This is a genomic window from Intrasporangium mesophilum (assembly GCF_054783095.1).
On sequence record NZ_BAAGRF010000004.1, the window covers coordinates 226914 to 340937 of the forward strand.

A 114024-nucleotide genomic window follows, 5' to 3' on the forward strand; every position below is an offset into this window, starting at 1 on the left:
TGGGACAGCTCGAGGACCCGGCTCGCCTCAAAGGCGGCCTGCACCTCGGGGTCGGCCCGGTAGGCGGCGGCGCGCTCCTTGAGGACGATGTACGTGCTCATGTTCGCGGCGGCCGAGGCCCACACCCCGTCCATGTCCTCGGTGCGCGACGGCTTGTAGTCGAAGTGGCGCGGGCCCTCGTAGCGGGGGCCGCCGCCGACGAAGCCGTTCTCGACCAGGTCGACGGTGAAGAACGCGGACAGCAGGTCGCCGTGGCCGAAGACGAGGTCCTGGTCGTACTTGATCGAGCGCTGGCCGTTGAGGTCGATGTGGAAGAGCTTGCCCGACCACAGCGCCTGGGCGATGCCCGAGGTGTAGTTGAGCCCGGCCATCTGCTCGTGACCGACCTCCGGGTTCAGGCCGACGATGTCGCCGTGCTCGAGCTGCGCGATGAAGCCGAGAGCGTGGCCGACGGTCGGCAGGAGGATGTCGCCGCGGGGCTCGTTCGGCTTGGGCTCCAGGGCGATTCGCAGGTCGTAGCCCTGCTCCTTGATGTAGCCGGCGACCGTGTCGATGCCCTCGCGGTAGCGGTCGAGCGCGGCGTTCTGGTCCTTCGCACCGTCATACTCGGCGCCCTCGCGGCCGCCCCACATGACGAAGGTCTGCGCGCCGAGCTCGGCGGCGAGGTCGACGTTGCGGACGACCTTGCGCAGGCCGTAGCGGCGCACCTCACGGTTGTTCGAGGTGAACGCGCCGTCCTTGAAGATCGGGTGGCTGAACGTGTTGGTCGTGACCATCTCGCAGACGAGGCCGGTCTCGTCGAGCACTTTGCGGAAGTCGGCGATGATGCGGTCGCGCTCGGCGCTCGAGCTGCCGAAGGGGACGAGGTCGTCGTCGTGGAAGGTCACGCCCCAGGCGCCGAGGTCGGCGAGGCGGCGGCAGGACTCCAGCGGGTCCAGGTGCGGCCGCGAGGCGTCGCCGAACTGGTCGCGAGCCTCCCAGCCGACGGTCCAGAGACCGAACGAGAACCGGTCATCAGCGGTGGGGGTGCGAACCATGTGGCTCCTCCTCGAGCAAGTCCTATTTGTTTACCCGTACAACTTATTCCAGCCAACCTCAGGGGTCAAGTGACAGGCAGGGCGAAAACGGCGCACGCACGGGACCGGCCGAGCCCAGGCCAGCGTCCTGCCAGCCGACCCGGGAGGCACGGTTCAGGCGAAGAGGGCTTGGCCCCAGAACTCGCCCGACTTCAGGCCGGGCGGGCAGGCGAAGACCGCCGAGCCCGTGTGCTCGATGTACTCGTTCAGCACGTCCTTGCTGGCCAAGGCCTTCTGCATCGGGACGAACTGACGCTCGGGGTTGCGCATGTAGGCCAGGAAGAACAGCCCGGCGTCGAGATGCCCGACACCGTCGGACCCGTCGATGAAGTTGTAGCCGCGTCGCAGGATGCGTATGCCGCCGAGGTGGCTCGCGTGGGCGAGCCGCATGTGAGCGGCCACCGGGATGGCCGGCTCGCCGCCCGGGCCCTTCCGGGCGAAGTCAGGGGCGTCGAACTCCTTGGCCTGGCCGAGCGGGGCGCCCTCCTTCTTGTCCCGGCCGATGATGTCCTCCTGCTCCTGCAGGGTGGTCCGGTCCCACACCTCGATGTGCATCCGGATCCGGCGCGCGACGAGATACGACCCCCCGGCCATCCAGGCCCCGCCGCCGGTCTCGTCGCTGTCGGCCACCCAGACGTGCTCGGCCAGCCCGTCGGGGTCCTCGGCCTTGAGGTTGTTGGTGCCGTCCTTGAACCCGAACAGGTTTCGGGCCGTCGCCTGCGAGGTAGAGGTCGACGAGGTGCGGCCGAACCCGAGCTGGGACCACCGGACCGCGACGACGCCGGAGCCGAGGCGGATGAGGTTGCGGACGGCGTGCACCGCGACCTGGGGGTCGTTGGCGCACGCCTGGATGCAGAGGTCACCGCCGGACCGGCTGGGGTCGAGCTGGTCTCCACGGAAGGCCGGGAGCTCCGCGAGCGCCGCCGGCTTCTTCGCCGCCAGGCCGAACCGGCGGTCGAAGAGCGATGGCCCGAACCCGACCGTGATGGTCAGCCCGGAGGCCGGCAGACCATACGCCTCCCCGGTGTCCTCCGGCGCGCGGTTCGGGCCACCGCCGACGAGCCCGCCCGGGGCGGCCTCCGCACCAGCGGTCATCCTCTCGGCCGCCCGCGCCCAGGTCTGGAGCATCTCGACGAGCTGGGCCCGATCCTTGGTGACGACGTCGAGCGCAACGAAGTGCAGGCGGTCCTGCGCGGGCGTGATGATGCCGGCCTGGTGCTCGCCATGGAATTCGATGGGCGCGTCGAGGCCGTTCGCGGCAGTCGCCGCGGGCGCCGCCGCGGCGGCGGACTGGACCTCGGAAGCCCGCCCCACGGCATACGCGGCGACGCCTGCGGCAGCGACGGCCCCGGTCGCGCCGAGGACCTGACGGCGGTTGACCGCGCTCACTTGGCCTCCACGACCCCGGGCACCTTGGCCACCTGCTCCGACAGGGCGTCGAGCGACACCGTGAGTGCCTTGATGTCGGCGTCGGTCAGGTTGGTGTAGGTCTTGAAGCGGCCGTCGACCCGATGCGTGGCGAGCAGCGTGTTCAGCTCGCCGAAGCGGGCGTCGAGGCTCTTCTGCAGCGCGGGGTCACGCTCGGTGACGACCGGGCGGAGCGTGTCGAGCGCCGACTGCGAGCCCTGGAGGTTGCCGAAGAAGTCCCAGAGGTCGGTGTGGGAGTACCGCTCCTCCTCGCCCGTGATCTTGCCCGTCGCGACCTCGTCGAGCAGCGCCTTGGCGCCATTGGCGATGGTCAGCGCGGTCGGCTCGACGGTCGTGCTCTTGGCGACGATCTCGTTGACGTCGGCGAGCAGCTGGTCGGCGATGGCGCCCGAGTCCTTCTGCAGGCCAGTGGTCCACAAGTCCTTCTCGAGCCGGTGGTAGCCGGTGAACTTCATGCCCTCGTCGACGACGTCCTCGCGGCCGTCGATCCGCGGGTCGAGGTCACCGAAGCTCTCGGCGACCGGCTCGATCGTCTCCCACGGCAGGCGGGCGGTCGGGTAGAGCTGCTTGGCCTTGGCGATGTCGCCGGCCTTGACCGCCGCGACGAACGCCTCCGTGCCCTCCTTGAGCTCCTTGCCCTCCGCCGCGACGAACGTCTTGTAGTCGGCGATGGCCTTCGCGACCTTCTGGTCGGCGCTGCCGGCGACCGCCGTGCCGGTGACCGTGAAGGCGCCGCGGATGCCGTCGCCGACCATCCCCGGCTTGCACGCGGTCGTGAACATGCCCGGCTCGGTGACCTCGACCTTGAGCTCACGGCTCAGGCCCGGCGTGATGTTCTCCACCTCGCCGACGATGCGGTCGCCCGCGGCATACACGTAGAACTCGTTGACCTTGGACCCGGTGTTCTGGATCTGGAAGGTGACCGTCCCGGCCGTGGCCGAGGTCGCCGAGAGCTGGCAGGCGGTGTCGGTCGCGGTGACCACGATCGGGCCACCGGCCGTGCCGGTCGAGCCGGCGCTCGGGTCGGCCTTGTCGGTGCAGGCGGCCAGGCCCAGGCCGGCCAGCACGGTGAGCGCGAGCGGCGCGGCTGCGCGCAGGGCGGGGCGGGACATGGTGCTCCTACGGAGGTGTTCGGCGATGGGGTCAGGGGTGTTCAAGGGTTTCGGGCGCCCGGGCGTATGCCGGCTGGCGCCGTAACGCGGCTCGCGCGGCTCGCGCGGCCCGTGCCTCAGGCGGCCACCCGGTGCTGCCCGCCCTCGGCGGGCGCGACCGACCGGGGTTTCGGCGGCGTCTTGACGGGCCGCAGGAACAGGGTCAGCACGACGGCGACGTACAGCACCCAGGCGATCGCCTGCAGGAGGGTCGTCGCGGGCGTGAAGTTGAAGATGCCCTTGAGGAGGGTGGCGTACCAGCTGCCCGGGTCGACGGCGCTGCTCACGTCGAACGCGAGGGTGTTGAGGCCGGGGAGGAACTGGGCCTCCTGCAGGTCGTGCAGGCCGTACGCGAGGATGCCCGCCGCGACGAGGACGAGCAGGATGCCGGTGTAGCGGAAGAACCTGCCGAGGTTGATCTGCACGGCGCCGCGGTAGATGAGCCAGCCGAGCAGCACCGCCCCGCCGAGGCCGATGACCCAGCCGACGAGGGGCTGGTTGTTGCCCTGGCCGGCCGCCTCGGTGGTGGCGTAGAAGAAGATCGCCGTCTCGAGGCCTTCGCGTCCCACGCCGAGGAACGCGACGATCGCCACCGCCAGCGGGCCGAGGTCGAGCGCCTTGTCGAGCCGGCCCTTGAGCTCGCCCGAGATGGTGCGTGAGGCCGTGCGCATCCAGAAGACCATGAAGGTGACGAAGACGACGGCCACGATCGAGGCGAGACCACCGATGAGCTCCTGAGCCTCGAACGTCAGCTGCTTCGTGCCGTAGGTGAGCATCGCGCCGATCGCGACGGACAGCGCCACGGCGACTCCGACGCCGGTCCACACCCAGCGCAGCGCCCAGCGGCGGTCCGTCTTGACCAGGAATGCGACGAGGATGACCACGACGAGCGCGGCCTCGAGCCCTTCTCGCAGTCCGATGAGCGCGTTGCTCGCGATCACAGGGGCCTTCTTTCAGGATGTCCACAGGAATTACGCCACGCTGGCGTGACGGAATTCAGGAAAGCACAGGTAAGCCTTGCCTAACAAGCCGGGTCCAGTGCGAGAGTCCCCACATGAGCACACCCCCCGGCTTCTCCGGCTTCCCACCTGCCGCACTCACGTTCTACTCGGGCCTCGAGGCGGACAACTCCAAGGACTACTGGACCGCGCACAAGGCCGACTACGAGCGCGACGTCCGCGAGCCGATGCTCGCGCTGCTCGACGCCCTCGAGGACGAGTTCGGCGAGGCCAAGATGTTCCGGCCCAACCGGGACATCCGGTTCAGCGCCGACAAGTCGCCCTACAAGACCCACCTCGGCGCGTTCGCTGCGGCCAGCCCTGGCACGGGCTACTACGTCGAGATCAGCGCGGCCGGCCTCAAGGCCGGTGGCGGCTTCCACGCCCACACACCCGCGCAGACGACACGGCTGCGGCAGGCCGTCGACGCCGAGTCCACCGGCGCGGAGGTGGAGCGACTGCTGGATGACTTGCGCCGCAAGCATTTCGACGTCCACGGGGAGAAGGTCAAGACCGCGCCGAAGGGGTATGCCGCCGACCACCCGCGCATCGAGACGCTGCGCTACAAGGAGCTGATGATCATCCGCGACTTCGGTGACCCGAAGTGGGTCGGCACCAAGCGCGCTCTGACCGAGGTCCGCGACGCCTGGCGCGCGATCAGGCCCCTCACCGAATGGGTCACCGAGCACGTCGGACCGGCCGAGCCCGGCGAGTCCCGGGCGCGGGGCCGCTGAGAGGCGCCATGGTTGTGGAGGGTTGTCGCCGCCCCAGCGACTTCAGGCCTCCACATTTCAGACAGGAGGTGCCATGCACGTGATCCGTGCGGCGCAGGTGTTCGACGGGGAGCGTTTCATCGGAGCGGCCGACGTCGTGCTCGGGGACGGGGTGGTCGTCGACGTCGTGCCACCAAGAGAGCATGCGTCCGACGTGGCCGTCGAGGACCTCGGTGAGGTGACGGTCCTGCCCGGGCTCGTCGACGCCCACCAGCACCTCAGCTGGGACTGCTCACCCGACCCGGCCGGGTGGCACCGCGACAACGACGACGACGCCCTGCTCGACCGGGCCCGCGCGAACGCGCGACGGGCACTCGCAGCGGGAGTCACGACCGTTCGCGACCTCGGGGGTCGCGGCGCGGTCACGCTCGCTCTCCGTGACGAGCTCGCGCGCCAGGTGTCTGCGGGTCCGGCCCTGCTTGCGGCCGGTCCGGCGCTGACGACCCCCGGCGGTCACTGCTGGTTCCTCGGCGGCGAGTGCGCGGATGCCGACGCCTTGAGCCTCAAGGTGGCCGAGCTCGCCGGCTCCGGGGTCGACGTCGTCAAGGTCATGGCGACGGGAGGCAACGTCACCGCCGGCTCCATGCCGCACGAGTCGCAGTTCGGGCTCGCCGAGCTGCGAGTCGTCGTCGCCGCGGCCCACGACGCAGGCGTGCCCGTCGCCGCGCACGCGCACGGCACCAGCGGTGTGGCGGACGCGGTGGGGGCAGGCGTCGACACCATCGAGCACTGCAGCTTCATGACCGCAGAGGGCATCGGCCAGGACCCGGCGCTCGTCGACCGCCTCGCGAGCTCGGGCATCCCGGTGTCGCTCACGGGCGGCAGCACCCCGGGCGGCATCCTGCCGCCGGCCATCGCGGTGCGGATGCCGGCCCTGATGGAGCACATCAGGAGGCTGCTCGACGCGGGCGTCACCGGCATCCTGTCGACCGACGCCGGGATCGGCCCGGCCAAGCCCCACGACATCCTCGTCCACGCGATCATCCAGTCCGGACAGCTCATCGGCATCCCGATCGAGCAGGCCCTCGTCATGACGACGTCACGCGCGGCGGACACGCTCGGCCTCGGCGACCGGGCCGGCCGGCTCCGGGGCGGACAGCCGGCCGACGTGCTCGTCGTCGCGGGGCGGCTCGACCAGGACCCGGAGGCGCTCCTGCGGCCGGTGCGCGTGCTTCGGGGAGGCGTCGTCGCCGGGTCTGGGTGAACCTGCCGTGGGTCCGGCACTAGATTCCGTCGTGTGACCAGCCCCAACGCACCTGTCGACGCCTATCTCATCGGCGGCGGCCCCGCCGGCCTCGCCACCGCAGCAGCGATGAAGCGCCGCGGCCTCCGCGGTGTAGTGCTCGACAAGGGCACCACGATCGGTAGCTCGTGGACCGGCCACTACGACCGCCTGCACCTGCACACGCCCCGCGAGCTCTCCGGGCTGCCGGGCCTGCCCATCCCGAAGGAGATGGGCCGCTGGGTCGCCCGCGACGACGTCGTCCGCTACCTCGAGCTGTATGCCGCCCACCACGACCTCGACGTCCGGCTCGGGTCCGAGGTGCGCCGGGTCGACTCCGGCCCGGGCGGCCGAGGATGGACCCTCACGCTCGCCGACGGCAGCACGGTGGAGGCGCCGTACACCGTCGTCGCCACCGGGTTCAACCATACTCCGCGCGAGCCGGAAGTGCCTGGCCTGCAAAGCTATTCAGGCGACGTGGTCCTTGCGCGGCACTACCGCAACGGATCGTCGCTCGCGGGCAAGGACGTCCTCGTCGTCGGCACCGGCAACACCGGCACCGAGCTGGCCGTCGACCTCGTCGAGCACGGTGCGTCGCGGGTCCGCCTCGCCGTCCGGACGGTGCCGCACATCCTGCGTCGCTCAGCCGGGCCGTATGCCGCCCAGTACACCGGGATCGCGGTCCGCCGCCTGCCGGTGCCGCTCGTCGACCGCGCCGCAGCGCTCATGGAGCGGGCCACGATGCCCGACCTGACGGCATACGGGATGCCCCGCCCGGACACCGGGCTGCTCTCGCGTGTCGTCAACGACAACGCCATCCCGGTGCAGGACGTCGGGATCGTCGAGGCGATCCGGTCCGGCACGGTCGAGCCGGTGGCGGCCCTCGAGGCGTTCGACGGCGACGAGGTGCTCCTGGCGGACGGCACCCGGATCTCGCCCGACGCCGTGGTCCTGGCGACGGGCTACAGCCAGGGTCTCGAGCCGCTCGTCGGGCACCTGGGGGTCCTCGACCCGTTGGGGCGGCCCGTCGTCACCGGTGGCCGGACAGCGCGAGGGGCGGAGGGTCTCTGGTACACCGGCTTCACCAACCCCATCTCCGGCATGCTTCGCGAGATCGCCATCGACGCGAAGAAGATCGCCCTGTCCATGGCATTGGCCAAGCGCGCCGCCCGCCGGTAGCCCGCACGGTCCGCTTTCAGGGCGCCACCACGCGGCCGCCGAGGTTGAGGAAGGCGGACGCGACCGGGTCGGTGTCGGAGATCGCCGTCGCGAGCGCCTCGTCACTGGCCCGGCCCGACGCGAGCAGCGCGTGGTGCCGCGTCATCGCGGCCGCAGCGACGTCGTCGGGCACCGGAGCGACAGCCGCGACCGTCGACCGCGCACCGAGCGAGAGCAGCGACAGGGCGAGGCCGAGCGACTCGTGTCCGGGACGCGACGTGGCGAGTCCGACGTCACACGCGGACAGCACCACGTGGTCGGCCCGGACGCCGGGACGCTGGAGCTCGTGCGCGAACACGGGACCGTCGTGCAGCGCGAGCGACGAGAAGAGCGGGGACTCGGTCTCGTGATGGCCGTGGGCCGCGACGTGAACCACTCCCGGCCGGCCGAGCGCCGCCAGCAGGGCATCTCGTCGCGACGGCCGGAGGACCTCGGAGCGGTCGCCCCACGTCGTCGCGATCTCGGACGCCTCGCTGCCTGCCCGAGGGACCGCCGGACCCACCGTGATGTGCACCTGCGGCGACTGCGCGCCGTTGCCAGGAACACCTGCGGTGCGGTCGCGGGGCGCTGTCCGCCGCGCGAACGAGGTCAGCGACAGGGCCACCGTGAAGGGCCGGCCGGCCATCGAGGGCAGCAGTGCCCACGGCAGACCGGAGACCTCCGGGCACGTGACCAGGACGAGCCCGCGCGAGGAGCGCCAGCCGCGCAGGATGGCGTCGTCGAGCTCGGCAGCGCTGGCTCTCAAGGAGCCCCACACCATCGAGCTCAGCGGTCCGAGATGTCGGGTCGAGGCGGCGCGAAGGTCGATGCGGATGCGCTGCGCGAGCTCGCTGGCCCGCTGGATCGGCATCAGGTCGCGCAGCGACGCGCGCCCGCCGATGACGGCCACGGCGCAGAGACGACCCTCGTAGCGGAAGAACCACACGAGGTCGCGATCCGCCGCGACGAGCTGCTCCTTCGCCTCCCGCACCCGGATCGGAATGGCACCAGCCGCGGGACCGCTGCGCGTGAGTGCCCAGTCGCGGTCCCGGATGTCGCGCTCGAGGCGGGATGCCTCCGCCTGGAGCGCGGCGAGACGCTCGAGGTCGGTAGCGCTCCTCAGCCGCGCCTGCACCGAGCGAAGGCGTTCGGTGAGCACCGCGAGCTGCTCGTCCTCCGGTCGTCCGAGCGACGGCAGCCGGTCGGTCGCGCTTCGCCAGCGCTCCAGAGCCTCGAGGACCGCGCCGCTCCCGCGAGGGAACGCCAGCGACAGGTCGAGGTCCGCGAGGCGGGAGCCGTGGACCGCGCGGGCCGTCCGCAGGTCGAGGCTCGCACTCGACTGCTGCCCCGCGGCAAGCCGCCGAGCAGCCTGGACGACCACCTGCTTGGCCCTCGTCCCGTTGCCCTGCGCCACGAGTACGGCAGCCAGGATCGCGTCTGAGTCGAGCTCGTCCGAGAGGGTGCCCACGAGCGTGCGGTCGAGCATCCGTCGATGGGCCAGCTCGACGTCGCCCCGAAGGAGCAGACCCTGCGCCGCCACGAGACGCGCGTTGTCGGCGAGCTCGGCGTCCCCGAGGTCCGATGCGGTTCGGGTCAGCCCGTCTGCGGTCCTGACCGCCCGGTCCGGCACGTCGTCGGGGACGTTGCGCTGGTCGAGCGCTGCGCGCAGCCCGGCCAGGGTCGCGCGCCCGGCCCATGCTGCCGCGCCGAGCCGCTCGAAGGCGGCGCTGGCCTCGTTGGCGGCCGCGAGCGCCTGGTCGACACGCCCGGACAGCCGGTAGGCGCGGGCCAGCTCGAGCTCGTGCTGGGCGAACCGTTCCAGGTGCTGCTCCGGGTCGAGCTCGGCGCAGCTGCGCTCGAGCTGGTCGATGGCCTCCGCGACGAGGCCGGCCTCGAGGAGTGCGCGGCCCTTGTCGAGCCGGAAGGTCGGTTCCAGCCCCTGAGCCGACAGGTCGGCGGACAGCCGCTCGGCGGCCCGCATGAGCGTCAGCGCCTGAGGCAGGTCGCCCCGCAGGTATGCCGCATACCCCTCGTTGTGCCGCGCCATGACCTCCTGCTGGGGGTAGCCGTGCTCATGGGCGACCTCGGCGGCCTGCGCGAAGGCCTCTTCCGCGTCCCTCGTCTCACCGAGCGACAGGGCGAGCATGCCGCGGCTGATGTGCACCGAGCACTGCTCTCGTGCCGTGAACGCCTCGGGCCGCGACACGGCTTGGCGCATGTGCTGCCACGCCACTGCCAGCTCTCCGGCGCGACCGTGGATCTGGGCGCGCTGGAAGGCGATCCGAGCTTTCAGCTCGTCCCGGCCGAGGCGTTCGGCCAGCAAGGACGCGTGGTCGAGCCGGGCTCGTGCGGCGTCTAGCCCGGAGAGCAGGAAGTCGGACAGCGCCAGGGTGATCAGGGTGTTGACCCGCAGCGTGCCGACCTCGACGGCAGTCGCACGGGCGGCACCGGGACCGCCGGGCTGAGTGCCGGAGCCAGGCGCGCTCTGGCGGCCGCCACGGCTGCCGAGCATCTCGACGGTGTCGGGCACCTCGATGCTGTCAAGCAGGTCGAGGGCCGCCTGAAGCGACCGCGCGGCCTCCGCAGGCCGGCCCGCGCTGTTGTGGACGACCCCGTGCTCCCGAAGGGCGCGGGCTTGTTCAAACGGGTCTATGGCTCGGCTCCGACGTCTCGTCGCCGGCCGACCCCTCAGATCTGGATCGTGGGGGTGATGACCGGTCGAATCTCCTTGTTGCCCGGGTCGGTGAAGATCACGAAGTGCACCGGCCCATGAAGTAGATCATCCAGAACAAACCGGCCATTCGCATCCGAAATCGCGGATGTGGTCGCTTCAGCCGTGACCGCATCGACCGTCGCACCGGGCACGGTGACCCAGCCGTCGACGCGGGCACGCTCAGGGTTCTCCGCGGCACCGACACTCACCATGAGGCTGACGTTCGCGGCCGTGAACGTGACGGACTCCACGGGTGTGGGCTCGGCCTGCAGGTCCGACCCGCGGGTCGTCAGCAGCGCGGAGTCCATCAGCTCGGCGACCTCGGCGTGCAGCGCCTGCACGGTCAGGGCGAACTTCATCCGCTCTCCGAGGTCCGCCGGCACCGGGTCCGCGTGGTCGAACAGGTCCCGGATCGCGCGGAGGTTGGCGACGTCGCGCTCGTCGATGGCATCGGTGTGCGAGGTCATGTCAGGCCGCCCATCCCGGGTCCGAGCCGAGGGCGACCCTCAGCTTCTGGAGGCAGCGGCCACGGGTCGGGCCGATGCTGCCCACCGGCATACCCAGCGCCGTGGCAATGGCGGAGTAGTCGGGCCGGTCGGCGAAAGCGATCACACGGAGCAGTTCCTGGCAACGCGGGGACAGTGAGGAGATGTGGCTCCAGAGGGCTCGCTGGCGCTCGCTGAGGATCGACTCCGCCTCGGGGTCCAGGCTCTGTGCGGGCGCCTCGGGCACCTCCTCGACCCCGATCTCGCGGCGCGACCCACGCGAGAGCCGCCAGACTTCGCGCTTGACGACCACGACCAGCCACCCGAGCACGGCCGCCGGCTCGTGGATCGTCTCTGCGCGGTCCACCAGCTGCAGGAACGCGGTCTGCACGGCGTCCTCGCAGCTCGACGGCGTGGCCCCCTGGGCGCGCGCGGCGTTCCACAGCACCGGCGAGACGATGTCGACGAGCTCGGAGAGTCGCTCGCGCTCCCCGGCGAGGTATGCCGTGAACGCCTTCCCAGCGAGCGTGCCGAGTCCGTCTGACGCGGTCGGTGTCGGACTCATCGCGTCTCCTTGAGGGTGCTGCGAAGGGCGTTCACGGCACGGCCGGTCATCGCCTCGTCCCCGATGTCGGCCAGGCCGCCCTCGGCGATGAGTGCGGATGCGAGCTCGGCTGCCAGGACCGGCGTGGCAAAGCTCGTGCCGCTCCAGACCGCGAAGCCGCTGCGGTAGTCGTCGGGGTCCATCGTGGCACGCACCTGTCCGGCGCGGCGGGGCAGCGCGACCGAGGCGCTGCCGGCACCGTCGATGGGTGGGAAGGTGCTGACCAGCGCGACACCGGGCCGGGACGCGCTGACGACCCGCAGGTCGTTGGAGAAGAGGGCCACGGTGTGGCGGCCGGGATTGTCGGCCCCGACGCTGGACAGCGGGGGCGCCGCGCCGGGTCGAGCCGTCCTGCTCAGCCTGGCCGCCAGCGCAGCGGGAACGAAGGGGTTCGTCGTCGCGTCGTTGCCGACGCCGGCGACCACGAGCACGCCGCGCTCGGCGAAGCGCGACAGGACCGCAGCAACCGGGCCGGTCGTGTAGGAGTCGTCCTCGGCGTAGTAGCCCAGTGACAGGGACAGGACGTCGACGACGTCCTCGGGGATGTCGTTGTCCTGCGCGTGGGCGTGACGCCTGAACAGCGCCAGCAGCGCGTTGAGGACGTCGCCCTCTTCGGCGAGGCCGTCGTTGTCCATCACCGGGATCGACAGGATGTCGGCCTCCGGGCAGCCCTGGCGGACGAGCCCGGCGATGAAGGTGCCGTGGCCCTCGAGCTTGGCGCGGGATCCCGTCTGGGCGCTGGGCGCGGTGACGGCCGTCGGGCGGCCGGTCTCGTCCTCGACGAGGTCGGTGCCCTCGACACGGTATCGCCGCAGCCGCGGGGCGGCCGGCGCGGTCCCGGTCGCGCTGGGGCCGGCGTAGGGGAACCACGGGTGGGCCGCCACGGGAGTGTCGAGGATCGCCACCACGGGGCGCCGGTCAAGGGACCGGGCGCGCAGCGCCGGGTCCTCGATGACGACGCTGACCGGCATACGGCCGCCGCGTCCGGGGCGGGCGTACTCACCCGGCCCTCCCGAGCCGATGCCGTCCCAGAACCCGATGCCGTCCCAGAACCCGATGCCGTCCCAGAACCCGATGCCGTCCCAGAACCCGATCCCGTCCCAGAACGGACAGGGCCGCAGCACGTGCTCGAGGCTGACGTCGGCGGCGATGCTCTCCCCGCCCGAGCGCAGCTGCTGGAGCACGGTCCACGCGTCCACGGGCGAGGGCGCGACCTGCGCCGAGCGCACCTCGATGCTGCTGACCCAGAGGTCCTCGCGGATGTCCGGGGTGTCGGGGCCATCGGCGCTGCGGGGCCGGCTCTGCAGGACCGACCGCGCGCGGGCCTCGCTGGACTCCGTCATGGCCGACGTGTAGCCGATCCGCTTCAGAGCGGCCTCGAGGTCGCTGAGCCGAGTGGACCGGACACCGAGCGGGAAGCCCTTGAGCAGCAGCCGGTCGGCGACGTACAGGGTGGGCCGTGGTGTCGGCGACCCGGTCGGACGCCAGGCCGTGGTGGGGTTCAGGGCACGCACGGGCCGAGGTCCTGCCAGCTGCGACACCGGGTTCTTCTTCTTCTGACGTCCCCCGTTGCGACTGGTGCCCTGCGACGGCATGACCGACCTCCTCGAAGCAGCAGAGACCCTGCTGGACGACGCTGTTGAACTGGACCACTAACCCTTACATCGCCTCAGTACGCCGGGGGCGCTTTTTGATACATCGGGCATTCGAAACTTTTCCGCCCGGGATGTATCAGGCGTGACGATCCCGTCTCTGTCCGGGCAGGGGGAACGTGGTCACCGGGCCGACAGGGGCGCTGCGGAGGGGCAGCAGGCCCGGTGACCTGGCGGGGGCCAGGGCGGTCAAGGGGTCCGCCCACGGCCCGCAGGGGCGTCGGCAGGCAGCAGCCGACGCCCCTTCCGCACGCCCGCGCCATGCCCATGACCAGGGGAGCGGTCAGGCCCTGAGGGAGTCGAGCCAGTCCTTCGCCGAGTCGAAGTCGCGGTCGGAGGTGCCCGGCCGCGGGTCCGGACGGCCGCCGTCGGCGCGCGGGTAGGACCCGAGGAAGCGCACCTGCGCACACACCCGGCGCAGCCCCATCAGCGTCTCGCCGACCCGGGCGTCCTGCACATGGCCCTCGAAGTCGATCGAGAAGCAGTACGACCCCATCGCCGCGCCCGTGGGGCGCGACTCGAGTCGCGTCATGTTGACCCCGCGGACCGCGAACTGCTCGAGCAGCTCGAGCAGGCCGCCCGCGTGGTCCTCCTTCTGGAACAGCACGACCGTGGTCTTGTCGGCGCCGGTCGGCTCGGGCAGGGTGCCCGGGCGCGACACGAGCACGAAGCGCGTGACCGCAGACCGGTTGTCGCCGATGTCGTCGGCCAGGATCGCCAGGCCCTCGCTCGATGCCGCGACCGGCGCGCACACGCCGGCGTCGAACATCACGTCGCCGGGGGCGCCGAGCGCCGCCGCGCTCGCCGCGGTCGAGAGCGTGGGGACGTAGACCGCGTCAGGGAGGTTCTTGCCCATCCAGCTGCGGACCTGGGCCCACGCGTGCGAGTGGGTGCCGACGGTACGGACCTGCGCCAGCTCGGTGCCGGGCCGCGCGCACAGCACGAACGTGATCGGCACGAGGACCTCGCCGATGACCACGAGAGGGTCGCCGGTGGCGAGCGAGTCGAGCGTGGCGGAGACGCCGCCCTCGACGGAGTTCTCGATCGGCACCATGGCGGCGTCGATCTCGCCGAGGCGCAGCGCGGCCAGCGCAGCGTCCACGGAGCCGAACGGGATGTGCTCCCGGCCCTCGGCCGCGTCCCAGGCGTCGAGCGCCATCTGGGTGAAGGTGCCTCGTGGTCCGAGGTAGCCGAAGCGATGGAGCTCGTCTGGGGTGCGGGGCGGCGGTGTCACGACGCGTCCTTCGAACGGTGCTGGTTGCCTGGGTGGCCTGACTGGTCCCTTGCCGCTGACGTGAGCGCCTGTTGCGCCTCGGTGGTCAGGCGGTCGATCCGGTGGTTCTGGGTGGCCGCCACCCGGGCGATGTCGGTCGTGCCGTCACCGGAGAAGGCGGCGAAGTCGCGGCGCACCCTGGCGAGGCGGATCTGCGCCCCGACGGCCAGGAGCAGGGCGAGCAGCGCGACGGCCGCGGCCGAGATGGCCACGATCCTGCGCGTCGTGTCGTCCACGATCGGCAAGGGTAGCCTCGGGGGGAGCCGAAGGGTTCCTGGATTCCAGCCTGTGACCTCGGCCGATGCAGACAGTTCTAATGCGTACTCTGTCCCCCGTGATTCGCCGCCACCCCGTCAAGACGCTCGTCGTCCTCCTCGTGATATTGGTGGCCGCACTGTCCCTCGCCTACGTCAAGCGAACCGAGGTTCCGGTGCCGCCGACGACTGAGCCCAAGCCGGGTGACTCGCTCGTGGTCATCGGCCTGGGGGGACTCTCGTGGGACGACGTGTCGAGCAAGGACACCCCGGTCCTCTGGGGCCTGCTGCGGGACGGGTCGGCCGCGTCGGTGTCGGTCAAGAGCCTGCACCTGACGACGTGCCCGACCGACGGATGGTCGACGGTGTCGGCCGGCGAGGCGGCCGGACCGGAGTCGGCCTCCGCGCGCCCCGCCTGCACCCCGTTGCCCGCGGTGACCGGTGACGCGAAGTCCGGCTGGCAGGTGACCGGCTACGGCGACATCCTGCGCGCCTCCCGCGACGCCGAGTACCGCGCGCGCCTCGGCAACCTCGGCGACAGCTTCGCCGCCGACAAGACGTGCATCCAGGCGATCGGGCCCGGCGCCGGGCTGGCCGCGGCCACCTCCGACGGCAAGGTGGCCAAGTACGCGCCATTCCAGGCGACCACGCTCGTCGACGACCTGGCTCAGTGCCCGGTGACAATCGTCGACGTCGGTGGGATCGACCAGACCGACCCCAACCCGACCCGGCAGCTGGAGAAGATCAACGGCATCGAGCGCCGCATCCAGCTCGTCATGGATGCGATGCCCAACGGCGCCGACCTCATCGTCACGGGCCTGGCCGACCGGGACCAGCAGGAGCGGCTGCGCCTGCTCACCGCGAGCGGCCCCCACTACGGCCCCGGCCTGCTGGCCTCGGCCTCCACCCGCACCACCGGTGTCGCGCAGCTGTCCGACATCACCGCCACGACCCTGCAACGCGGCGGGGTCACGCCGGTCACGGCCATCGGTGGCCGCGCCCTTTCCGTCGTGCCGTCGCCGAACAACAGCGAGGCGACCGCCGCGAGCAAGCTGACCGTGCTCACGGACATCGACAACAAGGCCGACGCGATGCATCGCGTCGTCGCGCCGTTCCTCATCATCTGGCTCTCCGGCACGGCACTCGCGTTCTTCGTGCTGTGGATCGTCCTGCGCCGCTCGCGACCCTGGAACGCCCGGCTCACGCGGCAACGCGTGCTCCGGATGGTGCGCCTCGTGGGTCTGGTGGCCGCCGGTATGCCGGCCGCGACGTTCCTGGCCAACCTCGTGCCGTGGTGGCGGTGGTCGACCATGACGAGCGTCAACGTGGCGATGTTGCTGGCGCTCGTCTTCGCCATCAGCTGCCTGCTCGCCGCCGTGTGCCTGCACGGGCCGTGGAGCTCGTCCGCTCTGGGGCCGCTCGCGACGATGTCGGCGATCACGGCGAGCGTCATCGGTATCGACCTGCTCACGGGCTCACACCTGCAGATCTCCTCGATCTTCGGCCTGCAGCCGCTCGTCGGCGGGCGCTTCTACGGCATGGGCAACGTCGCCTTCGCCCTGTATGCCGCCGCCGTCCTGCTGCTGTGCGCCTCCCTCGCGCACGCCCTCGTCCGCCGGGACGCCCCGCGCCTGGCCGTCGTCGCGGTCATCGTGGTCGGGGGTGTCGCCCTGGCGGTCGACGTGCTGCCGGCCTGGGGCGCCGACTTCGGCGGCCCCATCGCTCTGGTGCCCGCGCTCGGCTTCCTGCTGCTCGGCGTCCTGGGCTGGCGGACGACGCTGCGCAGCGTGGTCCTCGTGCTCCTCGCGGCCGGGCTCGTCGTCGGGCTGGTGTCCTACCTCGACTGGCGCCGCCCGGAGGCGGAGCGGTCGCACCCGGGCCGGTTCCTGCAGACGGTCATCGACGGCGGTGCGTGGGACGTCATGTCACGCAAGCTCCTCGCGAACGTCGACCTCGCCATGCATCTGCCGGTGCTTCTCGCGGTGGTCTCGGTGCTGACGGTCATCGCCGTGATCATCGTGGTGCGTCCGGGCGTCATGCACACCGACGCGCTGAAGCGCCTGCTCGAGGAGGCCCCGCTGCTGCACCGCGGCCTCTACTCGGTCATCATCATGGCGGTCATCGGGTTCCTCACCAACGACTCGGGAGCCGCGATCCCGCCGGTGGCGGCGCTGTTCACGGTGCCGCTCGTCGTGTCCGCGGTGATGCACTTCCTGTCGATCGAGGCCCGAAGAGCACCGGTCCGCCGCCGCCGCGACCGCCACCACCTGTGACATCTGGGCTCGCTCCGCTCGCCCGTGTTCGGCGCGCCCAGACGTCGCGCCTTCCCTCCTCGGCTCGCTCGCTGGCGCTCGCATCGCTCGTCAGTCCACGCGCGACGCGCGCCGAACGTGACACCTGGGCTCGCTCAGCCGGGGCCGAGGCGGCGGCGCAGCTTGCGCACGCCGATCGCGAGGGCGACATCGCGGTACTGCCCGGCGCGATGCACCTGCGCGCGCCAGTCGGTGCCGGTGACCCGGTGGTGCAGGTCGCACGGCACCTCGATGATGGTGAGGCCGGCGTCGAGGACGTCGATCGTCATGCCGACCTCGACTCCCCAGCCTCGCGCGAAGGGTGTGGCCGCGGCGATCGCGGCCGGCGACAGGCACCGCATGCCGGACAACGGCTGTGCCGGGCTCCAGCCGGTGAGCTCCTCGATGCCCCGGCGCGCGAGGCCGACGACGAGACCATGACCGCCGCCGGACTCGGCCTGCACGGGCAGCGTGGCCACCGCGAGGTCGGCCTCGCCGCGCGCCACGGGCGCCACGAGCGCGCCGACGGCCTGCGCGGAGGCCTCGAGGTCGGCGTCGACGAACAGGACCGACGTGCTGCCGTCGAGCCGGCCGACTCGGCGCAGACCGTTGACCCGGCCGAGGCCGCTCATCATGGCGTCGGCCTTGCCGTGGTTGCGCGGGTGACGCACGACTTCTGCGCCTTCGCGAGCCGCGATGTTGCCCGTGCCGTCCGTCGAGCCGTCGTCGACGACCACGACCGTCACGACGCCCGGGATCGTCCGGACGCCGCGGATCGTCTCGGCGATGCGCGCCGACTCGTCCTTCGCCGGGATGATGACGGCGACTGGCAGCGCGGAGGTCGTCGTCATCGAGGGGCCGGCCGTCAGCGCAGGGTGACCTGGCGGTTGGTGAGCCCGGCCCGGGCGCCGCGCTCGGCGGCGTTGAGGGGCTCGGTGGAGGCTGCCGCGTCGTCGATGCGCTGCTTCATCTGGGTGAGAGCGTCCTCGAAGTCCGCTGCGTCCGCGTCGGGGCTGACCTCCCACACGGGGATGAGCAGGCCGCTGGACCGGAAGCAGCCGAGGAGGCGGCCGTCCTCGCCGAGGTGGCTTTCGCCGGCCGCGTGCAGCCGTGCGAGCGCGTTGGTCGCGATGTCCTCGTCGAAGGGCAGCACCCAGCGGACGTAGGTGCGGTCACCGATGCGGCACCAGAAGGCAGACGGTGCTGAGTCGAGCTTGACGGTCGGGATGGCGGACTCGTTGGCGCGTCGCAGGGACTCCTCGCCGTCGGCGTCGAGCTCGGCCTCAGCGACCCAGAAGTCGAAGCCGTCGTGGACCTGCATGTCCAGCGGGGTGTCGGTGTCGAGCAGGTCCTGCAGGCGCGGGGTGTCCTCGGTGGACACCGGGAGCGTCGCAACGGGCGAGCCGGGCTCGGCGGCGACCGCGAGGCCGATCGCCTGCGCGATGTCCCTGCTGGTGTCGCCGCTGGCGTTGCCGGACTGGATGCCGACGAGCACCTCGCCGCTGTCGCGGTGCAGCCCCGGCCACGCGAGCGGCAGCACCGTGGCGATCGTCACCTCTTCGGGCCCGCCGTCCGGTGCCTTGCCGGACGCGAACCGGACGGTGGCCGTCGCGGCCGGGACGATCTCACGCATCGCGACCCAGTCGGTCTCGTTGGGCAGCCCTTCGAAGGGGCGCGCCACGAACGGAGCCGGGACGGGACGTGTGGTGCGGTCTGCGCGCTGGCCGCGCGGTCGACGTGAAGCCTTACCCATGCGCGCAACCTTAGACGCCCGGGAGACACTCAGGGACCACGTATGCCGCGGGGCGAGCTGCGGGCCTGCCGTGACCCCGCTCAGCCAGTCGCAACAGCGGCGGCGAGGGGCGCCAGGGCGTGGACGTCGGCGGGTCCGGCGAGGTCGACAGGCGAGACGAACACCGTCGTGATGCCGAGCCCGGCCAGGCCACGCAGCCTCGCGGCGTGCTCGGACGCGGTGCCGGCGTGGTGCCGCTGCGCGAACGTGGCCGCGGACACCCGTCCCCGATGCCTCTCGACCCGCGCCCAGACGTCGTCGCGGTCGTGCCCCACGAGCGGCAGGTCGAGGACCGTGACGTGCAGGTCGCCGACTTCGCGTCCGGCCTCGTGGGCCAGGGCGAGGTAGCGCTCGACCTTCGCCAGGCCCGCCTCGTCCGACGGGAGGTTGCAGCCGTCGGCGAGGCGGGCCGCGATCCGGAGCGTCCGCTCGCCTCCGCCGCCCACGATGACCGGGATGTCGCCCACCGGCCGCGGGTAGAGGGTCGTCTCGGGCAGCGAGACGCGCCGTCCGGCATACGGCTTGGTGCCCGGCGCCCACAGCGCCTTCACGGTCTCGATCCCGCGCTCGAGCGCGTCGAGGCGCAGCGCGGGGGTGGGGAACTCCATCCCGTATGCCGCGTGCTCACGCTCCCACCATCCGGCCCCCAGCCCGACGAAGACCCGTCCGCCGGAGAGCGCCGACAGGGTCGCGGCCGCCTTGGCCGTGATCCCCGGGGCGCGGAAGGTCACGGGCGAGACGAGGGTCCCGAGCTGGAGACGGCTGGTCACGGCGGCCAGCGCACCGAGGGTGACCCAGGGCTCCGGAATCGGGTCCCAGGCCCGGCCGACCTGGGGGATCTGGATCAGGTGGTCCATCAGGGCGAGGCCTGCGAACCCGGCCTCCTCTGCTGCGACGGCGACGGAGCGCAGCCAGGCCATGAGGTCGCCCTCGACCGGGAACCGTGACACCTGGAGCACCACGCCCCCGCGCAGCCCCCCACCCCCACCCCCAGGCAGCCGACCCGGCAACACACCCGCAAACCGCGAACCACCCGCAGTTGCAACCGTCGAGGGTTCGCTGTTTCCGGGTGTGTTGGGGTCGGGGGCGCTGGGCTCGGGGGCGCCGGGCTCGGGGGCTGCGGGGCGGACCGTGTGGACCAGGTCCCAGCCTTCGGAGTCGAGCTGGGCGCGGGTCGCAGCCACCGAGGCGAGCTGCGCCGTCAGCACCCGCGCTGGGACCGGGCGGTCGCGGGCGGCGTTGCGAGAGCGGCATACGGCGGCAGGGGTGTCGAGCACGACGACGACCGCGGGCAGGCCCGCGGAACGAGCGGCGGCCAGCCATCCGGCACGGCGGCCCGCGTCGGTCCCGAGCGTGTCGACGACCGTGGTCAGCCCACGACCCAGGCGGGCAGCGACGACCTGCTCGAGCAGCGAGAACGCGTCGACGGACGCGTCGAGGTCGTTCTCGCCGCTGCCCACCACGCTGCGCAGCGCGTCGGACGAGACGATCTCCGTGGCGCGGTACCGCTCGGCTGCCCAGGTCGACTTGCCGGAGCCGGCCGCTCCGACAAGCACGACGAGCGCGGGGTCGGGCACTGGCTCGGGCAGTGGCTCGGGCAGTGGCTCGGGCAGTGGCTCAGGCAGTGGCTCGGACACTGGCTCGGGCGGTGGGCCGGGCGGTGGCTCGCCGGGCATCGGGTCCTGCGCCGGCCGGTCAGTGCGACCGGCGGCGCGACGGGCCGCCCAGGGAGGCCCAGACGGTGCGGCCGTTCGGGTCCTCGATGACGCCCCACTCGTGGGCCAGCGAGCGCACGATCCGCAGGCCGCGTCCCCCGGGGCCCCACGTGGTCGGCGGCGACGGGCGCGGAACGGTCGACCCGCCGCCGTCGGAGACCTCGACCTCGACGACGTTGTTCTTGACCTTCCAGTGCACCCGGATGGCGCCGTCGGTCAGCGGCTTGGCATGGCGGATGGCGTTGGCGACGAGCTCGCTCACGACGATCTCGGCCTCATCGATGACCTGAGCGGGCACCTGGCGCGCGAGCAGGTCCTCGACGAGCTCGCGACGGATCCGCGGCGCCGCGGACGGCGCCCACTGGATGCGCACCGTCCGCTTCTCGCTCATCGGTGCCGCCGGCATGCTGCTCATCGAGGGTCTCCTGCCGATCGCTGCCGCGGCCCGTCCGGCATCGGTGCCCGTCGTGGGCACTAAGCCTCTCCCCTGGTTGGTCGCCACGCGTACAGCCTCCTTCGGGCGAAATGCCACGCCCCCGCGAGCACGGTAGCCAAACCTGGGGCATAGCTCAATGAACGATGTGATAAATCCTCGCGGCCCTGACCTGCACATTCATGAATCTGCTGCCATCTAGAGATTTCACAAGATTTTCCGATAGCGCCAGATAGGCGGCCGGGACACGCGCGGTCAGGGACGTACCCAGATCCTCCCAGGTTCTTGCAAGCCGAACACTCACGATATATCGTGACTGTATCGCGACTGTTCGTGAGTCGCGCGAAGAAGGAGGAGAACCCTCATGTACGGACACAGACACACCAGACACGAGTCGGGCTGGGACCCCAAGTGGGGCGGAGGCGGCTGGGGCGGAGGCGGCTGGGACCCCAAGTGGGGTGGCGGCTGGGGCGGAGGCTGGCAGGGCGGCGGCCGCGGCCGGCCCGGTCCCCCGCCGTGGGTGCAGGACATCGTGCGCCACTTCGGCGGCCCGGCCTTCGGGCCCGAGTTCAACCGCCGCGGGCCCCGCGCCCGGCGCGGTGACGTCCGCGCCGCCATCCTCGACGTCCTCGCGGGCGACGAGATGAACGGCTACCAGCTGATCCAGCAGATCTCCGAGCGCACCAAGGGCGCGTGGAAGCCGAGCCCCGGCTCGGTCTACCCGACCGTCCAGCAGCTCGAGGACGAAGGCCTCGTCGAGGGCCGCGACGTCGAGGGCCGGCGCATGCTGCGCCTCACCGATGCCGGGCGCCGCTACGTCGAGGAGAACGCCGAGGAGATGGCTGCCACGTGGCGGGCCTTCGACGAGGCAGACGAGGGAGGCGACGGCCCGTGGGCCAACGCGACCCGCCCGGACGACAGCTCCGAGTCCAACCCGATGCCGATCGTCGGCCAGGTGATGAGCGCCATGTGGCAGATCGTCACGACGGGCACGTCGCAGCAGCGGGCCGAGGCCACGGAGATCCTCACCGAGACCCGGCGCAAGCTCTACCGGCTGCTCGCCGAGGGCGACCCGGAGTGAGCCGAACCTGCGGGGCCCGGGGGTGATCACCCCCGGGCCCGGCAGCTCCTACCGCATCTCCATGGCCGTGGGCGGTGGGTCCCGTCGGCGAGCGATCCGGCAGGATGGCCCGGTGTCCACGACCGCACCCTCCGGCCTGCTCGTGGCGGGGACGTCGTCCGACGCCGGCAAGTCGGTCGTCGTCGCCGGCCTCTGCCGGGCACTCGTGCGCCGCGGGCTGAAGGTCGCGCCGTTCAAGGCGCAGAACATGTCGAACAACTCGATGGTCTGCGCCGACGGCGGCGAGATCGGCCGGGCGCAGTACCTCCAGGCCCAGGCCGCCCGCGTCGTGCCGACGACGGCGATGAACCCCGTCCTGCTCAAGCCGGGCACCGACCGGCGCGCCTTCGTCGTCGTCCGCGGGCACCCCGCGGGCACCCTCGAGGCCGGAGAGTATGCCGTCGGGCGGGCTCATCTGGCCGAGGCCGCCTTCGAGGCCTACCGCGAGCTCGAGGCCTGCTATGACCTCGTGGTGTGCGAGGGCGCCGGGTCTCCGGCCGAGATCAACCTGCGGGCCGGGGACTACGTCAACCTCGGCCTGGCCCGTGCGTTCGGGCTGCCGGTCGTCGTCATCGGCGACATCGACCGAGGCGGCATCCTCGCCTCCCTCTACGGCACCTGGGCGCTGCTCGACGAGGCCGACCGGTCGCTGCTCAAGGCCTTCGTGATCAACAAGTTCCGAGGCGACGTCAGCGTGCTGGAGCCGGGGCTCGACGAGATCACCCGGCGGACGGGCGTGCCCTTCCTCGGAGTGGTCCCGTGGCTGCTCGACGTCTGGCTCGACAGCGAGGACACCCTCGAGGTCGGGCACTGGCGGGCCTCTACTGCGCTGTCCGCGACCGCCCGCGACCGGCTCAAGGTGGCCGTCGTGCGGCTGCCCCGGATCTCCAACGCCACCGACGTCGACGCTCTGGCGGTCGAGCCGGGCGTCGACCTGCTCGTGACCGTCGACCCAGCCGTGGTCGAGGCCGCCGACGTGGTCGTGCTGCCCGGATCCCGTTCCACCGCAAGCGACCTCGAATGGCTGCGCGAGCGCGGCCTGGCCGCGGTCATCAGCCGGCGCGCTGAGGCGGGCCGTCCGGTGCTCGGCATCTGCGGCGGCTACCAGATGCTCGCCCACCGGATCGCGGACGACATCGAGGGGCGCGTCGGCGAGGTGCCGGGTCTCGGGCTGCTGCCGACGACCGTCGAGTTCGGCGAGTCCAAGGTCCTGGCCCGGCCGAGCGGGGCGTGGCGCGGCGAGCAGGTCGACGGTGCCTACGAGATCCACCACGGCATCGCCCGGCGTGTGGACGGCCACCACACCGAGCCCTTCCTCGATGGCTGGCGGTGCGGTCAGGTGTGGGGCACGATGTGGCACGGCGCCTTCGAGAGCGACGGGTTCCGCCGCGCCTGGCTGGCTGAGGTGGCGGCCGCCGCCGGTTCGCAGTGGCGGGCCGACCCCACCGCGCAGGGCTTCGCGGCCCGACGCGAGCACATGCTCGACACCCTGGCGGACGCCCTCGAGGAGCACGTCGACATCGACGCCCTGGTGTCCCTGACCCGTGCCGGGCGCGCTTCGTGATCAAGCGAGTTCGCGTGATCGGGATCGGGATGGGCGACCCCGAGCACCTCACCGGCGAGGCCATCCGGGCGCTGCGCACCGTGGACGTCTTCCTCGTCGCCGACAAGGGCGGCCGGGCGTCCGACCTCGTCGCCGCACGGCAGGCCATCTGCGACGCCTTCATCCCGCCCGACCGCCCCTACCGCGTCGTCGAGGTGCCCGACCCGCGGAGGGGGCCGGACGCGGAGCGTGACGTGACGGCATACGGGCATGGAGTGCGCGACTGGCACTCAGCGCGCGTCACGGCATACGCGGAGGTCATCGACGGGCTGGCCGACGGTGAGGAGACCGTGGGCTTCCTCGTCTGGGGTGACCCGGCCTTCTACGACTCGACGATCCGCGTCGTCGACGCGCTGCGCGAGCGGTATGCCGTCGAGCACGACGTCATCGCCGGCGTCAGCGCCCCCCAGCTGCTCGCGGCGCGCCACCGGATCCCGCTCAACCGGATCGGCGCCTCGATCCACATCACGACGGGCCGGCGCCTGGTGGAGGAGTACGACCCGGCGCTCGGCGACGTCGTCGTCATGCTCGACGGGGGGCTCGCGTGCGCCGGGCTGGTGGACACGCACCCGGACCTCGAGCTCTTCTGGGGCGCCTACCTCGGGTCGGCCGACGAGGTGCTCGTCTCAGGCCGGCTCGCCGACGTCATCGACGAGGTCCGGCGGGTGCGCCGTGAGTCGCGTGAGCGCCACGGCTGGGTCATGGACACCTACCTGCTCCGGCGCCCTGACCGGACTCGCTGAGCGACTGCGCCCAGCCCGCCTCCCCGGGCACCCCAGGATGCCCTAGCATCGCGGCGTGCAGGGAGCGCCGTCGCCGACCGAGCCGAACGCCGCCACCGGCCGGCTCGTCGACCGCCCGGTGCCCGACCCACGCGGCCCGGCACGCTGGGCGTTGTTCTTCGGTGGCCTGTCACTCGTCCCGATGGGGGTGCGCGCCGGCAACGCCGCGGCCCTCGACGCCGAGCGGGCAGCTGCGGCTGACAGCGGGTCCGTCCTCGCCTTGCCCGCCAACGACATCGAGCAGTGGTGGGCGAACGCGTGCGTGGCGACCTTCGTGGTCGCGGGCGTGTTCGCCTGCATCTGGCTCGTGCGGCTGCAGTACGCGCTCGTGCGACGCGGCGCTCTGACTCGCGTCGTCCCCGACCTGGGCTTCTGGGTCATGTGGGTCCTGCCGATCGTCACCTGGATCCTGCCCGTCGTGCGCATCAACCGGCTCGACCGCGCTCTGAGGCCCCGGACATCCTGGCGGGACCAGCCGTTCGCCCTGTGGGCCTGGGCGGCAGTCTGGGTGCTGATGGCCGACACGCGGCTGTGGAGCCCGCGGGGGCTGGGCGAGATGGGGGCGCCCCTCCTTCGAGCCGTCCTCGATGTCGATGTGGCCTGGTGGCGCCTCGGGGTCGCGGTTGCGGCCTACGTCCTTTGGTATGCCGTGGTCGTGCGGATCACCGACGCGGCCGACCGCGCCCAGCTCGCCTCGCCGGGCCGTGTGCAGGTCTCGGGGTCCTGACCCCGAGACCTGCACACGGCCCTCCGCTTGGCCTGGCTGGTGTCACGGCCTGGATAGAAGGACGCGGACATCGGCTCCGTGGCCGGCGCGTGCGAGCTTGGCATCACACGTATAGAGCGGCACAGCCAGCGCTTCGGACAACGCCAGGTAGCAGGCGTCATAGCTCGTGAACTGGTGACGCAGTGTCCAGATCCGGTCAGCCAACGGCTGGGTGGCGTATCGGGTGATAGTGAAGGCAAAGAGGTCCTGGCGTGCCACCTCAGCGGAGGCCGGCGCAAGCTTTCCACCGAGCCGGAGCCCGCGGAGGACCGAGATCACCTCGACATCGAGCAGGTGGGGCGCGTGGACATCGCCTTGGAGGGCGTCGAGCAGGTCGTCGTCGGCCTCGTGCCCGATCAGCGCCTCGACCATGGCGGAGGCATCGATCACGATCACCGGCGACCGGCCTGCACGGCCTCGACGATCTGCTCAGAGGTCGGGCCGGCCGACCGGTCGCGGGCCCTGAGCCGGGCGACGATCTCAGCGTTCGTCGGCCGTGCCGCGATCTTGGCCAACTCAGCCCCGACGTAGGCCGACAGCGACATCCCGTCCGCGGCCGCACGCTCCTTGAGCGTCTCGGCGACCTCGTCGGAGACGTCCCGGATGTAGAGGGTCTTCATGCCTCATGCTAGCACTCTGCTAGCAATCCGCCCGTGTCTTCGAGGGGGCGTGTGCAGGTATCGGGGTCCTGACCCCGATACCTGCACACAGCACTCCTCCCGCTGGCCTGGCTCCCGCCGGCAGGGGTCAGAGGCTGCGGTAGAAGTCGATGACGTCGCCGACCAGGACCTTGGTGTCGTCGTGGGCTGCGTAGTGGCCGCCGCCCTCCCGGACGTTCCACATGCGGATGTCGGCGTGGTCCCGCTCGGCGAACCGTCGGATCGACTGGAAGTCGTTGGTGTAGGACGAGAGCCCGACCGGCAGCGTCGTGGGGCCCTCGGGCCGGTGCTGCGCCAGCTGGTTCTCCCGGTAGAGCCTGATCGCCGACCCAGCGGTGCCCGTGAGCCAGTACGTCGCGACGTTCGCCACGACGAAGTCGTCGTCCTGGTCGAGCATCAGCTGGCTGTTCCAGGCGAGCAGTGCGACCGGCGAGTCGGCCAGGGCGTGCGCGATCGTCTGCGGAGACTGGCTGTGGAGCAGGTTGAAGGCGCCCATGTTCTCCCAGAACCACTGGAGCTTGGCCATGGCGGCCTGCTCGTCCGGCGTGAGGTCGACCAGCTCGGCGGGGTCGCCGGTCGGGAACGAGAAGAGCTGGGTCACGTGGACGCCGATGCAGTGCTCCGGGTCCAGCCGACCGACCTCGGGGGAGATCATCGAGCCGGCGTCGTTGCCGACCGCGCCGTAGCGCTCGTAGCCGAGCCGGCGCATGAGCTCGACCCAGGCCTTGGCGATCCGGATGTTGTCCCAGCCGGTCTCGGTCGTGGGGCCGGAGAAGCCATAGCCCGGCATGGACGGGATGACCACGTGGAAACCCGCTGCCGTGAGGGGCTCGATGACGTCGAGATACTCGACGACGGAGCCGGGCCACCCATGCGTGAGGATCAGCGGCGTGGCGTCGTCCTGCTCGGAGCGGACGTGGATGAAGTAGATCGTCTGGCCGTCGATCGTCGTGGTGAACTGCGGGTACGCGTTGAGGCGTGCCTCGAGCGCCCGCCAGTCGAACGCGGTGCGCCAGTGCTCGGCGAGCTCACGGACGCGCGAGACCGGGACGCCGTAGTCATCCTCGGCGCCGGGGATCTCGTCGGTCCAGCGAGCGCGCGCCAGCCGGTCAGCGACGTCGTCGAGGTCGGCCTGCGGGACCTCGACGCGGAAGGGGCGGATCTCGGTGCTCATGATGCTCTCCATCTCAAACGGAATGAACTGTTCCGTTCCACAATAACGGAACGCTTCATTCCGCACAACCCCTAGGATGGGAACCATGGCGACGGCATCAACCGGCCTCTCCGGCCTCTCCGGCCGCAAGGCGCAGGCGGCACGCAACGACACGGCCATCCTCGACGCGGCTCGCACGGTCTTCCTGCGCGACCCCTCCGCTCCGATCGCCGCCGTGGCTGCTGAGGCGGGCGTCGGCATCAGCGCGCTCTACCGGCGCTACGCCAACAAGGAGGCCCTCGTCGCCAGCCTGTGCGCGGAAGGGCTGGACCGGTATGCCGCTGCAGCCGAGCGGGCCCTCGCCGCCGAGGGAGATCCGTGGCAGGCCTTCGCCGGCTTCGTCACCGAGGTCGTCGACGAGGACGTCCACGCCCTCACGGTGCGCCTTGCCGGGACGTTCCGGCCGACGCCCGAGCTCGGCGCCAAGGCGGCCAGCGCCACCGCCCTCGGGGCGGAGGTCTTCCGGCGCGCCGACGAGGCGGGCGCCCTGCGAGCCGGGTTCGTGTTCAACGACGTGGGGATGGTGCTGGAGCAGGCGACCGCCGTGCGGGTGTCCGACCCCGAGCGGACCGTCGTGCTGCGCCGTCGCTACCTGGCCCTGACGCTGGCCGCGATCCGCGCTGGTGGGTCACGGCCTGAGTCTGCCGATCCAGCTGCCGATCCAGCTGCCGATCCACGGGAGCTGCCCGGGCCCCCGCCCACCGACGCCGAGCTGGGCGAGCGCTGGATCCCACGCGTGTGAGCGACGGAGCCTCGGGGGTGGTCAGCTCTCGAGCTCGCCCTCGACATCGAGGTACGCCTGCTGGAGATCGGCGAGCAGCTGGGCGTCCGGCTCGGCCCAGAGGCCGCGGTCGACCGCCTCGTGAAGCCGCTCGACCATGCTCTGGAGCGCCCACGGGTTGGCGTGCTGGAGGAAGTCGCGGTTCTCCTTGTCGAGCACGTAGGTCTGTGCGATCTGCTCGTACATCCAGTCGGTGACGACCCCGGCCGTGGCGTCGAAGCCGAAGAGGTAGTCGACGGTGGCCGCCAGCTCGAAGGCACCCTTGTACCCGTGCCGGCGCATCGCCGCGACCCATCGCGGATTCACGACGCGGGACCGGAAGACGCGAGCGGTCTCTTCCGTGAGACTGCGGGTGCGCACGGCATCGGGCATCGTCGAGTCCCCGACGTACGCCCGGGGCTCGCGTCCGGTCAGCGCCCGGACGGTGGCGACCATGCCGCCGTGGTACTGGAAGTAGTCGTCGCTGTCGGCGATGTCGTGCTCTCGGGTGTCGACGTTCTTGGCGGCGACGTCGATGCGCCGGTACGCGCGCTCCATGTCCCCGCGAGCGGGTATGCCGTCCAGTCCCCGCCCGTAGGCGAAGCCGCCCCACGTCGCGTAGACCTCTGCGAGATCCTGGTCGGAGCGCCAGGTGCCTGCCTCGACGAGCGGGAGGATGCCGGCGCCGTACGATCCGGGCTTGGAGCCGAAGATCCTCGTCGTGGCCCGTCGTCCGTCCCCGTGGTCGGCCAGGTCGGACTGGACGTTGGCACGGACGAAGTTGTCCTCGGCGCTCTCGTCGAGGCCGGCGACAAGGGCCACGGCGTCGTCGAGCATGGCGATGACATGCGGGAAGGCGTCTCGGAAGAAGCCGGAGATGCGCACGGTCACGTCGACGCGCGGGCGCCCGAGCTCGGCCAGCGGGACGGGATCGAGCCCGACGACCCGGCGGGACATCTCGTCCCAGCGCGGACGGACGCCGATGAGGGCGAGCACCTCGGCGATGTCGTCGCCGGACGTCCGCATGGCCGAGGTGCCCCACACGGACAGGCCGACCGACCGAGGCCACTCGCCCGTGTCGGCACGGTGGCGCTCCAAGAGAGACTCGGCCATGGACTGCCCTGTCTCCCAAGCAAGCCGGGACGGGATGGCCTTCGGGTCGACCGAGTAGAAGTTGCGTCCGGTCGGGAGCACGTTGACGAGCCCGCGCAACGGCGAGCCGGACGGTCCGGCCGGGACGTACCCACCGTCGAGGGCGTGCAGCACCGCGTCGATCTCGCCGCTCGTGGCCCTCAGACGTGGGACGACCTCCTCGCACGCGAAGGTCAGCGAGCGGCATACGTCGTCGTCGGGGTCACCCAGCATGTCCCGCACGACTGACGGCACCGCGGCAGCGTCCCACCCCGTGGCCGCAAGAGCGGCGACGAGCGAGCTCGCCTGCGCCTCGATCCGATCCACGGTGGCGCGTTCGGCCTCCCCCTCACTGAGGCCGAGCGCGGACCGCAGCCCGGGCACGGCGCCGGCGGTGCCGGCGAAGACCTGGCTGGCTCGCAGGACCGTGAGCACGAGGTTGTCCAGGGTCTCCCCGGCGGGCGCCTCTCCGAGGACGTGCAGGCCGTCGCGGATCTGGACGTCCTTGACCTCGCACAGCCAGCCGTCTACGTGCATGACGAACTCGTCGAAGGCATCGTCGTCCGGCCGATCGGTGAGCCCCAGGTCGTGGTGGAGCGCCGCCGCGTGCACGAGTGCCCAGATCTCGGCGCGAAGGGCAGGCGCCTTCGCGGGGTCCATCACCGAGACGTTGCCGTACTCGTCGAGCAGCTGTTCGAGCCGCGCGATGTCGCCGTACGACTCGGCGCGGGCCATGGGTGGCACCAGGTGGTCGACGATCGTCGCGTGGGCACGCCGCTTGGCCTGGCTCCCCTCCCCCGGGTCGTTGACGAGGAACGGGTAGACGAGCGGCACCGAGCCGGCCGTCGCATCGGGACCGCACGACGGGGAGAGGGCGAGGGTCTTTCCCGGCAGCCACTCGAGGTTGCCGTGCTTGCCCATGTGGACGATCGCGTGTGCCCCGAAATCCGTTGCCAGCCAGTCGTATACGGCGAGGTAGTGATGCGAGGGAGGGAGGTCCGGGTCGTGGTAGATGGCGATCGGGTTCTCGCCGAAACCGCGAGGCGGCTGGATGAGGATCACGACGTTGCCGGCGCGCAGGCTCGCCGCGACGATCTCGCCGTCCAGGTCACCGTGACGGTCGACGAAGACATCACCGGGGGCCTCGCCCCAGTGGTGGACGACCGCCTCGCGCAGCCCCTTTGGGAGAGCCTCGAAGTGCTCGCGGTAGCGGTCGGCGCGGATGCGCACGGGCTGGCCGGAGAGCTGCTCCTGGGTGAGCCAGTCCTCGTCCTGGCCCCCCGCCTCGATGAGCGCGTGGATGAGCGCGTTGCCGGCGGTCGTGTCGGGCGACTCTCCGTCGACGGGGTCGAGCGGACCGGTGCCCGGGATCTCGCCGGGTGCGCCGAGGTCGTATCCCGCGTCACGCATGGCGCGCAGCAGCCGGATCACCGAGACAGGCGTGTCGAGCCCGACGGCGTTGCCGATCCGCGAGTGCTTCGAGGGGTAGGCCGACAGGACGATCGCGACACGTCGCTCGGTGGGCGGGGTGCGGCGCAGGCGGGCGTGGTTGACCGCGAGCGTCGCGAGACGACCGCACCGCTCCAGGTCGGGCACATAGTGCGGGAGGCCGTCGGCGTCGGTCTCCTTGAAGGAGAAGGCCGTTCCGATGATTCTGCCGTCGAACTCGGGCACCGCCACCTGCGTCGCGACGTCGAGCGGGCTCATGCCCTCGTCGCTCGACTCCCACCGCTCCCTGCTCCACGTGAGGCACAGGCCCTGGATGATCGGCACGTCGAGCGCAGCGAGCGCCTGGACGTCCCAGGCGTCGTCGTCGCCCCCGGCGCCCGCCTCCGCGGGCCGGGTGCCGCCTGCCGCCAGGACGGTCGTCACCAGGGCGTCGTATGCCGTCAGGTGAGCGAGTAGGTCGGGCGGCGCGTCGCGCAGCGACGTGACGTGGATCGGGGTCCCGATCCCTCCCGCGGCATCGACCGCGTCGGCGAGAGCCTCGACGTAGGCGGTGTTCCCTGCGGTGTGCTGGGCGCGGTAGAACAGGATCCCGACCTCGGGAGCACTCGGGTCCGCCGGGGCCGGGCGGGCGAGCCGGCCCCAGAGCGGTTGCGGCTCGGGCGGTTCGAAGACGTCTCCGGTGAGCAGGACGGTGTCGGCGAGGAAGGCATGCAGGCCGCGGACGTTGGCGGGTCCGCCTTCGGCGAGGTAGCGGTGGGCTTCAGCGGCCACGCCGTGCGGCACGGTGGAGTGGGCCATCAGCGCGGCGTCCGGGGCCTGCTCCCCGCCGAGCACGACGAGCGGGAGGCCACTCTCGCGCGCCTGGGCGAAGGCGGGTGGCAGGGCCTGCGCCGAGCCGAGGAACCGGAACACCACGAGGTCGCTCGCGGCAAGCAGGTCTGCGAGCGCCGAGCCGTCGACTCGGGTGGGGTTGGCCCACGAGTAGGGGGCACCGCTGGCCCGAGCTCCGAGCAGGTCGGTGTCGGACGTGCTGAGCAGCAGAATGCGTGCCACGGGGTCTCCTCGGCGGGGTGTCCACGCCCCGCGGCCGGTCGGATACGAGACGTCGCCGGCAGTTCCTGACTCACCCTTCCCCGTGCTGCGGGTCGGGTTCACAGTGGCGGGACCGTCCCGGACTCGCACCGGGTTCCTGGTCGACAACGCTGGCCGCAGCCTAGCGGGTGGCGCTGCCTGCCGCGCCGGAGGCTGGGATGCGGCTCGTCACATGGCGAACGGGTCAGCGCCCGAGGCGAGCGCCGGGAGCATGACCGAGGCGAGCCGGGCATAGAGATGCCGCTGCAGCCTCGGGCCGAAGCTGACGCGGGCAACGCCGAACGCCGCCAGCTCGGCGAGGGTCAGCCGGCCCGAGCCGAAGCCGATGTTCACCGGACCAGGGATCCCCTCGACGAGGGCTCGGATCGCTTTCGGGTCGTCGGTGGCGATCGGGTAGACACAGTCGGCCCCGGCCTCGAGGTAGCGGCGTCCCCGGTCGATCGAGGCCCGGACCTGCTCGTCGAGAGTGCCCTGGCCGCGGATGAAGGAGTCGGTGCGGGCGTTGACCACGAGGTCGGCACCCTGTGCCTCGGCCGCGGCGCGGACCGCCGCCAGGAATCCGGCCTGCACATCGGCGTCGACCAGCTCGCCCGTCGCCGGGTCCGAGTCCTCGAGGTTGACGCCGACCACACCGGTCCCGGTGAGGCGCTCGACGAGCTCGTCCGGCGGGAGCCGGTACCCGCGCTCGAAGTCGACGGTCACGGGCACGTCCACCGCGCGGGCGAGGCGAGCGCTTGCGGCGAGCACCTCCTCGACCGGTGTCGCCTCACCGTCGGCCCACCCGAGGACTGCCGAGGTCGCGACGCTGCTCGTGGCCACCGCTCGGAAGCCGGCCTCCTGCACCAGGCGCGCCGACGCGGCATCCCACGCGTTGGGCAGCACGAGCGGCGTGCCCGGGACGTGGAGGGCTCGGAGGGTTGCGGCCTTCTCGCTCGAGGCCGTAGGAGACGTTGGGTCACTCATGCAGTCAACGGTAGGTCGGCCCACTGACACCCCGCCTGGCCCAGCGGTGGGGCGGGGTTGTCTACGATCCCCGCGTGAGTGCCGCAGCCCGCGAGAGGCAGACCCCTGATGCGTGCCCTGCCGTGTCGCGACCCTTCGCGGCCGCTGACGGGTCGATCGTCCGCCTTCGTCCCGCGGCTCAGCCGGTGCCGGTCACAGTGCTGGCCCAGCTCCTGGATATCGTTGCCACACAACAAGATCCGTCAATCCAGCTCACCTCGCGTGGAGCCCTCCAGCTGCGCGGCCTGCCGTCCCCCCTCGACCCGACGCTGCGGGAGCGACTCCGCGCCACCGGGCTCGTCCCGTCGCCGACCCATGAGCTGGTCCGCAATGTCGTCGCGTCTCCGCTGTCGGGGCTCGACGACCTCGGGCACTGTGACCTTCGTCCCGTCGCCCGCGCGCTGGACGCCGCGCTGTGCGCCGACGCGCGGCTCGCGACGCTGCCGGGGCGGTTCCTGTTCGTGCTCGACGACGGCAGGGGCGACGTCATCGGCGAGCCCTTCGACCTCGGCGTGCTGGCCACCGGACCGGGGCGATGCATCGTCCTGGCCGGCGGCCGGTCGCACGGCTGGAACTCGTCTTTGGACAGCGCCGTGCCGCGCATCGTCGCCCTCGCCCACGACTTCCTCGACCGCGTGCCGGGACAGGGCGTGTGGCATGTGTCCGAGCTGGCCGGGCCGATCGGCCCGCCGCCGACGGCCGGTCCGGTGATCCTGCCCGACCCCGGCCCGAGACCGACCGGAGCGGTCGGGGACCACATCGTCGTCGGGGTCCCGCTCGGGCTGCTGACCCGCCGCCACGTCGACGCGCTGTATGCCGTCACCGAGCGAGTCGTGGTCACCCCCTGGCGTTCGCTCGTGGTCGAGAGTGCCGCGACGTCGGCAGCCGCGCTCGAAGACGCAGGACTCGTCACCGGGCCGGGTTCGCCATGGCAGCGCCTGCACGCCTGCACCGGCCTGCCCGGCTGCGCACGGTCCTCTCTGGACACCCGCTCGTTCGCCGCCGCGCTCGCCCCGGTGCTGCCGGCCGGGCAGGTGCCGGTCCACGTGAGCGGGTGCGAGCGGCGATGCGGGACGCCGCGCACGGCATACGTCGACCTGCTGTCGCCGACGAGCATCGGGGCAGCCCTCACCCTGCTGGACCAGGAGGCTCCATGACCGCGCCGACGCGGCCCCGCAAGCGGTACGACTACGAGGACGACGGCCAGGAGATCTACCGCCGGTCGTTCGCGACGATCCGAGCGGAGGCGCGCCTGGACCACCTGCCCGAAGATGCCAGGGTCGTCGCGGTGCGGATGGTGCACGCCAGCGGCGACGTCGACCTCACGGACCACATCGCCGTACACCCCGGCCTGGTCTCCGCGGCTCGGACCGCGCTCGAGGCGGGCGCACCCATCTTCACCGACGCGCATATGATCGCCTCGGGCATCACCCGCGCTCGCCTGCCGCGCGACAACGACGTCGTCTGCATGCTGCGCGACGAGAAGGTCCCGGAACTGGCAAAGCTCTGGGGCACAACGAGATCCGCCGCTGCCGTATCCCTGTGGGGTGACCGGCTCGACGGTGCCGTCGTCGCGATCGGCAACGCGCCGACCGCCCTCTTCCACCTGCTCGAGCTGGTCGCCGACGGCGGCCCGCGACCCGCCGCGGTCATTGGGATCCCCGTCGGGTTCATCGGGTCGGCCGAGTCGAAGGTCGCGCTGGCCGAGAACCCCTTCGACATTCCCTGGCTCGTCGTCCACGGCCGCCGCGGCGGGTCCGCGCTGGCGGCGTCCGCGGTGAACGCGCTCGCGCGCGAGGAGGAGTTGTGAACGGGATGCCTTCTGCCGCAGTCCATCCCGGCTGGCTTCGCGGGGTAGGTGTAGGGCCCGGCGACCCGGAGCTGGTGACTGTCAAGGCGGCCCGCCTCATCGGCGAGGCCGACGTCGTGGCCTTCCACAGCGGCCCGCGCGGTGACTCCATCGCGAGGCGGATCGCCTCCTCGTACTTCCGGGAAGGTGTCGTCGAGGAGCTGCTCGCCTACCCGGTCACCACAGGTGAGAGCAACCACCCCCTCGGCTACCACGGGCTCATGTCGGACTTCTACGACGAGTCCGCCGATCGCCTTGCGGCCCACCTGAACTCAGGTCGCAACGTGGTCGTCCTCGCCGAAGGCGACCCACTCTTCTACGGCACGTTCATGTACCTCCACGACCGGCTCGCGGACCGCTACGACACCGCGGTCGTGCCCGGCGTGACGTCGGTCAGCGGGTCGGCCGCGGCCGTTGCGACGGGACTCTGCCGGCACGAGGACGTCCTGACGATCCTGCCCGGGACCCTGCCCGTCCCTGAGCTCGCGCGCCGGCTCGCGGACACCCAGGCGGCCGTCGTCATGAAGCTCGGCCGCACGTTCGAGGGAGTGCGCGAGGCGCTGCGTCAGGCAGGACGGCTGGACGACGCGCGCTACGTCGAGCGGGCGAGCTCGGATGCCGAACGCGTCCTGCCTGTCGCGGAGGTCGACGCCGCGACGGTGCCGTACATGTCCATGGTTGTCGTGCCGGGTCGCGACCTGCGGGCCGACTCGGCGGGTCGTGCGGCCGGGTCCGCCGGGGTGTCCGACCCGCCCGGCGCCGCCACACGGCATACGGTCGTCGACCAGCGGCCCGCCTCCGGGGAGGTCGTCGTGGTGGGTCTGGGCCCAGGCCCCGACCGGTGGCTCACGCCCGAAGTCTCTGCCGCCCTTGCCGACGTCGACCACGTGGTCGGCTACGCGCCCTACGTCAACCGGGTGCCCCAGCGGACCGGACTCACGCGGCACGCGTCGGGCAACACGGTGGAGGTGGACCGCGCCCGGTTCGCGCTCGAGCTCGCCCGCAGGGGCGAGCGCGTCGCGGTCGTCTCCGGCGGCGACGCCGGGGTCTTCGGGATGGCCTCCGCGGTGTTCGAGGCCGCAGAGACGCGCGGCTGCTCGGACGTGCAGGTTCGCGTCCTGCCGGGCCTCACGGCGGCGCAGGCCGTTGCCGCCCGCGCCGGTGCGCCACTGGGCGCCGACTACGCGGTCATGTCGCTCTCCGACCGGCTCAAGCCCTGGGACGTCATCGAGCGACGGCTCCGGGCCGCGGCGGCCTCGGACCTGGTCATCGCGCTCTACAACCCGGCCTCACGCAGCCGCACACACCAGGTCGCGCGGGCCCGCGAGGCGCTCCTCGAGGTCCGCCGTGCAGACACCGTCGTCGTGGTCGGCCGCGACGTCGGACGCCCGGAGGAGTCCGTCACGGTGACCACCCTGGGGGATCTGGACCCGGGGAGCATCGACATGAAATGCCTGGTCATCGTCGGAGCGACCAGCACCCGGGTCACCCGGTTGGGTCAGGTCTGGACGCCCCGCTTCGTGACGCAGGCCGGTTCAGACGCTCCCGGCCGCCAGCGCCGTCACCTGCCGGGCGACGAGGTCGAACGGCTCTAGGCTGCGCTCTGCGCGGGCGAGTGCCACCGCCCCTTCTGCCGACGAGATGGCAAGTGCGGCAAGGGCCGTGGCGCGCTCGGTGGTCAGTCCACCTTCTGCAAGCAGGGACTCCAGGTGCCGCCGCCACGCGGTGAAGACCACGCCTGCATGAGTGACCGTCTCGTCGTCATCGCCTCCGACGGCGACCGCGAGCACGGCACATCCGGCACGCAGGTCGGTGCCGGTGAGGAGGCTGCGCCACATGGCGAAGAACCGGCTGACGACTGCCCCCGCCGGCTGACCCCTCACCTCCTCGAGCACGTCGCGTGCGCGGTCGCTCGCGAGGTCGAGGGCCGCGACGTACAGCTCTCGCTTCCCGCCGGGGAAGTGGTGGTAGGTCGAGCCGCGCGGCGCGCCAGTGGCCTCCAGGACGTCACCGAAGGACGCGCCCGCCGGGCCATGCTCGGCGAGCAGTCGCACGGCCCCGGAGACCATCCGCGCCCTGACCTCGCCCTTCGCCATGTCCACACCTCCCGGACGAACTATGTACATCACCATAGTTCCTTGTCTACTATGCAGATCACCTTAGTTCTCTGAAGGAGCGCATCATGCCGATGATCGACGTCTACGCCAAGCCAGGTCGCTTCGGCGACCCGACCGCCCTGGCCAGCAAGCTCGCCGCGACCCTGATGGAGGTCGAGGGGGTGCCGCCGATCGCGCTGTTCAAGGAGAACACCGCTGCGTTCGTGCACGAGGTGACCTTGGCGAACGTCAACGGCGACGACGACTACGTCCGGGTCCAGGTGCTCACCAATGCGGGCGCGCTCGACCGCGACAAGCAGCTCGCCGCGGTGCGTCGCCTGACCGACGTCGTGGTGGAGGCGGCCGGCGACCCCACGCTCGCGGACCGCACCTGGGTGCTGCTGACCGAGACCTACGACGGAGCCTGGGGCATCGCAGGACACGCGAACACCAACGATGAGCTCGTGGCGCTCGCCCGCGCCCAGCTCGCGGGCTGACCGTCAGCCGACGTGGGCGTAGGTGAGCGAGAGCCCGCTGGGCGCGAAGGCTCGGCTCTCGAGGCGAGGCGGTAGGGGCGAGACGCCCGGGCCGCCCGCACGCACCCAGGCCACCACGTCGTCCACGGCCTCGTCGTCGAGCACGCCACCGACCCACACGGGCCGGGCGCCGCGCCGCCTGCCCTCCGGCGACGGCGTCACCACGACGACGTTCGACTCGTCGCAGGCGAGCAGGCACGCACTGTGCAGGACCCGCGCGGTGCCCCGGGTGCCGACCTCGAGCTCCGCCAGGAGGCGGTCGTGGTCGACACCCGGGTGCTTGCGCGCGGTGCCACAACAGCAGTCGCGGCAGACCCGGATGATGCAGCCCGCCGGAGCCGGCTCGCCCTGCCCGTATGCCGTCACGCCGGCGCGGGTGCGACCGCGCGCCGGGTGACCGTGGCCCGCTCCATGAGGAGCCCGAAGCTCACGCCGAGGACGAGCCACATGACCGCGAGCTGGGCCAGCGAAGCGAGCCGGAACTCCCAGATCAGCGCCGCGGGGACGTCGCTCGGGATCGTGTCAGGCGAGCCCGGCACGAGGGCGAACACCAGCGCGAGTGCGGCGACGCCGGCTGCGATGTCGGCCGCCCAGCGGAGTGACGGCGCGACCTCACGCGCTGCCAGCCACAGGTCGAGCGCCGCCACGAGCAGGACGACGGCGACCCCGAGCAGGAGGACGACGGCATAGAGCATCGTGCGGCGGCCGACGGTGGCCGGGTCGCCGACGGCCGGTGGGTTTGCGGGCATCTTCAGCGCGGGCAGCAGGCTCACGGCGCCGAAGCCCACCCCAGCGAGGACCACCGACTTCGCGAAGTCCGTTGTGCCGCCGAGGCGCTCACGGACCTTGACGAAGACGATCGCGAAGATCACCCCGAAGGCGATGCCGACGATGACGGAGGTCAGCGCGCCCCCGACGACCTGGGCGGAACGTGACACCAGCGGCTCGCCACCGGTGTGGACCGGCAGCGCGAGCGGCGCCGACCGGCCCCCTCCGAGGTGTCTGGTCTCTCGGGCGTCCTCGATCGCGAGCGCCTTGCGGATGACCGGCTCGACGACGAGCCAGATGACGAGTGCCGCGGCCAGACCGGCTGCAGCACCTGCGGCGACCCCGCGCCGCAGGATCGCTCCGAAGCCGACCACGACGTCAGTGGCAGGGCACGCCGAGGGCGTGACGGGCGTCGTGGGTCAGCTCGTGGAGCATCTGCGCAGCAGGTGCGCTGAGCAGCGCCCCGTTCTCCTGCGAGAGGAAGTAGAGCGTGAACACCGCGAACGCGAGCAGCGCCCACGCCCACAGGGGGACGCGGACGCGCGAGGTGGCGACGGTGGCGACAGCGGACGACGAAACGTTGGCCATGGCGGACTGACCCTTTCTTTCCATGCCTCGTGGACAGATCACGCCGCAGCCGGTCTCCTGGCTTCCAGATCGCCGCGCCTCCCCAGCCTTCCCAGCGACCCGGCTACGAACCTGCGGTCACCAGTGGCGATGGTGGGGACTTGCTCCCTGGTCACAGTGGCGAGGACCACGTCGGACTCACACCGACTTCCCGTGCACTGCGGCAGCCGCATCCTGACACAGGTCAGGGCCGCCCGGCCACCCGCGTGCCGTAGAGATGAGACTCGACGAAGTCGTCCGACTCCCTCGCGCCGAGCGCCCGGCCGACGAGAATCACCGCCGCCTGACGGAGCCGCGCGCCCTCGACCTGGTCGGCGATGTCCGCCAGCGTGCCGCGCAGGACGAGCTGGCCAGGCTGCTCGGCGTTCGCGACGACGACCACCGGGCAGTCGGCGCCGTAGTCGCCGACGAGCTCGCCCGCGAGCCGCCGGGTCTGCCGGATGGCGAGGTGGAGCACGAGCGTGGCTCTCGTGCGGGCGAACTCGGCGAGCGCCTCGGTGGCGGGCATCTGGGTCGAGTCACGGTGCGCCCTGGTGAGAACCACCGACTGGGCGACCTCCGGGACGGTCAGCTCCCGGCCTATGAGGGCTGCCGCGGCCGCATAGGCGGGCACGCCCGGGGTCACGTCCCATGGCACACCAGCCCGGTCCAGCCGACGGGTCTGCTCCGCGATCGCGGAGTAGATCGAGGGGTCTCCGGAGCAGAGTCGAGCCACGTCGTGCCCCGTCTCGTGGGCCCGGATGCAGTGCTCGACGATCGCGTCGAGGTGGAGGTGCTGCGTGTCGACGAGCATCGCGTCTGGGCGGCAGTGAGCGAGCACCTCGGGTCCGATGTAGGTCCCCGCATAGAGACATACCTCGGACCGCTCCAGGAGACCGACGGCCCGCAGGGTGAGCAGGTCGGCCGCGCCGGGGCCTGCTCCGATGAAGTGAATCGTCACGCGCGCTCCTGTCGAATCGCTTGTGGCACAGTCTTTTCCGCGGACCACTGGATCACCGCTCGGGCGGGTCGCCACCCGTTGAGCGAGCCCAGAGGCTCCAGGTCCTCGATCGCGACCCGGGACATTCGACCGCCGAGCCTCGCGCGCGCGTCGTGCAGCACCCGCTCCGTCTCGACCGTCACCGCGTGCACCACGAGGCGTCCGCCGGGGACCAGGGCTGCCCAGCAGCGGTCGATCAGGTCCGCAGTCGCGCCCCCGCCGACGAAGACGGCGTCCGGCGCGGGCAGTCCGCTCGCCAGGTCCACCGACGCTCCCTCGTGGACGACGAGCCCGGGCACGCCGAGTCGCCTCGCATTGCGCCGGATCCGCTCCGCGCGCTCGGGATCGCGCTCCACCGAGTGCACGACGATGCGCGGGTGCTGGCGGGCGAACTCGATGCCGACCGAGCCGGAGCCCGCGCCGAGGTCCCACATGAGGTCCCCGGCCTGCGGCGCGAGGTGTGCGAGGGCTGCGGCGCGTACGAGCCGTCTCGTCAGCTGCCCGTCGTTCTCGTATGCCGTGTCGTCGAGACCCGGCGCCAGGGACCGCGGTGACGAAGCGGGGTCGGGGCGGCACTCGATGCACACGACATGCAGCCGAGGGACGGGACGGCCGTCCCACGATGCGGCCACGCACTCGGTGCGCGACTCCTCCGCAGCGCCGAGGTCGCCGAGGACCGTGAGGCGGCTGGCGGCATACCCCTCCTCGACGAGGAGCCGCGCGATGCGGGAGGGACCGTCCTCGCCCGAGGTGAGCACGATGACCCTCGCACGCGGCGACAGGTCTCGACGGAGGCGGTCCACGTCGCGGCCCACGAGGGTCACGGCGTCGGACTCCTCTGCCGCCCAGCCCATTCGGGCGCGCGCCAGCGAGACGGAGGAGACGTTTGGATGGATGCGGACAACATCGGAACCCCACGCGTCGAGCAGGGTCGCCCCCACACCGGACACCAGCGGGTCGCCGCTCGCGAGCACGACCGCGCGCCGCCCGAGCAGTCGGGGCAGCAGCGCGTCGAGCCCCGCACGAAGCGGGGACGGCCACCGGATGCGCTCGACGCGAGGCGTCCCGTCGAGCATCGCCAGATGCCGCTCGCCGCCCACGACGACCTCGGCCCCGTCCACGAGCCGACGCTCGTCGGGGCCGAGAGAACCCAGACCGGACGCGCCGACCCCGACCACCTCGATCACGTCCGCGACCCTAGCGGGGTGTCCGGGTCGAGGGGTCTGGCAGACTGCGCAGTGGCGACGGGGAGAGGAATCCGGTGAGAGTCCGGAGCGGTCCCGCCACTGTGATGCACGACCGACAGCAGCCCGTCGGCCCGTGCCAGCCAGGGCATCTCCCGCCGCTGGTCGCGTCCGCCGGGCGGGACCGGTCAACCACGCGGGCGAGGCACCCGCAGGAGGCACTCGACGATGTACGACGGCTCGACCGACCCCATGTCCTTCCCGTTCACCGCCGTCGTCGGGTCGGACGACCTGGCGCTCGCGCTCGTGCTCACTGCGGTGTCACCTGAGGTCGGCGGGGTGCTCGTCCGCGGCGAGAAGGGCACCGCGAAGTCGACGATGGTGCGCGGCCTCGCCGCGGTGCTGCCCCCTCAGACCGTTGTGGCCGGATGCCGGTTCGGGTGCGCGCCCGCCGCGGTGCCCGAGGGCGAGGCGTATGCCGTCGGCGGCCTCCCGGGGCGCGCTGACCACTGCCCCGACGGGCCGCACGACCCGCTCGGCGAGGTCAGTGCCCGGCCCGCCCGGCTCGTGGAGCTGCCCATCGGGGCGACGGAGGACCGGGTGGTCGGGTCACTCGACCTCGAGCGGGCGCTGACGCACGGCGAGACGGCCTACCAGCCCGGCCTGCTCGCCGCCGCCAACCGCGGCATCCTCTACGTCGACGAGGTCAACCTGCTGCACGACCACCTCGTCGACCTGCTCCTCGACGCGGCCGCGATGGGCCGCAACACCGTAGAGCGCGACGGCGTCTCGGTGTCCCACGCTGCCAGGATCGTGCTCGTCGGCACCATGAACCCCGAGGAGGGTGAGCTCCGTCCGCAGCTGCTCGACCGCTTCGGGCTGACCGTCGAGGTCGTGGCCCCGCGAGACCCGGACCTGCGGGCGGAGGTCGTGCGCCGGCGCCTGGCCTTCGACGCCGACCCGGCCGGGTTCGCGTTGCGGTTCGCCCCTGCTCAGTCCGAGCTGCGCGAGCGGATCGTCGGGGCGCGCATCAGCCTGGCCGAGGTCGTCCTCCCGGACTCGGAGCTGACCCGGATCGCCCGGGTGTGCTCGGCCTTCGAGGTCGACGGGCTCCGTGCGGACATCGTCACGGCGCGTGCTGCGGTCGCCCATGCCGCGTGGTCCGGCCGCCTGGCCGTGACCCGTGAGGATGTCCGCGCGGCCGCCCGGCTCGCCCTGCCCCATCGCCGGCGCCGCAACCCGTTCGACTCCCCCGGCCTCGACGAGGACCTCCTGGACGCAGTGCTGGGCGACGACGAGCCGGAACCCGATCCCGACGCCCAGCCCGACCCCGGTCGAGACGACGGACCGGACAGCGCAACGGGCCCGGCCCTCGGCACGCCCCCCGACACGCCGAGCGGCACGCCTCTCGATCGCCCCGCTCGTGACGGGGCTGACTCGCCGACCGGCGCACCCACCGACGAGGCCCGTGCCCGCGCTCATCCGGATCCGGAGGGAGGGCCAGCGCGCGACCTCAAGAGCTCCGACCGCGCGGCCCCTGCGACCGGGGTCAGCAGACCCAAAGAGCCTTATGGCGCAAGGCTGCTCACCATCAAGGGCCTGGGCGCGGGTGATCCCGGACGACGGTCGTCCGCCGTGACGCGGGTCGGCCGCCGCATCGGCGCCGCGGCGAGCACCGATGGCGCCGTGCACCTCCCCGCCACGATCCGCGCAGCCGCTCCCCACCAACCGGTGCGAGCGGACCGGCTGGTGATCCGGCCGCAGCACCTGAGGCGATCCGTGCTGCAGGGCCGGGAGTCGAACCTCGTGCTGCTCTGCGTCGACGCGTCCGGCTCGATGGCCGCACGCCGACGCATGGAGGCCGTCAAAGGGGCGGCGCTCTCGCTGCTGCTCGATGCCTACCAGCGCCGAGACAAGGTCGGCCTGGTGACCTTCCGTGGAGACTCCGCCGACCTCGTCCTGCCGCCGACCAGCTCGGTCGACGTCGCCGCCAGGCGGCTGGAGACTCTGGCCCACGGCGGACGTACGCCGCTCGCGGAAGGGTTGCTCACGGCATACGACACGCTACGCGTCGAGCGGCTGCGCGACCCGAGGCGGCGCGCGCTGCTCGTCGTGGTCACTGACGGCCGCGCGACCGCGGGTCCTGACGCGCTGCCACGGGCCCTTCGGGTGGCCGTCCAGCTGCGCCACGAGGGCGTCGACTCAGTGGTCGTCGACTGCGAGTCGGGACGGTTCCGTCTCGCCCTGGCGACCCGGCTCGCACAAGAGCTCGGGGCCGAGTACGTTCCGGTTGGCGAGCTGGCTGCGTCGGCGATCGTCGACGTCGCGAGGGCCCGCCGAGACACGGCCACAGCCACGAGGAAAGCCACGAGGAAGGTCGCCTGATGCGCGGGCAGCCCACCGCCGTCCCAGAGGACGGACTGACCACTCGACAGCGCCGAAACCGGCCCCTCGTGATCGTCCACACGGGCGAGGGCAAGGGCAAGTCGACCGCGGCCTTCGGTCTCGCGCTGCGTGGGTGGAACCAGGGCTGGTCGGTCGGGGTGTTCCAGTTCGTCAAGAGCGCGAAGTGGCGAATCGGCGAGCAGAGCGCGGTCGAAGCCCTCGCCGACCTGCACAGCGACACCGGCCGCGGCGGCCCGATGGAGTGGCACAAGATGGGATCCGGCTGGTCCTGGTCGCGCAAGGACGGCACCGAGGACGACCACGCCGACGCCGCCCGCGAGGGCTGGGCCGAGATCAAGCGGCGCCTCCACGCGGAGACCCACACGCTCTACGTGCTGGACGAGTTCACGTACCCGATGGCATGGGGGTGGGTGGACGTCGACGACGTGGTGCAGACTCTCACCGACCGGCCGGGTCACCAGCATGTCGTCATCACCGGGCGGCGATGCCCCGACGGTGTGCTCGAGGCCGCCGACCTCGTGACCGAGATGACCAAGGTGAAGCATCCCTTCGACGCCGGCCAGAAGGGCCAGCGAGGGATCGAATGGTGAACCAACCGATGAGCACCAAGCTTCCGAGAGTCGTCATCTCCGCACCCGCGTCGGGCCACGGAAAGACCACTGTCGCAACCGGACTCATGGCCGCCCTGCGCGACCGCGGGCTCGGCGTGTCCGGCTTCAAGGTCGGGCCCGACTTCATCGACCCCGGCTACCACTCGCTCGCCACCGGGCGTCCGGGACGCAACCTCGACCCCTTCCTCACCTCCGAGAGCCTCGTCGGGCCGCTCCTGCTGCACGGCGCGAGCGCTCATGGGCACACTGACGTCGCCGTCATCGAGGGCGTCATGGGCCTGTTCGACGGGAGGATCGGCGGAGACGGCTTCGCCTCGACGGCCCATGTCGCAGGGCTGACCCGCAGCCCTGTCGTCGTGGTCCTCGACGTCAGCCAGATGGCCCGCACGGCAGCGGCCATCGTGCACGGGCTGGCGACATTCGACCCGACCACCCGGGTCAGCGGAGTCATCCTCAACAAGGCGGCCTCGGGCCGGCACATGCGCGAGGTGTGGTCGGCGCTCGAAGCGACGGGCGTGCCGGTGCTCGGAGTGCTCCCGCGCGACGCGGAGATCGAGGCGCCGTCGCGGCACCTCGGGCTGGTCCCCGCGGCGGAGCGCGACGAGTCCGCCCAGGCTCTCGAGGTGCTCGCCGCACGGGTGGCAACGCACATCGACCTCGATGGCGTACTGGCGATCGCGCGGTCCGCACCGGACCTCGCTGGTGAGCCGTGGGACCCGTCGGCCGCGCTCGGCCGCGCAGCCCGGCCCGACAGCGTACGACCCGTCGTCGCGGTCGCCGGCGGGCGCGCGTTCACCTTCCGCTACGCGGAGACCGAAGAGCTGATGTATGCCGCCGGGCTGGCTCCCACGGTCTTCGACCCCCTGCGTGACCGCCTCCTCCCAGAGGGCACTGCGGGCATCTATCTCGGCGGCGGCTTCCCCGAGGTCCACGCAGAGGAACTGGCCGCGAACCACTCTCTGCGCCAGTCGATCTGGCGCGCCATCGAGGCGGGAGTGCCGACCGTCGCCGAGTGCGCCGGGATGCTCTACCTCTGCGACTCTGTCGACGGGTCGGCGATGGTCGGCGCCATCCCCGCGGCCGCAGCGATGGGCTCGCGCCTCACCCTCGGCTACCGCACCGCCGTCGCTCCCGGAAACTCGATCCTGGCCGCGGCCGGGACCCGCGTGACCGGCCACGAGTTCCACCGCACCGCGGTGACGTTCGACGACGGAGGGCACTCGGCGTCCGCATGGCTGCTCGACGGCCACGCGGACGGGTTCGCCCTCGACCCCGCCTTCACCGGCTGGCCGACCCTGCACGCCTCGTACCTGCACACCCACTGGGCGGGGCATCCCCAGCTCGCAGCACGGTTCGCAGCGGCTGTGCACGAGCACGAGGTTCTCTCGCGGTCGCCGGAGGTCGCAGCGCTCGCCGCTGCCGGTGCGGACGGGCCCGACTGATGAACGTCGACCTGCTCCACCACGGCGACCGCGACATCGCGCCCGGGCTCGTCGACCTCGCCGTCAACGTCCGGCTCACCGCGCCTCCTCCGTGGCTCGCCGAGGTGGTCTGCAGGTCGGTCGCCGACCTGGCGCGTTACCCGGATCCTGCTGCGGCGACGGAGGCCATCGCCCGCCGCCACGGCGTCCCGACGGAGCAGGTCCTGCCGACAGCCGGCGCTGCGGAGGCGTTCACCCTGATCGCCCGGGGGGTGCCCGGCGACCGCTCGACCGTGGTCCACCCGCAGTTCACCGAACCAGAGGCCTCCTTGCGGGCCGCCGGTCGGGCGGTTCACCGGCACATCCTCACACCGGGCTCCGGCTTCACACTGGTCGCCGGAGCCTTCGGGCCCGGCGGGGCCGACGAGGACGCAGACCTCGTCGTCGTCGGCAACCCGACGAACCCCACTGGGGTCCTGCACCCCGCCGACACCATCGAGTCGCTGCGGCGGCCGGGCCGGGTCGTCGTCGTCGACGAGGCGTTCATGGACTCCGTTCCGGGCGAGCCTGAGTCGGTCATCGGCAGAGACCTGTCGGGGATGCTGGTGGTCAGATCGCTGACCAAGACGTGGGGCCTCGCCGGGCTGCGGGCGGGCTACGTCGTGGGGGACGCCTCCCTCGTGGCACGGCTGCGCGCAGCTCAGCCCCCCTGGTCGGTGTCCACGCCCGCGCTGGCGGCGACGGTCGCGTGCCTCGGCGAGGCTGCGCTGGCCGAGGCAGCGGCCGCGGCCCGCGAGCTTGCGGGTGACCGGGAGGTCCTCGTCGCCGAGCTCGAGGCCATCGGGCTCCGACCCGTCGCTTCGTCTCGGGCGCCTTTCGTCCTGGTCGACACCTCCGCCTTGGGGCCTGGCTCGGTGCGTAAGGCGCTGGGACGCCGCGGGTTCGCGGTCCGGCGCGGGGAGACCTTTCCGGGCCTCGGGCCCGCGTGGATCCGCCTCGCCGTGCGGGACCGTGCCACGTCACGTGCCGTCGCCGGCGCGTTGGCGGACCTGGGGAGGTCACAGCATGTCGCTTGACCTGACCTTCTCCGGGCGGTCGGTCCTGCTGGCCGGTGCCGACACCCGCACGGTCGCGACGATCGACGCCCTGGTGCGGGACGGCGCTGCCGTCACCGTCTCGCTCCCCCACGGAGCCGACGCGAGCGACCTGCCCACCTCCGTGCGCGACCTCGCCGAACGGGGCATCGTCGCGGTCGCCACCGACGTGGACGAGTCCGCGTTCGACGTCGTCATCCGCGCCCGCGCCCAGGGATCCGAATCTCCCACGCACCATGCGGCATTCGGGCCGAAGGCGACGCCTCCCGGCGACCTGCCCGTCGAGGCTGTCGCGACGGGGACGGTCACCCTCGTCGGTGGCGGGCTCGGCGACCCGGGTCTGCTCACGGTCGCAGGTCGCGACGCGATACGCGCGGCCGACGTCATCGTCCACGACCGGCTCGCCCCGGTGAGCGCGCTCCACGAGGCACGGCACGACGCCTCCATCATCGACGTCGGCAAGATCCCACGCGGTGACTTCACTCCGCAGGAGCGCATCAACGCGGTGTTGGTCGAGCAGGCCCATGCGGGCCGTAACGTGGTGCGGCTCAAAGGTGGCGACAACTTCGTGTTCGGCCGCGGAGGTGAAGAGGCCGAGGCGTGTGCTGCCGAGGGCATCCCTGTGGTCGTCATCCCCGGGGTGTCGTCCAGCATCGCGGGGCCGGCCCTGGCCGGCATCCCCGTCACGCACCGGGCGCTGTCCCAGGGCTTCACCGTGGTCAGCGGCCATGTGCCGCCGGGAGACCCTCGCGGCACGGTCGACTGGGGCGCCGTCGCCCGAAGCAACACGACGATCGTGGTCCTGATGGGCGTCGCGACGCTCCCGACGCTTGCGGACACCCTTGTCCGAGAGGGACTTTCGCCTGACACCCCGGCGGCGGTCATCTCGGATGCGGGTCTGCCGAGCATGCGCAGCGTGCGCGCCAGGCTTGCGGACGTCGCCGAGACGGCGCAGCGCGAGGGTCTGGGAGCTCCCGCAGTCGTGGTCGTCGGCGCCGTGGCCGCGCTCGACCTGCTCGCATGAGTCGGGCCCTCGGGCTGGCTCTCGGGTGGGCTGCCGACCAGGTGGTCGGTGACCCGCGTCGCTGGCACCCCGTGGCCGGGTTCGGCTCCGCCGCAACGACGCTCGAGGGACGGACGTATGCCGCTCGCCGCGCCCCGGGCGTCGCGCACGTCGCGCTGCTGGTCGGTGCGGCCTCCGGACTCGGGGTGCTCGCCGAGCGGGCGACCCGGCGCCACGGCGCTGCCCACACTCTGCTGACCGCGGCGGCGACCTGGGCGGTGCTGGGTGGTCGTTCGCTGACCCGCGAGGCCGAGGCGGTCGACGCACAGCTGGCTGCGGGCGACCTCGCGGCCGCGCGCGTGCAGGTGCGCAACCTGGTGGGCCGAGACACCCGCTCCCTGGACTCCGACGGAGTGGCCCGCGCGTGCATCGAGTCGGTCGCAGAGAACACCTCCGACGCGGTCGTCGCACCTCTGCTGTGGGGCGGTCTCCTGGGGATCCCAGGGCTTCTCGGCTATCGGGCCGTCAACACGCTGGATGCGATGGTCGGCCACCGTTCGCCGCGCTACGCCGAGTTCGGCTGGGCCGCCGCACGACTCGACGACGCCGCGAACTGGGTGCCAGCCCGGGTCACAGCGGGGTTGGCCCTCGCTGCAGGGTGGACTCGAGGACCGAGCCGGGCACGCGAGGGCTGGGACGCAGTTCGTCGCGACGCGCCTGCGCATCCCAGCCCTAACGGCGGTGTCGTCGAGTCCGCATTCGCCGGCGTGCTGGGCGTGACCCTCGGCGGCACGAACGTCTATGAGGGTAGGGCCGAAGACCGCGGGACGCTCGGCACGGGCCCTGCGGCGACGAGCGCGGACATCCGCGCGACCACCCGCCTGGCACGATTCGTGTCGACCGGGGCCCTCGTCTGCGCGGTTGGTGTGGCCGCGCTGGTCCGCCGCGGTGCACGACCTGCCTGACACCGCCACCCCGGATCCGCGATGTGGACGCCTTGTCCATTTGGTGGACAGGGTGATCGCCCGAGAGGCATGGCGGTGCGGAGTAGGGCATGCTGTGGGCTCGTGCCCGCAACCACCGGAGACTCACCTGCCGCCGCGGCCTCCGCTGCCACCACAGCGACCGCCGCAACGGCAGCCAGCGCCGTCACCACCGCCCCCGACAACCGCGCCGCGGCCGGCCCGAGGAACGTGTTCATCCTCCTCGTGCTCGCGGGAGTGCTGTTGCCGTTCCCGGCCGGACCGGTCAGCATCCTCGGCGCCGCTTTCCTGGCGCTCCGGAGCCGGATGCGGCCCTGGATCCCCGCCGTGCTCGTGGCCGGAGCCATCGCGCTGACAGCGCCCGCGCTCACGCGCTGACAGGCACCCCCCGCCCCCGCGCCGGGCTGCACCCTTTCGCACCGACGCGACACGGCCTCCCCTCGGTCGAGTGAGCGCCCCGTCACCACAACGCACCCATCTGCCCGCGTGAGTCCGGGTGATCCCGGCTCGGAGAGCGCCTAGCGCACCACGCGGTAGTCCACGAGAAGGTGGCCACTCGCTGAGGCGGTGCACCGGATCGTCTCGAGCCGGATAGCAGGCAAGCCGTCGAACAGTCTCTTCCCGCTCCCGACGATCGTCGGCGCGACAACGAGCCTGAGCTCGTCGACCACGCCGGCAGCGAGCAACGCCTGAGTGACCGAGATGCTGGCGTGGACGCCGATATCGCCGCCCGGCTGAGCCTTGAGGTGCCGCACGAAGTCGACCAGCTCGCCCTCGATCACGTGCGAGTTGGCCCACTCGACTTCGAGCGGTGTCGACGTTGCGACATATTTCGGGACGGCGTTGATGAAGGACGCGAAGGGCTGGATCTCACTGCTTGGCCAGAACCCAGCCCACTCGTCGTAGCTGCGGCGCCCGAGGATGACCGCGTCCTGGGTGGCGATGAGATCGGCGCCGCTGGCATCAGTCTCGTCATCCCAGGCAGTGAGGAACGTGTCCGGAGCCTCCGCCACCCCATCGAGAGACAGGAAATAGCCTGCGACGACCTTGCGGGCAGCCGTGCCGTCCTCGGCGGCGGTGTCCGAGCGGGCCTCGAGAGACATGGCTGGGCTCCTTCCGTGCATTGACGTTGCTGCACACAGTATGTCGAGCCGCGGCCCGCAATCAGCCTCTCGCTGTATGCCGTTCGGCTGCGTGGCTCAGCCCAGCGCAGCGACGCGCACGAGCAAGCCGACCAGCCAGGGCACCAGGTAGGGCGCGTCAGGTTCAAGGCTCCCCGGCCCCGCTCGGCTGTGCCCTCGGTCACCGACTCGCACTCACCCGCTGACCGGCGGGACCTGCAGTCCGGGGGGAGGGGCGCCGTGCTCACGGCGGTACCACGCGGCATACCCGGCCACGGCTGTCGGCAGGGTCGGGAAGATCAGGTCCGCCCCCACCTTGTCGATGAAGCCGGCGGCGTCCAGCGGCACCCTCATGTCTTCCTTGACGCGAGCCATCGCGAACCGAATCCCCCTGTCCGTCAGAGCGGTCCGCAGGGTGTCCAGCGCATCGACCGCCGTCAGGTCGACCTCGGTGTTGGCCTCGGCGTTGAGCAGGAACCACTCCACCGGGCCGCGCCCCTGCGCGGCATCGGCAGCCCGGAGGGCGCGCGTGACGAAGTCGTCGGAGTTCGCGAAGAACAGCGGCGAGTCGTACCGGTAGACGATGAGACCCGGCACCTGCACGGCGTCCGGGTAGTCGTCGATGTCGTGCATCCCCGCGACGTTCGGCACGTACCCGAGCACGCCGTCGTGCGGGTGGACGATGCGGCGCAGCAGGTCGAGCAGCGACAAGCCGATCGCGACGCCGATGCCGGGTAGCACCCCGACGAGGAGCACCGAAGCCGTGGTGGCAACCGAGAGCACCAGCTCGCTTCGCCGGAAACGCGCGATCCGACGCAGCTCGGCGACGTCGACCAGGCGCAGCGCGGCATACACGACGACACCGCCCAGGGCGGCCGCGGGGAACAAGGCGATGAGCGGCCCGAGCCAGAGCAGGGTCGCGATCACCAGCACGAGCGACACGAGCGAGTGCAGCTGGGTCCGGCTGCCGAGGCTGTCGGCGATGACCGTGCGACTTCCGCTCGAGCTGATCGGGAAGCCCTGCACCAGTCCGGCGCCGACATTCGCCGCGCCGAGTGCGAGGAACTCCTGGTCGCTGTCGATGCTCTCGTGGCGACGGGCGCCGAACGCCCGGCCGGTCAGGACGTTGTCGGAGTACGCGACGACGGCGACGCCGAGTGCCGCGGGGAGCAGCTGCCACACGTCGACGCCCTCGAGATGCGGGATGTGGATGCTCGGCAGCCCTTGCGGGACGGGCCCGACGACGTCGATCCCTTCGGACTCGTCGAGCCCGAAGACGTGCACGACGAGCGTGGCCGCCAGCATCACGATGAGCGGTCCTGGCCAGTGCGGAGCGGCGCGCTGGAACACGAGCAACGCTGCCACGACGGCGAGCCCGAGCACCAGGGTCGGCACCTCGACATCCCCCAGGTGCGTGAGGAAGTATCGCACCTCCTGGATGAACGACTCTCCTTGGACCGTGAGCCCGGTGACCTTGCCGAGCTGACTGACGATCATGAGGGCCGCGATGCCGGCCATGTAGCCAACGAGGACGGGTTTGGAGAGCAGGTCGGCAAGGAAGCCGAGACGCAGCAGGAAGCCGGCGATGCAGACGAGCCCGACGGCGATGGCGAGCAGCGCGGCGACCTCTTGCCGCATGGCCACGCCTCCGGCCGCGGTAACGAGAGCGCCCACGCCCGCTGCGGTCATCAGGGCGGTGGTCGACTCCGGGCCGACCGACAGCAGCCGCGACGAACCGAGGAAGGCGTAGACGAGCAGGCCCGGCCCGACCGCCCACAGGCCCGCGACGGCAGGAAGTCCCGCCACCTCGGCGTAGGCCAGCACCTGCGGGACGAGGTAGGCCGACACGGTGATGCCGCCGAGCACGTCACCCCGGAGCCAGGCCCGCTCATAACGCCGGAGCACGGCGACCCCGGGCAGCAGCCGCTCCCAGCGGGTGGGTCCCGCTGGGCCGCCCGTCGGCGGGCTTGTCGACTGCGGTGTCGTCACGCGACGAAGGTACTGTCGCCGTCCTGTCTCGCGCTGCTCAAACGGCGCCTATGGCTGCCACTGCGTCCGCAACGGACTCGACGACAGGCACACCGCTCGGCACCGGAGGCCGCCGGACGACGACGACCGGGACATCGAGGTCGGTGGCAGCGGCGAGCTTCGCCTCGGTGAGGGCGCCGCCGGAGTCCTTCGTGACCAGCACGTCGACCCGCCGGCTCACGAGCAGCTCGCGCTCAGCGACGTACTCATAGGGCCCGCGGGCGCGCAGCACCTCCCAGGTCGCCGGGACGGTCCACTCCGGCGGGTCGACGACGCGGGCCAGCACATACCGGTCGTCCCACCGCGCGAACGCCTCGAGCTGTTGCCGCCCGGTCGTGAGGAAGGGCCGTATGCCGTGTGCCTCGGCCGCTTCGCGGGCGCGGTCGACGTCGTCGACCCACACGAACGAGCCCGTTCGCGGATGACGCTCCCAGCCGGGTCGCTGGAGCCGGACCAAAGGCACTCCTGCGAGGGCGCTGGCACGGACCGCGTTGGCCGTGATGCGTGCAGCGAACGGGTGTGTCGCGTCGACAATCGCCGAAAAGCCTTCGCGCCCAATGTATTCCGCCAGCGCCTCGACGCCACCGAACCCTCCGGTGCGGACCTCGCCCACCGGCAGCGCTGGGGCGCTCACACGGCCCGCGAGGCTCGACACGACATGGTCACCTCTTGCGTCGAGGGCGGCAGCGAGCGCTCGCGCCTCGCCGGTGCCGCCCAGGACGAGGACCCTCACGCGGGCACCCGCAGTCGTCGCGACATCTCGCCGACCGCGACGGCGATCGAGTGTCCGAGGTGGATGCCCTGGTCGACGGCGCTCTGCTGGCTGCCGCCGAGCCCGATGACGATCTCCGGGTGGCTGGTGGCGATGGCCCCGACGATCGCGCGCGCCCCGGGGACGTCGCTCTCGCGTGGCACCGCCATGACGACCCCTGCGGCGTGGCGGCGCTCGACCGCTCGGATCCAGTCGGTGGCCGGCAGGTCGGCCCCGACGTAGACGGTGGTGAAGCCGGCTCGGCGGGCGGCCACCGCGAAGGCGAGCAGCCCGAGCTCGTGACGCGCTCCGGGTGGGAGTCCGACGAGCAGAGTTGGCCCGTCGGTGCGGCCGGATGCCGCCTCGTACGCGGCCGCGAGACGGCGCTGGACGGCATACGACACGAGGTGCTCCCCCGCGACGGTGAGGCGCCCGCGCGCCCACTCCTCGCCGACGAGCTTGAGAGTCGGCAGCAGCCAGTCGTCGACGACGTGCTCGAAGGTCCCGAGTGCGAAGCGAGCATCGAGAACCGCTGTGGCAGAAGCGGCGTCGAGCCGTTCAGCCGCCCTCACAAACGCCTCGGCGTCCTCCGAGCGATGCACGAGTGGTGTGGGGTGATGCGTCGACGGGCGTCCACCCCGGGAGCGATCCGTGGCCCGGCGGCGCGCCGCCTCGAGACCGCCATCCTGGTGCTCGTGCACCGAAAGCTGCCGCAGGGTCTCGGTCGCGGCCTCGCGCGCCGACCAGCCTTCATTGACAAGGGAGTTCATGATCGCAAGTGCGCGCACGTCGTCGGTGGCGTACAGGCGGTAGCCGCCCTCGGAGCGCTGCGGGTGGACGATGCCGTAGCGGCGCTCCCACGCGCGCAGCGTGGGCACGCTGATGCCCGTCAGCTCCGCGGCGCGCTTGATGGTGTACACCCGCTCGACCCGCTCCTCACGGTATGCATTCGACCTCAGGTCATCGTGTCACGCGCAGGCCTCGGCAGGCGGCCAAACCCTCGACGCAACCTTTGACAGACATTGGACACCCTTCTAGCGTTGGACAAAGGTTGGACACGCTCAGCACGACGCCATCGATGGGAGGCCTGGGTGACACGACAGACTCGTGCCCGGCTCGGCCGGCGCTCGACCGCAGCCGTCGTCGGCGGCGGGATCTCGGGGCTCACCGCCGCTTACGTCCTCGCCGCGAGCCACGACGTCACGCTGTTCGAGGCGGACCCGCGCCTCGGTGGCCACGCCCACACTCACACGGTCGCCGGCGCCAACGCCCCGCTGCGCATCGACAGCGGGTTCATCGTCCACAACGAGCGCACCTACCCACACCTGCTCCGGTTGTTCCGGGAGCTCGACGTGCCGACCCAGCCCACCGAGATGAGCATGAGCATCACCTGCGACGGCTGCGGCCTGTCGTATGCCGGTGGGCGTGGTGTCGGCGGGATCCTCGCCCAGCCCCGCCGGCTGGCCGACCCGCGCTTCGCTCGGCTCCTCCGAGAGGTGCCTCGCTTCCACCGCGCGGCGCGCCGCCTCCTGGACGACCACGACGGCGACGACGGCGACGATCCGAGTTTGCGTGATTTCCTTGCGGGACAGGGCTTCTCGCGCTTCTTCGTACGACACTTCGCGATGCCGCTGGTGTCCTGCGTGTGGTCGTGCGGCGAGCTCGACGCGTCCGCCTACCCGGCGCGGCACCTCTTCACTTTCCTGAGCCACCACGGGATGCTCTCGATCGGCGGGTCGCCTCAGTGGCGCACGGTCACGGGAGGCTCCGCGACGTACGTCGATCGGCTGGCCGCCCAGCTCCCCGCGGTGCGCACCGACAGCAGGGTGACCGCGCTCACCCGCCACGACGACGGCGTCGACCTCATGGTCGACGACGCCTCGTGCCCCGGGGGCGCGACGACGTTCGACCGGGTGGTGGTGGCGACCCATGCCGACCAGGCGCTCGACCTGCTGGCCGACGCGACGCCCGAGGAGAAGCACGACCTGGGAGCAGTCTCGTACTCCCGCAACACGACCTGGCTCCATCGCGACACGTCGGTCCTGCCCCGGGACCGCCGTGCGAGGGCTTCGTGGAACGTCCGCCTGAGCACCTGCGACGCGCCTTCACGCGACGTCGCCGTGACGTACTGGATGAACCGGCTGCACACCCTCGACGACGCAGACGACCACCTCGTCACGCTCAACCCCGGCGGGCAGGTCGACGAGTCGACGGTAACCGCCCGAATGACGTACGAGCACCCGGTCTTCACGCGGGCTGCGGTGGAGGCGGCGGCCCGGCTGCGCGTCGCCGGTGGGAGCCGACTGGCGTTCGCGGGCGCCTATCTGGGCTGGGGGTTCCACGAAGACGGCTGCCGATCGGGCGTCGAGGCCGCTGCATCGTTCGGGGTGCGCTGGTGAGCGCGTCCTACACCCCGCCGCCCCTCCCGGCGCTCGTCGAGGGCACCGTGACGCATGTGCGTGCCACGCCGGTCCACCACCCGTTCTCCGACCACCACTACCAATGGCTCGTGGACATCGACGATCTCCCTCGGTTCCGCTGGCCCACAAGCGTGTTCGCCAGGTTCAGCCCGCGTGACCATCTCGACAGCGGTCGGCTCGGCGGCGGCATCCGCGGCGACGTCGAGCGCTTCCTGGAGCGCCGCGGCGTCGCCCTGGCACCCGGCGACCGTGTCCTGATGCTCGCCAACGCTCGGGTGCTCGGCTACACCTTCGACCCGCTGACGGTCTTCTGGTGCCTCCGTCCCGACGGCACCCTCGTCGCCGCGGTCTTCGAGGTGCACAACACGTACGGCGAGCGCCACGCGTACCTCCTCGACGTGGATGTCTCCGGCGCCGCAACCGTCGAGAAGGCCTTCTACGTCTCACCGTTCAACGACCTCAGCGGGACGTATGCCGTCCGCCTCCTCCTCGACGAACACGCCGTCGGCGTGTGGGTGCGGCTCGACCGCGACGGCAGTCGCGTGCTCACCGCAAGCACCTACGGCCGGCCACTGCCGGCCACACCCCGAAACCTGATGCGGCTCGTCCGACGTCACGGCCCGATGACCCAGCGCGTCACCGCGCTGATCCGGGCGCACGGCATACGGCTGTGGCTGCGCCGGCTTCCGGTGGTGCCGCGCCCCAGCCACCCGGAGGAGGCTGTCCGATGACTACCGTCCCGTCGAACCTCGCGCGGCCGATCTGCCTCAGACGGCCTTCGCTGCGGCCCTTCTGCCTGCGCGCGGCCGTCGCGCGCCACCTCGTGACGCTGGCTGCCCGTCGGGTGCCGGTCGACATCGCCCTCCCGGATGGCACGCTGCTCGGCGGCGAGACTCGCACAGCTGGCCGCCCCCTGCTCGAGATCGTCCGTCCTGCAATGTTCTTCGAGCGGGTCGCGCACTCGCCGAAGATCGGCATCGGCGAGGGGTACATGGCCGGAGACTGGCGCGCGGGCGACGGCACCGACCTGGCCGACCTCCTGCTGCCCTTCGCCGAGCGGGTCGCGACCGCGCTGCCGCCGTGGCTGCTGGCCCTGCGCTCCGTGGCCGACCGCGCCATTCCCGACTCCCAGCGCAACTCACCCTCCGGTTCGCGCCGCAACATCGAGGCGCACTACGACCTCTCCAACGACCTCTTCGCGACGTTCCTCGACGAGACGATGACCTACAGCTCGGCCCTGTTCGACCGCGCGCCCGGGGCGCCGCCGGTCAGCGAGCAGCCACTCGCCACGGCCCAGCGGCGAAAGGTCGGGGCCATCCTCGACACCGCGGGTGTCACCGCGGGCACCCGGCTGCTCGAGATCGGCACCGGCTGGGGGGAGCTTGCGGTCGAGGCCGCCGGGCGAGGTGCGAGCGTGACGACGGTGACCCTCTCCACCGAGCAGGCGGCCTTCGCCCGGCACAGGGTCGCAACGGCGGGCCTCAGCGGCCTCGTCGACGTCCGGGTGCAGGACTACCGCGAGGTGCAGGGCCGCTACGACGCGATCGTCAGCGTCGAGATGGTGGAGGCGGTGGGCGAGGAGTTCTGGCCGACCTACTTCGCCGTGCTCGACGAGCGCCTCGCCCCCGGTGGGGTCGTCGCGATCCAGTCGATCCTCATGTCGCACGAGCGGTACCTCGCGACGCGCGGGTCCTACGGGTGGATCCAGAAGCACATTTTCCCCGGCGGGCTCATCCCCAGCCGGCGGGCGATCGACGACGTGACGGCGGCCCACACGACGCTGAGGGTGACCTCGGCAAACGCCTTCGGGCCCGACTACGCCACGACCCTGAGGCGCTGGCGCGAGGCTTTCGCCGAAGCGTGGCCGCACGTGCGCGCCCTCGGCTTCGACGAGACGTTCTGCCGCATGTGGGAGCTCTACCTGGCGTACTCGGAGGCCGGGTTCGCGTCCGGCTACCTCGCCGTCGCCCAGCTTCGCCTCGAGCGGCCCCGAGAGACGACCCCGGGCCGGTGAGCAGAGGGACCACGACCCCGGGACGCCGGGTCGCCATCCTGTGGTTCCGGCGCGACCTGCGGCTCGGTGACCACCCGGCCCTGCTGGCGGCCGCCGAGGCCGCCCAGGCCGTCCTGCCGCTGTTCGTCCTGGATCCGAGGCTGCTGGACCGCACGAGTCCCAGGTCTCGACGGCAACTCGCCTCCGTCGCCGCACTGGGCAAGGACCTCGGCGGTGCCTTGGTCGTCCGCAGAGGTGACCCCAGCGAGGTGGTGCCGCGGCTGGCCGCCGAGGTCGGCGCCGCCGAGGTCCATGTCACGCGCGAGACGGCGCCCTACGGGCGACGTCGGGACGAAGCCGTCGCCACGTTGCTTGCAGCACAGGGCTGCCGGCTCGTGGCGACAGGCACCCCGTATGCCGTCGGGCCGGGGACGGTCGTCACGCGCGGCGGGACCCCGTTCCAAGTCTTCACACCCTTCGCTCGGGCCTGGCGTGAGCACGGCAGGCCGGCGCCGGCCCCACGCCCGGGACGTGTGTCGTGGTTCCGGGGTCGGGTCGAGGGCGATGCGTTCCTGCCGGAGGCCGGCGATGGGATCGGCGAGGCGGACGCGCTGAAGCGGTGGCGGGCGTTCCTCGAGACCGGACTGACGGCATACGACCGGGAGCGTGACCGGCCCGACCTCGACTCGACGAGCCGTCTGTCAGTGCCGCTCACGTGCGGCGAGCTCCACCCTCGCACCCTCCTGGCCGACATCGACGCCCACCCGGATGCGCGGTCGCCCGGCGCGCGACGTTTCGTGACCGAGCTGGTGTGGCGCGAGTTCTACGCCGACATGCTATGGCACCGACCCGAGTCCGCTTGGCACGACTGGCGATCCGACCTGTCGCGGCTCCATTACGACACCGGCCCGGACGTCGTGCGGCTGGTCGACGCGTGGCGCGGCGGTCGCACCGGGTACCCCTTCGTCGACGCCGGGATGCGTCAGCTCGGCTCCGAGGGGTGGATGCACAACCGCCTCCGGATGGTCACGGCGAGCTTCCTCACCAAGGACCTTCACGTGTGGTGGCCGGTCGGCGCTCGGCACTTCCTGGACCGCCTGGTCGACGGGGACCTCGCGTCGAACAACCACGGGTGGCAGTGGGTCGCGGGCACCGGCACAGACGCGGCGCCCTACTTCCGCGTGTTCAACCCGGTGACGCAAGGCCGGACCTTCGACCCGGACGGCGACTACGTCCGTCGATGGGTGCCCGAGCTCGCCCATCTGCCCGGCCCGGCCGTGCACGAGCCGTGGAGGCATCCGGACGGGTACGCGAACGGGTACCCCGAGCGGGTCGTCGACCACGACGCCGAGCGCCGCGAGGCCCTCGCCCGCTACCGCGCCGCCCGCGTGACCAGGTGACCTCCGGATCGCTCAGGGAGTATCGCGAAGGCTAGCGAAAACGCTAGACGGGTGGTGCTCCTGTGACTGAGCGCTCACTCGACCAGAGGGGTGTGGCCCGCCCCGACCCCCCACAACCACCCCCGGTCGAGTGGGCGCTCGGTCCCATCCGCCCCATCCGCCACATCCATCCGCCACATGACGGGTGGTGCTCCTGTGAGGGAGCGCCCACTCGACCAGGGGGGTGTGGCCCGCCCCGACCCCGCCACAACCACCCCCCGGTCGAGTGGGCGCTCGGTCCCATCCGCCCCATGACGCGTGGCGGTCATGACGCGTGCAGTGCCCCTGCGACAGGGCGCTCACTCGACGGGGTCGGCGAGCCAAGACTGCCGGAGCTATGTGTTGTTCCGGTTGCCACAATTCGGTCAATTATGGCTAGCGCTGTTTGACGCCGCTGCTGTTCCGAACGTGGAAGTCCCTTGCGTAGTCGCCAAAGGCATCGTAGGTTCGACCCGCGATGGGCCAAGGGCCCGAACCACGAGAGGAGACGGTGTGAAGATCTCGACGAGGACGCTGGCCGGGCGACGGCAACTCGACGATGTCGTACACCGCCTGGACCAACGTCTGACCCATGACGGAAGGCGCTAGGGTCGGTCGCCCCGTTCGGGTGCTGAGCTGGGTCCTGCTCACAGTTGTACTGGCAGCGAGCTGCTCGCCGTCCCGGGAGGGCGAGCCCTCATCTGACGACCCGGTGTTCGCAGGCCTGGACCGGGGCGTCGTGCTGGAGGTGCTGGCCTCACCCGCTGCGCGGTCACGTGTGCAAGGCGACGATGCGGAGACCGCAAGTGCGCGCTACCAGAACATGGTCCGCAACTTCGTTGCGTGCCGAAGCGCACTCGCTGTCTACCAAGCATGGATCCGCGGTGGCGTGGCGCCGAAGTTTCCGCGCCAGCCACAACCCGACCACCCAGCTGCCACCGCGCGGGACATGGACAGCGACATCGCCCAGTTCGTCAAGGAGGCCACCAGCGGCGACATCACACTGCTGCGTGAGGAGCTCACCAGCGACTCAGGTTGCGGCGCCTGGATCCCCGCGCGGACTGGCGACGCCAACGGTCCGACGATCGCAGACGTCGTCAGGGGCAAGGGGTGAGGAAGGGGAGGTCGGCCGCTCCGTTCGCGGTGCTTGCCGCCACGACGATGTGCATCATGCTGTCCGCATGCACGGCCGGCAACGCGACGCCGCAGGTGCCGACCCCGACTCAGCGTGACTCGAGCAGCAGCCCCGTCGAACTCGCTGTGACGCGGAGCGCCTTCCAGGTGGTGTACCGCCTGGAAGGCGCCACGCAGGCCTCGTCCGAGGTAGGGATCGACGTCCCAACCGGACTGTCGCTCATCGCGTCCGCTCGACCCGGCCAACAGGTGGCGCCGGGCGACGCTGTGGGTCTCCTTCGGGTTGCCCCGGGCGTGAGGCACGAGCTCGAGGCGACAACCGCGCGCGGGACGGTGGCGTCATCCCGTCTCCAGGCTCTCGAAGCACGCCAGGGCACCGTCCGGGCCGGGGTTCGTGGAACCTTCTCGCAGCACCCTGACGGCCAGCCAGGCATCCGCAGCCTCGGGCTGGATGCGACGGTGGCGCTCGCCCCGCTCCAGGAGCTGCGCTACCGGGGACTCACCTTCGTGGGCGAGGTCAGTGTGGAAACGGTTCTCGGCCAGCGCCGTGCTCCGTGTAGGGCCGTCTGGGTCGAGTCGTCGAAGCCCGACCCGACAGCCTCCGGCGACGGTAGTCGAAGCACGGTGCACTGCCGCTTGCCAGATGACGTCGAGTCGGTCCCCGGGCTGCCGGTGACGCTCACCCTGACGTCCCCCGAGCGCAAAGGAGTGGTCGCCCTCCCCTCCATCTACGTCGGCCTGGACAGCGGCGGCGACAACTACGTCGTCCGGGTCAAGAGCGACACGGCGTGGGTCGATCGGCCCGTGATCGTGGGCGCGACCGATGGGGTGCGACGCGTCATCGCCTCGGGCCTGGAGCCCGGCGACATCGTGCAACCCGCGCCTTCGTGACCAACCAGCCTGCCGCCGTGGTGCTGGACGAGGTGAGCGTCGAGTTCGGCTCTCGCCACGACATCTCCCGGGCACTTCGCTCCGTGTCCCTGACAGTGCCCGCAGCATCATCGACGGCGATCGTTGGCCGGTCTGGCTCAGGCAAGTCGACCCTTGTCTCGGTGATCGCGCTGCTGAGGAGGCCGACCTCGGGCCGGGTGACGGTGTCGGGAAGGCCCACCGCGGCCCTTGGTGACACTCAGCTCGCCCGCCTGCGGGCGCAGTTCGTCGGGACGGTCTTCCAGAGCTTCCACCTGGACTCTGCGATGACGGCGGCGGAGAACGTCATGCTGCCGTGGTACTTCGGCGGACGTGCGTCACGAAGAGAGGCACGTGAACGCGCCGCCTTTCTCCTCGACTGTCTGGAGATCGGCGAGCTCGCCTCGCGACGCCCCACCGAGATGTCCGGCGGTCAACGGCAAAGGGTCGCGATCGCTCGCGCGTTGTTTCCTGAGCCACGACTCCTCATCGCCGACGAGCCCACCGGCAACCTCGACGAGCGGACAGCAGAGGTCATCGGCGACCAGATCTTCTCGCTGCCTGCCCTTCTGGGCACAGCGGTGGTCGTGGTCACGCATGACGCAGGGATTGCGGCCCGCGCCTCGCGACAGCTGCACCTCTCAGGGGGCGAGCTATGCCCAGCATGAAGCCACGCTGGTCCCTCACTCGCCTGGGTCGAATGGCCCTGGCGTCCAACTGGCATGCAAAGGTGAGGTTCACCCTGCTGACGGTGCTCATCGCCATTGGCGTCCTGGTGTTCCTCACGGTCGCCGAGCTGTCACGCGCCTCCTCGGAGAGCCTCCACGACGCCATCGACAGCGACCTCGGCGCCGCGGGCACCTACCGGATCGAACCAGCGCCACAGCTGGGCCTCTCGAGGCCTGAGCTGGTCGACAAGATCGGTCGTGCGGTCGGCAGCCTGAGCTCCCAGCCGATGTCTGTCATCGACGCGCTCCCGCCCGTCCGACCGGAGTGTCCCCCCTTCGACACCCTTGGCGACCTCGCCACGTTTGTGATCCGCGATGCGGACGGCACTCCGAAAGCGCTCGACGCGATCAGCTCCCCCACACAGGCAGACCTGTGCCTGGCCGGCCTGACGGTCCCGCGTGCCGCGCTGCGAGGCACCACCGAGGAGGAGGCCCGGACCTTCGGCGCGGGCCTCGTGCTCGCGCCGGCCTACGAACACCTCGTCGGCCTGACCTCCACGGCGCCCACCCGCACACTCGTCGTCATCACGACAGGGCGCGTGGACGACCTGGGCGACGAGATCCTCACCGACCTGCGCGGCGCGCTGAGCGACGACGCGAGGCGCGCAGGGATCCCTGACGAGAGCACCGTCACCGTCAGCCGAGTCGACTCGGGATCGCAGGTGCGGACCGCGTCTGACGGGATCGCGCTGGTATACCTCCTCATCGGATGGGGTGTCCTGCTGATCAGCGGGCTCGGCATCCTCGTGGCCGAGCTCATCGTGCTCCGGGACCGGACGTGGTTCCTCGGGCTGGCCCGAGCCGTCGGCGCGCGGCGGCAGGACATCGCGGTTCTCGTGCTCAGCGACATCGCGCTGGTGCTGGTCGCGGGTTTTGGCGCGGCGGTGCTCGTCGCCCTCGGCACAGGGCCGATCGTCGAGTCATTCGGTCAGCGGTCTTTCGGCACCCCGTTGGTTCTCCTGCGGTGGGAGGTGACGCCGCGGCTCGTGGCCGGAGCAGCCCTCATGCTCGCCCTCGGGGGCGCCTACCCAGCCTGGCGCGCGACTCGGCTCGACCCACTGGAGGTGCTGGAGCGGCGTTGAGCTGGTCAGGCCACCGGCTGGCGAGCGAACGCTCGGCGGTACTGCACCGGCGGCAGCCCGATCTGCCGCTGGAAGTGATGGCGCAGCACGGCCGCCGTCGCGAACCCGCTCTCGCGCGCGATCCGCTCGATGTCGAGGTCGGTCGACTCGAGCAGGCGCCGCGCGCGCAGCACGCGCTGGCTGGTCAGCCACTTGTGCGGCGTGGTGCCGACCTCCGAGGTGAACCGGCGGGCGAAGGTGCGCTCGGACATGTTCGACCGAAGGGCCAGCGAGGGCACCGAGTGCTCTTCGTCGAGGTGCTCCGAGACCCAGTCGAGGACGTCCTGGAGGCTGTCGCACTGCTCGGCCGGTAGTGGCGTCTCGACATACTGACGCTGCCCGCCCGACCGATGCGGGGGCACGACCATCCGTCGCGCGATCCGCGTGGCGACCTCCGAGCCGAGCTCCTCGCGCACGATGTGGAGGCACGCGTCGATGCCGGCCGCGGTGCCAGCGCTGGTGAGGATCGGGCCGTCCTCGACGTAGAGGACGTCGAGGTCGACGCACGCCTTGGGGTAGCGGTCCTCCAGGAGCCCGGCATACCGCCAGTGCGTCGCGCAGTCGCGCCCGTCGAGCAGACCGGCCTCCGCCAGCCAGAACGCGCCGCTGCACACCGACAGGACCCGGGCACCCCGGTCGACGGCCTCACGCAGGATCTCGAGCACCTCGGGGCGGAACGGCCCGTCGACCGAGCCACCGGGGATGGCGATGAGGTCGGCATCGCGTGCCGCCTCCAGCGAGTGCGTCGCGACGATGCCCATGCCGGTCTTCGTCCTCAGCACCCGCTCCGGCTCGGCCGCGCACACGCGGAAGTCGAACGGTGGGACGCCGTCGTCGGTGCGGTCGATCCCGAAGACCTCGCAGAGCACGGCCAGCTCGAACGGGGCGACGGGCTCCTCGACGATGGCGGCGATGGTGTGCAGCATCCCGTCAGTATGCCCACGATGGCGGGATCTTGTCGAACATCGTCAGTTCTGCCACTCGTGGCTGCATCGTGACGAGCGCAGACTTTCTGCCATGGACATCATCTTCTTCATCCTCATGATCGCGGCCATCATCGCGGTGCTCAGCCCGCACCACCGCCGCACCTACTCCCTCCCGCACGCACCCTTCGGCAGCGACGTGGAGTCCGACCGGGACCTCCCGCGGGTCCTGCACGACACGCCACCCACGAAGTGACGCGCCACACCCCGCCTGCTCACCCGGCCTTGGCACGAGACTTCCGCCGGGTGAGCAGCACACCGATGATGCACAGCGCACCACCGGCGAACGTCAGCGGCGGCGGCACCTCGTCGAGCAGCGCCCAGGCGATGAGCGTGGCGATGAACGGCACGAGGAACGTCGTCAGCGTCAGCTTCCCGGCGTCGCTTCGAGCGAGCGAGTAGGCCCACGTCGAGAAGGCGATGGCCGTCGGGAAGATGCCGAGGTAGGCGATCCAGAGCAGCGAGCTCGGCTCGCTCGTGCGGACGACGTCGACGAGGTCGCCGGCCCAGGGCAGACACACGACGGCCCCGATGATGCACGCCAGCCAGGTCACCTCGAGCCCGGGCAACCGACCGAGCAGCGGCTTCTGCGCGAGGACGCCCACGGCATACGTCACCGCCGCGAGCACCGCGAGCCACACCCCCACGGGGTCTCCGGAGCCGCCGGACGAGAAGCCCTGCGCGATGACGACCACACCCGCGAACCCGACCACCATCCCGATGACGAGCCACCGCGTCATGGCCTCTCCGAGGAACACGGTCGCGAGCAGGGCGACAATGATGGGGCCGATCTGGACGATGAGCGCCGAGGTGCCGGCGTCGATGCGCCGCTCGGCCTCGTTGAGTGCGAGGTTGTAGATCCCGAACCAGGCCACGCCGCACAGCAGCAGCAGCGGCCAGTCGCGCCGCGACGGCCACCGACGCGGGCGGCGGAACACGAACAGCCCGAGGGCGACGGACGCGATGAGCAATCGGCCGAGCGAGAGGGCGCCCGGCGGGACGTTGTGGCCCAGGTGCCTGATCGCGACGAACGCCGAGGCCCAGAGCAGCAGGGTGACGGCCACCGCGCCGACCACGAGCCCGCGTGAGCTGCGGCGAGCGGGCTCCCTCCCGCCGGGCGGCGCCGCTGCATCTGGCGTGGGGGCAGTGTCAGGGATGTCGAAGGAGCGCGTCATGCCCGGTAGACGCGCGAGCGCGCCGTCGTGTGAGGTCGCGGTGTCGGTTGCGCTGTCGGTCGCGGTGTCCTTGGGGTCGCGGGCGTCGAGGGTCACCCGACGAACCTAGGTCGCGGGACCGACAGCCGCCGCCCTCATTCCGGCCAGACGTGACCGAATTGCCGCCACGAGTGGCGTGGCCACCTTGGTCCAGAAGAACCAGTACGCGACCCCGGCCGCGAGCGAGCCTGCGAACGCTGCGATCGGCCGGCCCCACAGCTGCTCGAGCACCTGCCAGTGGATGACGTAGACGAACAGCGAGCTCGCGGCCAGCACCTGGGTGACGGGGACCAGCCCGCTCGGCATCCGCGTCGTGGGCAGCCAGATCAGCGCGAGCACAGTGGCCAGGGACAGCGCGTCGCGGGCCGGGTTGCCGGAAAACGTCCCGACCATTCCCACAGCAGCCACGGTGACCAGCCACCGCTGGCGGCGCGTCTCCACCCGCGCGATGGCCCACCCGAGGAAGAAGAGGAAGAGGACGACCACTGCCGAGCCCTGCATCCTCGGCACCGGCAGCTGGAACAGGTCGAGCCGGAACGTGAAGGCCGCCAACAGAAGGGCGACCGGCACCCCGAACGGCCAGCGTCGCTCGAGGCGCGCAAAGGCCGGCAGCGCGGTCAGCAGCATCGCGACGAGCAGGGCGAACACGAGAGCCTCGATGAACCAGAAGCGCCACGGCGGCCCGAGCCGCGCCTCACCGAACACCCAGTTGGCGAGGAACAGGTTGCGCGTCTCGTAGTAGCCCCACACGACGTGAGCCGGCACGATCACCGCCAGGGTCGGCAGCACGATCCGCAAGGTCCCCCGCCCGAGCGCTCGGATGCGCCCGCGGCGACCCGGCGCGGCGAACGCGAAGCGCACCACGTTGAAGCCCACGAGCACGAGCAGCGCGTGGGCCGTGCCCTGGAGCGAGAAGAGGTCGGCATGCGTGCCGACGATGAGCAGGATCGCGACCGCCCTGAGCCACACCGAGGTCTCGACGGTCCGCGGACGCGTCCAGCGCCGGAGCCGGGTCTCGGTCACTCCGTCGACCGGAGCCGCTGCTTCACTCGTGTATGCCGTCTCGACAGTCCCTGATGAACGCGCGGTCGCCGCGTGGTCACGGCGCGCCCGCTCGGCGTCGGCGAGTGCCTGCAGCTCCGCCACCGGTGTCACGTGCCACGACCGCGGAAGGCAGCCGATGAGGGCCTCGAGGCGCAGCGACACCTCGACGTAGGACAGGGAGTCTCCGCCGAGCGACGCGAAGGTGGAGCCAGGCCGCACGGACGCGCGGTGGAGGGTGGCGGCATACATCGTCGCGACGGAGCTCGGCTCGGCCCTGGACGCGACGGTCACGGCTGCGGTGGACTCGGCGAGCGCGACGATCGCCGAGTGGTCGACCTTTCCGGTCGGCAGCACGGGATGGTCGTCGACCTGGACGACGGTGACGGCACCGAGGGGCGCGTTCGCGGCGGTGGCCGTCGCGCGCCGGAGGGCGCCGGCATCGAGCCCCCGGCCTCTCACCGCCTGGCCTGCCACCCGCGGTCCGGAGTCGGCACGGGCCGACACGGCGATGAGGCCCTCCCGGCCGGCGACCCGGACGTCACGTCCACGTGCTCGCAGCGATGCCTCGACGCGGTCGAGGTCGACGCGGTGCCCGAGCACCTTCGCGTAGCGGCTCGTGCGCCCGGTCACCTCGAAGAGGCCGTCCTCGGCGAGCCGGCCCAGGTCACCCGTCCTGAGCCGATTGACGGTGCGTCCCAGCGCGAGATCGGCGGGCTTGGTCGCATAGCCGAGCATGACGTTGGGCCCGGTGAAGACCAGCTCGCCGTCCTCCACCACCAGCTCGGCACCGGCGACCGGTCGCCCGATCGCGGTGGGCCGGGTGGCGGCCAGGTCCGGCGGGAGGTGGGCCATCCGGGCCGTCGCCTCGGTCTGGCCGTACATGACGTGGAAGTCCCACCCCCGGGCCTGCCCCAGCTCGGCCCAGCGCACGATCCGGTCCGGGTCGAGCCGCCCACCCGCCTGCGTCACACAGCGCAGGCTCGGCAGGTCACGGTCGGCGAACCCGGCCCGGTCGAGCATCTCGAAGGTCCACGGCACGCCCGCGAAAGAGGTGGCACCGACGTCGGAGACGAGGTCCCAGAAGCACTCGTCGACGACGGAGAGATCGGTCAGTGCAAGGCTCGCCCCGCGGGCGAGGTGGCTGTGCAGGACCGAGAGGCCGTAGCAGTAGTGCATCGGCAGCGACGTTGCGGCACAGTCGGACTCGCGGATCTCGAGGAGGTCGGCGACCTGTTCGGCGTTGGCGGCGAGGTTGGCCCACGATAGGCGCACGAGCTTGGGCGACCCGGTGGACCCGCTGGTGCTGAGCAGCAGGGCCAGGTCTGGGTGCAGGTCGACCGCGGGCTCGCTGCGGTGGACGAAGACCCGGCCGTCCGCCGCGACCTCGATGTCGGGGTCGTAGGCCGAGCGCAGCGCGATGCCGGCCTGGCGGTTGCCGCCGTCGACGAGCAGGACGGCGTGGCCCTGGCGAAGTGCTGCGAGATACGCGACGACGGCCTCGGGCCGGTTCGCCCCCTCGACCATGACGAGACGCCGGGCCCCGGCGAGCTCGGCGGCGGCCGCGTCGACCAGGTCGCGCAGCTCACCGCGGGTGATCTCGCGTCCTCCGGGCAGGGCGAGCGCGCGGCGCTCGGGGTCGCGGTCGAGGACGTCGAACCACGGCAGCCGCGGACGCAGGGGCGTGTCCGGCGGGGCGGGCGTGGTCGGCGCGAGAGTCACGCGCCTCATTAGATAGGTAAGCCTTACCTAATCGCAAGCTCGGCGGATCCATGCCCGCCCTGCGCCGTTGCGAGCACGACATCCATAAGTTACGGTTTGACTTATGGCAACAAAAACTTATGTATCTCGGATGGACGCCGGCTGGTCCACGACCCTGGCCACCGAGAGCACGTCGCGCGCGATGTCCGTCGCGACCGAGGCCTGTTGTCGTTGCCGCTGACGCAGACTGCCGCTTTGCGCTCCCACCCCCGGTCCATCTGAGCCACCGGGCAGCCACGTCCTCGCAGGGGCCTGCCTGGCGCACCACTGGCGTGCCAGGCACTCGCTGCCGACATCACTCCCCTTTGACGAAAGGAACTCCCATGTCCCGCGGCGCATCCCGCACCCCGGTCAAGCTCGCCGAGACCGCCAGGAACCTGTCCCGACAGCGTTCCCTGTGGCAGGGCCTGGTCGACTTCGACCCCGTCACCCGCTACTACGCCCGCCTGCTCGCCGACGCCGACCACGAGGCGTGGCTGCTGACCTGGCTGCCCGGGCAGGGCACCCCGTGGCACGACCACGGCGGCAGCGCCGGCTCGTTCGTCGTGCTCCAGGGAGTGCTCACCGAAGAGGTCGCGGGATACCGCACCGCTGTCGACCTCGACGACGTGCGACGGGCGACCGGCCCTGGCATCACCCTCACGCCGGGTGACCAGCGCACCTTCGGCACGCGCCACCTGCACCGGGTCACCAACCACGGCCCGGACCCGGCGGTGAGCCTGCACGTCTACGCCCCGAAGCTCACCGCGATGAGAAGCTACGACGAGATCGACGGCGTGCTCGAGCTGGTCGAGGAGTCGAAGGTCGGGGTCGACTGGTGAGCGCCCAGACCCCCGGGCATCGCCGGACGATCGACGAGGTTCTGGCCGAGGCCAGAGCGCGCCTGAGGCGACTCACCCCGGAGGAGGCCGAGGCGGCCTACGCCGACGGCGCCGTGATCGTGGACATCCGCCCGGCTGCACAGCGGGCGCACGAAGGAGAGCTGCCGATCGCAACTGTCGTCGAGCGCAACGTCCTGGAGTGGCGGTTCGACCCGACGAGCGATGCGGCGCTGCCCGCGGCCGACCACGACCTCCAGGTGATCGTGCTGTGTCAGGAGGGCTACACGTCGAGCCTTGCCGCGGCATCGCTGCAGGACCTCGGCATCCACCGCGCCACCGACGTCATCGGAGGGTATGCCGCCTGGCGGGCTCGCGGGGGCTCCTGGCGGGCTCGCGCGGGCTCCTGACCGCCCCGGTCGGCGGGTGCCCGGTGGCTGCCGCGCGCCTCACGATGTCGCCGAGCCGGTCGAGGTGCACCGACTGCAGCCGCCAGCGCTGGAAGTAGAGCGGCACGTCGACGCGGTCGCGCATGCCGATCCGGACCACCTCGCCCCGCTCCTCGGCGGGTGCGAGCTGCGTCGGCAGCAGCACGCCCCAGCCGAGCCCGGCGCGGACGGCAGCGACGAACCCCGTCGCGTCGGGAACCGTGTGGGTGGGCGGGGTCACCGTCACGCGGTGTCGGTCGAGGATCCGCTGCTGGAGGTCGTCCTTGTCGTTGAAACGGACGAGCGGCATTGCAGCCCAGTCGATCCCGCGACGCGTCGTATGCCGCGCGAGCAGCTCGGGCGTCGCCACGGGCACGTAGCGCATCGTCACGAGCGGCTCGGTGGAGCAGCCCTGCACCGGCCCCGGGTCCGACGTCACTGCGCCGAGCACCTCGCCCGAGCGGAGCAGCCGCGCCGTGTGGTCCTGGTCTTCGACGTGCAGCCGAAGGGTCACGTCGTCCCAGGTCGCGCACTCGGCCAGCACCGCGGGGAACCAGGTCGCCATCGAGTCGGCATTGACCGCGACCGGCAGGTCCACCCGTGCACTCGGATCGGGAGCCAGCTGCGCCACGGCCTCGGCTGCGAGGAGCTGCTGCTGCCGGGCGAGCCGGACGAGAGCCTCCCCAGCGGTCGTGGCCCGGCACGGCGTGGTGCGGACGACGACCACCTGGCCGACCTCGGCCTCGAGCGCCCTGATTCGCTGGCTGACCGCCGATGGAGTCAGGTGAAGCGCCCGGGCGGCGCCGTCGAAGGTCCCGGCCTCGACGATGGTCAGGAGGGTGGCGAGCTGGTCGGTGTCGAGCCGCATGAAGCGATGCTAATGATGGTGTAGGAACCTTCGCTTCCCTTATCGCTGGCGCCCGCCCTACCGTCATGTCGTGACCTCGCTCCTTCCCGGCTTCCTCACGATGGCCTCGCTCATCGTCGCGATCGGTGCGCAGAACGCCTACGTCCTGCGCATCGGCCTGAGCCGCCACCACGTCGGGATGGTTGTGACGGTGTGCGCCCTCTCGGACGCGGTCCTCGTGGTCGCCGGCGTGCTCGGCGTCGGAGCCCTCGTCACGGCCCACCCGGGACTGCTCACGTGGGCACGGTGGCTGGGGGCGGCATACCTCGTCGGCTACGGCATCACCTGCCTGTGGAGCGCCCGCCGCCCGCGGGTCCTCGAGGGGAGCGCCGCGGCACCGTCGCGCGGCGGCGTGCTGGCGACGGTGCTCGCCCTGACCTGGCTCAACCCGCACGTCTACCTCGACACCGTCCTGCTCATCGGCAGCCTTGCCAACCAGCACGGCGCGTCGGGCCGCTGGTGGTTCGTGGCCGGCGCGATCACCGCGAGCGTGCTGTGGTTCAGCGGCCTCGGCTACGGGGCGCGCCTGCTCGCCCCCCTCTTCGCCCGCCCGGTGACCTGGCGTGTCCTCGACGTCCTCATCGCTCTCGTGATGTTCGCCGTCGCCGCGAGCCTCGTGCTCGCCTGAGGCACCTACCTCAGGCCCGCGCAGCCGACCGGGCGGCCCGTCTGAGGTAGTCACGGGAGCACGAAATAGGGACCTCGTCCGATGTGGGGCGCTACCTCAGGAACCGAACCTTGAGGAGTCAGAGCAGCCCTCAACAAAGGAACGGTCATGAACAGCAACTACCTCGACTTCCGAGCCGTTCAGGCTGAGATGGACGCCCGCTACGGCCGCCATGGGCGCCGCGGCCCGCGCAACTCGTCTCTGGAAGTGATCCGGCGCACCATGTCACGCGCCGCTCGGGAGGAGCTCAGCCCGAACCGGCCCCGGTGAGCGTCCGACATGTCGGCCGCCCGCCCGGTCCATCCCGAAAATATGTCCCTGCTGATGTCGGCGCCGTACGCGATGATTTCGCGTATGCCGCTCAGCACCGGCGCCCTCATCGGCAGGGACCCTGATCTCGCCCGACTCGCCGACGCCATCGGCCTGCGCACCCCGACGGGTGCCGACGCCGGTGGCGTCGTCGTGCTGTCCGGAGATGCCGGCATCGGCAAGTCACGGCTCGTCGGCCAGACGCTCGCCGATGCCGACGCCGCCGGCTGGTTCACCGCCGTGGGCCACTGCGTCGGCCAGGCCGGCAGCAGCCTGGCGTACCTCCCCTTCGTCGAGCTCCTCGGCGCGATCGACGCGGCGCACCCCGAGGTCGTCGAGAAGGTGCTGGAGTCCCACCCGAGCCTCGGGTACCTGCTGCCCGGGCGGCCCGAGGTGCACGACTCCGACGCCCCCGGGCGTTCCACGGACCCCGGCCAGGTCGCTGAAGCCGTGCACGCGCTCCTGACGGCCCTCGGTGCCGCCGTCCCGACGCTCGTCGTCGTCGAGGACGTCCACTGGGCCGACCACTCCTCCAGGGACCTGCTCACGCTGCTGCTGACCCGGGGATTCACGACGGCCGTGGGACTCGTCGTCACCTACCGGTCCGACGACCTCTACCGGCGCCACCCGCTGCACGAGACGCTGGCCATCTGGGCCCGCATCGCCGGTCTCGAGCACGTCGACCTCGCCCCGCTCACCGACGCCGCGGTTCGCGAGCTCGTGTCGGGCATCGAGGGCGCACCGACCGACACCGACACCACCGACGAGATCGCTCGGCGGGCCGAGGGCAACCCGTTCTTCGCCGAGGAGCTCGTTGCCAGCGCCGCGTCGGGCCAGACCGTCACCGGCGGCCTGAGCCGGGTGCTCCGCTCCCGCGTCGAGCAGCTCGACGACACCGCGCAGCGCGTGCTGCGAGCCATCGCGCTCAAGGGTGGGCAGTACATCGGGCACGAGCTGCTCTCCCGCGTCACCGGCCTGCCCGACGAGACGCTCGAGGCCGCTCTCGCGTCGGCGGTCGAGCATCACGTCCTCGAGACCCGCTGGCCGCCCGCCTACACCTTCCGTCACGCCCTGCTCGGCGAGACCGTCGCCGACAGCCTGCTGCCCGGCGAGCGGCTGCGGCTCCACCGGGCGTATGCCGCAGTGTTGTCCGAGCACCCCGAGCTGGCCTCCTCGTCCGAGCTGGCGCGTCACGCCGCCGCCATCGGCGACCTGCCCACCGCGGTGCGGGCGAGCCGCGCCGCGGCCGAGGCGGCGATGACGGTCGGCGGCCCTCAGGACGCACTTATGCATTTCGAGCGCGCGCTGACCTGGCTCGACGAGAACGACCCTGAGCGCGACGAGGTGACGCTGCGAGCGTCGGCGGCGGCGATGGTCGCGGGCGAGCCGGTCCGGGCCATGGACCTGCTCCGTGACCGCCTCGACCACCCCGGCACCGCTCAGGCGCCGGGAGCGCGAGCCGACCTGCTGGCCACGCTCGTCAGCCGGTCCCGCATCCTCGATCTCCCGGTCGACTCGATCGCCCTGACCGACGAGGCGGTCTCCCTCATCGGTGAGGAGGCCGACGAGCGGCGGGTGCTGGTCCTCGTGGCCCGGGTCCAGGCGCTCGTCGACAACGGCAACTTCGTCGAGGCCGCGGTCGTCGGCAACGAGGTCTCGATCCTGGCCGAGCGCCTCGGGCTCGGTGGTTCGCTCGCCGAGCTTCGCACGATCCTGGCCAGGGTGCTCGAGGCTAACGAGGACCTCGACTCGGTCGAGGAGCACCTGCGCAGCATCGTCGCCGACATCGACCGGGACGACCCGTTGCTGTTGCGGGTCCTGCACCAGCTCGCGGCGATCCGGCACCGTCGCGGCGACCTTCCGGGCGCCCTCGCACAGTACGACGCGGGCGCCGAGGTCGCCCGGCGAATGCACCGTGAGTGGGCGCCGTGGGGTCAGGAGTGCCGCTACCTCGGCGGCCTCACGGCCTACGAGCTCGGCGACTGGGACGGCGCGGTGCGGCGGCTTGATCTGGGTGGGCGGCCGGCGCCGCAGCCCGGCCGGTCCATCTTCACGGCCGCGATGCTGCATGTGCAGGCCGGGCGCGGCGAGCCGGTCAACCGCGACGTCTTCGGCGAGCTGCGCGAGTGGTGGCACGTCGACGGGCTCTGTGTGGTGCTGACGGTCATGCCGGGCATCGACCTGCTCGGCGACACGGGAGACATGGACGCGACCCTCGATCTCGTCGAGGCGGCGGTGGCCGCCCTGGACCGCGCCTGGGGCGAGTACCACGCGATCGTGCGCATCGCGGCGCTCGTGGCCGGGCAGGCCGCGACCTGGGCGCCACGCGTCGACCCGGCTCTCCGGGGCCGTCTCGTGCGCCTCGTCGAGACCCTCGCCGACCGCGCGCACGAGATCGGGACCCTGCGTCCTGCGGTCGAGAAGGCCAGCCGGCCCAAGTTCGAGCGGGCCGCGGCCGAGTCCCTCAAGGACACCAGCCGGGAGACGTGGGCGTGGCTCGCCCGGCTCGACGCGGAGCTGCTGCGCCTGCGGCATACGGCCGACCTCGACGACCCGCCGGAAGCAAGCGAGCTCGTCGAGGCGTGGCGTGCCAGCGTGGCGGCGTTCGACCGCTACGGCCACGCCTTCGAGAGCGCACGGTCCGGGGCGCGCCTGGCGTCCGCGCTGCGGGCCGCCGGCGACAGCGCGGGATCGCGCGCGGCGGCCGAGCGGGCCCGCGAGGTCGCCGTCCGGCTCGAGGCGAAGCCGCTGCTCGCGGAGCTCGACTCGGTGCAGCCGGGCCAGGGCGCCGCCGCGGGCCTCGACCTCACGCCGCGCGAGCTCGAGGTGCTCCAGCTGGTCGCGCGAGGGCTCACCAACGGCCAGGCCGGCAAGCAGCTCTACATCTCGACCAAGACCGTCAGCGTCCACGTGTCCAACGTGCTGGCCAAGCTCGGCGCCTCGAGCCGCACGGAGGCCGCGGCGATCGCCCGGCAACGAGGCCTGGTGCCGTGATGGCACGCGATCATCGGCCATGTGCAACCGAGGGGTTGCAGGTTCTGGAACAACGTGCAACCATTGAGTTGCACGTTGATCCCACGAACCACGTAGAAGGAGTCCCTCATGACCGAGGACAGGATCGAACGCGAGACCCTCATCTCCGCCCCGCTGGAGCGCGTCTGGTCGCTCGTCGCCGCACCCGGTTTCTGGGTGTACGACAAGGCACCACAGTCCGCTGACGACACCGTCGTGGCGGCAGAGGGCCAGTCCGTCGTCGTCAACCACCCCGAGTACGGCGACTTCCCGGTCGAGGTCGTCAAGGTCGAGCCGCAGACCTACCTCGCCTACCGGTGGGCCAGCGCTTTCCCGGGCGAGCCGGTCCGCGACGACAACAGCACCCTCATCGAGTTCACGCTCGCGTCCGAGGGGGACCAGACCCGGCTGAAGGTCGTCGAGAGCGGGTTCGCGGCGCTGGTCGGCGGCGAGCAGGTGGGCGCCAAGGCCCACGCGGACAACACCGGCGGCTGGAAGCAGGTCATCGACGACCTCGTCGCCCGGGCCGAACGAGCCTCCGTGTGACGGACCACCCATCCGACCCGGCGGATGCGGTCGACGGCGTCCTCGTCGCCCTCGCCGACCCCACCCGGAGGCAGCTGCTCGACCTGCTGGCGGCCCTGGGTGAGGTCACGGCGACGACGCTCGCCGAGCGCCTCCCGGTGTCTCGGCAGGCCATCGTCAAGCACCTGGCGGTGCTCGAGTCCGCGGGGCTGGTCTCGCGGGGCAAGGTCGGGCGCGAGGTGCTGTATGCCGTCCGGCCCGATGCGCTGAACGTCACCGCCCGCTGGATGTCGGCCCTCGCGGCCGACTGGGACCGCCGCCTGGCGACCATCAAGCGGATCGCCGAGAGCAGCGAGCTCTAGACCCCCGCGCCGGCGAAGACGGTGGGCCGCGAGCGGCGCAGACCGGGCGTGAGGGCCACCGTCGTCACGAGCGACAGGGCCGCCATGACCGTCATCGCGAGCGCGACGTCCTCGTGGGCCGGCCCGAGCAGCTGGGCGACGACGCCACCGAGGAAGGCGCCGACTGCCTGGCCGACCATGAGCCCGGTGCTGTTGAGCCCGAACACCTGCCCGCGCACCTCGCCGGACGTGTGCTGCACGAGCCGCTCCTGCAGCGGGAGGCTCGCGGCGAACCCGGCCGAGGCTACGAAGCCGAGCGCCATGGCGACCGGCAGAGACGGCACGAAGAGGAAGCCGAGGTAGGGCACCGCGAGGAGCACCCGCAGCGGCTCGATGAGCCGCTCACGGACCGGCTCGCTGACGAACCGGCCGACCACGATGTCGCCGATGAGCATGCCGGAGGCCGCGGCCGCGAAGAGGTACCCGGCCCGCTCACCGGCATACGGCACGAAGAGCGCCTCACATCCGACGACGAGGCCGTTGGGCACCCACACGGTGAGGAAGACCGGGCGGAGCAGCCGCGACCCGAGGAGGCGGCGGTTCACCTCGCGCGTGCGTCCGACGACCTTCGCCCCGGTGACCCGAGGCGGGTGGTCACGCAGCCCGAACCGCACCATGACGAGGGTGACGAGGCTCGCGACGGCCGCGCCGAGGAACAGCTGGGTGGTCGTGAAACGCAGCAGCAGGATCCCGCCGAGGCCGTAGCCGACGATCTGCATGACTCCGACGGCGATGTTGATGGTCGAACGCCCGAGGATGAACGCGTCGGGCGGCAGGATGTCTGACATCAGCGCGATCATCGACCCGCCCGTCGCGGACATGACGAGCCAGGGGATCGCCAGGAGCGCGAACCGCCAGCCCCACGGCATACCCGGGATCGCCTGGAGCAGGTCGGCGGTCAGGCCGGCGAGGGCGACGACGAGCAGTGCCGTGCGCGGCCGGATGATGTCGGCGATCGCACCGAGGAACGCGGTCCCGAGGAGCCGGACGAGCGGGCCGCCGAACATGCTCAGCGCCGTGAGGATCGGCGAGCCAGTGGCCTGGTACGTGATGGTGCCGAGCGCGAGGGACGCGACCGAGTGCGCGGCGAGGGTGAGGCACTGTGAGAGGAACAGCACCCGGAACTCTCCGACGGCGAACAGCTGGCGGTACGTCTTCACCGGTCCCACTATGGCCACAGCCGACGACAGTGCCTAATCTTTCGGCTGGAGGCGAAAGATGGGGACCTGGCGGATCTCGGCCGACCTGCTCGCGCGGAGCAGGTTCGTCGTGTCACCGCGGATCGAGACCGTCGGGGCCCTCAACGACCTGGTGCGGCCCTCCGACCCTGCCGGCCGCGCGTTCGCCGCGACGCACCAGGAGGCGTTCGAGGCGATGCTCGAGGCGCACCCGGTGCGCCGCGCGGTGCTCGACCACTCATGGCGTCCGAGGTGGATCTCCGACTGGCTGTGCCTGCCCCCGACCGGCGACCGGATGACGTTCCCGGAGGAGCTGGAGGACGTCCGGCGCCTCGGCGACCGCCGCATCCGCGCCCTCCTGCGCGAGAGCTCGCCCGAGGCGGCGCTGCCTCGTGTCCTGACCCGGCCCGGCACGGCGGACGCCGCCGCCGAGCTGCTCGACTGGGTCTGGGTGCACACCATCGCGACCGACTGGGCGCGCCGTGAGCGGATCCTGCGCGCCGACATCGTCGCCCGCACGACGCGCCTCGCCAGCCACGGCTGGGCAGCCGTCCTGCGCGACCTCGGTCGTGACCGCGAGTGGCTCGGCGACGGACAGCTGCGGATCAACAACTACGACCTGCCGTCGAGGACCCTCGCCGACGACGCCGACCTGTTCTTCGTACCCGTCCACCACCGTGCTCGCTGGGTCGGGTGGGACATCCCGCACCGGTATGCCGTCTACTACCCGGTCACAGGTGCCCTCGCGCAGGTGGACGGCCAGGCTGCTGGGGGCCTCGACCGGCTGGTGGGCGCGCCACGGGCACGCCTGCTCAGGGCTCTGTCAGCGCCCGCGAGCACCTCGGCACTGGTGGCGACGACGGGTATGCCGCTCGGCTCGGTGGGCGACCATCTCAAGGTCCTGCTCGAGTCCGGGACCGTGCTGCGCCGCAGGTCCGGGCGCGAGGTGCTCTACTGGCGGACGGCGCTCGGCGACGCCCTGGTCGCCTCGAGCGGGCGCGCGGAAACCGACCCGCTGCGCCCGTGAGTCGCTCTTCCGCAGCGGTGCGGTCAGTCGTTAGCGTCGCACCTGTTGTGACCATCAATCTCAGACTTGGAGAGGCAAGAGACATGGCAGAAGACTGGGCAGCAGACGTCAAGATCTACGCTCCTGACGCCGACGACGCAGCGATCGCGGGGATCGTGAAGCACTGCGGCATCGCCCTGCAGAAGCGTGACTCGTCGCTGGTGTCGTTCACGGATCGCTCAGAGCTCGACCGGGTCCGCGAGAGCTTCATGAAGAAGAAGCTCGGCCTGACCGACTCCGACGCCGATCTCGATGCGGCCCTGGCCGACGTCGGCCAGACGCTCAAGGGCGACCGCACGAAGAACCGCGTGACCGTCTACTACCTCCTCGCCGACAAGTACAACAAGCTGGACCTCTTCCGCTGACCCGCGGGAGGCACGAGTTCTCCTGAGCCACAGTCAAACCCAGCCGTATGCCGCTCACCCAGGTGGGCGGCATACGGCTGCGGTGCGCCTGGCAGGGGTCGACTGAGCGGCCGGCGCGCGCGCAGAGTGGAGCATGGACACTCACGCTCCACACCCTTCGCGCAGGACCGTACTCACGACAGCGGCCGCCTCAGCGGTCATCGCCATCAGCGCCCCTGCAGCGGCGTCGGCCGCCTCCAGGCGCCAGTCACCGGCACCCGAGACCGTCGACCTGCCGGTCGGCTACCGGCCTGAGGGCATCACGTCCGGACCGGGCACGACGTTCTACGTCGGCTCCCTGGCCGACGGCCGGATCGTCACGGGCGACCTCATCGCGGGCGGGCTCGCGACCCTGCTCCCCGGCGCTCCGGGCCGGTCGCTGCGCGGTCTGTTCTGTGACCGGCAGTGCCGGGTGGTCTGGGCCGTCGGCGGCGTCACGACCGGGCCGGTCACGGTCGGACACGTCTGGTGCGTCGATGACACGTCCGGTGCCGTCAGGCACGACGTCGCCGTTCCAGGCTCGGGCTTCCTCAACGACCTCGTCGTCACCGAGGACGCCGTGTGGGTCACCGACTCGTTCGTCGACCGGCTCACCGTCATCCCGCACGACCACGCGACGAACTCGGCCGGGGCTCCGTCATTCGTTGCCCTCTCCGGAGCCTGGCCGGCCGGCAACGGGACCTTCATCAACGCCAACGGGATTCGCCTCCTGCCCGACGGCGACATCGTGCTCAACAACAGCCAGTTCGGCGGCCTGTGGCAGGTCGCCCCGGCCACCGGCGCGACGAGGCCGATCCCCGTCACCGGCGGCCCGGGCGTCACCTCCGGCGACGGGCTGCTCGTCGACGGCGATGTCCTCTACAACGTCCGCGGCAGCGGGCTGAACGAGGTGTCGGTCCTCGCGCTGCGACCGGGCGCAAGCGGCTGGACCGCGAAGTGGCAGGGCGCGCGCAGCGACCCGACGCTCGACTTCCCGTCGACCGCGACCCTCGCCGGGGGCTGGCTCTGGGCGGTCAACGCCCGGTTCTCCACGCCGGGGACCGTGCCGTACTGGGTCACCAGGCTCCCAGCCGTCTGACGAGCGTCGCGGTCACATGGACGTGCGGACGATCCAGGCGCAGACTGGATGGATGGACATGCGCCGACATGGCTTCACCCGCCGCAGCGCGCTGACTGCAGCGGCCGTCACGGGCCTACTCGCCCTCACCACGATGGCAGGCACCTCGGCCGTCGCCGCACCCCGCTCCGCACCTCACGTGGAGCGGTCAGCCACCACGTCGATCGCGGACGTGCGCCTGCCCGCCGCACCGGGCGTCTCCGACCACGTCATGAAGATGATGCGCTACGGGTCGTGCGACCCGAGCATGGTCGACCTCTGACAACCACCCATACGAGACATCAAGCCGACAGGTCGCTAGGCTCGACAGCCGTGCCGACAACCCAAGGAGGCCCGATGTCCGCCGCCAACGAGACGCACGTCGACCAGACGGAGCACACGACCGACCCTGAGATGGCCGACATCGTGCAGTGGGACACCGCGTCGCCTGCCGACCGAACGACACCCGGCGGCCGCCGCGACCGCAGCGTGGGCCTCGCCGTCGCCGGCATCACCCTGGCCGCTCTCCTCGTCGGAGGGCTCGTCGCCTTCGTCATCTCGCTCTCCGGCTGACCTCGCCGAACCGTGACCCGGGAACCCGCGCGCACCTGAGGCTCGCAGTGCATGCTGTTCCGCATGACTGACGGCCAGGTGGGCGCGCCACGCTCCGCACGCAGGGCGGACATCCAGGGCCTGCGTGCGGTCGCGGTCATCGGGGTCATCGTCTTCCACGTGACCGGCTGGCCGCGTGGTGGCTACCTCGGCGTGGACGCGTTCTTCGTCGTCTCCGGCTTCGTCATCACCGGGCTGCTGCTCCGCGAGCGGGAGCGCACCGGCCGCACGTCGCTGCGGGGGTTCTGGGCCCGGCGAGCGCGCCGCATCCTCCCGCTCGCCCTCATCGTCATCGCGGCCGTCGTCGCGGTCTCGTCATGGGCGTACGCACCGGCGAAGGCGGCGTCGGTCAAGGTCGACGCCGTGTGGGCCACCTTCTTCGCCGCGAACTGGCACTACGCCGAGCAGGCCGACGACTACTTCGACCTCGGCGCGGCGCCGTCGCCGCTCCAGCACTACTGGTCGCTCGGGGTCGAGGAGCAGTTCTACCTGGCGTGGCCCCTGCTCGTCGTGCTCGCGTGCGTCCTCGTGGGCGCCGTCCGCCGCCAGCGGGCCGCCATCGCCGTGCTCGCCGCGGTGGTCGGGATCGCGTCCGTGACATGGGCCGTGGTGCAGGGGGTGTCCGACCCGACGACCGCCTACTACTCGACCTTGACGCGTGAGTGGGAGCTGGCCGCGGGCGCCGCTCTCGCCGCCATCCCGCTCACTGCCGTCCGGCTGGGTCCCGCGACCCGCTCCGCGCTCTCCTGGGCGGGCCTCGCGACGCTGCTCACGGCCTACGTCCTGGTCGGGCCCGGTGCAGGTGTGCCCTACCCGGCGGCGATCGCAGCCCTCGTCGGCACTGCGCTCGTGCTCTTCGCGGGGATCGGCGAGCCCGTGCGCGGCTCCGTCGTGCTCACCAACCGCGCCAGCGGCTATGTCGGCGACATCTCGTACGGGCTCTACCTGTGGCACTTCCCCCTCATCGTCATGGCGCCGGTCATCCTCTCTACGACGACCTGGGTCACGCGCAGCGTGGTCGTCGCACTCACCGTGCTGCTCGCCGTGGTGAGCCACCACCTCGTCGAGCGGCCGGTCCTCGACGCACCGCGGCTCGGTGGGACCGGCGCCCCGGGCCGCTCGTGGCGGGCCTGGTGGGTGGCCAAGCGGCGCGGGATGCTCGCGGCGGCCCTGGCGCTCGTGCTCCTGGTCGCCGGCGTCTCGGGGGTCGCCTCCGCGCGGCCCGACCTGTTCTCCGGCTCCTCTGACGTCGTCGCAGGCGACCTCGACGGTGGCGGCGTCCCGCCACCCGCCTCCGACGCCCTGCCGACGGAGGAGGCGCCCTCGCCGAGCACGACCCCAACCCCGACGACCAGCTCACCGAGCGCGACCAAGACTGCCGCACCGGAGCCGACCTGGCAGCCGATTCCCTTGGGCGCCACGGGAACCTACGTCCAGCAAGGTCTGCGTGGCGCCCTCGCGTCCTCGTCGTGGCCTGCCGACCTGAACCCGTCGCCGTCCGAGTGGCAGACGACGGCGGACCAACGGACGGCGATGCAGGCGTGCGCCGCGACCGACGCGTTCGATCCCAGCTCGTGCACCTTCGGCAACCGGAACGGCCCCGAGATCATCGTCTACGGCGACTCTCTCGGCTTCCCGCTCCTCGCGACGGTGGAGAAGGCCTACGGGAAGAAGTACAAGATCCGCGGCATGACCAAGATCGCCTGCGCGGTCAACGGCGTCAACGCCGACTTCGGCCGCGACGAGTGGGCCATCCCGTGCATCAACCACCGGAAGATGACCCTCGACTACATCCGCAAGTCCAAGCCCGCCGTCTTCATCATGATCGAGACCTACGCCTGGGCCGTCCGGCTCAAGTCCGACGCCAAGGGCCAGGCGTCGGCCAGGGAGTGGCTCGCGGCCGACCAGAAGTTCGTCGACCAGATCAAGGGAAGCGTCGGCAAGGTCGTGCTCATGGGGCCCTCGATGCCCGGCGTCGCGTTCCTCGACTGCTACCGGCCCGGTGGGTCCCCCCGCCGGTGCGTCACCGGCATACCCTCCTGGTGGGCGCGCACGCGCGACACCGAGAAGAAGGTGCAGGGTGCGACGTTCATCGACACGACGCACTGGTACTGCGTGGACGGCAGCTGCCCGATCTTCACCACCAACACGGGCACCGTGCTCAAGGGGGACTACCTCCACACGTCGGTGCAGTACGCCCGCCAGCTCGCGCCCGACCTCAAGTACATGATGAGCGCGGCCGGGGTCATCCCTTAGCGCGCGGATTCCAGCGACTTTCGACGGTAGTTCCGTGTCTGCTGGTTCCACCAATACCGGCACGATCACCAACCTCAGCATTCAGCTGGCCGACCCGAGCGCTGAATATAGTTCGACCTTGACGCTCGTGTTCGACAAACCGGTGTCCAAGAATACTTCCGAAAGGCTCACGCAGGGCTTGACGAGCGCGAGCAAGCTGGTCACGGCTACCTCACAACTCGGCCCACAATATTTGTCGTGCTCAGGTTCTGGAAGATGGTCAGACTCGAACGGCACATTGAACCTGTAGTACACCTGCGGCACCCGCGATACCATTGCCTGGGGATACTCGCTTTCTGGACCGGTTCGCGCCATCGTTGTTGGAAACGTAAACGAGACGGGCCTTCGCTGGTGGCGCAACGGATCCGCGATGCCGCAGAACTCGCCTCACCTCGTTCCCGCTAACTACTACTTCCACGGCACAATGACTGGGGCGACGCGAGGTAGCACGATCGACTACCAGGACTACATAACATTCCGTCATAACCTTGGCCCCGGAGGCACGGCTTCGATCACGTGGGCGGGTCGTGTGCACACCTTGGCAGACTGAGCGATATGAACGACTCGGCTCGAGCGGCCCTCGCGAAATTGCGCCACGACCTGGCACGCGGGACCCCGATCGAGCTCGACGTGCTGGACGAGCAGGCCGTCGACAGTGGCGTCGACGACTCGTTTTGGCTGCTCGGGACCCACGGAACTCGAACTGGTGTCATCGTGCCGAAGTCTCTTGAGCCGGGACCCCTCCTCGCGAGCATCGCGGGTCAGGTGCAGGACTTTCTGCACGAAGAGCTGCCCGGGCGCAGCCTGCCTGCCCTGTGGCCCGAGTGCCCCACGCACCCGCGAAGCCACCCCCTTTCCCCCGATGCTGCGAACGACTCTGCCGCAGTGTGGCTATGCCCACTGAACAACCAGGTGATTGCCGAGATCGGCCTGTTGTAGGCCGGCGACCTCCACACGTACGCGGCTGTGGGTTCCGTGGGTCATGATGTGCCAGTCATGAGCCCACGGACCCGCTGGACCTCAGCACAGGTCGCCGACCTCGCGCCCGACGCGTCGGCGCTCGCGTCCGCGCGCCGGCTCGCGCGGCCCGGCCCGTGGTCCGACACGGGCTCGACCGACACGCTCGTGTGGGGCAAGTGCCAGGGGTCGGGCCGCGTGCCCTACCAGGTGAGCGTGGACCTCACCGGGCCCGCGTTCCGCTGCTCGTGCCCGAGCCGCAAGTTCCCGTGCAAGCACGGTCTTGCCTTGCTGCTGCTCTGGGTCGAGGGGTCCGGGTCGGTCGCCGATGTCGAACAGGCCGCCGGGTTCGCGGCCGACTGGGCCGCCGAGCGCCACGCCCGCGAGGCCGCCCGCGCCGCGACCGCGTCATCGCGAGGCACGAGGACGCCCGACCCCGCCGCGGCGGCGAAGCGACTCGAGGATCGCCTGGCGCTCATGGACGCCGGGATGGAGGACTTTGCACGCTGGCTCACCGACCTCGTCCGGTCCGGCACGGCGTCGGCGCGGCACCAGCCCTATGCCTGGTGGGACGGGACGGCCGCGAGGCTCGTGGACGCACAGCTGCCGGGCCTCGCGGAGGACGTGCGGTCGGTCGGAGCCGACGTGAGCTGGCGGCCGGACTGGTCTGATCGGCTGCTCGTCGCGCTCGGGCGGTGGTGGACCGCCACCCGGGCGTGGGCCGCCAGAGCGTCACTGTCGGACGCACAGGTCGGCGACCTGCGGGCATACGTCGGCTGGTCCTTCGCCACCGAGGCCGTCCGCTCCCAGGACGCGTTGCGCGACCAGTGGACCGTGCTCGGCGCGCACCGCACCGACGACGGGCGCCTCCAGCAGCAGCGCACCTGGCTGCTCGGTGCGGAGTCGGGCGAGACGGTCCAGGTGCTGGACTTCGCCATGTCGGGCCAGGTCCTGCCCGTTGCGCGCGTAGTGGGCTCGACGCTGGAGGCGACGGTCGCGCGCTACCCCGGCGCCGCGGTGCGGCGGGCGCTGTTCGTCGACGAGCCGGCGGTCGTGCCCGAGCGAGGGAGTATGCCGTTCGGATCCACGCTGCTCGATGCCCAGCGGGACGCCGCGGCGACGTTGGGGCTCAACCCGTGGACCCGGCGAGTGCCCGTCGTGGTCGAGGCGGCCCGCGCGTCGACAGCAGCGGTGGTCGACACGGACGGCGCGACGATGCGGCTGACCGACGACACCGACGTGTGGATGCTGCTCGCGCGGACCGGCGGCCACCCGGCGCGCCTCTTCGGCGAGGTCGAGGGCGACCGGATCCGCGTGCTGACCGCGGTCGTCGACGGCGAGGCGGTGTCCCTGTGAGCAGCGTCGTCTCGGGCACGGACTTCGAGCGCTGGTGGCGCGAGGTCGGTAACGCCGCCCTGGTCGGCACGGCGCGACGGCCGGTCCCGGCGCTCCCACGTCTCGGTGGCGCCGGCATGCTCGGGCGAGCCGGCGACCCGCCGCCGCGCGAGGAGGCACTGCTCGACGCGGTCGCGCTGGGTGCCACAGCCCTGCGCGCCGGGTCCCGGCTCGAGCACGGTGAGCCGCCCGACCGATCTCCGGCCGACGAACGGCCCGAGGCCGGGCGTCTCGCCATCCAGCTCCTCGAGCTTGTGCTGAGCCAACCGCCCGCCGGTGCACAGCAGCGTTCGGCCCTGCTGGCGCACTGGCTTCGCACCGCGGCCGGAGCCGGCCGGCGGGTGCCCTACGGGCTGATGCCGGGACTGCTCGATCTCGCGACCAGCCATCGCGACCTACGTCGCCTCGCCGCGGCCGTGCTCGACCGGCGCGGGCTGTGGCTCGCGTCCCAGCGCGACGACTGGCGGTGGGCGCTCGACGCTGCCGCCGGAGTCGACGTCTCCGCCGAGCCGGCCGTGCCGGCCGACGATTGGGCGCGGCTGCGCTCGACCGACCGGTTGGCGGTCGTGTCCGCGCTCCGAGCGCGTGACCCGGCTGCGGCTCGCTCCCTCGTCACGTCGACCTGGAGCTCCGACGCGGCCCGGGACCGCCGCGCCTTCCTCGAAGCCCTTCGCATCGGGCTCGGACCGGACGACGAACCGCTCCTCGAGCAGGCCCTCGATGACCGGGCCCAGACCGTCCGTGAGGTGGCCTGGGAGCTTCTCGACGGCCTCCCCGGTTCGGCCCGGGCCGATCGCCTGGCGGCGCGGCTGCGTCCGCTCGTCCAGGCCACCGGCGTGCTCAAGCGGGCCCTCGACGTCCGCATGCCCGACGAGCCCGACCCGGCCGGGGTCCGCGACGGCCTGGGCAAGCCGCCCCCGCGACGGTCCGCGCGGGGCTGGTGGCTCGAACAGATCAGCGCCGGCGCGCCGCTCGAGGTCTGGACCGAGGCCAGCGGCGCAGACCCCGAAACGACGGCACACCGGCTGTCCGACGACGACGCGCTGGCCGGCATACGGCGCGCGGTGCGGGCCCGACGGGACGGTGAGTGGGCCTTCGCGCTGCTCCAGCTCCGCTGGGACGCGAGCCTCGTTGGGGCGCTGCCCCGGCACCAGCGCGAGAGTGTCGTGCTCGCGCGCGTCGAGTCCAGCCCCGACCGGCCGCTCGAGAATGCGGCGCTGCTCGGCGCCTTGGACCCGCCCTGGTCCCCTCAGCTCAGCGCGGCCCTCGTGACGCGGCTGCGGGCGTCCAAGACGGGCTCGTTCGTCGTCGCGCACGCGATGCCCCATCTGGTCGCCGGGCTGCACCCCAGCGCGCTCGCCGCGCTCGAGTCATGGCTCAGCCAGAGCGGAGCCGACCGCGCGCTTGCGACCAACCTCCGGCACCTCCTTCAGTTCCACTCCGTCAAGCGATCGATCACCGAGGCCTTCACATGAGCGAGACCCCTTCCGCCACAACGGTTCTGCGCGCCCACGCGGAGGACGCCAACTCCACCGAACTGGCTGCCCTCGAGGCCACGGACGACCGGCCTCGCCCGCCACACTGGCGGCTGTCGCCGTGGGCCGTGACGACCTACCTGCTCGGCGGCACCCTCGACGACGGCACGGAGATCACGCCGAAGTACCTCGGCTCCCGGCGTCTCATGGAGATCGCCGTGGCATCGCTCGCAACCGACCGCGCGCTGCTGCTGCTCGGAGTGCCCGGCACCGCGAAGACGTGGGTCAGCGAGCACCTCGCTGCGGCGATCAGCGGATCCTCGACACTCGTCGTGCAAGGGACGGCTGGGACGCCGGAGGAGTCGCTGCGCTACGGCTGGAACTACGCGCGGCTGCTCGCCGAGGGGCCCACCCGCGCCGCGCTGGTGCCCAGCCCGGTGATGCGCGCCATGGAGACCGGCGCCCTCGTGCGCATCGAAGAGCTGACCCGCATCCCCGCCGACGTGCAGGACTCGCTCATCACGATCCTGTCCGAGAAGCACCTGCCCATCCCCGAGCTCGACGACGAGGTCCAGGCGCTGTCGGGGTTCAACGTCATCGCGACCGCGAACAACCGCGACAAGGGCGTCAACGACCTGTCCTCGGCGCTCAAGCGGCGGTTCAACACCGTGGTCCTGCCGCTGCCCGACTCGCTCGACCAGGAGGTCGAGATCGTGCGCACCCGGGTCGAGTCGCTCGGCCGCAGCCTCCAGCTTCCGGCCGGCCTCGAGTCCGTCCACGAGATCGAGCGGGTCGTCACCGTCTTCCGCGAGCTGCGTTCAGGGGTCACGGCCGACCAGCGCACGACTGTGAAGTCGCCCTCGGCCACCCTGTCCACGGCCGAGGCGATCTCGGTCATGACCAACGGCGTCTCCCTCGCCGCTCATTTCGGCGACGGCACGGTGCGGGCCGAGGACGTCGCGGCCGCTCTCGTGGGCGCGGTCGTCAAGGACCCGGTGCAGGACCGGATCGTCTGGCAGGAGTATCTCGAGACCGTCGTCAAGGACCGCACCGCCTGGACCGACCTCTACCGCGCCTGCCGCGAGCTCGGCTGAGCGATGAGCGCGGTCGCAGTCCCCGTCGAGGAGGCCCCGCGAGCCGGGCCGCGCGTCGAGGTGCTCGGCATCCGGCATCACGGCCCGGGCTCGGCCCGATCGGTCGGGCGTGCACTCGAGGAGCTGCGGCCCGACGTCGTGGTCATCGAGGGACCGCCCGAGCTCGATGCACTCATCCCGCTGGCGGCCGATCCTGACCTCGTCCCGCCAGTCGCCGGGCTCGTGTATGCCGTCGAGTCGCCGAGGCGCGCCGCGTTCTACCCGTTCGCCGTCTTCTCACCGGAGTGGGTGGCGTTGCGCTGGGCGCTCGAGCACCGCGTCGACGTCCGCTTCGCCGACCTGCCCGCGACGCACTTCCTCGCCGGGGCGGAGGACGACGACCGCGGGGTCAGGTCACGCCGCGTCGACCCGATCGGAGAGCTGGCTCGTGCCGCGGGCTACGACGACCCGGAACGCTGGTGGGAGGACGCCGTCGAGCACCGGCGCACCTCCTCGCTCGAGCACTTCGCACACCTCCGCCAGGCCATGCACGCAGTCCGGGGCTCGCTCGAGGTTGACGACGATGCCAAGCGAGAAGCCTTCATGCGCAAGGTGATTCGCTCCGAGATGCGCTCAGGTCGAGACCGCATCGCGGTCGTGTGCGGGGCGTACCATGCCCCGGCTCTCGACCCGGCGGCATACCCTCCGGCGACCCGCGACAACGCGCTGCTCAGCAAGCTGCCGCGGGTCAAGGTCGCCGCGACGTGGGCGCCGTGGACGTCGCAGCGGCTGTCCTACGCCAGCGGGTACGGCGCCGGCGTCCGCTCGCCGGGGTGGTACCAGCACCTGTTCGTCACTCCCGACGACGAGGTCGTCCCCTCGTGGTTCGTCCGCGTCGCCCGGGCCCTGCGGAGCGAGCGCCTCGACGCCTCGACTGCGTCCGCCGTCGAGGCGGCCCGGCTGGCCGAGGCTCTGGCGGCCGTCCGCGGCCGCCCTTCCGTGGGACTGAGCGAGCTGACCGACGCGGCTCAGGCGGTCCTGGCCGAAGGGTCCGACCTGCCGCTCCGGCTCATCGACCGCACGCTGGTCATCGGCGAGCAGCTCGGCCAGGTGCCGGACTCGACACCGATGGTTCCCCTTGCGAGCGACCTTGCCCGGCAGCAGAAGTCCTTGCGGCTCAAGGTCTCGCCGACCTCAGCGGTCATCCAGCTCGACCTGCGTCGCGAGGCGCAGCTGGCGCGGTCGGTGCTGCTGCACCGGCTGAGCATCCTCGACGTCCGCTGGGGCACGCAGACCGACGCCGGCGCGACGACCGGCACGTTCAAGGAGGCGTGGGAGCTCGAGTGGACCCCCGAGCTCGCCGTCGCCCTCATCGAGGCGAGCCTCTACGGCACGACCGTCAAGAGCGCCGCCGAGGCCCGGGTCACCGAGGAGGCCGAGAAGGCCACCGAGCTCGGACGCCTCGGCTCGCTCATCGAGCAGTGCCTGCACGCCGACCTCCCGGCCGGGCTCCGCGCCGTCGTCGCCGCCCTCGCCGACCGCACCGCACGGCAGCACGACACCCAGGCCCTGCTCGAGACCGTCGAGCCCCTCGCCCGCACCTGCCGCTACGGCGACGTGCGCGGCGTGGACGTCGCCGACGTCGCCCACGTGCTCCAGACCGTCGTCGTGCGCGCCGCCGTCGGGCTCCGGCCGGCCTGCGCCAGTCTCGACGACGACAGCGCAGACGCGATGCGGCGTGCCGTGGAGGCCGCCCATCGCGGGATCGCGCTCGTCGACCGTCCAGAGCTCCGAGACCCGTGGCACGAGGCACTGGCCGTCGTCGCGCGCGACGAGGCGATCCACGGGTCGGTCTCCGGACGCGTCAACCGGCTGCTCCTCGACGGCGCCCTGCTGTCGCGCGATGACGCGGCGGCACGCCTCAGCCGCCGGCTATCGCCCCATGCCGGAGGTCCGGCTGCCGCAGCGTGGCTCGACGGATTCCTCACCGGTGAGGCGTTGCTGCTCGTCCACGACGCGGACCTCCTGTCGACCATCGACGAGTGGCTCGCCGGCACGACCGACGAGACCTTCGAGGACCTCCTGCCTCTCGTGCGGCGCACGTTCTCGCGGTTCCAGCCTCCCGAGCGCCGGCTCATCGGCGAGCACCTGCGCGAGCTGGGTGGCCGCGGTCGGCGCGATCGGGACGACACGGCATACGGGCGCGGTGGTCCGGCACCGGTCGACCTCGACCGCGCGGCACCCGCCGTGCTGGCCGTCGCGCGGCTGCTCGGGCTGGAGGGTGTGTCGGGTGCGCAGGAGGTGATCTCGGATGACGAATGAGGCGTCGACGGCGGGGCGCGACCGGCTCACCCGGTGGCGGCTGGTGCTCGGCGGCGAGCAGGCCGACGGCATCGGCGAGGCGGCCGTCCTCGACGGCGACGACACCAAGCGCGACGAGGCGCTTCGCCAGCTCTACGACAGCGACCGCAAGGGCGGGCTCAGTGCCTCGGCGCCCCGGGTCGCGCGCTGGCTCGGCGACATCCGCGGGTACTTCCCCTCGTCCGTCGTGCAGGTCATGCAGGCCGACGCCATGGACCGGCTGGGCCTGACCCAGCTGCTGCTCGAGCCCGAGCTCATGGAAGCCGTCCAGCCGGACATCAACCTCGTCTCGACTCTCGTCGGGCTGAACCGCGTCATCCCGGAACGCTCGCGTGCCACCGCCCGGGCCGTCGTCAGGGTCGTCACCGACGAGCTGGAGGAGCGGCTGCGTGCCGAGACGGTGCAGGCCGTCACCGGCGCCCTCAACCGCGCCGCACGCACTCGCCGGCCCCGGCAGTCCGACATCGACTGGCAGCGCACCATCGCCGCGAACCTCAAGCACTACCAGCCTGAACACGGCACGGTCATCCCGGAGCGGCTGGTCGGGTACGCCCGCCGCACCACCCGGGTCGAGCGCCAGATCATCCTCTGCATCGACCAGTCCGGCTCGATGGCCGAGTCAGTCGTCTACTCCAGCGTCTTCGGGGCGGTGCTTGCATCGATGCGCTCCGTGTCGACCCGCCTCGTCGTCTTCGACACCAGCGTCGTCGACCTCACCGACGAGCTCGACGACCCCGTCGACGTCCTCTTCGGCGTGCAGCTCGGCGGTGGCACCGACATCAACCGCGCCCTCGCCTACTGCGAAAGCCTCATCGACCAGCCCGCTGAGACGATCCTCGTGCTCATCAGCGACCTGTACGAAGGCGGGATCGCCGAGGAGATGGTGCGCCGCGCCCAGTCGATCGTCGCGTCCGGGGCCACGATGGTCGCACTCCTCGCGCTGAGCGACTCCGGCCGGCCGAGCTTCGACGCGAACCACGCGGCCGCGCTCGCGGCCGTCGGGGTCCCTGCCTTCGCCTGCACCCCGGACCGGTTCCCCGAGCTCATGGCGACCGCGATCGAGCGACGCGACATCACGGCGTGGGCGGCCGCCCACGACATCGTCACCACGCACGAGCCCGACCCACCAGCCTGACCCGGTATGCCGCCCCGCCCGGTCAGCCGCGCCGCTCCGTAAGCCGGCCGCACCCTCCGTCGGTCGGCCTTCCCAGCCGATGCGGTCCCTCCAGTCGAGTGGGCGCTCAGTAACAGACAGGCACCACGCGTCGATCGCCGCGAAGCCAACCTCGCGGATCGAACCGACCACTTCAGGTGGTCCCTCCAGTCGAGTGGGCGCCCAGTCACATCGGCAGGGCCAGCGACTGTGAAGCCCCAGTCAACGTCGATCAGGCAAGTGCCGCGACCGCTTCGATCTCCACCAGCTGGTCCGGATAACCCAGCACCGTCACCCCGTGAAGGGTGCTCGGCACCTCGTGGTCCCCGAAGGCGTCGTGCACCACCGTCCACGCGCTGACGAGGTCCTCGCGAACCGTGGTTGCGACCAGGACACGCGTGTAGATCACGTCAGCCAACGTCGCGCCTGACGCCTCGAGGGCCGCGACGAGGTTGCGGACGCAACGCCGCGCCTGCGCCTCGATGTCCCCGGGAGCCACCGTCAACCCGTCGTCGTCGAGCGGACAGGCCCCCGCGGCGAAGACGAGGCGCGCAGGCTCGGCCGTTGTCGCGGCGTAGGCATACGGTGCGGTGTCCGTGAGCGCGTCGGACCGGATGAGGCGCACAGCCGAGTCGGGTGAGGTCATGTCCGGACGGTAACAAGGTGGTGCGCGGCTCGTCCCTGCAGTTGTCGCCTGCCGGAGCCAGCGCGGACCTTCGCCATATTAATGCTAACGCGGTCGTCCACAGACAAACGTGCATCATCGTTCGAACAGGTGTACGATGAAGCATGGCGACCGAGGCGCAGATCGAGCAGGACTGGGAGCTGGTCGCGGCACTGGCCGCGGACCTGCACGACGCCCACGCACGCCTGGTCCAGCTGGTCACCCGAGCCCTCGTCGAGGACACCTGGGCCGCCCCCGGGATCCGCTCGCCCGAGCACTGGCTGATGGTGCGGGCCGGTCTGTCGCGCGGGCAGGCCGCCGCGGTCGTGCTGCTGGCCCGCCGCCAGGACGAGCTGCCCGCCACCGCGGCCGCACTCCGGCAGGGAGCGATCAGCCTGGACCAGGCCGCGGTCGTGGCCCGGCACACCCCGGCCGAGTTCGATGCCACCGTGGCAGAGTTCGCCCGACACGCCACCGTCACGCAGCTTCATCGCACCGTCAGCCGGTACGACTTCACCCTCGAGCCTTCCAGCCACGACTCCGAGGGGCGGCTGCTGCCAGCCCAGCGTCCCGACCCGCACACCGGCCCCGACGGGCTGCCCACCCTGATCGCCCCGGCCGCCCTGAGCATGGGCTTCGACGCCGACGGCCGGTTCCGGCTGCGGTACGACGCCCCGCCCGAGCAGGGCGCCCTGGTACAGGCCGCCCTCACCGAGGCCAAGGACCACCTCTTCCACGCCACCACCGACACCAACACCGACACCGACATCAGCCCTGACATCAGCCCTGACATCGGCCACAACGGCGGCGACCACAACGGCGACGGCAACGGCGACGGCAAGGGAGCTGGCAGCGAGCGCGGCGCCGACGACGCGGCTGGGTCAGCCGGTGATGCGTCTGACCCTGCGACTGACCCTGCGTCTGACCAGGCGTGTGAAGGCGCGTGCGGCGGTCTGGCCCGGAGTGGCCTCGATGACCGCACCGGTCCGGACGGGTTCGACGGCGCCGGCGCCCGCAGCGTCGGGGGCCGGCCGCGGGTCACCTGGGCCGACGCGTTCACCCTGATCGCCACCCGCTCGCTGCACGCTGCGGCCACCCCGGCGCGGAGGTCGCGGTACCGGGTCAACGTGTTCCTGGACACCGACGGCGGCTGGCTCACCGGAACACCGCGCCTGCCCCGGCACCTCATCGACGGCCTGACCTGCGAGGGCACACTGACCCCGGTCTGGACGACGAACGGGCACCCGGTCAACGTCGGCGACAGCCAACGGGTCGTGCCGAACCGGTCCCGGGTCCTGGTCCTGGACCGCGACCGCGGCTGCCGGTTCCCAGGCTGCGGGGCCAGCAGCTACCTCGAGGTCCACCACCTGAGGCACTGGCGCGACGGCGGCCCCACCGACCTGCCCAACCTGCTGTCACTGTGCCCGCACCACCACGACGGGCACCACCGCGGCGAGTACGCCATCACGGGCGACCCCACCCGCCCCGATGGCCTGCGCTTCCACACCCGCACCGGCCTGGACATCAGCCCACCCGGGCACCCACCCGGTCGCAAGCCCGACCAGCGAGTCCCCGACCAGCACGGCGACCAGCCGCCGCAGCACCCGTCACTGCCGCGGGCAGGCACAAACGCGAGCCCACGCGACCCTGATCCCGACCGGCGCGACCCCGCCGGACTCCGACTCCTGCCGCTTCACACCGAACATCACGACACCATGCCCACCGACACCATGCGACCGACCCGGCGGACGGCGACCGACACCGCCACTACCGACGACCCCATCCTCGGTTCGCGAGGAGACCTGCACTCGTCCGCCGGCCCAGCCTCCAGCGGCCCAGCCCCCGCCGGCCCAGGCCGGGCAGACCGGACCCGCCCACGCCCACGCCTGGGCCGCACCTACCCCGCGCCCACCGGCGGCACGCTGCACCTCAACCTCGTCGACTTCACCCCACCCCGCCAGCGCCGGGACGAGTAGAGCCTCCGTCGATAGCTCCGCGCCTGCCGCGGCCGCCAGACACCCCCTACGCAGCAGGGAACGCGAAGCAGGTGCGGCAGCGGGCCTCGTACGTGAAGGTGCCGTCGTCGGGGAGCGCCTGGCCGCCGAGGTCGTCAAGGAACGGGACCTCGGATCGGAGCACCTGGGTGTGCGTGGCGCGATACTCGTGGCAGACGTCGCAGACGGCACGCCGATAGGTCACAGCGTCGGGAGCCAGCTCCAGCAGGGACCGCACCGTGCGGAACAGCTCGCCGCGGTGGTCCAGGTCGATCCCGGCGACGACGACGCGTGTGCCGCGTCGGAGCAGCTCGTTGACCACGGCGACGTCCGCGACGTCGAACATGTGGATCTCGTCGACCGCGACGACGTCGAGCTCCTCGTCGAGGGCCGCTGTCAGGCTCGCCACCTTCGTCGTCGTGAGCATGCCTCCGCTGCGCGACGTGACGCCGGTGTCGCGGACGTGCCGCGCTGACTGGAAGACACGGTGACGCACGCGGGTGAACTGAAGCGGCGACAGCATCGAGATGAGCTCGAGGCTCTTGCCGGACTTCATCGGGCCGAGCACTACATCGAGCGACACCTCCGACGCGGTGCGGACTGCCTGCCTGACGTCGTCGATCGTGGTCACCCGGAGAACCTACCTACCGGCACCGACACGACGCCGCACGCCCCGCCGACGACACAGACGATCCCGGCCACCTCCGCGGGACGGCGAGCGCACCCGTCCGCGGACGACTCGGACACCGCGGGCTCGGGCCGCTCGGGACACCGCTCGGGACACGGCTCGGGACACCGCTCGGGACGGCATACCCCGCTTATTGGGTGGGCGTCACCCGACAAAGTCCGATGTCTACTCGCGGGTCAGCCGGAAGGAGTGGAAGGCTGCGCATGTGGCGTGACGTGCGCCACGCACCCCGACCGGGTGCGACGTGAAGGAGAACTGCTCGATGATCTCGCGCATCGCGATCGTCAACCGAGGCGAGGCCGCCATGCGCCTCATCCACGCCGTACGAGACCTCAACGCCGAGGCCGGGCCCGGGGGCCACCGCATCGAGACGATCGCCCTGCACACCGAGGGCGAGCGCCGCGCGATGTTCGTCCGGGAGAGCGACCACGCGTACGACCTGGGTCCGGCGTCGGCGCGGCCCTACCTGGACCACTCGGTGCTCGAGCGGGCGCTGCGTGAGACCGGGGCGGACGCCGCGTGGGTCGGGTGGGGGTTCGTCGCCGAGGACCCGGCCTTCGCGGAGCTGTGCGGGCGGATCGGCGTGACCTTCATCGGACCCAGCCCCGAGGCGATGCGCAAGCTCGGGGACAAGATCGGCTCGAAGCTCATTGCCGAGGAGGTCGGCGTGCCTGTCGCGCCGTGGAGCCGCGGCGGGGTCGACACCCTCGAGGACGCCAAGGCCGCGGCCGCGCGCATCGGCTATCCCCTCATGCTCAAGGCCACTGCCGGTGGCGGCGGGCGCGGCATCCGCCGGGTCGACTCGGACGCAGACCTCACCGACGCCTACGAGCGCACCCGTGACGAGGCTCAGCGGGCCTTCGGCTCCGGCGTCGTCTTCCTCGAGAAGCTCGTGACCGGGGCACGCCACATCGAGGTCCAGGTGATCGCCGACGGGCAGGGCACGGCGTGGGCGGTCGGCGTCCGCGACTGCTCGGTGCAGCGGCGCAACCAGAAGGTCATCGAGGAGTCGGCGTCGCCGGTGCTCTCGAGCGAGCAGGTCGCCGAGGTGAAGGCGAGCGCCGAGCGCCTCGCCGTCGCGGTCGGGTATGCCGGGGCCGGGACGGTGGAGTTCCTCTACCACCCCGGGGAGAAGTTCTTCGCGTTCCTCGAGGTCAACACCCGCCTTCAGGTCGAGCACCCGATCACCGAGGTCGTCACCGACACGGACCTCGTCAAGCTCCAAATCTACGTCGCCAACGGCGGCCGTCTCGACACACTGCCGCAGGGACGGCCGACCGAGCGCGGACACGCCGTCGAGGCGCGGCTCAACGCCGAGGACCCGGACCGCGACTTCGCGCCGTCGCCCGGCAAGATCACGCTGCTCGACTTCCCAGCCGGGCCGGGCATCCGCGTCGACACCGGCGTCGGGGAGGGCGACTCCATCCCGGCCGACTTCGACTCGATGATCGCCAAGATCATCGCCTACGGCCGTGACCGCGACGAGGCGCTGGCGCGGTTGCGCCGGGCCATGTCAGAGACGACCGTGGTCATCGAGGGCGGCTCCACCAACAAGAGCTTCATCCTCGACCTGCTCGACCAGCCGGAGATCATCGACGGCTCGGCCGACACCGGCTGGATCGACCGCGTCCGAGGCGAAGGACGCCTCGTGTCGCACCGCCACTCCGGCGTCGCGCTCGTCGCCGCCGGCATCGAGGCGTACGAGGACGCCGAGGCCATCGAGCGAGCCCGCCTCTTCGAGTCCGCCCGCGGCGGACGCCCGCAGGTCCAGCACACCGTCGGCCGCGCCATCGACCTCAAGCTGCGCGGGATTGCATACAAGGTCATGGTGCTGCGCACCGCCTCCCACCGCTACCGCGTGTCGATCCAGAACGGCGGGGACAGTCATGTGGTCGACGCTCAGGTCGACCGCATCGACGAGTATGCCGGCCGGATCACCGTCGAGGGACGCCCCCACCGCCTGGTGACCGCCACGCACGGGCCCGTGCACCTCGTCGAGGTCGATGGTGTGACGCATCGGGTCTCCCGCGACGAGGGCGGTGTGGTCCGCTCGCCCGCACCGGCACTCGTCGTCGCGACCCCGGTGGAGGTCGGTGCCGAGGTGGCCGCGGGTGCGCCGGTGCTCGTGCTCGAGTCGATGAAGATGGAGACGGTGCTGCCGGCACCGTTCCCGGCCCGGGTGCGTGAGCTGCTCGTCGCCGTCGGGAGCCAGGTCGAGACCGGCGCGCCGCTGGTGCGGCTCGAGCCCACTGGTGACGAGGCGGACTCCGCGGAGGTGGCGCAGGAGAGCACCGTCGACCTCGACCTGCCCGAGTCGGGGTCGCGTGAGACGACCTCGGCGGAGCGTGCTCAGCGGGGCATCGAGGACCTCTCGGCCACGATCCTCGGCTTCGACGGCGACCCGAACGGCGACCGCGGCACCCTTGCCGGGTACCTCGCGGCCCGCGACGAGCTCGCCGCGGGCGGCACCGTGCCTCTCGCCGAGGAGATCGCGGTCCTGCAGCTGCTCACGGACTTCGCCGAGCTCAGCCGCAACCGACCCGCCGCCGAAGAGCGCCACACCGAGCTGCTCGTGCACAGCCCGAAGGAGCACTTCCACTCCTACCTGCAGAGCCTCGACCCCGACCGGGCCGCCCTGCCGGACGACTTCCGCGACAAGCTCGCCCGCGTCCTGGAGCACTACGGTGTGCCCGACTTCGAGCGCACGCCGGACCTCGAGGAGGCCGTGTTCCGGATCTTCCTGGCGCAGCAGCGCTCGGCGCCCGAGGTGCTCCTGGCCACGTCGCTGCTGCAGCGATGGCTGGCCGAGCCGGCTCCGGAGCCGTCGCTCTACGTCGAGGGGCGGGAGACGCTCGACCGGCTGGTCGTGGCGACGCAGCTGCGCTTCCCTGTCGTCGGCGATCTCGCCCGGAGCGTGCGGTTCCGGTGGTTCGACCAGCCGCTCGTCGATCTCGAGCGGCAGAGCGTCCTCGCCGGCGTGGGTGACAAGCTGGCTGCGCTCGCGGCGACCCCCGACGCGCCCGACCACTCCGCCCGCGTCGACGAGCTCGCGGCCATCCCCGAGCAGATCGTGCGGTTCCTCGCCGAGCGCCTGCACGACCCGGTGACGGGAGACCTCCCCGAGCACGAGCCGATGCTCGAGGTGCTCATCAAGCGGCACTACCGCGAGCACGAGCTGCACGGCCTGCACACGTTCCTCGGCGGTGGGCGGCCGTTTGCGGTCGCCGACTACACGCTCGACGGGCGCCCGACGCACCTGACCACCACGATCGGACGGGTCGAGGAGCTGGCCTCGGGCAGCGCCCTGGACCAGGCCGTGTCGAACGATGTCTGGGGCCGTCCTGAAGAGCACCAGGCGGTCGTCGACCTGTACCTCAGCTGGCCCGAAGAGCCCGAGTCGCCCGACGAGGCGAGCGCCCGGCTGGCCGCGCTGCTCAGCGAGCTCGAGTTCAGCAACGAGGTGCGCCGGGTCGCCGTCGCCGTCAGCCCGGGCAACGGTCGCCCGGTCGGCTACTTCACGTTCCGGCCCAGCGCCGACGGCCTGACCGAGGACCGCCTGGTGCGCGGTGTGCACCCGATGGTCGGTCGCCGTCTCAACCTCTGGCGGCTCATCACCTTCGATGTGACCCGGCTCGAGGCACCCGAGGACGTGCTGCTCTACGAGTGTGTCGCCAAGGACAACCCCGACGACCGGAGGCTCGTGGCCCTCGCGCAGGTGCGCCAGGTCGTCGTCGTGCGCGACGAGTCCGGCATGGTTTCCGGATTGCCGCACGTGGAGCGGGCGATCGCGAACTGCCTCGAGGCGATCCGGCACGTCCGGACCAGCCGCGGGCCCGGCGCGACCAAGCTCGACATGAACCACGTCTGGATCTCGGTCTGGCCGACGATCGACGCCGACGTCAACCAGCTGACCGCCCTGCAGTCGAAGATCGCTCCGGTCACGGCCGGGGCCGGGATCGAGGAGGTCCTCATCCAGGGCAGCGTCGCGGGTGGTCCCGGTGACTCGCCGATCCCGATGGCTGCACGGTTCGGGTACCAGCCGGGCTCGGGTGTCGTGGCGAGCCTTGCCGCGCCCCCCACCGAGCCGCTCAAGCCGCTCGACGACTACGCGTCGAAGGTCGTGCGGGCCCGCCGTCGCGGCCTGGTCTACCCGTACGAGCTCCAGGCGATGATCGCCGGCACGAATGGCACGGTCCAGGAGCACGACCTCGACGACTCGGGCGCGCTGGTCCCCGTCGACCGGCCGCTCGGTCTCAACAAGGCCGGGATCATCGTCGCCGTCGTCACGTCGCCGACGATGCGGCACCCCGAGGGGGTGACCCGCGTCGCGCTGTCGGGCGACCCGCTGCGCTCGCTCGGCTCGGTCGCGGAGGCCGAGTGCGCACGGGTCATCGCCGCCATCGACCTGGCCGAGAGCATGCAGGTGCCGGTGGAGTGGTACTCGCTGTCGGCCGGCGCGCGCATCTCGATGGACTCCGGAACCGAGAACATGGACTGGGTGGCCAAGGCCCTCAAGCGGATCATCGAGTTCACGCAGGCGGGCGGCGAGATCAACATCGTCGTCGCGGGCATCAACGTGGGCGCCCAGCCCTACTGGAATGCCGAGGCCACGATGCTCATGCACACCAAGGGCATCCTCGTCATGACGCCCGACAGCGCCATGGTCCTCACCGGCAAGCAGTCGCTCGACTTCTCCGGCGGCGTGTCCGCCGAGGACAACTTCGGGATCGGCGGCTACGACCGCGTCATGGGCCCGAACGGCCAGGCGCAGTACTGGGCCAAGGACCTCGCCGGTGCGCGGGCCATCCTCATGGCGCACTACGACCACGCCTACGTCGCGCCGGGCGAGTCGGGCCCGCGCCGCGTGCCGACCAGCGACCCGACCCATCGCGACGTGACGCTCNGACCCGACCCATCGCGACGTGACGCTCTTCCCCCACGACGTGCCCGACTCGGGCTTCACCACGGTCGGTGACATCTTCTCGTCCCTGACCAACCCGGACCGCAAGAAGCCGTTCGACATCCGCACGATGATGCGCGCGGTGAGCGACCAGGACCACGAGCCGCTCGAGCGCTGGGCGGGCATGGCCGACGCGGAGACGGCTGTGGTGCAGGACGCGCACCTCGCCGGCATCCCTGTGTGCCTCATCGGCATCGAGTCGAAGTCCGTTGCGCGCCGGGGGTTCCCGCCCACCGACGGTCCGGACACGTACACCGCGGGCACGTTGTTCCCGCGGTCGTCGAAGAAGGTCGCCCGGGCGATCAACGCCGCGAGCGGCAACCGACCGGTCGTCGTGCTGGCGAACCTGTCGGGCTTCGACGGGTCGCCGGAGTCGATGCGCAACCTCCAGCTCGAGTACGGCGCCGAGATCGGCCGGGCCATCGTCAACTTCGACGGTCCGATCGTGTTCACCGTCGTCTCGCGCTACCACGGCGGCGCATTCGTCGTCTTCTCCAAGGCGCTCAACCCGCGCATGACCGTCCTCGCCGTCGAGGGCTCGTTCGCGTCGGTCATCGGAGGTGCGCCGGCAGCCGCAGTGGTGTTCTCGCGCGACGTCGACGCACGGACCGCATCCGACCCCAGGGTCACCGACCTCGACGCCAGAGCTGCTGCAGCCTCCGGTGTGGAGCGGGCCCGCCTCGCCACGGAACTGGCCGAGCTACGCAGCACGGTCCGGGCCGAGAAGCTCGGCGAGGTCGCGTCCGAGTTCGACGGCGTCCACAGCATCCACCGGGCCGTCTCGGTCGGGTCGGTCGACGCGGTCATCGGGGCGCACGAGCTGCGTCCCCGCATCATCGAGGCGCTCGAGGAGGGCTTGCGTCGCTGAGCCGTCGGTCCGAGATCTCAGTGGGGTCAGGCGGGTGACCGCTGCGCCGAGGTGCCGTTGCTCGGCGCAGCGTGGTGCCCGACCCGCTCGGCGAGGAAGTCCTCCCAGGTGCGGTGCCCGACAGCGTGGGCCGGCGTGAGGTTGGCGCCGGCCCGGATGGCCCGGCCGGCCTGCCCGCCGGCGCGCAGCGGCACGAGCAGCCGACGCTTGCCGGTGGCGGCCAGGTAGCTGCGGGCCAGGTCCTTCATCTCGTAGACGGTCGGGCCACCCATCTCGTCGACCAGGCCGGCGGGCGCCGCGAACGCGAGCGCGGCGAGCCGCGCCGCGACCTCGCCGGTATCGACCGGCTGGAACCGGGTGCCGGAGAAGTACGGCATGAGCGGCGACTTCGCCAGGCCCTGGAGGGTCAGCAGGGCGAGGTCGTGGAACTGGGTGGCGCGCAGCGTGGTCCACGGCAGCCCCGACTGCTCGACGACCTGCTCAGCGGCGCGCTTGGACGCGAAGTACGCGAACATCATCCGGTCCATCCGGCTGACGACCGGCACCCGATCGGCACCGACGACGGAGATGAAGACCAGATGCGGAAGGGACGCACCCGCGGTCGCGCGCACTGCGCGCACGAGATTGCCGGTCTTGACCTCGTCGCCCTGCTGCGTTCCCGCGCAGTGGACGATGGTGTCGACCCCGGCGACGGCAGACTCGGCGCCCGCTCCGGTGGTCAGGTCGCCGACGACGTATTCAGTCTGGCTCGCTCCGCTCGCCTGTTCGGCGCGCCGGGTTCGGCTGAGGATGCGCAGGTCCACGCCCGCGGCGCGAAGGAGCGGGGCGACCTGCTTCCCGAGGGTGCCGGTGCCGCCGGTCAGGAGGATGCGTGATGTCATGAGCTCTCGGCCTCTCTTCGGATCTCGGTCACGTCTGGTGTCTTTCGTGGGTCTACCCAGTGCGACACCTGCGAAGAAGGGAATGTGACATCAGTGCCTGACGACCTGCTGGAGACGGAGTTCGAGCGGCAGCGGCCGCGGTTGCGCGCCGTGGCCTACCGCATGCTCGGCTCGCTGAGCGAGGCCGACGACGCCGTGCAGGAGACGTGGATCCGGATGGGCCGGGCCGACACCGAGTCGATCGACAACCTCGCGGCCTGGCTGACGACCGTGGTGACGCGGGTCTGCCTCAACCTGCTCAGGGCGCGAGACCACCGCCGTGAGGTGCCGCTGGACGTGCACGTCCCGGAGCCGGTCATCAGCTCGGCCGAGGGCCTCGACCCGGAGCAGGAGGTGCTGCTCGCCGACTCGGTTGGCCTCGCGCTCATGGTGGTGCTCGACACGCTCGGGCCGGCCGAGCGGGTGTCCTTCGTGCTGCACGACCTCTTCGCCGTGCCGTTCGACGAGATCGCCGACGTGCTCGACCGCACGCCGGCCGCGGTGCGGCAGCTCGCGAGCCGGGCGCGCCGGCGCGTGCAGGGCGAGGCGCCACGGCCCGACCCGGACCTCGCCCGGCAGCGTGAGGTCGTCGACGCGTTCTTCGCCGCAGCCCGCAGCGGGGACTTCGATGCCCTGGTTGCCGTGCTCGACCCGCAGGTCGTGCTGCGCGCCGACGGTGGTGGGTCGAGGAGCCGGCCGACCATCGAGCTGCGCACGCCGCGGGAGGTGGCTGCGCAGGCGACGCTGGCCAGCAGGCTCGCACCATACGCGCGCCCGGCCCTCGTCAACGGCACACCCGGTGTGGTCGTGGTCGTCAACGGCAAGCCGTTCTCGATCATGGCGTTCACGGTCACCAACGGCCGGATCGTCGAGATCGACGTGCTCTACGACCCGGAGCGCCTGGCCCGCGTGGACCTTTCTGCGGTCGAGTGACTGGGGGCAGGATGGCCTGGTGACGACGGCCCCTCTCATCGACGTAGTGGGCGACGTGGCGACGGTGCGGCTCAGCCGGCCAGACGCCGGCAACGCGCTCGACCTGGCCACCGCGCTCGACCTGCGGGACGGCATACGCCGGCTGGCATCGGAGCGGCCGCGCGTGGTCGTGGTGCGCGCGGAAGGGCGGATGTTCTGTGCGGGCGGGGACGTGCGCGCGATGGCCACGGCCGCGGACCGTGGGTCGTTCGTGGCCGAGCTCGCGGGTGTGCTCCACGAGGCGCTGGTGACGCTGCGCGAGCTGCCCGCGGTCGTCGTGGCGGTCGTCCAGGGCACCGCCGCCGGTGCCGGGGTCGGCCTCGTCCTGGCTGCCGACATCGTGCTCGCCTCGGAGCGGGCGACGTTCCTGGCGGCATACCCCGGGGTCGGGCTGTCACCCGACTGCGGTGTGTCCGCCCTGCTTCCGGACGCCGTCGGACCCCGACGCGCCGCGCTGTTCGCGCTGACCGGGCTCCGGCTGGACGCCGCGGCGGCCCTCGACTGGGGACTCGTCAGCGAGGTCTGTCCGCCGGACGCGCTGGAGGCGCGAGCCGAGGCAGTCGTCGAGGCCCTCGGTTCGGTTCCGGCGGGCGCGGTCCGCGAGGCGGCCCGGCTGCTGCGCGCCGCCCCACGGCGCTCGTATGCGGACCACCTGGCCGACGAGGCCGTCACCATCGCGCGTCTGGCCGCGACCCCCGAAGCGGGCGAGCTGATCCGCGCCTTCGCCACGCCCACCCCCGAAGGAGACTCGTGACCACCCAGAGCAGCACCGTCGACGACATCGTCGGCCGTAGCGCGACCCGCTACCCGGACCGGACCGCGCTCATCTTCGATGACCGCACCTGGACGTATGCCGAGCTCGACGCGGGCGTGTCCCGCGCCGCCGCTCACCTGATCTCCTTGGGACTCGAGGCCGGTGACCGGGTCGCCACGGTCGGCCTCAACTCAGACGCGTACCTGCTGGCCTACCTCGGCTGCGCTCGCGCCGGGCTGGTGCACGTTCCGGTGAACTATGCCCTGACCGGTCCGGAGCTGACCTACCTCCTGCAGAACTCCGGCAGCCGGGTCGCGCTCGTCGACCAGGCGCTGCGCGAGGGCGTCGAGTCCGTCCGTGCCGACACCTCAGTTGAGCAGGTGCTCGTCCTGCACGGAACGGACGACGCCGTGCTCCCGGTGTGGAGCCACGGTGACGTGCCCCTGGTGGAGGTCGAGCGGTCCGACACGGACCTCGTCCAGCTGCTCTACACGTCCGGGACGACCTCGCTGCCCAAGGGCGCGATGATGACGCACCGAGCCCTCGTGCACGAGTACGTGTCGGCGATCGTCGCGCTGGAGCTGGCCGAGGGCGACGCGCCGCTGCACTGTATGCCGCTCTACCACTCCGCGCAGATGCACGTGTTCCTCATGCCGTACCTCGCGATCGGCGCGACGAACCATCTCATGGCCCGTCCCGACGTCGCCGAGATCCTCAAGCAGGTGCCGGCGAACCGCAACGGCGCGCTCTTCCTCGCCCCGACGGTGTGGGTGCCGCTGGCGAACCACCCGGCGCTCGACGGTGCTGACCTGTCGTCGCTGCGCAAGGCGTACTACGGCGCGTCGATCATGCCGGTGCCCGTGCGGGAGCGGCTCCAGCAGCGGCTGCCCGAGCTCGGCTTCTACAACTGCTTCGGCCAGTCAGAGATCGGCCCCCTGGCAACGGTGCTCCTGCCTGACGAGCATGCCGACCGGCCGAGCTCGTGCGGGCGCACCGTGTTGTTCGTCGAGGCTCGCGTCGTCGACCCCGAGGGAGATGACGTCGAGCCGGGCACGCCCGGCGAGCTGCTCTACCGGTCGCCGCAGCTCTGCACCGGGTACTGGGACAAGCCCGAGGCGACCGAGGAGGCCTTCCGCGACGGATGGTTCCACTCCGGTGACCTCGTGAGCCGTGACGACCATGGATATGTCACCGTGGTCGACCGCATCAAGGACGTCATCAACACCGGCGGGGTCATGGTCGCCTCGCGTGAGGTCGAGGACGCGATCTACACCCATCCCGCGGTCGCGGAGGTCGCCGTCATCGCCACGGCGCACGAGCGCTGGATCGAGGCGATCACCGCAGTGGTCGTGCTCAAGGAGGGCCAGACGGTGTCGGAGACCGAGCTCGTCGACCATGCGCGCGGGAGCCTGGCGCCGTTCAAGCTCCCCAAGGCCGTGCACTTCGTCGACGAGCTGCCGCGCAACCAGAGCGGCAAGCTCCTCAAGCGGGTCCTGCGCGACGACCTCGCCGCCCAGGAGTGACGCGCCGGCCCGCTGGACCGGCGGCCGGGGCAGGGCGGATGCTGGAGAACGTGCCGAGGAGCCGGGTCACCGGGGTCGCCCTGCTTGTTCTGCTCGTCGTGCTCGTCGGGGCGCTCACGGCATGTGGAGGCACGCAACCACAGGAGGTGCAGAGCGTGACCGTCTCACCGTCGATCACCGTCACCAGCAGCGCGTTCCAGGAGGGCAAGCCGATCCCCGTGGACTACACCTGCAACGGCGCGGGCAGGATCCCGCCGCTCGCGTGGTCCGGCACGCCGTCGGGTGCCGTCGCACTGGCGCTCGTCGTCGATGACCCTGACGCGCCGAGCGGCACGTTCACCCACTGGGTCGTGCTTGATCTTCCTTCTGGGACAAGCAAGCTCGACGGGGATACGCTCCCGGCGGGTGCCGTTCAGGCGAAGAACTCAGGCGGCCGCGTGGGGTGGTACCCGCCGTGCCCACCGAGCGGCATCCATCGTTACCGGTTCACCGTCTATGCGCTCTCCAGGGCGACCGGGCTCGCGAACGGCGTCGGGCTCGACCAGGCGCTGGGTGCGATCGGCGACACTGCCGTCGCCCAGGGCCGGCTCGTCGGTACGTACGGGCGCTAGCGGCAGCGCGCCCGGGGGTCAGGCCTGAGCGCGGAGGTAGCGGCCGAAATGGGGGACGGTGAACGCGATCTGGCCGCGCTCGCTGGAGTAGATGAGGCCCTTCTTGATCAGCGCATCCCTTGCGGGAGAAAGGGACTGGGGCTTGCGCCTGAGGACGTCGGCGACGGCCGCGGTCGGCACGGCGTCGCGCTCGACGACCCCGTCGTATGCCGTGTGGCCCGGTTCCGCGTCAGCGTGGCCGTCGGCATCGGCCGGGGCCTCGGGCGAGTCCACGATGGCGGCGTCGGCCATGGCGCGGAGGTACTCACGCTCGGCAGGAGTGGCCCGCTCGAAGCGAGAGCCGAAGAAGCCGACCGCCAGCTCCGACTCGGCCTCGGGCACGGCGACCCGGATGTCCTCGGCGGTGACCGGGGAGGTGGGTGCGACGTCCCACACGACCTTGCCGTACGCCTGGATGAAGTAGGGGTAGCCGGCCGTGACGGCATACATCGCGTCGAGGGCCTCGCCGGTGAACTCGCAGCCCTCCTCGCCGGCGGGACCGACCAGCGCCTGGTCGGCCGCGTCACGGGGCAGCCGGTCGATTCGGGAGTAGCGGAACAGCCTCTCGGAGTAGGACTTCGACGCTGAGAGCACCGCAGGCAGATGTGGCAGCCCGGCGCCGACGACGATGACGGGCAGTCCCGACTGCGAGATCTCGTGACATGCCGCGCACAGGGCCGACACGTCCTCCGGGTCGAGGTCCTGCATCTCGTCGATGAAGAAGGCGACGCCCTTTCCGACGTCCGCCGCGAGCCCGCCGATGTCCGTGAAGAGCTCGACGAGGTCGATCTCGATGTCGCCGGAGTCGGCACGTCCAGGCACGGCCGCGACGTCGATGCCCGGCTGCCACCGGTCCCGCAGCTTGGAGCCGGTCGGGGCATCGCGCAGCGCGAACGACTTGACGATGCCGAGGACCTGGTCGACATCCTCGCCCCGCGGGTGACCGAGCTCTCGGACCGCCTGGTGCGCCGCCGCCGCAAGAGGCCGTCGCAGCCGTTGGTCCGGGCGTGCCTCGAACTTGCCGGTCCCCCAGTCGGCGCGCACCGCCGAAGAACGCAGTGCGTTGAGCAGCACCGTCTTGCCGACCCCCCGCAGACCGGTCAGCACGATCGAGCGCTCCGAACGCCCTCGAGCGATCCGCTCGAGCACGACGTCGAACGTGCGCAGCTGCTCGTCGCGACCGGCGAGCTCGGGTGGCCGCTGCCCGGCCCCGGGGGCGTACGGGTTCGTGATGGGGTCCACGCTCGGAGGCTATACGCGTGTCTATCGAAAACCTGAGACATCCGAATAGCGGGAGATCGTGTCGCGGTGTCTTTGGCCATGCTGGTTGGCGGTCGGCGCCTCGCTTCGCTACCCACCGACTCAGCGAACCCATCCTTCATTTGATGCGGATTCCACTGAATTCAGGCACAAAAGAGCGCCGTTCCGCACGGTCAGGGGTGGTCATGCGGAACGGCGCGCTTGCGACTATAACCGGTTCGCGGGCCAAACGGTCAACTGATCGGCTCAATTTCAAAAAGTTGGTGCGGATTCGCAATGGAGTCCTGCTCGGCGACAAGCAGCATCTCCTCGGACCCGCTCGCGTGCGTGCGCTCCAGCACGGAATACATGGTCGCGGCCGTCCGCTCGAGCGCGACCTGCGCACCGTCGGTCAGGTAGTGCGCGAGGAACACGGCGGCGGTGACGTCACCGCCGCCACGGACCGTCATCGGCAGCATCGGCGTGGTCACCACCCATGCGCCCTCCCCGGTCACGCACGCCATCTGGATCGAGCCCTGGGGAGTGTCCGTCGTCAGCGCGCTCGTGACGAGCACGACCTGCGGCCCGCGGGCGCGGAGCTCGGCGGCCGCGGCCAGCAGGTCCGCCTGCGTCGTCACGGTCCGGCCGACGAGGAACTCCAGCTCGAACTGGTTCGGCGTGACGATGTCGGCCTTGGGCACGACCTGGTCGCGGAGGTACTCCGGGATGCCCTCGCGGACGAAGAAGCCGCGGCCGACGTCGCCCATGACGGGGTCGCAGCAGTAGATCGCGTCGGGGTTCGCGGCCTTGACCCTGACGACCGCGTCGAGGACGACCTCGCCGACCGCCTCGGCACCCTGGTAGCCCGACAGGACCGCGTCGATGCTCGGGAAGGCGCCACGGTCCTCGACCCCGTTGATCACCTCGGCCACGTCGGAGGGCGCGATGAGCGGCCCCCGTGTCGCGCCGTAGCCGGTGTGGTTCGAGAACGTCACCGTCAGCACCGGGTAGACGTCGTGCCCGAGCCGCTGCAGCGGGAACACCGCAGCAGAGTTGCCGGCGTACCCGTAGGCGACGTGGGACTGGATCGACAGTATTTTCACGAGGGCCCACGCTAGCGCCACGTGCGAGGATTGGTGCATGAGCGTGATCCCGACGACAACCGTCTCCGATCTGGCCGACGACGCCGTCATGGTCGACGTCCGGGAGGACGACGAGTGGGCCGCCGGCCACGCTCCGAACGCCATCCACATCCCCCTCGGCGAGCTTCCCTCACGCCTCGCGGATCTGCCCGAGACCGACGACACCGTGCCGGTCGTATGCCGCATGGGCGGGCGGTCGGCGCGTGCGGTGATGTGGCTGGTGCAGCAGGGCTTCGACGTCGCGAACGTCGAAGGCGGCATGCTCGCCTGGCAGCGCGCCGGCAAGCGGATGGCTGCCGACAGCGAGCCGCAGATCATCTAGGCCGGAAGATGCCCCTCGAATGAACGACGACCGACGAGACGACCGCTCCGGAGCACCCGACCCGAGCCAGGACTCGTGGTCGGCGTGGCTGCCCGAGCTCGACCCGACGCGGGACCGGACGCAGCCCCTCGACGAGCCGGCGCAGCCGCCCCCACCGCAGCCCCCACCGCCGCCACCGCTCCCTCAGGCTCCCGCACCGGTCTCGGCGCCGCGGATGCGGCGGTTGCCGCACCGGGCCTTGACCCCGGCCGCGACAGGACGGGCGCCGGCATACGCCCGTCGGCCCAAGAGCTACCTGGGGCTCGCGATCCTCGTGACGATCTTCTGCTTCTGGCCGTTCGGGATCGTCTCGATCATCATGGCCGCGACCGTCGGCTCACGGTGGTCTCGAGGTGACGCCCATGGCGCTTACCGCGCCTCGCGGGCGGCTCGCGCGTGGGCCGTGGCCGCGGTGGTGGCGATGCTGATGCTGTTCCTGCTCTTCTACGTCGTCGTCGGGACGATGTGGTCGATGGGCCGGCACTGAGGGGATTGAAGGGGCGCACGCGCCGGCCCACCGACGGTCGGTCCGGTCAGGCGTCCTGGCGCACGACGGCACCCTGGGCGACGACGACCTTCACCTGCTCACAGGCGTCACCGTGCTCGAGTGGGTTGGCGTCGAGCACGACGAGGTCGGCGAAGCCGCCGGGGACGAGGCGTCCGGCCTCGCGCGACCAGCCGAGGAGGCGGGCCGCGCTGGTGGTCGCGGCACGCAGGGCGTCGAGCGGCGTGAGCCCGGCCTCGACGAGCAGCCGCACCTCGGAGCCGATCGGGTCGACATCGGTGCCGAACGAGTCCGTGCCGGCGACGATGGTGACGCCGCGGGCGTGGGCCTCGCGCACGGCCTTCATGAGGATCGGGGTGTACTCACGCCCGCGGGCGTCGAGGATCGGGTTGCTCGAGCCGATCATCCCGCTGATGGCCGCCAGGGTCGGCGTGAAGTGGGTGCCCCGGCGGGCCATCTCGGCGATGGTCGCGTCACCGACGAAGACGCCGTGCTCGATGCTCCGGACACCCGCGCGGACGGCGCCGTCGATGCCGACCTCGCTGTAGGCGTGGCACAGCACCGGACGGCCGGCGGCCGCCTGGACGACGGCGGAGAGCTGCTCCCGGTCGTAGACGAGCTCGAGAGGGTCCTGCTCGGGCAGGCCGGCGCGGGGGTTGGCGCGGGTCTTGACGACGTCGACGCCGCGGGACACGTTCACCTTCGTCAGGTAGGCCAAGTCGGTCGTGCTCGTGACGCCGTTCTTCACGGCGGCGAGAGGAGCGAGGTCGGGGTCGGCGAGCACCGAGTCTCCCAGCTGCGGAGACACGAACAGCCCGGCGGCCCGCATCCGCGGGGCGAGCCCGGGAGCCCACTGCGACAGCGGGCGCATCGCGACGTCCTGGAAGAAGGACGACGAGCCGCTGCGCACCGAGGTGGCGCCCGCGTGCACCAGGGCCTTGACGTCGGCGACCGCGTTGGCGTGCACGTGGACGTCGATGAGCCCGGGCACGACCCAGCGACCTGACGCGTCGATGCGCTGTGCGGCACTGCCCACCGCGGCGACGGCCCTGCGGGTCGTGTCGCGGGAGCCTACTGCGAGCACGGCACCGTCGCGCAGGACGACGACGGCGTCCTCGATGACGTGACCGGTGAGCGGGTCGACGACCGAACCGCCCTCGACGACGAGCGGCGCTGCGGGCGTCTCGGTGACTGACCCGCGCCGGGAGCCGCCGCTCGTGGAGGCAGCGGCGGACGAGGCGGTGGCGATGCCGGCGGCCGTGACCCCGGCGAGGACCGCGGCGCCCGCGAGGACGTTGCGGCGGGAGACCGACGAGGGGGGCAAGGTCGGCGTGGCGTCGTGGTCATGCAGGCACATCGGGGTCCTCCTGGAGCTGGGCTCGTCGCCCGCGAGATTTGGTATACCAGATAGTGGTATACCAAATGCCAGGACACCGTCAATGGTTACTCGGGAGGAACATGCACGGGGAGGCTCAGTCGCTGCGGCTACGCCGGCGTGCCGCAGACGAGGTCGCCCGGCCCCGGTGCGACGACCGGGGCTTCCAGGACGCCCGGGAGCGCGGGCGACGGCCGCATCTGCGCGGTCCGCTCGCCGACCTGGAGGCAGAGCTGCAGGCGCGTCGCGGCCGGGTCGATCGGGTCGCGTGGCGCCACGAAGTCGGGGCCGGGCACGTCGAGCGTCGGGGGCGTGACGGCATACGTCCGGCCGGTGACGGTCGCCCCCGGCTCCAGCGCGCGGGCGCCGATCACCGGGGCGGCGACGAACCGCACGGCGGGGGCCGTGGCGAAGCCCTGCCTGCTCAGCCGGACCACCCCGCCGGACATGTAGACCCACCCGTGCTCGGGGTTGAGGTCGGGAGGCAGCGTGGCCGAGCCGAGCATGTCGGGGATCCGGTCGTAGACGACGAGCTGCCGCGTGCCGGTGTTGGTCACGGAGTAGTCGATGACCGTTCCCGGCTTGCGACGGACCCCGGGGTCGGCGGGGAACTGCGAGAAGCCGACAGAGACCGTGTAGCGGAGCGTCACGTCACTCTGCGAGACGCCGCCTGACGAGTCACTGGACCCACACCCGTTCGACGACACCACGAGACCGCCGAGCGCTAGAGCGGCGAGCAGACGGGGCAGTCGTCGCATGCCGGGATCACTTGAGCAGCCTGGACATCCGGCGGTCGGCGAGCGGCTTGCCCCCGGTCTGGCAGGTCGCGCAGTACTGCAAAGAGGTGTCGGCGAACGACACCTCGCGGACGATGTCGCCGCACACGGGGCAGGCCTCGCCGGTCCGCGCGTGCACGCGCATGCCGGCACGCTTGGCGTCCTTGAGCTCCTTCGCCGGCTTGCCCGACGCGGCGACGACGGCGCTGGTCAACGTGTCGCGCATCGCGGCATACAGCCGCTCGACGACGTCGGGCGCGAGCGAGCCGGCGATCGCGAACGGGCTGAGCTTGGCGACGTGCAGGATCTCGTCGGAGTAGGCGTTGCCGACGCCGGCGATGACCTCCTGGTCGCGCAGCAGCCCCTTGATCTGGGTGCGGCGCCCCGCCAGCAGCTCACTGAACTTCTCGAGCGTGAAGTCGTCGGCGAGCGGGTCGGGCCCGAGCCTCGCGATGCCCGGCACCTCCCGGGGGTCCTTGACGATGTATGCCGCCAGCGACTTCTTCGTGCCGGCCTCCGTGAGGTCGAAGCCGGAGCCGTCGGACAGCCGGACGCGCAGGGCGATCGGCGACTTGCCGGGCCGCAGGACGGTCGTCGGCAGCTGGTCGGACCAGCGGAGCCAGCCGGCCCGCGCGAGATGGAAGACCAGGTGCGTCCCGTCGGCGTCGATGTCGAGGAACTTGCCGTGCCGGTGCACGCCGTCGATCGGGGAGCCCTCGAGGGCCTGCGGCGGCGGGCTGAACGTCTTGAGCACGCTGAACGAGGCGAGCCCGACCGTGGTGATGGCGAGCCCGTCGGTGCGCTCGGCGAGGAAGTCCACGAGCGCCTGCACCTCGGGCAGCTCAGGCATGGCCCAAGTCTGTCATCCCGGCACCACAGTTCGACCGGGTCGCGACGGCTGCTCGTCGGCAGCGACCGGCTCACCGACCTTGCCGTGCTCCTCGAGGATCCGGAGCAGCCCGTAGCCGTCAGGGGCAGAGAAGGTCTGCACCGTCCGCGCGGCCCAGGGGCGCAGCGGCGGGTCGAGCTTGATCGGGTTGGACAGCACCTGCTCGGTGGGGGACAGGTGCCGGATGCAGACGCCGTCGACATGCCGGGGTCGGGCCTCGGCGAACTCCGAGTAGAGCATCGGGTCGTGCTGGCCGTCGTCGCCGACGAGCAGCCAGGTGATCTGCGGGAAGTCGCGGGCCAGGCGGTTGAGGCTCGAGCGCTTGTGGTCCTGCCCGCTCCGGAACCAGCCCGTGTTGGTCGGGCCCCAGTCGGTCATGAGCAACGGTCCCAGCGGGAAACCGTTCTCGAGCAGGAAGCGGGTCAGCGTCGACGTCGTGTTCCACGCGCCGGTCGAGACGTAGACGATCGGTGCGCCGTGGTGCGCCGAGAGGATGCGGCGGTACATCGGAGCCATGCCCGTGACCGCCCGCCGGGTCTTGCCGCGCAGCACGAAGGTGTTCCAGGCGGCGATCATCGGCCGGGGGAGCATCGTCGTGATGACCGTGTCGTCGATGTCGCTGACGATGCCGTAGGTCACGTCGTCGGCGACGATGAACACGTCGGCCGGCACCGGCTCGGTCCCCTGAGCCTGGACGACGACCTGCTGCCAGCCCGGTTCGAGGCCGTGGTCATGGGCGACGAAGTCGACGTAGCCTCCCCGGTCGGAACGGCCGTAGACCTCGCGGTCGCCGATCGTCACGGTCACCGGCACGCCGCTCGCATGGGCGGTGACGAACACCCGCCAGCCGCGGTCGTAGTGCGCCGGGGCGAGCGCCCCCGTCGCGTCCTGGCGGCTCGGCGGGCCCGGCTCGCCCTTGCGGTGCAGCACGACTCGTGCGAACACGCGGACGAACGAGGTCGACCCGTAGCCGATGTGGGTCACGACCTTGTTGCTCCAGCCACGCCCACGCAGCACGCGCTCGACCTGCCGGTTGAGGTTGTCCTCGATGATGGCGGCCGCGTGCGGTCGTGACATGACCCAAACCTACCCGGCGCCCGTCGGTGATGTTTGATGGACGACGTGCACCCCATTGCCGAAGCACTCAGCAGCGCAGCGACCGGCGACTTCCCCTCCGTGGACGGCACGTGGCAGCGGGTCGAGCCGTGGCGACCGGGCGTCGAGGGTGTGCTCGCCTTCACCGGTCACGCCTACCTCGCCCTCGAGCCGGACGTGCGAGACAGCGAGGTCGAGGCGCTCGGAGCCGACGGCTTCGGGGGCGCGAGCAACCCACGCCTGGTCTCCCGGCTGGCCAGCGGCGGCTGGATCGACTCGCTCGACGTCGTCCTCGTCGCCCGTGGGCGCGGCGGCGACGCGGCCCTCGTGCCGCGCAGCGACCTGCGGAACCATCCGCGCGCCGAGCACGCGACGGCGGTCCGCAGCGCGGTCGCGACCTATGGGTATGCCGTCCATGGCGACCGCACGCTCGTGACCTTGTCGACGGGACTGGGCGGGCTGCCCGAGATCGGCGTGGAGACGGACCCCGCCAAGGACCACGCCGGCTCGGCGGTGGTGCGCGACGCGCTGACCCTGGTCTCGAAGGAGCAGGTCGTCGTCGCGGCGTGTGCGCCCGGCAACGCACGCGCCCTGCGCGCCTTCATGTCGGCCGGGTTCGAGCCGGTCGCGTCCGTGCAGCTGTGGAGACCCGAGCGCGTCAAGGCCTCGCAGCACTCTTGACATTCTGACCGTTTGGCGAATATCGCCCCCTCATGATCGGATCTGCGGGTGGACAACGCCGCTGGCCTCGGCAGCGAGGCACCATCTGGATCCTCCCGGACGCGCAGCTGGCCGATCCTGCCGATCGCCGCTGCTCTCTGGTGGCTGGTCGGTGCCCTGCCCTGGATCCTGTCGGGCCTCGGCGACGAGGTCAGGGGCGGGTACCTCTCGCTCCTGCCGTTCCAGGCGTCGCTGCTGCCGCAGCTGCTGACGATCACGCTGTGCGGTGGTGCTGCGGCCGGGCTCGCCACGCTGTGGCTGCGCGACCGGTCGCGCCGCCGGGTCGCCTCGTGCCTCGCCGCCGTCGGCGGGTCCTTCGTGGCGACCGCGTACACGGTCGCCCAGGCGACCGGCGCCACCCGTTCGCTCGGCGCGGACTTCGACAGCGACCGTCGCGTCCTGGCCGGAGTGGTCGCCGTGGCCGCCGTCGGCAGCGTCGTGGGCACGCTCCTTGGCCTGCTTGTCGCGCTCGGCGGCCCGGTCACGAGAGCCGTCGCCGCGGCCCCCCTCGCCGTCGCGGCCGGCGGCTGGGCCACCGGAGTCCTGGTGGCCGCGGTCGGGATCGACACGGCCCTGCCGTTCCTGCCGTGGGGGCGCTATGTCGTCGGCGCTCTCATGGGCCTTGCCCTCGCAACGCTCGGGCTGCGACCGGCCCGGCGGCTGGTCGCCTGGGTCGTCGCCCTCCTGCTCCTCGCGGTCACCCAGGCGGTGATGACCGCCTTCACCTACGTGACGCCGCAGCTGCGACCCGGCGCCGGCCTGCCCGCCGGGCTCTCCGACCTGGTCGACGCCGGTCGCGACGTGTTCCTCCTCGCCCTGCAGCCCGAGCACCAGCCGTGGGTCGTCTATGTCATAGCCCTGGCCGGCGGACTCGCCGGGGCCCTGGTCCTCTGGCGACGACCCGACGGCACCGGAGGCGCCGCCCCGGCGCTCGCGGGAGGCTGAGCACCGTGTCACGACGCACGCGAGCCCGGCAGGCGACGGCCACCCTCGTGTCCGCCGCGCTCCTCGGGACGCTGGCGGCCGGATGCTCCCTCTTCTCCCAGGCACCGGCACCCGAGGACGCAGCGCGCGCCCTGGCGGCCGGGCTCGCAAAGGGCGACCTGTCCGGCGTCAGCCTCGAGGACACGACAGCGGCCAAGGCCAGCGCGTTCGTGCAGCAGGCCTACAAGGGCATGGGCGGCCTGCACCCCGCGGTCTCGATGACCGACATCTCGCACGCCGAGGACTCCGACCGCGCCACTGCCACCATCTCGACGCGCTGGGACGTGTCCGCCTCGCCGACCGACTGGACGTACCAGACGAAGGTCAGCATGTCCCTGGTCGACGGGCAGTGGAAGGTTGCCTGGACTCCCCGGATCGTCGCGCCGGGCCTCGCCTCGGACGAGACACTCACCCTGAGCCATCGGTGGCCCAAGCGCGCCGACATCCTCGACGCCGCTGGCGGCAAGCTCATGACCGAGCGCGAGGTGTCCGTCATCGGGATCGACAAGACGAAGGTGTCCGGGGCCGACGCCACCGCTGCGGCACGCAGGCTCGCCGCGCTCCTCGACATCGACCCGGCGAAGTACGCCGCCAAGGTGTCCGCCGCTGGGTCGAAGGCCTTCGTCCAGGCCCTGACGGTGCGGCAGACCGACCCGATCCTCGACGCCCACGGAGCGGCCATCGCCGCACTCAAGGGCGCCCTCGCGGTGCCCGCGCTCGAGGTGCTCGGTCCCACGCGCACCTGGGCGGCGCCGATCCTCGGCTCGGTGGGCGAGGCGACGGCCGAGCAGGTCGCCGCGTCCAACGGGCGCCTCGAGGCCGGCGACGACGTGGGCCAGAACGGCCTCGAGTACCGCTACGACGAGCAGCTGCGCGGCAAGCCCGGCCTGTCCGTGCAGGCCGTCCGCCATGGTGCCGACGGGAGCGTCATCGACAAGCGCGAGGTCTACGCCGAGGTCTCCACCGACGGCGAGCCGCTGCGCCTCACTCTCGACCCGAAGGCCCAGACGGCCGCCGAGGCCGCCCTGGCGAAACAGACCAAGCACCCGACCGCACTCGTCGTCCTGCGGGTGTCGACCGGCGAGATCCTGGCAGCCGCAGTCGGACCCGGCGCCAACGGGTCGACGCTGGCGCTGGCCGGCAAGAACGCGCCAGGGTCGACCTTCAAGATCGCCAGCTCCCTCGCCCTGGTGCGCAAGGGCGCGACCGCCGACTCGCCCCTGCCCTGCACGAGCACGCTCGTGGTCAACGGCCGGCGCTTCAGCAACTACTCCAGCTATCCGAGCGACAAGCTCGGGAACATCCCGATGCGGACGGCGCTGGCCTACTCGTGCAACACCGCCTTCATCAGCCAGCACGCCGCCGTGAGCCAGGACGACCTCATCAAGGCCGCACAGTCGCTCGGGGTCGGGGAGAAGCTCGACCTGCCCTTCACCGGGTTCCTCGGCTCGGTGCCCACGACCGACGACGAGGTGGAGCACGCCGCGTCGTTCATCGGCCAGGGCCGGGTCGAGGCGTCCCCGCTGACCATGGCCGTCGTGGTCGCGTCGGTGATGAAGGGCCAGACAGTGCGCCCCAAGCTCATCGCATCCGATGCTGCCCTGCCGTCGCCGGCCACGCCGCTGCAGGCCAGCGAGGCCGAGGTGCTGCGGCAGGAGATGCGCGCGGTGGTCGACGAGGGCTCGGGCACGATCCTCAAGCAGGTCGGCGTCGAGTACGCCAAGACCGGCACCGCGGAGTTCGGCACCGCGTCCCCGCCCAAGACCCACGCCTGGATGATCGCCGGCCGCGGGGACGTCGCCATCGCGGCCTACAACGAGGAGGGCGAGAACGGTGTCACCGGCGCCGCACCCTTCATCCTCAGCTTCCTCAGGTCCTACGACATCCGGTGAAATGTTCATCCAAGCGTTGTCAGAATCGACCGGTTCCGACGTGCGATCGGTGACACAAGAGCGCACTATGGTGCGCATGAGGCGCGCAGGCCTGGTCGCGGGGGTGGC

Annotated in this window: 104 protein-coding genes and 3 riboswitches (2 of these 107 running past the window's edge); of the genes, 61 read left to right on the plus strand and 43 right to left on the minus strand. The window is 71.7% G+C overall.

Annotation, left to right across the window (positions count from 1 at the left end):
- The 4 genes from xylA to efeU all read right to left on the minus strand — a co-directional run.
- Positions 1-1037 carry the 5' portion of a xylose isomerase gene (xylA, locus tag ACYVLP_RS04420; RefSeq protein ID WP_460626123.1) on the minus strand. It extends 151 nt beyond the left edge of the window, so only the first 1037 of its 1188 coding nucleotides appear in the window; its start codon is at positions 1035-1037; its stop codon lies off the left edge, out of view.
- A 153-nt stretch (positions 1038-1190) separates the two neighbouring features.
- Positions 1191-2465 carry an iron uptake transporter deferrochelatase/peroxidase subunit gene (efeB, locus tag ACYVLP_RS04425; protein WP_460626124.1) on the minus strand — a complete coding sequence of 425 codons (1275 nt, stop codon included), beginning with the start codon at positions 2463-2465 and terminating at the stop codon, positions 1191-1193.
- Positions 2462-3616, minus strand: coding sequence for an iron uptake system protein EfeO (efeO, locus tag ACYVLP_RS04430; RefSeq protein ID WP_460626125.1), 1155 nt, complete (start codon positions 3614-3616; stop codon positions 2462-2464). The genes efeB and efeO overlap by 4 nt, the downstream gene beginning before the upstream one ends.
- 116 nt (positions 3617-3732) lie before the next feature.
- Positions 3733-4596, minus strand: a complete 864-nt coding sequence (gene efeU / locus ACYVLP_RS04435) for an iron uptake transporter permease EfeU (RefSeq protein ID WP_460626126.1) — start codon at positions 4594-4596, stop codon at positions 3733-3735.
- Positions 4597-4709: 113 nt separating this feature from the next.
- On the opposite strand from efeU, the gene ACYVLP_RS04440 reads away from it, so the two are divergent.
- From ACYVLP_RS04440 to ACYVLP_RS04450, 3 genes are all read left to right on the plus strand, one after another.
- The gene (locus tag ACYVLP_RS04440) at positions 4710-5387 is read left to right on the plus strand and encodes a DUF2461 domain-containing protein (protein ID WP_460626127.1); all 678 of its coding nucleotides are present in this window, start codon (positions 4710-4712) and stop codon (positions 5385-5387) included.
- Positions 5388-5460: 73 nt separating this feature from the next.
- Complete coding sequence (locus tag ACYVLP_RS04445; protein WP_460626128.1) at positions 5461-6630, plus strand: amidohydrolase family protein; 1170 nt, start codon at positions 5461-5463, stop codon at positions 6628-6630.
- A gap of 33 nt (positions 6631-6663) precedes the next feature.
- On the plus strand, positions 6664-7827 hold the full coding sequence (locus ACYVLP_RS04450) for a flavin-containing monooxygenase (RefSeq protein WP_460626129.1): 1164 nt from the start codon (positions 6664-6666) through the stop codon (positions 7825-7827).
- 16 nt (positions 7828-7843) lie between these two features.
- On the opposite strand, the gene ACYVLP_RS04455 is transcribed toward ACYVLP_RS04450, so the two are convergent.
- The 6 genes from ACYVLP_RS04455 to ACYVLP_RS04480 form a co-directional block, all read right to left on the minus strand.
- Entirely contained in the window at positions 7844-10375 is a 2532-nt protein-coding gene (locus ACYVLP_RS04455; protein ID WP_460626130.1) for a CHAT domain-containing protein, read from the minus strand.
- Positions 10376-10533: 158 nt separating this feature from the next.
- Positions 10534-11025 carry a hypothetical protein gene (locus ACYVLP_RS04460; RefSeq protein ID WP_460626131.1) on the minus strand — a complete coding sequence of 164 codons (492 nt, stop codon included), beginning with the start codon at positions 11023-11025 and terminating at the stop codon, positions 10534-10536.
- A gap of 1 nt (position 11026) precedes the next feature.
- The gene (locus tag ACYVLP_RS04465) at positions 11027-11608 is read right to left on the minus strand and encodes an RNA polymerase sigma factor (protein ID WP_460626132.1); all 582 of its coding nucleotides are present in this window, start codon (positions 11606-11608) and stop codon (positions 11027-11029) included.
- Positions 11605-13242, minus strand: a complete 1638-nt coding sequence (locus tag ACYVLP_RS04470) for a S8/S53 family peptidase (protein ID WP_460626133.1) — start codon at positions 13240-13242, stop codon at positions 11605-11607. The genes ACYVLP_RS04465 and ACYVLP_RS04470 overlap by 4 nt, the downstream gene beginning before the upstream one ends.
- 340 nt (positions 13243-13582) lie before the next feature.
- Entirely contained in the window at positions 13583-14533 is a 951-nt protein-coding gene (pheA, locus tag ACYVLP_RS04475) for a prephenate dehydratase (protein WP_460626134.1), read from the minus strand.
- On the minus strand, positions 14530-14808 hold the full coding sequence (locus ACYVLP_RS04480) for a hypothetical protein (protein WP_460626135.1): 279 nt from the start codon (positions 14806-14808) through the stop codon (positions 14530-14532). Before ACYVLP_RS04480 ends, pheA begins: the two co-directional genes overlap by 4 nt.
- Before the next feature lie 98 nt (positions 14809-14906).
- On the opposite strand from ACYVLP_RS04480, the gene ACYVLP_RS04485 reads away from it, so the two are divergent.
- Positions 14907-17099: a hypothetical protein gene (locus ACYVLP_RS04485; protein ID WP_460626136.1), complete on the plus strand. Its 2193-nt coding sequence runs from the start codon at positions 14907-14909 to the stop codon at positions 17097-17099.
- 134 nt (positions 17100-17233) lie between these two features.
- Here the strand turns inward: ACYVLP_RS04485 and ACYVLP_RS04490 are convergent, their stop codons facing one another.
- From ACYVLP_RS04490 to ACYVLP_RS04505, 4 genes are all read right to left on the minus strand, one after another.
- Positions 17234-17968 carry a glycosyltransferase gene (locus ACYVLP_RS04490; RefSeq protein ID WP_460626137.1) on the minus strand — a complete coding sequence of 245 codons (735 nt, stop codon included), beginning with the start codon at positions 17966-17968 and terminating at the stop codon, positions 17234-17236.
- 14 nt (positions 17969-17982) lie between these two features.
- A complete protein-coding gene (locus tag ACYVLP_RS04495; RefSeq protein ID WP_460626138.1) occupies positions 17983-18870 on the minus strand; it encodes a DUF5926 family protein in 888 nt (295 codons plus the stop codon).
- A gap of 80 nt (positions 18871-18950) precedes the next feature.
- Positions 18951-20585, minus strand: coding sequence for an LLM class flavin-dependent oxidoreductase (locus tag ACYVLP_RS04500; RefSeq protein WP_460626139.1), 1635 nt, complete (start codon positions 20583-20585; stop codon positions 18951-18953).
- 19 nt (positions 20586-20604) lie between these two features.
- Positions 20605-21039, minus strand: a complete 435-nt coding sequence (locus ACYVLP_RS04505) for an ATP-binding protein (protein ID WP_460626140.1) — start codon at positions 21037-21039, stop codon at positions 20605-20607.
- A 382-nt stretch (positions 21040-21421) separates the two neighbouring features.
- Between ACYVLP_RS04505 and ACYVLP_RS04510 the strand changes: the two genes are divergently transcribed.
- The 4 genes from ACYVLP_RS04510 to ACYVLP_RS04525 all read left to right on the plus strand — a co-directional run bounded on the left by ACYVLP_RS04510 (position 21422) and on the right by ACYVLP_RS04525 (position 25289).
- Complete coding sequence (locus ACYVLP_RS04510; RefSeq protein ID WP_460626141.1) at positions 21422-22138, plus strand: PadR family transcriptional regulator; 717 nt, start codon at positions 21422-21424, stop codon at positions 22136-22138.
- A 112-nt stretch (positions 22139-22250) separates the two neighbouring features.
- Positions 22251-23741 carry a cobyric acid synthase gene (locus tag ACYVLP_RS04515; RefSeq protein ID WP_460626142.1) on the plus strand — a complete coding sequence of 497 codons (1491 nt, stop codon included), beginning with the start codon at positions 22251-22253 and terminating at the stop codon, positions 23739-23741.
- A gap of 14 nt (positions 23742-23755) precedes the next feature.
- Positions 23756-24523 carry a precorrin-6A synthase (deacetylating) gene (gene cobF, locus ACYVLP_RS04520; RefSeq protein WP_460626143.1) on the plus strand — a complete coding sequence of 256 codons (768 nt, stop codon included), beginning with the start codon at positions 23756-23758 and terminating at the stop codon, positions 24521-24523.
- A 55-nt stretch (positions 24524-24578) separates the two neighbouring features.
- Positions 24579-25289 carry a hypothetical protein gene (locus tag ACYVLP_RS04525; RefSeq protein WP_460626144.1) on the plus strand — a complete coding sequence of 237 codons (711 nt, stop codon included), beginning with the start codon at positions 24579-24581 and terminating at the stop codon, positions 25287-25289.
- Positions 25290-25331: 42 nt separating this feature from the next.
- On the opposite strand, the gene ACYVLP_RS04530 is transcribed toward ACYVLP_RS04525, so the two are convergent.
- The 3 genes from ACYVLP_RS04530 to ACYVLP_RS04540 all read right to left on the minus strand — a co-directional run bounded on the left by ACYVLP_RS04530 (position 25332) and on the right by ACYVLP_RS04540 (position 27161).
- Entirely contained in the window at positions 25332-25724 is a 393-nt protein-coding gene (locus ACYVLP_RS04530; protein ID WP_460626145.1) for a type II toxin-antitoxin system VapC family toxin, read from the minus strand.
- A complete protein-coding gene (locus ACYVLP_RS04535) occupies positions 25721-25948 on the minus strand; it encodes a FitA-like ribbon-helix-helix domain-containing protein (RefSeq protein ID WP_460626146.1) in 228 nt (75 codons plus the stop codon). Before ACYVLP_RS04535 ends, ACYVLP_RS04530 begins: the two co-directional genes overlap by 4 nt.
- Before the next feature lie 127 nt (positions 25949-26075).
- Positions 26076-27161: an epoxide hydrolase family protein gene (locus ACYVLP_RS04540; RefSeq protein WP_460626147.1), complete on the minus strand. Its 1086-nt coding sequence runs from the start codon at positions 27159-27161 to the stop codon at positions 26076-26078.
- 85 nt (positions 27162-27246) lie between these two features.
- Here ACYVLP_RS04540 and ACYVLP_RS04545 point away from each other — a divergent pair, with 85 nt between their 5' ends.
- Positions 27247-27942, plus strand: a complete 696-nt coding sequence (locus ACYVLP_RS04545) for a TetR family transcriptional regulator (RefSeq protein ID WP_460626148.1) — start codon at positions 27247-27249, stop codon at positions 27940-27942.
- 21 nt (positions 27943-27963) lie between these two features.
- On the opposite strand, the gene cobN is transcribed toward ACYVLP_RS04545, so the two are convergent.
- Positions 27964-31593, minus strand: a complete 3630-nt coding sequence (gene cobN, locus ACYVLP_RS04550) for a cobaltochelatase subunit CobN (protein ID WP_460626149.1) — start codon at positions 31591-31593, stop codon at positions 27964-27966.
- A gap of 59 nt (positions 31594-31652) precedes the next feature.
- Positions 31653-31732: riboswitch (cobalamin riboswitch) on the minus strand.
- 68 nt (positions 31733-31800) lie between these two features.
- The gene (locus ACYVLP_RS04555; protein ID WP_460626150.1) at positions 31801-32595 is read right to left on the minus strand and encodes an isocitrate lyase/PEP mutase family protein; all 795 of its coding nucleotides are present in this window, start codon (positions 32593-32595) and stop codon (positions 31801-31803) included.
- 74 nt (positions 32596-32669) lie between these two features.
- Here ACYVLP_RS04555 and ACYVLP_RS04560 point away from each other — a divergent pair, with 74 nt between their 5' ends.
- From ACYVLP_RS04560 to ACYVLP_RS04570, 3 genes are read left to right on the plus strand one after another with little or no spacing between them, the layout of a single operon-like run.
- Entirely contained in the window at positions 32670-33791 is a 1122-nt protein-coding gene (locus ACYVLP_RS04560) for a precorrin-3B synthase (RefSeq protein WP_460626151.1), read from the plus strand.
- Positions 33788-34444 carry a precorrin-8X methylmutase gene (locus ACYVLP_RS04565; protein WP_460626152.1) on the plus strand — a complete coding sequence of 219 codons (657 nt, stop codon included), beginning with the start codon at positions 33788-33790 and terminating at the stop codon, positions 34442-34444. Before ACYVLP_RS04560 ends, ACYVLP_RS04565 begins: the two co-directional genes overlap by 4 nt.
- A 5-nt stretch (positions 34445-34449) precedes the next feature.
- The gene (locus tag ACYVLP_RS04570) at positions 34450-36078 is read left to right on the plus strand and encodes a precorrin-2 C(20)-methyltransferase (RefSeq protein ID WP_460626378.1); all 1629 of its coding nucleotides are present in this window, start codon (positions 34450-34452) and stop codon (positions 36076-36078) included.
- On the opposite strand, the gene ACYVLP_RS04575 is transcribed toward ACYVLP_RS04570, so the two are convergent.
- A complete protein-coding gene (locus ACYVLP_RS04575) occupies positions 36019-36579 on the minus strand; it encodes a TetR/AcrR family transcriptional regulator (RefSeq protein WP_460626153.1) in 561 nt (186 codons plus the stop codon). The two genes, ACYVLP_RS04570 and ACYVLP_RS04575, sit on opposite strands and share 60 nt — an antisense overlap.
- Before the next feature lie 86 nt (positions 36580-36665).
- Between ACYVLP_RS04575 and ACYVLP_RS04580 the strand changes: the two genes are divergently transcribed.
- Complete coding sequence (locus ACYVLP_RS04580) at positions 36666-37076, plus strand: tautomerase family protein (RefSeq protein ID WP_460626154.1); 411 nt, start codon at positions 36666-36668, stop codon at positions 37074-37076.
- Positions 37077-37079: 3 nt separating this feature from the next.
- Here ACYVLP_RS04580 and ACYVLP_RS04585 read toward each other — a convergent pair whose 3' ends face one another.
- The 5 genes from ACYVLP_RS04585 to cbiE all read right to left on the minus strand — a co-directional run bounded on the left by ACYVLP_RS04585 (position 37080) and on the right by cbiE (position 40676).
- Positions 37080-37481 (minus strand): hypothetical protein, encoded by a 402-nt coding sequence (locus ACYVLP_RS04585; protein ID WP_460626155.1) that lies wholly within the window; start codon positions 37479-37481, stop codon positions 37080-37082.
- Positions 37478-38257: a CbtA family protein gene (locus tag ACYVLP_RS04590; RefSeq protein ID WP_460626156.1), complete on the minus strand. Its 780-nt coding sequence runs from the start codon at positions 38255-38257 to the stop codon at positions 37478-37480. Before ACYVLP_RS04590 ends, ACYVLP_RS04585 begins: the two co-directional genes overlap by 4 nt.
- Positions 38258-38261: 4 nt before the next feature.
- Positions 38262-38471, minus strand: a complete 210-nt coding sequence (locus ACYVLP_RS04595; RefSeq protein ID WP_460626157.1) for a CbtB domain-containing protein — start codon at positions 38469-38471, stop codon at positions 38262-38264.
- 30 nt (positions 38472-38501) lie between these two features.
- Positions 38502-38697, minus strand: a riboswitch (cobalamin riboswitch).
- Positions 38695-39450, minus strand: coding sequence for a cobalt-precorrin-4/precorrin-4 C(11)-methyltransferase (locus ACYVLP_RS04600; protein ID WP_460626158.1), 756 nt, complete (start codon positions 39448-39450; stop codon positions 38695-38697). Its footprint overlaps the riboswitch before it by 3 nt.
- Positions 39447-40676, minus strand: a complete 1230-nt coding sequence (gene cbiE, locus ACYVLP_RS04605; RefSeq protein WP_460626159.1) for a precorrin-6y C5,15-methyltransferase (decarboxylating) subunit CbiE — start codon at positions 40674-40676, stop codon at positions 39447-39449. Before cbiE ends, ACYVLP_RS04600 begins: the two co-directional genes overlap by 4 nt.
- 41 nt (positions 40677-40717) lie before the next feature.
- A riboswitch (cobalamin riboswitch) is annotated at positions 40718-40847 on the plus strand.
- Between the two features lie 54 nt (positions 40848-40901).
- On the opposite strand from cbiE, the gene ACYVLP_RS04610 reads away from it, so the two are divergent.
- The 7 genes from ACYVLP_RS04610 (at position 40902) to ACYVLP_RS04640 (ending at position 48569) form a co-directional block, all read left to right on the plus strand.
- Positions 40902-43058, plus strand: a complete 2157-nt coding sequence (locus ACYVLP_RS04610; RefSeq protein ID WP_460626160.1) for a magnesium chelatase subunit D family protein — start codon at positions 40902-40904, stop codon at positions 43056-43058.
- Positions 43058-43669: a cob(I)yrinic acid a,c-diamide adenosyltransferase gene (cobO, locus tag ACYVLP_RS04615; RefSeq protein WP_460626161.1), complete on the plus strand. Its 612-nt coding sequence runs from the start codon at positions 43058-43060 to the stop codon at positions 43667-43669. The genes ACYVLP_RS04610 and cobO overlap by 1 nt, the downstream gene beginning before the upstream one ends.
- An 8-nt stretch (positions 43670-43677) precedes the next feature.
- The gene (locus tag ACYVLP_RS04620) at positions 43678-45132 is read left to right on the plus strand and encodes a cobyrinate a,c-diamide synthase (RefSeq protein WP_460626162.1); all 1455 of its coding nucleotides are present in this window, start codon (positions 43678-43680) and stop codon (positions 45130-45132) included.
- Positions 45132-46187 carry an Rv2231c family pyridoxal phosphate-dependent protein CobC gene (gene cobC, locus ACYVLP_RS04625; RefSeq protein WP_460626163.1) on the plus strand — a complete coding sequence of 352 codons (1056 nt, stop codon included), beginning with the start codon at positions 45132-45134 and terminating at the stop codon, positions 46185-46187. Before ACYVLP_RS04620 ends, cobC begins: the two co-directional genes overlap by 1 nt.
- A complete protein-coding gene (gene cobA / locus ACYVLP_RS04630) occupies positions 46177-47229 on the plus strand; it encodes a uroporphyrinogen-III C-methyltransferase (RefSeq protein ID WP_460626164.1) in 1053 nt (350 codons plus the stop codon). The genes cobC and cobA overlap by 11 nt, the downstream gene beginning before the upstream one ends.
- Positions 47226-48173: a cobalamin biosynthesis protein gene (locus ACYVLP_RS04635; protein WP_460626165.1), complete on the plus strand. Its 948-nt coding sequence runs from the start codon at positions 47226-47228 to the stop codon at positions 48171-48173. Before cobA ends, ACYVLP_RS04635 begins: the two co-directional genes overlap by 4 nt.
- 102 nt (positions 48174-48275) lie before the next feature.
- Complete coding sequence (locus ACYVLP_RS04640) at positions 48276-48569, plus strand: hypothetical protein (RefSeq protein WP_460626166.1); 294 nt, start codon at positions 48276-48278, stop codon at positions 48567-48569.
- 140 nt (positions 48570-48709) lie between these two features.
- Here ACYVLP_RS04640 and ACYVLP_RS04645 read toward each other — a convergent pair whose 3' ends face one another.
- From ACYVLP_RS04645 to ACYVLP_RS04660, 4 genes are all read right to left on the minus strand, one after another.
- Positions 48710-49294: a dihydrofolate reductase family protein gene (locus ACYVLP_RS04645; protein ID WP_460626167.1), complete on the minus strand. Its 585-nt coding sequence runs from the start codon at positions 49292-49294 to the stop codon at positions 48710-48712.
- Between the two features lie 213 nt (positions 49295-49507).
- Positions 49508-51301 carry a SulP family inorganic anion transporter gene (locus tag ACYVLP_RS04650; protein WP_460626168.1) on the minus strand — a complete coding sequence of 598 codons (1794 nt, stop codon included), beginning with the start codon at positions 51299-51301 and terminating at the stop codon, positions 49508-49510.
- A gap of 37 nt (positions 51302-51338) precedes the next feature.
- Positions 51339-52073, minus strand: a complete 735-nt coding sequence (locus tag ACYVLP_RS04655) for a cobalt-precorrin-6A reductase (protein WP_460626169.1) — start codon at positions 52071-52073, stop codon at positions 51339-51341.
- On the minus strand, positions 52070-53011 hold the full coding sequence (locus tag ACYVLP_RS04660) for a MerR family transcriptional regulator (protein WP_460626170.1): 942 nt from the start codon (positions 53009-53011) through the stop codon (positions 52070-52072). Before ACYVLP_RS04660 ends, ACYVLP_RS04655 begins: the two co-directional genes overlap by 4 nt.
- A gap of 171 nt (positions 53012-53182) precedes the next feature.
- On the opposite strand from ACYVLP_RS04660, the gene ACYVLP_RS04665 reads away from it, so the two are divergent.
- The 8 genes from ACYVLP_RS04665 to ACYVLP_RS04700 all read left to right on the plus strand — a co-directional run bounded on the left by ACYVLP_RS04665 (position 53183) and on the right by ACYVLP_RS04700 (position 61775).
- The gene (locus ACYVLP_RS04665; protein WP_460626171.1) at positions 53183-54490 is read left to right on the plus strand and encodes an NAD(P)/FAD-dependent oxidoreductase; all 1308 of its coding nucleotides are present in this window, start codon (positions 53183-53185) and stop codon (positions 54488-54490) included.
- Positions 54487-55242, plus strand: coding sequence for a DUF1365 domain-containing protein (locus ACYVLP_RS04670; RefSeq protein WP_460626172.1), 756 nt, complete (start codon positions 54487-54489; stop codon positions 55240-55242). The genes ACYVLP_RS04665 and ACYVLP_RS04670 overlap by 4 nt, the downstream gene beginning before the upstream one ends.
- Positions 55239-56525 (plus strand): class I SAM-dependent methyltransferase, encoded by a 1287-nt coding sequence (locus ACYVLP_RS04675; protein ID WP_460626173.1) that lies wholly within the window; start codon positions 55239-55241, stop codon positions 56523-56525. Before ACYVLP_RS04670 ends, ACYVLP_RS04675 begins: the two co-directional genes overlap by 4 nt.
- Positions 56522-57904, plus strand: a complete 1383-nt coding sequence (locus ACYVLP_RS04680; protein WP_460626174.1) for a cryptochrome/photolyase family protein — start codon at positions 56522-56524, stop codon at positions 57902-57904. Before ACYVLP_RS04675 ends, ACYVLP_RS04680 begins: the two co-directional genes overlap by 4 nt.
- Positions 57905-58871: 967 nt before the next feature.
- Positions 58872-59036, plus strand: a complete 165-nt coding sequence (locus tag ACYVLP_RS04685) for a hypothetical protein (protein WP_460626175.1) — start codon at positions 58872-58874, stop codon at positions 59034-59036.
- Positions 59037-59092: 56 nt separating this feature from the next.
- Positions 59093-59947 carry a hypothetical protein gene (locus ACYVLP_RS04690; RefSeq protein ID WP_460626176.1) on the plus strand — a complete coding sequence of 285 codons (855 nt, stop codon included), beginning with the start codon at positions 59093-59095 and terminating at the stop codon, positions 59945-59947.
- Complete coding sequence (locus ACYVLP_RS04695) at positions 59944-60633, plus strand: ABC transporter ATP-binding protein (RefSeq protein WP_460626177.1); 690 nt, start codon at positions 59944-59946, stop codon at positions 60631-60633. The genes ACYVLP_RS04690 and ACYVLP_RS04695 overlap by 4 nt, the downstream gene beginning before the upstream one ends.
- Before the next feature lie 62 nt (positions 60634-60695).
- Positions 60696-61775, plus strand: a complete 1080-nt coding sequence (locus tag ACYVLP_RS04700; RefSeq protein ID WP_460626178.1) for an ABC transporter permease — start codon at positions 60696-60698, stop codon at positions 61773-61775.
- Between the two features lie 5 nt (positions 61776-61780).
- Here ACYVLP_RS04700 and ACYVLP_RS04705 read toward each other — a convergent pair whose 3' ends face one another.
- Positions 61781-62740 carry a GlxA family transcriptional regulator gene (locus ACYVLP_RS04705; RefSeq protein ID WP_460626179.1) on the minus strand — a complete coding sequence of 320 codons (960 nt, stop codon included), beginning with the start codon at positions 62738-62740 and terminating at the stop codon, positions 61781-61783.
- Positions 62741-62831: 91 nt separating this feature from the next.
- Between ACYVLP_RS04705 and ACYVLP_RS04710 the strand changes: the two genes are divergently transcribed.
- Entirely contained in the window at positions 62832-62993 is a 162-nt protein-coding gene (locus ACYVLP_RS04710) for a hypothetical protein (RefSeq protein WP_460626180.1), read from the plus strand.
- A 19-nt stretch (positions 62994-63012) separates the two neighbouring features.
- Here the strand turns inward: ACYVLP_RS04710 and ACYVLP_RS04715 are convergent, their stop codons facing one another.
- Together ACYVLP_RS04715 and ACYVLP_RS04720 are read right to left on the minus strand one after the other, a co-directional pair.
- Positions 63013-64068 carry a DMT family transporter gene (locus ACYVLP_RS04715; protein ID WP_460626181.1) on the minus strand — a complete coding sequence of 352 codons (1056 nt, stop codon included), beginning with the start codon at positions 64066-64068 and terminating at the stop codon, positions 63013-63015.
- Positions 64069-64077: 9 nt separating this feature from the next.
- The gene (locus tag ACYVLP_RS04720) at positions 64078-66774 is read right to left on the minus strand and encodes an AMP-binding protein (RefSeq protein ID WP_460626182.1); all 2697 of its coding nucleotides are present in this window, start codon (positions 66772-66774) and stop codon (positions 64078-64080) included.
- A 362-nt stretch (positions 66775-67136) separates the two neighbouring features.
- On the opposite strand from ACYVLP_RS04720, the gene ACYVLP_RS04725 reads away from it, so the two are divergent.
- Complete coding sequence (locus ACYVLP_RS04725) at positions 67137-67634, plus strand: cysteine dioxygenase (protein WP_460626183.1); 498 nt, start codon at positions 67137-67139, stop codon at positions 67632-67634.
- Entirely contained in the window at positions 67631-68041 is a 411-nt protein-coding gene (locus tag ACYVLP_RS04730; protein WP_460626184.1) for a rhodanese-like domain-containing protein, read from the plus strand. Before ACYVLP_RS04725 ends, ACYVLP_RS04730 begins: the two co-directional genes overlap by 4 nt.
- Here ACYVLP_RS04730 and ACYVLP_RS04735 read toward each other — a convergent pair.
- Positions 67977-68927 (minus strand): LysR family transcriptional regulator ArgP, encoded by a 951-nt coding sequence (locus ACYVLP_RS04735; protein ID WP_460626185.1) that lies wholly within the window; start codon positions 68925-68927, stop codon positions 67977-67979. The two genes, ACYVLP_RS04730 and ACYVLP_RS04735, sit on opposite strands and share 65 nt — an antisense overlap.
- A gap of 70 nt (positions 68928-68997) precedes the next feature.
- Between ACYVLP_RS04735 and ACYVLP_RS04740 the strand changes: the two genes are divergently transcribed.
- The 5 genes from ACYVLP_RS04740 to ACYVLP_RS04760 all read left to right on the plus strand — a co-directional run bounded on the left by ACYVLP_RS04740 (position 68998) and on the right by ACYVLP_RS04760 (position 73841).
- On the plus strand, positions 68998-69594 hold the full coding sequence (locus ACYVLP_RS04740) for a LysE/ArgO family amino acid transporter (RefSeq protein WP_460626186.1): 597 nt from the start codon (positions 68998-69000) through the stop codon (positions 69592-69594).
- A gap of 147 nt (positions 69595-69741) precedes the next feature.
- Positions 69742-69903 (plus strand): hypothetical protein, encoded by a 162-nt coding sequence (locus ACYVLP_RS04745; RefSeq protein ID WP_460626187.1) that lies wholly within the window; start codon positions 69742-69744, stop codon positions 69901-69903.
- Positions 69904-69987: 84 nt separating this feature from the next.
- On the plus strand, positions 69988-72936 hold the full coding sequence (locus tag ACYVLP_RS04750; protein WP_460626188.1) for a helix-turn-helix transcriptional regulator: 2949 nt from the start codon (positions 69988-69990) through the stop codon (positions 72934-72936).
- 108 nt (positions 72937-73044) lie between these two features.
- Complete coding sequence (locus ACYVLP_RS04755) at positions 73045-73500, plus strand: SRPBCC domain-containing protein (protein ID WP_460626189.1); 456 nt, start codon at positions 73045-73047, stop codon at positions 73498-73500.
- Positions 73497-73841, plus strand: a complete 345-nt coding sequence (locus ACYVLP_RS04760) for an ArsR/SmtB family transcription factor (RefSeq protein ID WP_452268243.1) — start codon at positions 73497-73499, stop codon at positions 73839-73841. The genes ACYVLP_RS04755 and ACYVLP_RS04760 overlap by 4 nt, the downstream gene beginning before the upstream one ends.
- Here ACYVLP_RS04760 and ACYVLP_RS04765 read toward each other — a convergent pair.
- On the minus strand, positions 73838-75040 hold the full coding sequence (locus ACYVLP_RS04765) for an MFS transporter (RefSeq protein WP_460626190.1): 1203 nt from the start codon (positions 75038-75040) through the stop codon (positions 73838-73840). The two genes, ACYVLP_RS04760 and ACYVLP_RS04765, sit on opposite strands and share 4 nt — an antisense overlap.
- A 58-nt stretch (positions 75041-75098) precedes the next feature.
- On the opposite strand from ACYVLP_RS04765, the gene ACYVLP_RS04770 reads away from it, so the two are divergent.
- The 12 genes from ACYVLP_RS04770 (at position 75099) to ACYVLP_RS04825 (ending at position 88927) form a co-directional block, all read left to right on the plus strand.
- Complete coding sequence (locus ACYVLP_RS04770; protein ID WP_460626191.1) at positions 75099-76085, plus strand: ArsR/SmtB family transcription factor; 987 nt, start codon at positions 75099-75101, stop codon at positions 76083-76085.
- Positions 76086-76168: 83 nt separating this feature from the next.
- On the plus strand, positions 76169-76489 hold the full coding sequence (locus ACYVLP_RS04775; protein ID WP_460626192.1) for a DUF2853 family protein: 321 nt from the start codon (positions 76169-76171) through the stop codon (positions 76487-76489).
- Between the two features lie 133 nt (positions 76490-76622).
- Positions 76623-77606 (plus strand): hypothetical protein, encoded by a 984-nt coding sequence (locus ACYVLP_RS04780; protein WP_460626193.1) that lies wholly within the window; start codon positions 76623-76625, stop codon positions 77604-77606.
- A gap of 52 nt (positions 77607-77658) precedes the next feature.
- Positions 77659-77907, plus strand: coding sequence for a hypothetical protein (locus tag ACYVLP_RS04785; protein ID WP_460626194.1), 249 nt, complete (start codon positions 77659-77661; stop codon positions 77905-77907).
- Between the two features lie 74 nt (positions 77908-77981).
- The gene (locus tag ACYVLP_RS04790; RefSeq protein ID WP_460626195.1) at positions 77982-78197 is read left to right on the plus strand and encodes a hypothetical protein; all 216 of its coding nucleotides are present in this window, start codon (positions 77982-77984) and stop codon (positions 78195-78197) included.
- A gap of 63 nt (positions 78198-78260) precedes the next feature.
- A complete protein-coding gene (locus tag ACYVLP_RS04795) occupies positions 78261-80492 on the plus strand; it encodes an acyltransferase family protein (RefSeq protein WP_460626196.1) in 2232 nt (743 codons plus the stop codon).
- Positions 80493-81086: 594 nt separating this feature from the next.
- Positions 81087-81470, plus strand: coding sequence for a hypothetical protein (locus ACYVLP_RS04800; protein ID WP_460626197.1), 384 nt, complete (start codon positions 81087-81089; stop codon positions 81468-81470).
- Between the two features lie 57 nt (positions 81471-81527).
- A complete protein-coding gene (locus ACYVLP_RS04805; protein ID WP_460626198.1) occupies positions 81528-82844 on the plus strand; it encodes an SWIM zinc finger family protein in 1317 nt (438 codons plus the stop codon).
- Entirely contained in the window at positions 82841-84358 is a 1518-nt protein-coding gene (locus ACYVLP_RS04810) for a DUF5691 domain-containing protein (protein ID WP_460626199.1), read from the plus strand. Before ACYVLP_RS04805 ends, ACYVLP_RS04810 begins: the two co-directional genes overlap by 4 nt.
- Positions 84355-85452, plus strand: a complete 1098-nt coding sequence (locus ACYVLP_RS04815; protein ID WP_452268253.1) for an ATP-binding protein — start codon at positions 84355-84357, stop codon at positions 85450-85452. The genes ACYVLP_RS04810 and ACYVLP_RS04815 overlap by 4 nt, the downstream gene beginning before the upstream one ends.
- Before the next feature lie 3 nt (positions 85453-85455).
- The gene (locus ACYVLP_RS04820) at positions 85456-87753 is read left to right on the plus strand and encodes a DUF5682 family protein (protein WP_460626200.1); all 2298 of its coding nucleotides are present in this window, start codon (positions 85456-85458) and stop codon (positions 87751-87753) included.
- Entirely contained in the window at positions 87743-88927 is a 1185-nt protein-coding gene (locus tag ACYVLP_RS04825; protein WP_460626201.1) for a VWA domain-containing protein, read from the plus strand. Before ACYVLP_RS04820 ends, ACYVLP_RS04825 begins: the two co-directional genes overlap by 11 nt.
- A 250-nt stretch (positions 88928-89177) precedes the next feature.
- Here ACYVLP_RS04825 and ACYVLP_RS04830 read toward each other — a convergent pair whose 3' ends face one another.
- On the minus strand, positions 89178-89591 hold the full coding sequence (locus tag ACYVLP_RS04830; protein ID WP_460626202.1) for a RidA family protein: 414 nt from the start codon (positions 89589-89591) through the stop codon (positions 89178-89180).
- A 143-nt stretch (positions 89592-89734) separates the two neighbouring features.
- Between ACYVLP_RS04830 and ACYVLP_RS04835 the strand changes: the two genes are divergently transcribed.
- Complete coding sequence (locus tag ACYVLP_RS04835) at positions 89735-91585, plus strand: HNH endonuclease signature motif containing protein (RefSeq protein WP_460626203.1); 1851 nt, start codon at positions 89735-89737, stop codon at positions 91583-91585.
- Positions 91586-91631: 46 nt separating this feature from the next.
- Here the strand turns inward: ACYVLP_RS04835 and ACYVLP_RS04840 are convergent, their stop codons facing one another.
- On the minus strand, positions 91632-92234 hold the full coding sequence (locus ACYVLP_RS04840; RefSeq protein WP_460626204.1) for a thymidine kinase: 603 nt from the start codon (positions 92232-92234) through the stop codon (positions 91632-91634).
- 361 nt (positions 92235-92595) lie between these two features.
- Between ACYVLP_RS04840 and ACYVLP_RS04845 the strand changes: the two genes are divergently transcribed.
- Both ACYVLP_RS04845 and ACYVLP_RS04850 read left to right on the plus strand, forming a co-directional pair.
- Positions 92596-97266 carry an ATP-binding protein gene (locus ACYVLP_RS04845; RefSeq protein ID WP_460626379.1) on the plus strand — a complete coding sequence of 1557 codons (4671 nt, stop codon included), beginning with the start codon at positions 92596-92598 and terminating at the stop codon, positions 97264-97266.
- Positions 97214-98119 carry a carboxyl transferase domain-containing protein gene (locus tag ACYVLP_RS04850; protein ID WP_460626205.1) on the plus strand — a complete coding sequence of 302 codons (906 nt, stop codon included), beginning with the start codon at positions 97214-97216 and terminating at the stop codon, positions 98117-98119. Before ACYVLP_RS04845 ends, ACYVLP_RS04850 begins: the two co-directional genes overlap by 53 nt.
- A 26-nt stretch (positions 98120-98145) precedes the next feature.
- Here ACYVLP_RS04850 and ACYVLP_RS04855 read toward each other — a convergent pair whose 3' ends face one another.
- Positions 98146-99000 carry an SDR family oxidoreductase gene (locus tag ACYVLP_RS04855; protein ID WP_460626206.1) on the minus strand — a complete coding sequence of 285 codons (855 nt, stop codon included), beginning with the start codon at positions 98998-99000 and terminating at the stop codon, positions 98146-98148.
- Between the two features lie 84 nt (positions 99001-99084).
- On the opposite strand from ACYVLP_RS04855, the gene sigJ reads away from it, so the two are divergent.
- Genes sigJ through ACYVLP_RS04875 form a run of 4 tightly spaced genes read left to right on the plus strand, consistent with a single transcriptional unit; the run spans position 99085 to position 102899 of the window.
- Complete coding sequence (sigJ, locus tag ACYVLP_RS04860; protein WP_460626207.1) at positions 99085-99972, plus strand: RNA polymerase sigma factor SigJ; 888 nt, start codon at positions 99085-99087, stop codon at positions 99970-99972.
- Between the two features lie 19 nt (positions 99973-99991).
- A complete protein-coding gene (locus ACYVLP_RS04865) occupies positions 99992-100765 on the plus strand; it encodes an enoyl-CoA hydratase/isomerase family protein (RefSeq protein WP_460626208.1) in 774 nt (257 codons plus the stop codon).
- The gene (locus ACYVLP_RS04870) at positions 100762-102288 is read left to right on the plus strand and encodes a fatty acyl-CoA synthetase (protein ID WP_460626209.1); all 1527 of its coding nucleotides are present in this window, start codon (positions 100762-100764) and stop codon (positions 102286-102288) included. The genes ACYVLP_RS04865 and ACYVLP_RS04870 overlap by 4 nt, the downstream gene beginning before the upstream one ends.
- Positions 102289-102326: 38 nt before the next feature.
- Entirely contained in the window at positions 102327-102899 is a 573-nt protein-coding gene (locus ACYVLP_RS04875; protein ID WP_460626210.1) for a YbhB/YbcL family Raf kinase inhibitor-like protein, read from the plus strand.
- Positions 102900-102917: 18 nt separating this feature from the next.
- Here the strand turns inward: ACYVLP_RS04875 and ACYVLP_RS04880 are convergent, their stop codons facing one another.
- Positions 102918-104180: an ATP-binding protein gene (locus ACYVLP_RS04880; protein ID WP_460626211.1), complete on the minus strand. Its 1263-nt coding sequence runs from the start codon at positions 104178-104180 to the stop codon at positions 102918-102920.
- A 251-nt stretch (positions 104181-104431) separates the two neighbouring features.
- The gene (gene pdxY, locus ACYVLP_RS04885; RefSeq protein ID WP_460626212.1) at positions 104432-105280 is read right to left on the minus strand and encodes a pyridoxal kinase PdxY; all 849 of its coding nucleotides are present in this window, start codon (positions 105278-105280) and stop codon (positions 104432-104434) included.
- A gap of 37 nt (positions 105281-105317) precedes the next feature.
- On the opposite strand from pdxY, the gene ACYVLP_RS04890 reads away from it, so the two are divergent.
- Both ACYVLP_RS04890 and ACYVLP_RS04895 read left to right on the plus strand, forming a co-directional pair.
- Positions 105318-105641 carry a rhodanese-like domain-containing protein gene (locus ACYVLP_RS04890; protein ID WP_460626213.1) on the plus strand — a complete coding sequence of 108 codons (324 nt, stop codon included), beginning with the start codon at positions 105318-105320 and terminating at the stop codon, positions 105639-105641.
- A 19-nt stretch (positions 105642-105660) separates the two neighbouring features.
- The gene (locus tag ACYVLP_RS04895; protein ID WP_460626214.1) at positions 105661-106167 is read left to right on the plus strand and encodes a CD225/dispanin family protein; all 507 of its coding nucleotides are present in this window, start codon (positions 105661-105663) and stop codon (positions 106165-106167) included.
- 46 nt (positions 106168-106213) lie between these two features.
- Here ACYVLP_RS04895 and ACYVLP_RS04900 read toward each other — a convergent pair whose 3' ends face one another.
- From ACYVLP_RS04900 to ACYVLP_RS04915, 4 genes are all read right to left on the minus strand, one after another.
- Positions 106214-107542 (minus strand): amidohydrolase family protein, encoded by a 1329-nt coding sequence (locus tag ACYVLP_RS04900; RefSeq protein ID WP_460626215.1) that lies wholly within the window; start codon positions 107540-107542, stop codon positions 106214-106216.
- Between the two features lie 128 nt (positions 107543-107670).
- Positions 107671-108318, minus strand: coding sequence for a hypothetical protein (locus ACYVLP_RS04905; protein WP_460626216.1), 648 nt, complete (start codon positions 108316-108318; stop codon positions 107671-107673).
- Between the two features lie 7 nt (positions 108319-108325).
- Positions 108326-109186, minus strand: coding sequence for an Fpg/Nei family DNA glycosylase (locus ACYVLP_RS04910; protein ID WP_460626217.1), 861 nt, complete (start codon positions 109184-109186; stop codon positions 108326-108328).
- Between the two features lie 12 nt (positions 109187-109198).
- Complete coding sequence (locus ACYVLP_RS04915) at positions 109199-110302, minus strand: App1 family protein (RefSeq protein WP_460626218.1); 1104 nt, start codon at positions 110300-110302, stop codon at positions 109199-109201.
- A 36-nt stretch (positions 110303-110338) separates the two neighbouring features.
- On the opposite strand from ACYVLP_RS04915, the gene ACYVLP_RS04920 reads away from it, so the two are divergent.
- From ACYVLP_RS04920 to ACYVLP_RS04935, 4 genes are all read left to right on the plus strand, one after another.
- Positions 110339-111001 carry an N-acetyltransferase gene (locus ACYVLP_RS04920; protein ID WP_460626219.1) on the plus strand — a complete coding sequence of 221 codons (663 nt, stop codon included), beginning with the start codon at positions 110339-110341 and terminating at the stop codon, positions 110999-111001.
- Between the two features lie 48 nt (positions 111002-111049).
- Entirely contained in the window at positions 111050-111985 is a 936-nt protein-coding gene (locus tag ACYVLP_RS04925) for a hypothetical protein (protein ID WP_460626220.1), read from the plus strand.
- A 5-nt stretch (positions 111986-111990) separates the two neighbouring features.
- Complete coding sequence (locus tag ACYVLP_RS04930; RefSeq protein WP_460626221.1) at positions 111991-113916, plus strand: penicillin-binding transpeptidase domain-containing protein; 1926 nt, start codon at positions 111991-111993, stop codon at positions 113914-113916.
- Between the two features lie 76 nt (positions 113917-113992).
- Positions 113993-114024, plus strand: partial view of a hypothetical protein gene (locus tag ACYVLP_RS04935; protein WP_460626222.1) — the beginning only. It continues 568 nt past the right edge of the window; only the first 32 of its 600 coding nucleotides appear in the window; it begins with the start codon at positions 113993-113995; its stop codon lies off the right edge, out of view.

What these genes read in the sequence shown, in the direction of transcription:
- ACYVLP_RS04690 (WP_460626176.1), top strand. Translation starts at nt 59,093, where the DNA reads ATGCTGTCCGCATGCACGGCCGGCAACGCGACGCCGCAGGTGCCGACC.
- ACYVLP_RS04800 (WP_460626197.1), top strand. Translation starts at nt 81,087, where the DNA reads ATGAACGACTCGGCTCGAGCGGCCCTCGCGAAATTGCGCCACGACCTG.
- ACYVLP_RS04835 (WP_460626203.1), top strand. Translation starts at nt 89,735, where the DNA reads ATGGCGACCGAGGCGCAGATCGAGCAGGACTGGGAGCTGGTCGCGGCA.
- ACYVLP_RS04505 (WP_460626140.1), bottom strand. Translation starts at nt 21,039, where the DNA reads ATGAGCAGCATGCCGGCGGCACCGATGAGCGAGAAGCGGACGGTGCGC.
- ACYVLP_RS04915 (WP_460626218.1), bottom strand. Translation starts at nt 110,302, where the DNA reads ATGTCACGACCGCACGCGGCCGCCATCATCGAGGACAACCTCAACCGG.
- ACYVLP_RS04540 (WP_460626147.1), bottom strand. Translation starts at nt 27,161, where the DNA reads ATGAGCACCGAGATCCGCCCCTTCCGCGTCGAGGTCCCGCAGGCCGAC.
- ACYVLP_RS04735 (WP_460626185.1), bottom strand. Translation starts at nt 68,927, where the DNA reads ATGCGGCTCGACACCGACCAGCTCGCCACCCTCCTGACCATCGTCGAG.
- ACYVLP_RS04555 (WP_460626150.1), bottom strand. Translation starts at nt 32,595, where the DNA reads ATGAGTGACCCAACGTCTCCTACGGCCTCGAGCGAGAAGGCCGCAACC.
- ACYVLP_RS04770 (WP_460626191.1), top strand. Translation starts at nt 75,099, where the DNA reads ATGGGGACCTGGCGGATCTCGGCCGACCTGCTCGCGCGGAGCAGGTTC.
- ACYVLP_RS04795 (WP_460626196.1), top strand. Translation starts at nt 78,261, where the DNA reads ATGACTGACGGCCAGGTGGGCGCGCCACGCTCCGCACGCAGGGCGGAC.
- ACYVLP_RS04815 (WP_452268253.1), top strand. Translation starts at nt 84,355, where the DNA reads ATGAGCGAGACCCCTTCCGCCACAACGGTTCTGCGCGCCCACGCGGAG.
- ACYVLP_RS04790 (WP_460626195.1), top strand. Translation starts at nt 77,982, where the DNA reads ATGTCCGCCGCCAACGAGACGCACGTCGACCAGACGGAGCACACGACC.
- ACYVLP_RS04805 (WP_460626198.1), top strand. Translation starts at nt 81,528, where the DNA reads ATGAGCCCACGGACCCGCTGGACCTCAGCACAGGTCGCCGACCTCGCG.
- ACYVLP_RS04445 (WP_460626128.1), top strand. Translation starts at nt 5,461, where the DNA reads ATGCACGTGATCCGTGCGGCGCAGGTGTTCGACGGGGAGCGTTTCATC.
- ACYVLP_RS04495 (WP_460626138.1), bottom strand. Translation starts at nt 18,870, where the DNA reads ATGGGTAAGGCTTCACGTCGACCGCGCGGCCAGCGCGCAGACCGCACC.
- ACYVLP_RS04705 (WP_460626179.1), bottom strand. Translation starts at nt 62,740, where the DNA reads ATGCTGCACACCATCGCCGCCATCGTCGAGGAGCCCGTCGCCCCGTTC.
- ACYVLP_RS04780 (WP_460626193.1), top strand. Translation starts at nt 76,623, where the DNA reads ATGGACACTCACGCTCCACACCCTTCGCGCAGGACCGTACTCACGACA.
- ACYVLP_RS04825 (WP_460626201.1), top strand. Translation starts at nt 87,743, where the DNA reads ATGACGAATGAGGCGTCGACGGCGGGGCGCGACCGGCTCACCCGGTGG.
- ACYVLP_RS04905 (WP_460626216.1), bottom strand. Translation starts at nt 108,318, where the DNA reads ATGCGACGACTGCCCCGTCTGCTCGCCGCTCTAGCGCTCGGCGGTCTC.
- ACYVLP_RS04675 (WP_460626173.1), top strand. Translation starts at nt 55,239, where the DNA reads ATGACTACCGTCCCGTCGAACCTCGCGCGGCCGATCTGCCTCAGACGG.
- ACYVLP_RS04775 (WP_460626192.1), top strand. Translation starts at nt 76,169, where the DNA reads ATGGCAGAAGACTGGGCAGCAGACGTCAAGATCTACGCTCCTGACGCC.
- ACYVLP_RS04575 (WP_460626153.1), bottom strand. Translation starts at nt 36,579, where the DNA reads ATGGCGAAGGGCGAGGTCAGGGCGCGGATGGTCTCCGGGGCCGTGCGA.
- ACYVLP_RS04500 (WP_460626139.1), bottom strand. Translation starts at nt 20,585, where the DNA reads ATGCCCGGCGAGCCACCGCCCGGCCCACCGCCCGAGCCAGTGTCCGAG.
- cobC (WP_460626163.1), top strand. Translation starts at nt 45,132, where the DNA reads ATGAACGTCGACCTGCTCCACCACGGCGACCGCGACATCGCGCCCGGG.
- ACYVLP_RS04545 (WP_460626148.1), top strand. Translation starts at nt 27,247, where the DNA reads ATGGCGACGGCATCAACCGGCCTCTCCGGCCTCTCCGGCCGCAAGGCG.
- ACYVLP_RS04900 (WP_460626215.1), bottom strand. Translation starts at nt 107,542, where the DNA reads ATGTGCCTGCATGACCACGACGCCACGCCGACCTTGCCCCCCTCGTCG.
- ACYVLP_RS04460 (WP_460626131.1), bottom strand. Translation starts at nt 11,025, where the DNA reads ATGACCTCGCACACCGATGCCATCGACGAGCGCGACGTCGCCAACCTC.
- ACYVLP_RS04920 (WP_460626219.1), top strand. Translation starts at nt 110,339, where the DNA reads ATGGACGACGTGCACCCCATTGCCGAAGCACTCAGCAGCGCAGCGACC.
- ACYVLP_RS04570 (WP_460626378.1), top strand. Translation starts at nt 34,450, where the DNA reads ATGCCTTCTGCCGCAGTCCATCCCGGCTGGCTTCGCGGGGTAGGTGTA.
- ACYVLP_RS04565 (WP_460626152.1), top strand. Translation starts at nt 33,788, where the DNA reads ATGACCGCGCCGACGCGGCCCCGCAAGCGGTACGACTACGAGGACGAC.
- ACYVLP_RS04755 (WP_460626189.1), top strand. Translation starts at nt 73,045, where the DNA reads ATGACCGAGGACAGGATCGAACGCGAGACCCTCATCTCCGCCCCGCTG.
- ACYVLP_RS04620 (WP_460626162.1), top strand. Translation starts at nt 43,678, where the DNA reads ATGAGCACCAAGCTTCCGAGAGTCGTCATCTCCGCACCCGCGTCGGGC.
- ACYVLP_RS04710 (WP_460626180.1), top strand. Translation starts at nt 62,832, where the DNA reads ATGGACATCATCTTCTTCATCCTCATGATCGCGGCCATCATCGCGGTG.
- ACYVLP_RS04685 (WP_460626175.1), top strand. Translation starts at nt 58,872, where the DNA reads ATGGACAGCGACATCGCCCAGTTCGTCAAGGAGGCCACCAGCGGCGAC.
- cobO (WP_460626161.1), top strand. Translation starts at nt 43,058, where the DNA reads ATGCGCGGGCAGCCCACCGCCGTCCCAGAGGACGGACTGACCACTCGA.
- cobA (WP_460626164.1), top strand. Translation starts at nt 46,177, where the DNA reads ATGTCGCTTGACCTGACCTTCTCCGGGCGGTCGGTCCTGCTGGCCGGT.
- ACYVLP_RS04875 (WP_460626210.1), top strand. Translation starts at nt 102,327, where the DNA reads ATGCTGGAGAACGTGCCGAGGAGCCGGGTCACCGGGGTCGCCCTGCTT.
- ACYVLP_RS04635 (WP_460626165.1), top strand. Translation starts at nt 47,226, where the DNA reads ATGAGTCGGGCCCTCGGGCTGGCTCTCGGGTGGGCTGCCGACCAGGTG.
- ACYVLP_RS04610 (WP_460626160.1), top strand. Translation starts at nt 40,902, where the DNA reads ATGTACGACGGCTCGACCGACCCCATGTCCTTCCCGTTCACCGCCGTC.
- ACYVLP_RS04895 (WP_460626214.1), top strand. Translation starts at nt 105,661, where the DNA reads ATGAACGACGACCGACGAGACGACCGCTCCGGAGCACCCGACCCGAGC.
- ACYVLP_RS04745 (WP_460626187.1), top strand. Translation starts at nt 69,742, where the DNA reads ATGAACAGCAACTACCTCGACTTCCGAGCCGTTCAGGCTGAGATGGAC.
- ACYVLP_RS04910 (WP_460626217.1), bottom strand. Translation starts at nt 109,186, where the DNA reads ATGCCTGAGCTGCCCGAGGTGCAGGCGCTCGTGGACTTCCTCGCCGAG.
- efeO (WP_460626125.1), bottom strand. Translation starts at nt 3,616, where the DNA reads ATGTCCCGCCCCGCCCTGCGCGCAGCCGCGCCGCTCGCGCTCACCGTG.
- ACYVLP_RS04645 (WP_460626167.1), bottom strand. Translation starts at nt 49,294, where the DNA reads ATGTCTCTCGAGGCCCGCTCGGACACCGCCGCCGAGGACGGCACGGCT.
- ACYVLP_RS04595 (WP_460626157.1), bottom strand. Translation starts at nt 38,471, where the DNA reads ATGGCCAACGTTTCGTCGTCCGCTGTCGCCACCGTCGCCACCTCGCGC.
- ACYVLP_RS04750 (WP_460626188.1), top strand. Translation starts at nt 69,988, where the DNA reads ATGCCGCTCAGCACCGGCGCCCTCATCGGCAGGGACCCTGATCTCGCC.
- ACYVLP_RS04470 (WP_460626133.1), bottom strand. Translation starts at nt 13,242, where the DNA reads ATGCCGTCGCAGGGCACCAGTCGCAACGGGGGACGTCAGAAGAAGAAG.
- ACYVLP_RS04830 (WP_460626202.1), bottom strand. Translation starts at nt 89,591, where the DNA reads ATGACCTCACCCGACTCGGCTGTGCGCCTCATCCGGTCCGACGCGCTC.
- ACYVLP_RS04465 (WP_460626132.1), bottom strand. Translation starts at nt 11,608, where the DNA reads ATGAGTCCGACACCGACCGCGTCAGACGGACTCGGCACGCTCGCTGGG.
- ACYVLP_RS04440 (WP_460626127.1), top strand. Translation starts at nt 4,710, where the DNA reads ATGAGCACACCCCCCGGCTTCTCCGGCTTCCCACCTGCCGCACTCACG.
- ACYVLP_RS04785 (WP_460626194.1), top strand. Translation starts at nt 77,659, where the DNA reads ATGGACATGCGCCGACATGGCTTCACCCGCCGCAGCGCGCTGACTGCA.
- ACYVLP_RS04855 (WP_460626206.1), bottom strand. Translation starts at nt 99,000, where the DNA reads ATGACATCACGCATCCTCCTGACCGGCGGCACCGGCACCCTCGGGAAG.
- ACYVLP_RS04725 (WP_460626183.1), top strand. Translation starts at nt 67,137, where the DNA reads ATGTCCCGCGGCGCATCCCGCACCCCGGTCAAGCTCGCCGAGACCGCC.
- ACYVLP_RS04890 (WP_460626213.1), top strand. Translation starts at nt 105,318, where the DNA reads ATGAGCGTGATCCCGACGACAACCGTCTCCGATCTGGCCGACGACGCC.
- ACYVLP_RS04535 (WP_460626146.1), bottom strand. Translation starts at nt 25,948, where the DNA reads ATGAAGACCCTCTACATCCGGGACGTCTCCGACGAGGTCGCCGAGACG.
- ACYVLP_RS04580 (WP_460626154.1), top strand. Translation starts at nt 36,666, where the DNA reads ATGCCGATGATCGACGTCTACGCCAAGCCAGGTCGCTTCGGCGACCCG.
- ACYVLP_RS04490 (WP_460626137.1), bottom strand. Translation starts at nt 17,968, where the DNA reads ATGACGACGACCTCCGCGCTGCCAGTCGCCGTCATCATCCCGGCGAAG.
- ACYVLP_RS04820 (WP_460626200.1), top strand. Translation starts at nt 85,456, where the DNA reads ATGAGCGCGGTCGCAGTCCCCGTCGAGGAGGCCCCGCGAGCCGGGCCG.
- ACYVLP_RS04510 (WP_460626141.1), top strand. Translation starts at nt 21,422, where the DNA reads ATGTACGGACACAGACACACCAGACACGAGTCGGGCTGGGACCCCAAG.